General features: G+C 61.9%; 118 protein-coding genes and 1 tRNA gene (2 of these 119 only partly in view). 75 read left to right on the top strand and 44 right to left on the bottom strand.

The features are described 5' to 3' along the window. A protein-coding gene (locus ACP15O_RS03455) for a primase-helicase family protein (RefSeq protein ID WP_425094642.1) crosses the window boundary here: on the bottom strand, positions 1-1,303 show its 5' end (the start). Its footprint begins 1,580 nt before the window's first position; the window shows 1,303 of its 2,883 coding nt (coding positions 1-1,303); it begins with the start codon at positions 1,301-1,303; its stop codon lies beyond the left edge, outside the window. A 599-nt stretch (positions 1,304-1,902) separates the two neighbouring features. Further along, complete coding sequence (locus tag ACP15O_RS03460) at positions 1,903-2,148, bottom strand: hypothetical protein (protein WP_425094643.1); 246 nt, start codon at positions 2,146-2,148, stop codon at positions 1,903-1,905. On the opposite strand from ACP15O_RS03460, the gene ACP15O_RS03465 reads away from it, so the two are divergent. The 3 genes from ACP15O_RS03465 (at position 2,128) to ACP15O_RS03475 (ending at position 5,634) form a co-directional block, all read left to right on the top strand. Further along, positions 2,128-2,916 (top strand): taurine ABC transporter substrate-binding protein, encoded by a 789-nt coding sequence (locus tag ACP15O_RS03465; protein WP_425094843.1) that lies wholly within the window; start codon positions 2,128-2,130, stop codon positions 2,914-2,916. The two genes, ACP15O_RS03460 and ACP15O_RS03465, sit on opposite strands and share 21 nt — an antisense overlap. Beyond that, a complete protein-coding gene (locus tag ACP15O_RS03470; RefSeq protein WP_425094644.1) occupies positions 2,916-4,259 on the top strand; it encodes an amidase family protein in 1,344 nt (447 codons plus the stop codon). Before ACP15O_RS03465 ends, ACP15O_RS03470 begins: the two co-directional genes overlap by 1 nt. Before the next feature lie 145 nt (positions 4,260-4,404). Next, complete coding sequence (locus ACP15O_RS03475; RefSeq protein WP_425094645.1) at positions 4,405-5,634, top strand: acyl-CoA dehydrogenase family protein; 1,230 nt, start codon at positions 4,405-4,407, stop codon at positions 5,632-5,634. A gap of 100 nt (positions 5,635-5,734) precedes the next feature. Here the strand turns inward: ACP15O_RS03475 and ACP15O_RS03480 are convergent, their stop codons facing one another. From ACP15O_RS03480 to ACP15O_RS03490, 3 genes are all read right to left on the bottom strand, one after another. Further along, a complete protein-coding gene (locus tag ACP15O_RS03480; protein WP_425094646.1) occupies positions 5,735-6,793 on the bottom strand; it encodes a YeeE/YedE family protein in 1,059 nt (352 codons plus the stop codon). 46 nt (positions 6,794-6,839) lie between these two features. Further along, positions 6,840-7,181 (bottom strand): ArsR/SmtB family transcription factor, encoded by a 342-nt coding sequence (locus ACP15O_RS03485; RefSeq protein ID WP_425094647.1) that lies wholly within the window; start codon positions 7,179-7,181, stop codon positions 6,840-6,842. A gap of 96 nt (positions 7,182-7,277) precedes the next feature. Next, a complete protein-coding gene (locus ACP15O_RS03490; RefSeq protein WP_425094648.1) occupies positions 7,278-7,640 on the bottom strand; it encodes a hypothetical protein in 363 nt (120 codons plus the stop codon). Between the two features lie 78 nt (positions 7,641-7,718). On the opposite strand from ACP15O_RS03490, the gene ACP15O_RS03495 reads away from it, so the two are divergent. From ACP15O_RS03495 to ACP15O_RS03580, 18 genes are all read left to right on the top strand, one after another. Further along, on the top strand, positions 7,719-8,456 hold the full coding sequence (locus tag ACP15O_RS03495; protein ID WP_425094649.1) for a cytochrome c biogenesis CcdA family protein: 738 nt from the start codon (positions 7,719-7,721) through the stop codon (positions 8,454-8,456). Between the two features lie 22 nt (positions 8,457-8,478). Then, entirely contained in the window at positions 8,479-9,057 is a 579-nt protein-coding gene (locus ACP15O_RS03500; protein WP_425094650.1) for a thioredoxin family protein, read from the top strand. A 116-nt stretch (positions 9,058-9,173) separates the two neighbouring features. Next, positions 9,174-9,644, top strand: coding sequence for a sulfur oxidation c-type cytochrome SoxX (soxX, locus tag ACP15O_RS03505; RefSeq protein WP_425094651.1), 471 nt, complete (start codon positions 9,174-9,176; stop codon positions 9,642-9,644). Between the two features lie 28 nt (positions 9,645-9,672). Continuing rightward, positions 9,673-10,089: a thiosulfate oxidation carrier protein SoxY gene (gene soxY, locus ACP15O_RS03510; RefSeq protein WP_425094652.1), complete on the top strand. Its 417-nt coding sequence runs from the start codon at positions 9,673-9,675 to the stop codon at positions 10,087-10,089. A gap of 21 nt (positions 10,090-10,110) precedes the next feature. Next, positions 10,111-10,440, top strand: coding sequence for a thiosulfate oxidation carrier complex protein SoxZ (gene soxZ / locus ACP15O_RS03515; protein ID WP_425094653.1), 330 nt, complete (start codon positions 10,111-10,113; stop codon positions 10,438-10,440). Between the two features lie 64 nt (positions 10,441-10,504). After that, a complete protein-coding gene (gene soxA, locus ACP15O_RS03520) occupies positions 10,505-11,359 on the top strand; it encodes a sulfur oxidation c-type cytochrome SoxA (RefSeq protein WP_425094654.1) in 855 nt (284 codons plus the stop codon). Positions 11,360-11,498: 139 nt separating this feature from the next. Continuing rightward, positions 11,499-13,196 carry a thiosulfohydrolase SoxB gene (gene soxB / locus ACP15O_RS03525; RefSeq protein ID WP_425094655.1) on the top strand — a complete coding sequence of 566 codons (1,698 nt, stop codon included), beginning with the start codon at positions 11,499-11,501 and terminating at the stop codon, positions 13,194-13,196. Positions 13,197-13,275: 79 nt separating this feature from the next. Continuing rightward, positions 13,276-14,550, top strand: coding sequence for a sulfite dehydrogenase (gene soxC / locus ACP15O_RS03530; protein WP_425094656.1), 1,275 nt, complete (start codon positions 13,276-13,278; stop codon positions 14,548-14,550). Continuing rightward, complete coding sequence (locus tag ACP15O_RS03535) at positions 14,534-15,622, top strand: c-type cytochrome (RefSeq protein ID WP_425094657.1); 1,089 nt, start codon at positions 14,534-14,536, stop codon at positions 15,620-15,622. The genes soxC and ACP15O_RS03535 overlap by 17 nt, the downstream gene beginning before the upstream one ends. A 220-nt stretch (positions 15,623-15,842) precedes the next feature. After that, positions 15,843-16,553 (top strand): c-type cytochrome, encoded by a 711-nt coding sequence (locus ACP15O_RS03540; protein ID WP_425094658.1) that lies wholly within the window; start codon positions 15,843-15,845, stop codon positions 16,551-16,553. A 24-nt stretch (positions 16,554-16,577) separates the two neighbouring features. Then, positions 16,578-17,846, top strand: a complete 1,269-nt coding sequence (locus ACP15O_RS03545) for an FCSD flavin-binding domain-containing protein (protein ID WP_425094659.1) — start codon at positions 16,578-16,580, stop codon at positions 17,844-17,846. Between the two features lie 76 nt (positions 17,847-17,922). Continuing rightward, on the top strand, positions 17,923-19,146 hold the full coding sequence (gene hemA / locus ACP15O_RS03550; RefSeq protein ID WP_425094660.1) for a 5-aminolevulinate synthase: 1,224 nt from the start codon (positions 17,923-17,925) through the stop codon (positions 19,144-19,146). Positions 19,147-19,323: 177 nt separating this feature from the next. Then, positions 19,324-19,956: an ATP-dependent Clp protease proteolytic subunit gene (locus ACP15O_RS03555; protein WP_425094661.1), complete on the top strand. Its 633-nt coding sequence runs from the start codon at positions 19,324-19,326 to the stop codon at positions 19,954-19,956. Between the two features lie 117 nt (positions 19,957-20,073). Continuing rightward, positions 20,074-21,339 carry an ATP-dependent Clp protease ATP-binding subunit ClpX gene (gene clpX / locus ACP15O_RS03560; protein ID WP_425094662.1) on the top strand — a complete coding sequence of 422 codons (1,266 nt, stop codon included), beginning with the start codon at positions 20,074-20,076 and terminating at the stop codon, positions 21,337-21,339. Positions 21,340-21,450: 111 nt separating this feature from the next. Beyond that, on the top strand, positions 21,451-21,810 hold the full coding sequence (locus ACP15O_RS03565) for a RidA family protein (RefSeq protein ID WP_425094663.1): 360 nt from the start codon (positions 21,451-21,453) through the stop codon (positions 21,808-21,810). 112 nt (positions 21,811-21,922) lie between these two features. After that, positions 21,923-22,306 (top strand): NADH:ubiquinone oxidoreductase subunit NDUFA12, encoded by a 384-nt coding sequence (locus tag ACP15O_RS03570; RefSeq protein WP_425094664.1) that lies wholly within the window; start codon positions 21,923-21,925, stop codon positions 22,304-22,306. 10 nt (positions 22,307-22,316) lie between these two features. After that, positions 22,317-22,763 carry an outer membrane lipid asymmetry maintenance protein MlaD gene (gene mlaD, locus ACP15O_RS03575; RefSeq protein WP_425094665.1) on the top strand — a complete coding sequence of 149 codons (447 nt, stop codon included), beginning with the start codon at positions 22,317-22,319 and terminating at the stop codon, positions 22,761-22,763. After that, positions 22,760-23,119 carry a DUF2155 domain-containing protein gene (locus ACP15O_RS03580; protein ID WP_425094666.1) on the top strand — a complete coding sequence of 120 codons (360 nt, stop codon included), beginning with the start codon at positions 22,760-22,762 and terminating at the stop codon, positions 23,117-23,119. The genes mlaD and ACP15O_RS03580 overlap by 4 nt, the downstream gene beginning before the upstream one ends. Here the strand turns inward: ACP15O_RS03580 and aat are convergent. From aat to ACP15O_RS03600, 4 genes are all read right to left on the bottom strand, one after another. Then, the gene (gene aat, locus ACP15O_RS03585; protein WP_425094667.1) at positions 23,083-23,760 is read right to left on the bottom strand and encodes a leucyl/phenylalanyl-tRNA--protein transferase; all 678 of its coding nucleotides are present in this window, start codon (positions 23,758-23,760) and stop codon (positions 23,083-23,085) included. The two genes, ACP15O_RS03580 and aat, sit on opposite strands and share 37 nt — an antisense overlap. A gap of 19 nt (positions 23,761-23,779) precedes the next feature. Next, complete coding sequence (accC, locus tag ACP15O_RS03590) at positions 23,780-25,129, bottom strand: acetyl-CoA carboxylase biotin carboxylase subunit (protein ID WP_425094668.1); 1,350 nt, start codon at positions 25,127-25,129, stop codon at positions 23,780-23,782. 10 nt (positions 25,130-25,139) lie between these two features. Next, positions 25,140-25,637: an acetyl-CoA carboxylase biotin carboxyl carrier protein gene (gene accB, locus ACP15O_RS03595; RefSeq protein ID WP_425094669.1), complete on the bottom strand. Its 498-nt coding sequence runs from the start codon at positions 25,635-25,637 to the stop codon at positions 25,140-25,142. 174 nt (positions 25,638-25,811) lie between these two features. Further along, complete coding sequence (locus tag ACP15O_RS03600; protein WP_425094670.1) at positions 25,812-26,354, bottom strand: PAS domain-containing protein; 543 nt, start codon at positions 26,352-26,354, stop codon at positions 25,812-25,814. Between the two features lie 126 nt (positions 26,355-26,480). Here ACP15O_RS03600 and ACP15O_RS03605 point away from each other — a divergent pair, with 126 nt between their 5' ends. Next, positions 26,481-26,975 (top strand): helix-hairpin-helix domain-containing protein, encoded by a 495-nt coding sequence (locus tag ACP15O_RS03605; RefSeq protein WP_425094671.1) that lies wholly within the window; start codon positions 26,481-26,483, stop codon positions 26,973-26,975. Between the two features lie 173 nt (positions 26,976-27,148). Here the strand turns inward: ACP15O_RS03605 and ACP15O_RS03610 are convergent, their stop codons facing one another. The 5 genes from ACP15O_RS03610 to ACP15O_RS03630 all read right to left on the bottom strand — a co-directional run bounded on the left by ACP15O_RS03610 (position 27,149) and on the right by ACP15O_RS03630 (position 32,365). Next, complete coding sequence (locus tag ACP15O_RS03610; RefSeq protein WP_425094672.1) at positions 27,149-27,904, bottom strand: ABC transporter ATP-binding protein; 756 nt, start codon at positions 27,902-27,904, stop codon at positions 27,149-27,151. Between the two features lie 12 nt (positions 27,905-27,916). After that, positions 27,917-28,672, bottom strand: a complete 756-nt coding sequence (locus tag ACP15O_RS03615; protein ID WP_425094673.1) for an ABC transporter ATP-binding protein — start codon at positions 28,670-28,672, stop codon at positions 27,917-27,919. A 13-nt stretch (positions 28,673-28,685) separates the two neighbouring features. Then, a complete protein-coding gene (locus ACP15O_RS03620) occupies positions 28,686-29,888 on the bottom strand; it encodes a branched-chain amino acid ABC transporter permease (RefSeq protein ID WP_425094674.1) in 1,203 nt (400 codons plus the stop codon). Between the two features lie 3 nt (positions 29,889-29,891). Further along, entirely contained in the window at positions 29,892-30,923 is a 1,032-nt protein-coding gene (locus ACP15O_RS03625) for a branched-chain amino acid ABC transporter permease (protein ID WP_425094675.1), read from the bottom strand. A 104-nt stretch (positions 30,924-31,027) separates the two neighbouring features. After that, positions 31,028-32,365, bottom strand: a complete 1,338-nt coding sequence (locus tag ACP15O_RS03630; RefSeq protein WP_425094676.1) for a substrate-binding protein — start codon at positions 32,363-32,365, stop codon at positions 31,028-31,030. 222 nt (positions 32,366-32,587) lie between these two features. Here ACP15O_RS03630 and ACP15O_RS03635 point away from each other — a divergent pair, with 222 nt between their 5' ends. The 5 genes from ACP15O_RS03635 (at position 32,588) to ACP15O_RS03655 (ending at position 38,666) form a co-directional block, all read left to right on the top strand. Beyond that, the gene (locus tag ACP15O_RS03635; protein WP_425094677.1) at positions 32,588-33,901 is read left to right on the top strand and encodes a short-chain fatty acyl-CoA regulator family protein; all 1,314 of its coding nucleotides are present in this window, start codon (positions 32,588-32,590) and stop codon (positions 33,899-33,901) included. Positions 33,902-33,982: 81 nt separating this feature from the next. Further along, positions 33,983-34,348, top strand: coding sequence for a response regulator transcription factor (locus tag ACP15O_RS03640; RefSeq protein ID WP_425094678.1), 366 nt, complete (start codon positions 33,983-33,985; stop codon positions 34,346-34,348). Further along, positions 34,348-34,614, top strand: a complete 267-nt coding sequence (locus ACP15O_RS03645) for a hypothetical protein (protein ID WP_425094679.1) — start codon at positions 34,348-34,350, stop codon at positions 34,612-34,614. The genes ACP15O_RS03640 and ACP15O_RS03645 overlap by 1 nt, the downstream gene beginning before the upstream one ends. Before the next feature lies 1 nt (position 34,615). Further along, positions 34,616-37,303, top strand: coding sequence for an ATP-binding protein (locus ACP15O_RS03650; RefSeq protein ID WP_425094680.1), 2,688 nt, complete (start codon positions 34,616-34,618; stop codon positions 37,301-37,303). A gap of 85 nt (positions 37,304-37,388) precedes the next feature. Continuing rightward, positions 37,389-38,666 carry a FliM/FliN family flagellar motor switch protein gene (locus ACP15O_RS03655; protein WP_425094681.1) on the top strand — a complete coding sequence of 426 codons (1,278 nt, stop codon included), beginning with the start codon at positions 37,389-37,391 and terminating at the stop codon, positions 38,664-38,666. A gap of 4 nt (positions 38,667-38,670) precedes the next feature. Here ACP15O_RS03655 and ACP15O_RS03660 read toward each other — a convergent pair whose 3' ends face one another. From ACP15O_RS03660 to ACP15O_RS03675, 4 genes are all read right to left on the bottom strand, one after another. Then, positions 38,671-39,087, bottom strand: a complete 417-nt coding sequence (locus ACP15O_RS03660) for a protein tyrosine phosphatase family protein (RefSeq protein ID WP_425094682.1) — start codon at positions 39,085-39,087, stop codon at positions 38,671-38,673. 9 nt (positions 39,088-39,096) lie between these two features. Then, entirely contained in the window at positions 39,097-39,531 is a 435-nt protein-coding gene (locus ACP15O_RS03665; protein WP_425094683.1) for a DUF6691 family protein, read from the bottom strand. Continuing rightward, on the bottom strand, positions 39,531-39,956 hold the full coding sequence (locus ACP15O_RS03670) for a YeeE/YedE family protein (RefSeq protein ID WP_425094844.1): 426 nt from the start codon (positions 39,954-39,956) through the stop codon (positions 39,531-39,533). The genes ACP15O_RS03665 and ACP15O_RS03670 overlap by 1 nt, the downstream gene beginning before the upstream one ends. A gap of 107 nt (positions 39,957-40,063) precedes the next feature. Further along, a complete protein-coding gene (locus tag ACP15O_RS03675; RefSeq protein WP_425094684.1) occupies positions 40,064-40,927 on the bottom strand; it encodes an MBL fold metallo-hydrolase in 864 nt (287 codons plus the stop codon). 148 nt (positions 40,928-41,075) lie between these two features. Here ACP15O_RS03675 and ACP15O_RS03680 point away from each other — a divergent pair, with 148 nt between their 5' ends. The 3 genes from ACP15O_RS03680 to ACP15O_RS03690 all read left to right on the top strand — a co-directional run bounded on the left by ACP15O_RS03680 (position 41,076) and on the right by ACP15O_RS03690 (position 43,864). Continuing rightward, the gene (locus ACP15O_RS03680; protein ID WP_425094685.1) at positions 41,076-41,399 is read left to right on the top strand and encodes a TraR/DksA family transcriptional regulator; all 324 of its coding nucleotides are present in this window, start codon (positions 41,076-41,078) and stop codon (positions 41,397-41,399) included. A 58-nt stretch (positions 41,400-41,457) separates the two neighbouring features. Further along, positions 41,458-41,673 (top strand): hypothetical protein, encoded by a 216-nt coding sequence (locus ACP15O_RS03685; protein ID WP_425094686.1) that lies wholly within the window; start codon positions 41,458-41,460, stop codon positions 41,671-41,673. Positions 41,674-41,812: 139 nt separating this feature from the next. Further along, positions 41,813-43,864 carry a 3-hydroxyacyl-CoA dehydrogenase NAD-binding domain-containing protein gene (locus ACP15O_RS03690; RefSeq protein WP_425094687.1) on the top strand — a complete coding sequence of 684 codons (2,052 nt, stop codon included), beginning with the start codon at positions 41,813-41,815 and terminating at the stop codon, positions 43,862-43,864. A 5-nt stretch (positions 43,865-43,869) separates the two neighbouring features. On the opposite strand, the gene ACP15O_RS03695 is transcribed toward ACP15O_RS03690, so the two are convergent. Then, positions 43,870-44,085 (bottom strand): hypothetical protein, encoded by a 216-nt coding sequence (locus ACP15O_RS03695; RefSeq protein WP_425094688.1) that lies wholly within the window; start codon positions 44,083-44,085, stop codon positions 43,870-43,872. A gap of 152 nt (positions 44,086-44,237) precedes the next feature. On the opposite strand from ACP15O_RS03695, the gene ACP15O_RS03700 reads away from it, so the two are divergent. Next, a complete protein-coding gene (locus tag ACP15O_RS03700; RefSeq protein WP_425094689.1) occupies positions 44,238-44,498 on the top strand; it encodes a DUF2312 domain-containing protein in 261 nt (86 codons plus the stop codon). A 6-nt stretch (positions 44,499-44,504) separates the two neighbouring features. Here the strand turns inward: ACP15O_RS03700 and ACP15O_RS03705 are convergent, their stop codons facing one another. Next, the gene (locus ACP15O_RS03705; RefSeq protein ID WP_425094690.1) at positions 44,505-45,380 is read right to left on the bottom strand and encodes a hypothetical protein; all 876 of its coding nucleotides are present in this window, start codon (positions 45,378-45,380) and stop codon (positions 44,505-44,507) included. A gap of 106 nt (positions 45,381-45,486) precedes the next feature. Here ACP15O_RS03705 and ACP15O_RS03710 point away from each other — a divergent pair, with 106 nt between their 5' ends. Beyond that, positions 45,487-47,148: an ABC transporter permease gene (locus ACP15O_RS03710; protein WP_425094691.1), complete on the top strand. Its 1,662-nt coding sequence runs from the start codon at positions 45,487-45,489 to the stop codon at positions 47,146-47,148. Positions 47,149-47,193: 45 nt separating this feature from the next. After that, positions 47,194-47,269: transfer RNA gene (locus ACP15O_RS03715), tRNA-Thr, on the top strand. 365 nt (positions 47,270-47,634) lie between these two features. Here the strand turns inward: ACP15O_RS03715 and ACP15O_RS03720 are convergent. The 5 genes from ACP15O_RS03720 to ACP15O_RS03740 are packed head-to-tail and all read right to left on the bottom strand — an operon-like array spanning position 47,635 to position 50,408. Next, positions 47,635-48,417: a terminase large subunit domain-containing protein gene (locus tag ACP15O_RS03720; RefSeq protein WP_425094692.1), complete on the bottom strand. Its 783-nt coding sequence runs from the start codon at positions 48,415-48,417 to the stop codon at positions 47,635-47,637. After that, positions 48,407-48,661, bottom strand: coding sequence for a hypothetical protein (locus ACP15O_RS03725; RefSeq protein ID WP_425094693.1), 255 nt, complete (start codon positions 48,659-48,661; stop codon positions 48,407-48,409). Before ACP15O_RS03725 ends, ACP15O_RS03720 begins: the two co-directional genes overlap by 11 nt. Further along, on the bottom strand, positions 48,658-49,245 hold the full coding sequence (locus ACP15O_RS03730) for a hypothetical protein (RefSeq protein ID WP_425094694.1): 588 nt from the start codon (positions 49,243-49,245) through the stop codon (positions 48,658-48,660). Before ACP15O_RS03730 ends, ACP15O_RS03725 begins: the two co-directional genes overlap by 4 nt. 28 nt (positions 49,246-49,273) lie before the next feature. Beyond that, positions 49,274-49,981: a hypothetical protein gene (locus ACP15O_RS03735; RefSeq protein ID WP_425094695.1), complete on the bottom strand. Its 708-nt coding sequence runs from the start codon at positions 49,979-49,981 to the stop codon at positions 49,274-49,276. Positions 49,982-50,021: 40 nt separating this feature from the next. Beyond that, positions 50,022-50,408 carry a hypothetical protein gene (locus ACP15O_RS03740; protein WP_425094696.1) on the bottom strand — a complete coding sequence of 129 codons (387 nt, stop codon included), beginning with the start codon at positions 50,406-50,408 and terminating at the stop codon, positions 50,022-50,024. Between the two features lie 925 nt (positions 50,409-51,333). Between ACP15O_RS03740 and ACP15O_RS03745 the strand changes: the two genes are divergently transcribed. The 8 genes from ACP15O_RS03745 (at position 51,334) to ACP15O_RS03780 (ending at position 59,437) form a co-directional block, all read left to right on the top strand. Then, complete coding sequence (locus ACP15O_RS03745) at positions 51,334-51,873, top strand: acyltransferase (protein WP_425094697.1); 540 nt, start codon at positions 51,334-51,336, stop codon at positions 51,871-51,873. 311 nt (positions 51,874-52,184) lie between these two features. Then, positions 52,185-54,296 carry an FAD-dependent oxidoreductase gene (locus tag ACP15O_RS03750; protein WP_425094698.1) on the top strand — a complete coding sequence of 704 codons (2,112 nt, stop codon included), beginning with the start codon at positions 52,185-52,187 and terminating at the stop codon, positions 54,294-54,296. A gap of 12 nt (positions 54,297-54,308) precedes the next feature. Further along, on the top strand, positions 54,309-55,817 hold the full coding sequence (locus tag ACP15O_RS03755; RefSeq protein WP_425094699.1) for an ammonia-forming cytochrome c nitrite reductase subunit c552: 1,509 nt from the start codon (positions 54,309-54,311) through the stop codon (positions 55,815-55,817). Between the two features lie 51 nt (positions 55,818-55,868). After that, positions 55,869-56,438, top strand: coding sequence for a Tll0287-like domain-containing protein (locus ACP15O_RS03760; protein WP_425094700.1), 570 nt, complete (start codon positions 55,869-55,871; stop codon positions 56,436-56,438). Beyond that, positions 56,438-56,875, top strand: a complete 438-nt coding sequence (locus tag ACP15O_RS03765) for a c-type cytochrome (protein WP_425094701.1) — start codon at positions 56,438-56,440, stop codon at positions 56,873-56,875. The genes ACP15O_RS03760 and ACP15O_RS03765 overlap by 1 nt, the downstream gene beginning before the upstream one ends. A gap of 4 nt (positions 56,876-56,879) precedes the next feature. Continuing rightward, positions 56,880-57,347, top strand: a complete 468-nt coding sequence (locus ACP15O_RS03770) for a globin family protein (RefSeq protein WP_425094702.1) — start codon at positions 56,880-56,882, stop codon at positions 57,345-57,347. A 203-nt stretch (positions 57,348-57,550) separates the two neighbouring features. Continuing rightward, positions 57,551-58,885, top strand: coding sequence for a trigger factor (tig, locus tag ACP15O_RS03775; protein ID WP_425094703.1), 1,335 nt, complete (start codon positions 57,551-57,553; stop codon positions 58,883-58,885). A gap of 135 nt (positions 58,886-59,020) precedes the next feature. Continuing rightward, positions 59,021-59,437 carry a DUF1330 domain-containing protein gene (locus tag ACP15O_RS03780; protein ID WP_425094704.1) on the top strand — a complete coding sequence of 139 codons (417 nt, stop codon included), beginning with the start codon at positions 59,021-59,023 and terminating at the stop codon, positions 59,435-59,437. Between the two features lie 21 nt (positions 59,438-59,458). Here the strand turns inward: ACP15O_RS03780 and ACP15O_RS03785 are convergent, their stop codons facing one another. The 5 genes from ACP15O_RS03785 to rpsF form a co-directional block, all read right to left on the bottom strand. Further along, a complete protein-coding gene (locus ACP15O_RS03785) occupies positions 59,459-60,232 on the bottom strand; it encodes an acyl-homoserine-lactone synthase (protein ID WP_425094705.1) in 774 nt (257 codons plus the stop codon). Positions 60,233-60,316: 84 nt separating this feature from the next. Further along, positions 60,317-61,018, bottom strand: a complete 702-nt coding sequence (locus tag ACP15O_RS03790; protein ID WP_425094706.1) for a LuxR family transcriptional regulator — start codon at positions 61,016-61,018, stop codon at positions 60,317-60,319. Between the two features lie 256 nt (positions 61,019-61,274). Continuing rightward, positions 61,275-61,901, bottom strand: a complete 627-nt coding sequence (gene rplI / locus ACP15O_RS03795; RefSeq protein ID WP_425094707.1) for a 50S ribosomal protein L9 — start codon at positions 61,899-61,901, stop codon at positions 61,275-61,277. Between the two features lie 12 nt (positions 61,902-61,913). Then, the gene (gene rpsR, locus ACP15O_RS03800) at positions 61,914-62,141 is read right to left on the bottom strand and encodes a 30S ribosomal protein S18 (RefSeq protein WP_008328567.1); all 228 of its coding nucleotides are present in this window, start codon (positions 62,139-62,141) and stop codon (positions 61,914-61,916) included. 26 nt (positions 62,142-62,167) lie between these two features. After that, the gene (rpsF, locus tag ACP15O_RS03805; protein ID WP_425094708.1) at positions 62,168-62,524 is read right to left on the bottom strand and encodes a 30S ribosomal protein S6; all 357 of its coding nucleotides are present in this window, start codon (positions 62,522-62,524) and stop codon (positions 62,168-62,170) included. Positions 62,525-62,812: 288 nt separating this feature from the next. Between rpsF and ACP15O_RS03810 the strand changes: the two genes are divergently transcribed. Continuing rightward, positions 62,813-63,313, top strand: a complete 501-nt coding sequence (locus ACP15O_RS03810) for a hypothetical protein (protein WP_425094709.1) — start codon at positions 62,813-62,815, stop codon at positions 63,311-63,313. Between the two features lie 129 nt (positions 63,314-63,442). After that, positions 63,443-64,024 carry a YceI family protein gene (locus ACP15O_RS03815; protein ID WP_425094710.1) on the top strand — a complete coding sequence of 194 codons (582 nt, stop codon included), beginning with the start codon at positions 63,443-63,445 and terminating at the stop codon, positions 64,022-64,024. Between the two features lie 61 nt (positions 64,025-64,085). On the opposite strand, the gene ACP15O_RS03820 is transcribed toward ACP15O_RS03815, so the two are convergent. Further along, on the bottom strand, positions 64,086-65,330 hold the full coding sequence (locus ACP15O_RS03820) for a cytochrome b/b6 domain-containing protein (protein ID WP_425094711.1): 1,245 nt from the start codon (positions 65,328-65,330) through the stop codon (positions 64,086-64,088). Between the two features lie 180 nt (positions 65,331-65,510). Here ACP15O_RS03820 and fabD point away from each other — a divergent pair, with 180 nt between their 5' ends. The 3 genes from fabD to ACP15O_RS03835 all read left to right on the top strand — a co-directional run bounded on the left by fabD (position 65,511) and on the right by ACP15O_RS03835 (position 67,792). Next, positions 65,511-66,446 carry an ACP S-malonyltransferase gene (gene fabD, locus ACP15O_RS03825; protein WP_425094712.1) on the top strand — a complete coding sequence of 312 codons (936 nt, stop codon included), beginning with the start codon at positions 65,511-65,513 and terminating at the stop codon, positions 66,444-66,446. Between the two features lie 21 nt (positions 66,447-66,467). Beyond that, a complete protein-coding gene (gene fabG / locus ACP15O_RS03830) occupies positions 66,468-67,205 on the top strand; it encodes a 3-oxoacyl-[acyl-carrier-protein] reductase (protein WP_425094713.1) in 738 nt (245 codons plus the stop codon). A gap of 353 nt (positions 67,206-67,558) precedes the next feature. After that, entirely contained in the window at positions 67,559-67,792 is a 234-nt protein-coding gene (locus ACP15O_RS03835) for an acyl carrier protein (protein WP_035247318.1), read from the top strand. An 11-nt stretch (positions 67,793-67,803) separates the two neighbouring features. Here the strand turns inward: ACP15O_RS03835 and ACP15O_RS03840 are convergent, their stop codons facing one another. After that, positions 67,804-68,760: a PilZ domain-containing protein gene (locus ACP15O_RS03840; RefSeq protein ID WP_425094714.1), complete on the bottom strand. Its 957-nt coding sequence runs from the start codon at positions 68,758-68,760 to the stop codon at positions 67,804-67,806. Positions 68,761-68,933: 173 nt separating this feature from the next. Here ACP15O_RS03840 and fabF point away from each other — a divergent pair, with 173 nt between their 5' ends. Both fabF and mltG read left to right on the top strand, forming a co-directional pair. After that, a complete protein-coding gene (fabF, locus tag ACP15O_RS03845; protein WP_425094715.1) occupies positions 68,934-70,193 on the top strand; it encodes a beta-ketoacyl-ACP synthase II in 1,260 nt (419 codons plus the stop codon). Then, complete coding sequence (gene mltG / locus ACP15O_RS03850; protein ID WP_425094716.1) at positions 70,194-71,345, top strand: endolytic transglycosylase MltG; 1,152 nt, start codon at positions 70,194-70,196, stop codon at positions 71,343-71,345. 132 nt (positions 71,346-71,477) lie between these two features. Here mltG and ACP15O_RS03855 read toward each other — a convergent pair whose 3' ends face one another. Then, a complete protein-coding gene (locus ACP15O_RS03855; protein ID WP_425094717.1) occupies positions 71,478-72,722 on the bottom strand; it encodes a saccharopine dehydrogenase family protein in 1,245 nt (414 codons plus the stop codon). Positions 72,723-72,759: 37 nt separating this feature from the next. Further along, positions 72,760-73,851: a carboxynorspermidine decarboxylase gene (locus ACP15O_RS03860; protein ID WP_425094718.1), complete on the bottom strand. Its 1,092-nt coding sequence runs from the start codon at positions 73,849-73,851 to the stop codon at positions 72,760-72,762. A 388-nt stretch (positions 73,852-74,239) separates the two neighbouring features. Between ACP15O_RS03860 and ACP15O_RS03865 the strand changes: the two genes are divergently transcribed. From ACP15O_RS03865 to cysK, 19 genes are all read left to right on the top strand, one after another. After that, positions 74,240-74,581, top strand: coding sequence for a hypothetical protein (locus ACP15O_RS03865; protein WP_425094719.1), 342 nt, complete (start codon positions 74,240-74,242; stop codon positions 74,579-74,581). Further along, on the top strand, positions 74,490-75,857 hold the full coding sequence (locus ACP15O_RS03870; protein WP_425094721.1) for a DNA-packaging protein: 1,368 nt from the start codon (positions 74,490-74,492) through the stop codon (positions 75,855-75,857). The genes ACP15O_RS03865 and ACP15O_RS03870 overlap by 92 nt, the downstream gene beginning before the upstream one ends. An 85-nt stretch (positions 75,858-75,942) precedes the next feature. Continuing rightward, a complete protein-coding gene (locus ACP15O_RS03875; RefSeq protein WP_425094722.1) occupies positions 75,943-77,130 on the top strand; it encodes a phage portal protein in 1,188 nt (395 codons plus the stop codon). Continuing rightward, positions 77,120-77,347 (top strand): GTA head formation protein, RCAP_rcc01685 family, encoded by a 228-nt coding sequence (locus ACP15O_RS03880; protein ID WP_425094723.1) that lies wholly within the window; start codon positions 77,120-77,122, stop codon positions 77,345-77,347. Before ACP15O_RS03875 ends, ACP15O_RS03880 begins: the two co-directional genes overlap by 11 nt. Before the next feature lie 13 nt (positions 77,348-77,360). Next, positions 77,361-77,909 carry an HK97 family phage prohead protease gene (locus ACP15O_RS03885; protein ID WP_425094724.1) on the top strand — a complete coding sequence of 183 codons (549 nt, stop codon included), beginning with the start codon at positions 77,361-77,363 and terminating at the stop codon, positions 77,907-77,909. 24 nt (positions 77,910-77,933) lie between these two features. Then, entirely contained in the window at positions 77,934-79,115 is a 1,182-nt protein-coding gene (locus ACP15O_RS03890) for a phage major capsid protein (RefSeq protein WP_425094725.1), read from the top strand. A gap of 150 nt (positions 79,116-79,265) precedes the next feature. Further along, positions 79,266-79,865: a head-tail connector protein gene (locus ACP15O_RS03895; RefSeq protein ID WP_425094726.1), complete on the top strand. Its 600-nt coding sequence runs from the start codon at positions 79,266-79,268 to the stop codon at positions 79,863-79,865. Then, a complete protein-coding gene (locus ACP15O_RS03900) occupies positions 79,862-80,200 on the top strand; it encodes a head-tail adaptor protein (RefSeq protein ID WP_425094727.1) in 339 nt (112 codons plus the stop codon). The genes ACP15O_RS03895 and ACP15O_RS03900 overlap by 4 nt, the downstream gene beginning before the upstream one ends. Next, positions 80,197-80,607 (top strand): DUF3168 domain-containing protein, encoded by a 411-nt coding sequence (locus tag ACP15O_RS03905; protein ID WP_425094728.1) that lies wholly within the window; start codon positions 80,197-80,199, stop codon positions 80,605-80,607. Before ACP15O_RS03900 ends, ACP15O_RS03905 begins: the two co-directional genes overlap by 4 nt. A gap of 21 nt (positions 80,608-80,628) precedes the next feature. Continuing rightward, positions 80,629-81,045 carry a phage major tail protein, TP901-1 family gene (locus tag ACP15O_RS03910; RefSeq protein ID WP_425094729.1) on the top strand — a complete coding sequence of 139 codons (417 nt, stop codon included), beginning with the start codon at positions 80,629-80,631 and terminating at the stop codon, positions 81,043-81,045. Position 81,046: 1 nt separating this feature from the next. Further along, a complete protein-coding gene (locus ACP15O_RS03915) occupies positions 81,047-81,370 on the top strand; it encodes a gene transfer agent family protein (protein ID WP_425094730.1) in 324 nt (107 codons plus the stop codon). Further along, complete coding sequence (locus tag ACP15O_RS03920; protein WP_425094731.1) at positions 81,367-81,576, top strand: rcc01693 family protein; 210 nt, start codon at positions 81,367-81,369, stop codon at positions 81,574-81,576. The genes ACP15O_RS03915 and ACP15O_RS03920 overlap by 4 nt, the downstream gene beginning before the upstream one ends. Next, entirely contained in the window at positions 81,563-82,210 is a 648-nt protein-coding gene (locus tag ACP15O_RS03925; RefSeq protein WP_425094732.1) for a phage tail tape measure protein, read from the top strand. The genes ACP15O_RS03920 and ACP15O_RS03925 overlap by 14 nt, the downstream gene beginning before the upstream one ends. A 15-nt stretch (positions 82,211-82,225) precedes the next feature. Further along, positions 82,226-82,858, top strand: a complete 633-nt coding sequence (locus ACP15O_RS03930; protein WP_425094733.1) for a phage distal tail protein, Rcc01695 family — start codon at positions 82,226-82,228, stop codon at positions 82,856-82,858. Continuing rightward, positions 82,855-83,733, top strand: a complete 879-nt coding sequence (locus tag ACP15O_RS03935; protein ID WP_425094734.1) for a DUF2163 domain-containing protein — start codon at positions 82,855-82,857, stop codon at positions 83,731-83,733. Before ACP15O_RS03930 ends, ACP15O_RS03935 begins: the two co-directional genes overlap by 4 nt. After that, the gene (locus ACP15O_RS03940; RefSeq protein ID WP_425094735.1) at positions 83,730-84,167 is read left to right on the top strand and encodes an NlpC/P60 family protein; all 438 of its coding nucleotides are present in this window, start codon (positions 83,730-83,732) and stop codon (positions 84,165-84,167) included. Before ACP15O_RS03935 ends, ACP15O_RS03940 begins: the two co-directional genes overlap by 4 nt. Beyond that, entirely contained in the window at positions 84,167-88,072 is a 3,906-nt protein-coding gene (locus ACP15O_RS03945; RefSeq protein ID WP_425094736.1) for a baseplate multidomain protein megatron, read from the top strand. Before ACP15O_RS03940 ends, ACP15O_RS03945 begins: the two co-directional genes overlap by 1 nt. A 136-nt stretch (positions 88,073-88,208) precedes the next feature. Beyond that, a complete protein-coding gene (gene cysE / locus ACP15O_RS03950) occupies positions 88,209-89,024 on the top strand; it encodes a serine O-acetyltransferase (RefSeq protein WP_425094737.1) in 816 nt (271 codons plus the stop codon). 94 nt (positions 89,025-89,118) lie between these two features. Continuing rightward, a complete protein-coding gene (gene cysK, locus ACP15O_RS03955) occupies positions 89,119-90,186 on the top strand; it encodes a cysteine synthase A (RefSeq protein WP_425094738.1) in 1,068 nt (355 codons plus the stop codon). Between the two features lie 53 nt (positions 90,187-90,239). Here cysK and ACP15O_RS03960 read toward each other — a convergent pair whose 3' ends face one another. From ACP15O_RS03960 to ACP15O_RS03975, 4 genes are all read right to left on the bottom strand, one after another. Continuing rightward, positions 90,240-91,535, bottom strand: a complete 1,296-nt coding sequence (locus tag ACP15O_RS03960; RefSeq protein WP_425094739.1) for a pyruvate dehydrogenase complex dihydrolipoamide acetyltransferase — start codon at positions 91,533-91,535, stop codon at positions 90,240-90,242. Between the two features lie 12 nt (positions 91,536-91,547). Then, entirely contained in the window at positions 91,548-92,939 is a 1,392-nt protein-coding gene (locus ACP15O_RS03965; protein ID WP_425094740.1) for a pyruvate dehydrogenase complex E1 component subunit beta, read from the bottom strand. Positions 92,940-92,951: 12 nt separating this feature from the next. Then, complete coding sequence (pdhA, locus tag ACP15O_RS03970) at positions 92,952-93,941, bottom strand: pyruvate dehydrogenase (acetyl-transferring) E1 component subunit alpha (RefSeq protein WP_425094741.1); 990 nt, start codon at positions 93,939-93,941, stop codon at positions 92,952-92,954. A gap of 166 nt (positions 93,942-94,107) precedes the next feature. Further along, the gene (locus ACP15O_RS03975) at positions 94,108-94,407 is read right to left on the bottom strand and encodes an FtsB family cell division protein (RefSeq protein ID WP_425094742.1); all 300 of its coding nucleotides are present in this window, start codon (positions 94,405-94,407) and stop codon (positions 94,108-94,110) included. A gap of 188 nt (positions 94,408-94,595) precedes the next feature. Between ACP15O_RS03975 and ACP15O_RS03980 the strand changes: the two genes are divergently transcribed. Beyond that, positions 94,596-96,212, top strand: a complete 1,617-nt coding sequence (locus tag ACP15O_RS03980; protein ID WP_425094743.1) for an acyl-CoA dehydrogenase family protein — start codon at positions 94,596-94,598, stop codon at positions 96,210-96,212. On the opposite strand, the gene ACP15O_RS03985 is transcribed toward ACP15O_RS03980, so the two are convergent. The 3 genes from ACP15O_RS03985 to ACP15O_RS03995 form a co-directional block, all read right to left on the bottom strand. Further along, a complete protein-coding gene (locus ACP15O_RS03985) occupies positions 96,209-96,709 on the bottom strand; it encodes a GNAT family N-acetyltransferase (protein WP_425094744.1) in 501 nt (166 codons plus the stop codon). The two genes, ACP15O_RS03980 and ACP15O_RS03985, sit on opposite strands and share 4 nt — an antisense overlap. Before the next feature lie 66 nt (positions 96,710-96,775). Continuing rightward, complete coding sequence (locus ACP15O_RS03990) at positions 96,776-97,669, bottom strand: fructose bisphosphate aldolase (RefSeq protein ID WP_425094745.1); 894 nt, start codon at positions 97,667-97,669, stop codon at positions 96,776-96,778. 134 nt (positions 97,670-97,803) lie between these two features. Further along, on the bottom strand, positions 97,804-98,997 hold the full coding sequence (locus ACP15O_RS03995) for a phosphoglycerate kinase (protein ID WP_425094746.1): 1,194 nt from the start codon (positions 98,995-98,997) through the stop codon (positions 97,804-97,806). A 126-nt stretch (positions 98,998-99,123) separates the two neighbouring features. Here ACP15O_RS03995 and ACP15O_RS04000 point away from each other — a divergent pair, with 126 nt between their 5' ends. Together ACP15O_RS04000 and ACP15O_RS04005 are read left to right on the top strand one after the other, a co-directional pair. Then, on the top strand, positions 99,124-99,630 hold the full coding sequence (locus tag ACP15O_RS04000) for a peptidylprolyl isomerase (protein ID WP_425094747.1): 507 nt from the start codon (positions 99,124-99,126) through the stop codon (positions 99,628-99,630). Next, positions 99,623-100,177 carry a peptidylprolyl isomerase gene (locus ACP15O_RS04005; RefSeq protein WP_425094748.1) on the top strand — a complete coding sequence of 185 codons (555 nt, stop codon included), beginning with the start codon at positions 99,623-99,625 and terminating at the stop codon, positions 100,175-100,177. Before ACP15O_RS04000 ends, ACP15O_RS04005 begins: the two co-directional genes overlap by 8 nt. Before the next feature lie 71 nt (positions 100,178-100,248). Here ACP15O_RS04005 and ACP15O_RS04010 read toward each other — a convergent pair whose 3' ends face one another. Next, positions 100,249-100,620 carry a hypothetical protein gene (locus tag ACP15O_RS04010; protein WP_425094749.1) on the bottom strand — a complete coding sequence of 124 codons (372 nt, stop codon included), beginning with the start codon at positions 100,618-100,620 and terminating at the stop codon, positions 100,249-100,251. A 206-nt stretch (positions 100,621-100,826) separates the two neighbouring features. Here ACP15O_RS04010 and ACP15O_RS04015 point away from each other — a divergent pair, with 206 nt between their 5' ends. Next, positions 100,827-101,822: a DUF3179 domain-containing protein gene (locus ACP15O_RS04015; protein ID WP_425094750.1), complete on the top strand. Its 996-nt coding sequence runs from the start codon at positions 100,827-100,829 to the stop codon at positions 101,820-101,822. On the opposite strand, the gene ACP15O_RS04020 is transcribed toward ACP15O_RS04015, so the two are convergent. Further along, positions 101,819-103,000 (bottom strand): pyridoxal phosphate-dependent aminotransferase, encoded by a 1,182-nt coding sequence (locus tag ACP15O_RS04020; protein ID WP_425094751.1) that lies wholly within the window; start codon positions 102,998-103,000, stop codon positions 101,819-101,821. The two genes, ACP15O_RS04015 and ACP15O_RS04020, sit on opposite strands and share 4 nt — an antisense overlap. Positions 103,001-103,236: 236 nt before the next feature. Here ACP15O_RS04020 and cysS point away from each other — a divergent pair, with 236 nt between their 5' ends. Genes cysS through ACP15O_RS04040 form a run of 4 tightly spaced genes read left to right on the top strand, consistent with a single transcriptional unit; the run spans position 103,237 to position 108,078 of the window. Further along, the gene (cysS, locus tag ACP15O_RS04025) at positions 103,237-104,697 is read left to right on the top strand and encodes a cysteine--tRNA ligase (protein WP_425094752.1); all 1,461 of its coding nucleotides are present in this window, start codon (positions 103,237-103,239) and stop codon (positions 104,695-104,697) included. Further along, positions 104,694-106,313, top strand: coding sequence for a citramalate synthase (gene cimA, locus ACP15O_RS04030; protein ID WP_425094753.1), 1,620 nt, complete (start codon positions 104,694-104,696; stop codon positions 106,311-106,313). Before cysS ends, cimA begins: the two co-directional genes overlap by 4 nt. An 18-nt stretch (positions 106,314-106,331) precedes the next feature. Further along, positions 106,332-107,309: an alpha/beta hydrolase gene (locus ACP15O_RS04035; protein WP_425094754.1), complete on the top strand. Its 978-nt coding sequence runs from the start codon at positions 106,332-106,334 to the stop codon at positions 107,307-107,309. Next, positions 107,299-108,078, top strand: coding sequence for a squalene/phytoene synthase family protein (locus tag ACP15O_RS04040; RefSeq protein ID WP_425094755.1), 780 nt, complete (start codon positions 107,299-107,301; stop codon positions 108,076-108,078). The genes ACP15O_RS04035 and ACP15O_RS04040 overlap by 11 nt, the downstream gene beginning before the upstream one ends. A gap of 8 nt (positions 108,079-108,086) precedes the next feature. On the opposite strand, the gene ACP15O_RS04045 is transcribed toward ACP15O_RS04040, so the two are convergent. Continuing rightward, positions 108,087-109,068, bottom strand: partial view of an MFS transporter gene (locus ACP15O_RS04045; RefSeq protein WP_425094756.1) — the 3' portion only. It continues 236 nt past the right edge of the window; 982 of the gene's 1,218 nt are visible here — the last part of the coding sequence; its start codon lies beyond the right edge, outside the window — the gene reads right to left on this strand; it ends in the stop codon at positions 108,087-108,089.

Genomic DNA, 109,068 nt, shown 5'->3' on the forward strand with positions numbered 1-109,068 from the left:
CCTCTTCAAACCACCCATCTTCGAGCATCTGTTGAATGAATTCGAGTTTGTGCCGCCCCTTGCAAGCGTCGTGGTGACAGAAGACAGACCAGACTTCATGTTCATTTGCATGGGGGTTCATAGCCATTGTGGCTGTGCCACCCGATGACGAGTGTTCATGTTCAAATGGGCACTCGATATGCAGCGTGTCCGGTCGTTCACCGCCTGCGACACGAATACGGTCGGGCGAGTATGCTTCAATTGCGTCGCAAATGAGAAAGCGGTGCTTATGCTCATGATGCCACTTGTTAAGTGACCGCCCAGTCTCCGGCATGAGGAACCGTTTTACCTCCCCACCTTCGCTACCATCTGCCAGAAACGCGTCACCTTGGGGCTGACGCCCCCTTATGTACTCCGCCTTCGAAAAAGGTTCGATATCTTCGAAATTGAGGGGCTTTCCCATCACAATGCAATTATAAAACTCAGCCCCCTTGGGGCTTCTGGGCGTATAGAAGCACCGGTTAATATCTGTGGAGCTAACGTCGAATTCAGCCTTCAAGATGTTCCGGCAAACGCCAGTCACCTTGTCCGCCCAAATGTCTTTCCAGCCTGCCAGTGTCGGAGCGAGGTCTGCCAATTCCACCGGTTCGGCAAGTGGCAGCACCACGCGGAATTTGTCTATTGCGGGCACTTTCAAGATGATGCGCAACCCGTCCTTTGTCTGCGTCCGCGCGTTTTCGATCTCTACTGCGTCAATAAATGCAGCATCGTATCGGGTCGCGTGGTGCAGACGCAGGTATTCCTTGATCTGGGCAAGGTCTGGGGACGAGGCTAGCGTCAGCTTGCGCACTACATCATCATGCTTCAATTCAAGCCGCGTGGTGAGATGATTGAAGGTGCTGTAAACAAACGCAAACACCCCGGCGGCTTCCAAATTCTGTATTGTGTCTTCCATGGACGCGCCTGCGTCATGGTCTGTGACGATTGCATACATTGTCTTGACGGCAGAATCCTTGCGCGCGCCGTCGATATTCTCGGAGGGGCATATTGCATCACCATGTTTGGAGTCCGCTTCCGGGTGAACTGCCAAACCCCAAGATTTTTGATCCCCGTTAATCCATTGGTTCAGGGTCAATTCTTCTCGTTTCCAATGACCATCGCGGGTGTTGTGGCGGGGGGCGTCGGGACACACCTTCCCGGTCATGAAAACGAACTTCTGATCTAGAAGATCATCAAGGTCTAGCGATGTATCGCCGCGAATTTCTGCATGGTGCAACCATCCATCATCGCAATTATATTGCGATTTAGAACAAAAATCTTTCATCTTATTACTCGTTTGCATTGACAACGGCGTGGTATTCGAGTACCGTTGTCGTGATTGAAAATCATAGCTGCGGCCTCCCGAACTCCAATTCGGGAATACAGGTCGCAGCTATTTTGTTCGGGCACGCGCTACGCGCGCCGAACGGCGATGTTTGGGTTTGATGTAGCCGGGCTATGCTGCAATCCGCAGCGCCAGACTTGCGGCCCGCCAATACATCGTCGGCGGGTCTTTTTTCTTGGCGACGGCTTTAGCAGGGATACGGTTTGAAAATCGTTAACTCACCAAGCAAAACATTGAAGGTAAAGCGAAATTACTTTCAGACGACGTGGCCCATGGCAGCGAACACGCCCATCAGCCGCTAACGCGGTCCCGTTGCAAGCCCAGAGGCAAACAGAAATTGCGCACATAGTCGGCAATCTCCGCTGCGGATAGCGCAGAGGCATGGTGTGCCATGACGTAATCGGTAAGTTCGCTTAAGTCGGCGCAGGTTGCAGCCGTGGCCGGGACGCCAAGGACACTGATCCTCATCGGAAACTTAATGCGACGACTGCCTTTCTCCGAAAGCTCGCAGGTGGCGGCGTTTAATCTGAGGGAACGCATCACCCCTGCGCCTTAGCTGTTGCGCGCGCAATTGCGGCGGCATCAAGTGTAAATCGCACTGTTTCACTATCGGCCCAGATCGTTTTGCCCTTTTCCTCAAAGGGCATGGCCCCGCAAAGCTTGGCGGCGCTTAGCATCGCCGCGCGGTCTGTGTGGAAATGAGTCATTAGACTATCCACGTCAAACGCAACTCCGGGCTGACACCCGGCGGCGAAGTCGCGTTCATAAAGAAGTGCCGATGCCATCGCGATCACCTCCGCCATTTTGTCCGGCTCAAAGGCCAGAATTCGCGCAAGCTCCGCGCTACGCGCGTCTTCTGCCGTTTCGTCGAAGCCATGGTGGTGCGCACCGATGCCGGGATCAAATCGTTCAAGGATCTTGAGGGTAAGACCATCGCCGCGCCTTTTGGCTCGACCACGCATTACCTGCTGCTACAGGCCCTGGCGGATGAAGGCATTGACCCGGCCAGCATGAAAATCCTCGATTTGCGGCCCAATGACATTGCCGTTGCCTGGTCGCGCGGGGATATTGACGCGGCCTGGTTCTGGGAGCCCAATCTGGACAAGGCGGTCAAAGATGGCGGCCATATCTTCATGACCTCGGGCATCATGGAAAAACGCGGCTATCCCACCTGGGATGTGGGCGTTGTGATGAACGAATTTGCCGACAAATATCCAACCTATGTCGAGAAATTCATCGCCGCGGAATGTGAAGGCATTGATTACTGGATCAGCAACCCCGCTGAAACCGCCGCGATCATCGCCGAAGAGCTGGAACTGTCGCTGGAGGATGCCACCCGGATGATGCGCGGCACGGAAATGGTGCCCTGCGAAAAGCAGCTGACCGCGCAATATATCGGCACGGAAGAGGCCGCCGGTGGTTTTGTGGACACGCTGATTGCCACTTCGGATTTCCTGGTCAGCCAGGATCGCCTGCCCGAAGCGCCCAGCCGCGAGGTGTTTGAAACCTTCCTTGAAGCCTCGTGGCTGCAAACCGTCGTCGCAGCCGAATGATGCGTCCCCTGACCATAGGTGCGCTTCGCAGCGCCTATGCGGAAGGTTCGGCAACACCGTCGCAAGTGTTGCCGGACCTCGCCCGCCGGTTCCCGGACCCCGATCAAGAGGGGGTCTGGATCTCAACCATCGCGCCCGACGTGCTGGCTGCCAAATGCGCCGCGCTTGAGGCCGATCCGGCGGCCAGGGATCTGCCGCTATATGGCATTCCGTTTTCGGTGAAGGACAATATCGACACGGCCGGGTTCGACACCACCGCCGCCTGTCCCGCCTATGCCTATCGCCCCGAGGAATCGGCCACCGTTGTGGCGCGGGTCGAGGCTGCGGGCGCGATCTGCATGGGCAAAACCAACATGGATCAGTTCGCGACCGGGCTGGTCGGTGTGCGCTCGCCCTATGGTACGGCCCGCAACCCGTTCAACCCGGATTATATTCCCGGTGGCTCGTCTTCGGGGGCGGGGGTGTCGATTTCGACAGGGATGGTGGCCTTTGCCTTTGGCACCGATACTGGGGGCTCGGGCCGGGTGCCGGCCAGCTATAACGGTATTTACGGGCTGAAACCCGCCCCCGGCGCCTGGAGCCGCCACGGAATGGTATATGCCTGCCGCAGTTTCGATACGGCAACTGTATTCAGCGCCGTTCTGGAAGATGCGCTGACGATTGATCGCATCGTGCAAGGCCCCGACCCAAAGGATCCTCTGGGCCAGGTTTGCGCAGGAATTGACGTGGCTGCCCCCCGTGTGGCGATGGCCCCGCCGGACCGGATTGACACTTTCGGCGATGCGGATGTCGCCGGGCTCTATCGGCAGGCCTATGCGCTGCTGACGGATCGGCTGGGCGCCACCGACACGGACCTTGCCTCGTTTCAGGCGATCAACGACCTGATGTTCTTTGGCCCCTATCTGGCCGAGCGTGACGTGTCCGTGGGGGCCTTCATTGATGCTCATCCCAGGGACTGTCACCCGGTGGTGGGGCCGATGATTCAGGCCAGCCGCGCGTTTACCGCCGCAGACGCCTATCGCGCGCTTTACGAAACCGCCGAGGCCCGCCATGTCACGCAAGCGTTCTGGCAGGCGCATGATGTGCTGATCACCCCAACCGTGGGGGCGCTGGTGACCCGCGCGATGTGCAAGGCAGATCCGCTGGGCCCGAATTTCCGCAATGGCACCTACACCAACTTCGCCAATCCCCTGGGATTATGCGCGCTGACGGTGCCCTTCGGCAGAACGCCGCAAAACGTCCCCTGGGGGCTGACGCTCTATGCTTTGCCCGACCGTCTGAGCGCAATAAGAAACACTGCCGAGGCGCTCAGGCGTCTCCAGCCGGGTGTCTGCGCACAGTGAACGATGGGGGCTCTTTGCTGCGGGGCGCTGACATCTATGACCCCACGTCTTTTGCCAAATCGCGCCTTTGCGCTTTTCTTTGCCTTGGGGGCCGTGCTGTAGTTCATGTGGAAACTATTTCTGCAATGAGGAACGAGGGAGAGAGATGGATTTCGGGATCAGGGAGGAGAACCGAAAGCTGCTGGAGCGTGTCGCCACGATGGTTCGTGACGAGATTGCCCCATTGGCCGAGGAATACGAAGCCGAAGTCGCCAAAGGCGATCGCTGGCAATATACCGAACGCCAGTCGGAAATTCTGGAAGGGCTGAAAGCCAGGGCCAGGGCCGCCGGGCTGTGGAATTTCTGGCTGACCGACAGTGACAAGGGCTTTGGCCTGACCACGGTGGAATACGCCTATTTCGCCGAGGAAATGGGCAAAACCCCGCTGGGCGCCGAGGTGTTCAATTGCTCGGCCCCCGACACCGGCAACATGGAGGTGTTTGAACGCTACGGCACCGAAGCGCTGAAAAAACAATGGCTTGAGCCGCTTCTGGCCGGTGAAATCCGCTCAGCCTATTGCATGACCGAGCCCAATGTCGCGTCCTCGGATGCCACCAATATCGCGATGTCCTGCGTGCGGGACGGGGATGACTATGTGCTGAACGGCGAAAAATGGTGGGCCTCGGGGGCAGGGGATCCACGCTGCGCCGTCTATATCGTCATGGTCAAAACCGGCGATGACGATCTGCCCAAACACAGGCAGCACTCGATGGTGGTGGTGCCCGCCGACGCCAAGGGAATCGAGATCCTCCGCCCCATGCAGGTTTACGGCGACGATGACGCGCCCCACGGCCACATGCATATGCGCTTTACCGATGTGCGTATCCCGGCGGAAAACCTGTTGCTGGGCGAAGGGCGCGGTTTCGAAATCTCTCAGGGCCGTCTGGGGCCGGGCCGCATCCATCACTGTATGCGGGCCATTGGCCAGGCCGAGGCCGCGCTGGAACTGCTGTGCAAACGCGCGCTGAACCGCGAGGCCTTTGGCAAACCGCTGGCCCATCTGGGCGCGAATTATGACATCATCGCCGAATGCCGGATGGAGATCGAACAGGCCCGCCTGCTCTGCCTCAAGGCCGCCTGGTACATGGATCAGGGCGATGCACGCGCCGCCGCCCCCTGGATCTCGATGATCAAAACGGTCGCCCCGCGCATGGCGCTAAAGGTGATCGACGAAGCCAGCCAGATGTATGGCGCTCAGGGCATCAGCCAGGACACCCCGCTGGCCCACGCCTGGACCCACGTGCGCACCCTGCGCCTTGCAGATGGGCCCGACGCAGTGCACCGCCGGCAAATCGCCCGGACGGAAATCCGCAAATATACCCAGCAAAAAGTCTGAAACGGCAAAGGGGCCCCCGCGTGGCCCCTTTATCCTTTCTTTGCTCAAACAAATACTCCGGGGTGAATGCGCGCAGCGCAGAGGGGCAGCGCCCCTCATGTCACTCCGCTGGCTGAAACCCTTCGATCAACTGCCGCAGCCCCAGCGCCGCCCCGGCAAAAATCGCCAGAAACGTCACCGGCGCGGAAAAGGCCAGCATCGAAAACGCGCTCAGCCCCTGGCCGACGGTGCACCCCAGCGCCAGCACGGCGCCGGCGCCCATCAGCGCGGCCCCGGTGATCTGGCGGCGCAGCTCGCGCGGGTCTTCGCAGGCCTCCCAGCGGAAATGCCCCTTGATCAGCGATCCGATAAAGGCCCCCGTGATCACCCCCGCAACCGAGCCCACCGCAAAGGACGGTGCCCGCGCCGAGGCGGTCATGAAATACAGCAGGCTTTCCCCCACGGGGGCCGAAAAACTGTGCGAGACCACCTGAATATCCGCAAATCCCGTCGCGGCCACCCAATGGCTGCCCGCCCAGCCCGACACGATGGCCACGCCCACAACGACGGACCAGAAAATCGCCTTGCCCTCGGTCAGGAAGGCCTTGTTGGATAGCGCGCCCAGCACGATCAGCGCGCCGATCGCCATCCCGATGCTATCCACCGAGCCCCCGGTCCAGCTGCTCAGCAGATGCGCGATACCGGGGGGCAGATCATTCACCACATCCTCTTGTGGGAAAATCATCACCCGCAGCGGCGCCAGCGGGCCCGACAGCACCACATAGGCCGACACGCCCATCACCAGAACGATGACAAAGGCGCGCATGTCGCCGCCGCCCAGCCGCGCAATCGAGCCGTAGCCGCAATTGCCGGCCAGCGCCATGCCATAGCCGAACATCAGCCCCCCCAGCACCGAGGCAAAGGGCATCCAGCGGATCGACAGATAATAAGAGGTTTCCGTCTGTAGCCAGCCCATGGCCGACAGCGCAAAGCTGCCCAGCACGGCCACGCCAATGGCCAGCGCCCACATCCGCATCCGTGTGCTGGATCCACCATAGAGCAGATCCTCAATCGCACCCATGGTGCAGAACCGGCCCAGACGCGCGGCCAGCCCCAGCAGCAAACCGCCACCAAGGCCCACCAGGGCGACCAGCACCTCTTCGGTCAGCATTTCCTGCATGATCCGTCTCCTCTCCAGATCAAACGCGGGTCTATCTTAGGCTGTTTCAGGCGTCTTTGTCGTCGCAGAACAGATCGTAGACCAGTTCCAGTATACGCCGAGGCTTGTCGTCCGCCAAACGGTAATAGATGGCCTTGCCCTCGCGGCGGGGCACAACCAGCCCCTCCAGCCGCAGGCGGGACAGCTGCTGCGACACGGCTGCCTGACGCGCGGACAGCAGGGTTTCCAGCTCTGTCACGGATTTTTCGCCGGTGACCAGGTGGCACAGGATCAACATCCGTCCTTCGTGGCTGACGGCCTTTAGAAAGTTGGACGCATTGGTGGCGTTGTCCACGATGCGATCCATCTCGTCTTCGGTTATGGTGTTGGTGAACACCGGCAGTGCCATTGCCTGTCCCTCTGGGCGTATTGACCTCTTGACTGAGGTTATCAACTATTTCGTGGGCCAAGTCCATGGGGACGCCGCGTCGCAGCGGACGTAGCGTCAGCCCGCGCTTTTCTGGTAATCCGTCTTGGCCTTCAGCATCATTTCCAGCATCCCCCAGAAGAAGTCCTCGCCGGGGTAGCCTTCGATTCTGCCGATCTCTTGGTTGTTCTCAAGCAGGACAAAGGTGGGGGTGTAGACGACCTTGCGGGCGAATTGGATGCCTTCGGCCTTATCCGAGATGTCCATGATCCGCAGCGGGGCGTATTTACCTTCGGCGGAATTGGGGTAGATGGGGCCGATTTTGTCTTTCCATTCAATGCAGTAATGGCAACCGGGGCGTTCAACCATCAGGAGCTCGACAGCGCCAGCAGAAAGCGTCATGCTGACCCAGGTCAGGACGGAAATCAGAAAAAGACGCATGGGCGTGGCCCCCCGGATTGACGACAAGTTGTCGCACAACATAATATGAATATGTGAATTATTCAAGGAGTCGCGCGGATGTTGGATATCTCCTTTGCGGGGGCGGCGCTAGCGGGGCTGTTGTCCTTCTTTACGCCCTGTATTCTGCCGATGGTGCCGTTTTATCTGTGCTATATGGCCGGAATTTCCATGTCCGAACTGCGCGAGGATGGCGCGATTGCGCCGGGCGCGCAGCGGCGGCTGGTGGTCTCGGCGGTGATGTTCGCGCTGGGGGTTAGCTCGATCTTTGTGATGCTGGGGATGGGGGCGACGGCGCTGGGGCAGGCCTTTGCCCAGTGGAAACAGCCGCTGAGCTATGTGGCTGCGGCGGTGCTGTTCGTCTTTGGCCTGCATTTCCTGGGCGTGCTGAAAATCGGCCTGCTGTATCGCGAGGCCAAGATCGAAAGCAAAGCCGAGCCCACGACGGTGCTGGGCGCCTATGTGATGGGGCTGGCCTTCGGGTTTGGCTGGACCCCCTGCGTGGGGCCGGCGCTGGCCTCGATCCTGATGATCGCCAGCGGGATGGGGGACATCTGGCGCGGCGGTTTGTTGCTGCTGGTTTACGGTCTGTCAATGACTGCGCCGTTTATTGTGGCCGCGCTCTTTGCCAAACCTTTCCTGCGCTGGATGCAGAGACATCGGAAATATCTGGGCTATGTTGAAAAGGCGATGGGCGCGATGCTGATCCTGTTCGCCATTCTGATCGCGACGAATGCCGTTAATCTGATCGCGGATGCGATGATCCGCTGGTTCCCGGCCTTTGGCAGCGTGGGATAAGCTTTTTAAGGGAGGGAAGGACATGAAACGACTGCTACTGACGCTGGCCGCTATGATCGGGCTGGCCACATCCGCGATGGCTGAAATCGGCGATGACGGGCTGCATAAAACACCGTGGATGCGTGACACGTTCAAAGACCTGCGCGAAGATCTGGCCGAGGCCAATGCCGAAGGCAAACGCCTGGCCGTGATCATCGAACAGCGCGGCTGTATCTATTGCCAGAAAATGCACGAGGAAGTGTACTCGGACCCCGCGCTGTCGCAATTCATCGCGGACAATTTCTTTGTGGTGCAAATGAACCTGCACGGCAGTGACGCGGCCATTGATTTCGATGGCCAGGAGATGTCTCAGTCGGCGTTGATGCGCAAATGGGGGATTCTGTTCACGCCCACCGTGCTGTTTTTCCCCGAGGACGTCCCCCAAGGCGTTCCGGCCCCTCAGGCCACCGTCGCCATGATGCCCGGCGCCTTTGCCAGGGGCACCACGACGGATATGTATACCTGGGTTGCCGAGAAGCGATACTTGCTTGATAATGGGGAAGATTTCCAACGCTATCACGCGCGACGAATCCAAGAGCGCAACAATGGAAAATTTGACTGACCCGCAGCGCAACATCCAAAAAAATTCACAAGTGTGAATTTGTTGTTGCGTTCCGCGCGGGCGGTGAACTACGGTATACCGAGCTATAACAGCCATAACGACCCATGGGAGGAATCATGAGGCTAACTACTCTGACACTGGCGGCAAGCCTTGCTGCTGGCGCGGCATTTGCCAACCCGGTTGCGCCCGCAGATGTGGTATTCACCGAGGACGGGGCTGTCGAACAGTCTCTGACGGGTGCAGCTGGAAACGCGGACGCAGGTTTCGACGTCTTCTCGAATAAGAAAAAAGGCAATTGCATTGCCTGCCATAACATCGAGGAACGCACGGATCTGACCTTTCCGGGCAATGTTGGCCCCATTCTGGACGGCGTAGGCGAAAACCGCACCATCGCCGAGCTGCGCGGCATTCTGGTGAACTCGAAAATGACCTTCGAGGGCACAGTGATGCCGGCCTATTACAAAGTCGATGGTTTCACCCGTCCGGGCAACGCCTATACCGGCAAAGCTGCGGATGGCCCTCTGGATCCGCTGCTGTCGGCTGCACAAATCGAAGATGTGATTGCCTTCCTGTCCACGCTGAAGTGACACGGCAATTCTGAGCAAGGAGACGAAAATGGAATTCTCAAGACGCGATACGCTGGCGCTTGGGCTGGGGGCCGCGGCGCTGACCGTTCTGCCGATCCAGGTCAATGCAGCTGCTGACGACGCAATCGCCACCTTCACCGGCGGCGCAGACATGGCCGAAGGCGGCGTGACCCTGACCGCCCCGGAAATCGCCGAAAACGGCAATACCGTGCCCGTTTCGGTCGAGGCAGCCGGCGCCACCGCCATTCTGCTGCTGGCCACCGGCAACCCGACGCCGGGCGTGGCTACTTTCAACTTCGGTGAACTGGCCGGTTCGCAATCGGCCTCGACCCGGATTCGCCTGGCCGGCACCCAGGACGTTGTTGCCATCGCCAAAATGGCTGACGGCAGCTTCGCCAAGGCCAGCTCGACCGTGAAGGTCACCATCGGCGGCTGCGGCGGCTAATCAGGACATAGGAGAGACAAAATGGCATCTGGTGTAAAACCCCGCGTCAAGGCCCCCAAAAAGGCCGCAGCTGGCGAAGCCGTTACGCTGAAAACCCTGATCAGCCACAAGATGGAATCGGGTCAGCGCAAGAACAAGGATGGCTCGGTCATCCCGCGTTCGATCATCAACCGCTTCACCTGCGAGTTCAACGGCACCTCGGTGATCGACGTGACCCTGGAGCCCGCAATTTCGACCAACCCCTACTTCGAATTCGAAGCCACCATCCCCGAAGCAGGCGAGCTGAAGTTCACCTGGTACGATGATGACGGATCGGTCTATGAGACCTCGAAGAAGGTTGCGATCGCCTAAACGAATGAAAACAAAGCGCCTTGCTTCCCATGTGGGGGCAGGGTCGCTTCAGGGAGGAAGCTAGATGAAATTCAAGCAACTGACAGCGATTGCGGCACTGACCTTGCCCCTGCCGGCCGTGGCATTCGCGGATGCGGATGACGACAAGCTGGTGGTCAACGAAGAGCTGGAAATCGTCACCAAAGCCCCCGCGCCGGCGCATCTGTCGGACGCGCTGGACGAGGTCATGTCGGGCTGGCATTTCCGTTCGGACAACACGCAGGTGATGCAGGCGGATGACTTCGACAACCCCGGTATGCTGGCCGTCGAGGCCGCGCTGGATGACTGGGAAACCGTCGAAGGATCCGAAGGTAAATCCTGCGCGTCCTGCCACGGCGATGCCGAAGAAAGCATGAAGGGCGTGCGCGCCGTCTATCCCAAGTGGAACGACGGGGCCGAAGAGGTCCGCACGCTGGAAATGCAGGTCAATGACTGCCGCGAAAACCGTATGGGCGCTGAGAAGCTGAAATACACCTCCGGTAAGCTGACCAACATGGTCGCTCTGATCAGCCTGCAATCGCGCGGGATGCCCGTCAATGTTGCGATTGACGGCCCGGCCGAGGCCATGTGGCTGCAAGGTAAGGACATGTACTATAGCCGCACCGGCCAGCTGGATCTGTCCTGCGCCAACTGCCACGAAGATAACTATGGCAACATGATCCGCGCCGACCACCTGAGCCAGGGCCAGATCAACGGCTTCCCGGCCTACCGTCTGAAAAACGCCAAGCTGAACTCGGTTCACGCGCGTTTCAAAGGCTGTGTACGCGACACCCGCGCCGAAACCTACAGCCCCGGCAGCCCCGAGTTTGTGGCTCTGGAACTGTATGTCGCCAGCCGCGGCAACGGCCTGTCGGTCGAAGGCCCCTCGGTCCGGAACTAAGACAAAACGCTGGGGGCGGCGCGCTGCCCCCGGCCCACAAGAATCGCAACACATTGACGCAAAAGGCTAAAATAGCCTAGCCCTTGGACAATGCGCGCCAAGGGAATTGGAACACTCAAACCGCTCGGAGTTATGAGCTATGATCTCTCGCCGCGATTTCCTTCAGGTAAGTATGGCCGCATCCGCAATGTATGGGGCCTCGGGGTTTGGTAACTGGGCCCGCCTGGCCGCCCAGCAGAAACTGACCCAGGACGAGCTGTTGCAGTTCGATACTTTCGGCAATGTGTCGCTGATCCACGTCACCGATATTCACGCCCAGCTGAAGCCGATCTATTTCCGCGAGCCCGAGATCAACCTGGGCGTGGGCGCGGCCAAGGGGCAGGTGCCCCACGTTACCGGTGCCGATTTCCGCAAGATGTATGGCATCAATGACGGCTCGGCCTCGGCCTATGCGTTGACCTATGATGATTTTTCCTCGCTTGCGCAGACCTACGGCAAGGTCGGCGGGCTGGACCGCGTGTCCACCGTGATCAACGCGATCCGCGCCGACCGCCCCGATGCGCTGCTGCTGGATGGCGGGGATACCTGGCACGGCTCGTATACCTGCTATCACACCGAAGGCCAGGATATGGTCAACGTGATGAACGCGCTGAAGCCCGACGCGATGACCTTCCACTGGGAATTCACCCTGGGCAGCGAGCGTGTGCGCGAGATCGTCGCCGATCTGCCCTTTGCCGCGCTGGGGGCCAATATCTACGATGCCGAATGGGACGAACCGGCCGAGGATTTCGCCCCCTATAAGATGTTCGAGCGTGGCGGCGTGAAGATCGCCGTGATCGGCCAGGCCTTCCCCTATATGCCGATTGCAAACCCGCGCTGGATGTTCCCTGAATACAGCTTCGGGATCCGGGATGAGCGGATGCAGGAAGTCGTGGAAGAGGTGCGCGCGGCGGGCGCTGAACTGGTGGTGATGTTGTCGCATAACGGGTTCGACGTGGATAAGAAGATGGCCAGCCGTGTGCAGGGCATCGATGTGATCCTGTCGGGCCACACCCATGACGCGCTGCCCGAGCCGGTTCTGGTGGGCGATACGATCATCATTGCCTCGGGCTCGAACGGGAAATTCGTCAGCCGCGTCGATCTGGACGTGCGCGAGGGCCGGATGATGGGCTTCCGCCATAAGCTGATCCCGATTTTCAGCGATGTGATTGAACCCGACGCCGCCGTGACCGCCGTCATCGACGAACAGCGCGCCCCCTATGAGGCCGCCATGTCCGAGGTGATCGGCAAGACCGACAGCCTGCTGTACCGCCGCGGCAACTTCAACGGCACCTGGGACGATCTGATCTGCGACGCCCTGCTGAGCGAGCGTGAGGCCGATATCGCCATGTCGCCCGGCGTGCGCTGGGGCCCCTCGATCCTGCCGGGTCAGGAGATCACCCGCGAGGACATCTGGAACGCCACCTCGATGACCTACGGTCAGGCTTATCGCACTGAAATGACGGGTGAATTCATCGGTGTCATCATGGAAGACGTGGCCGATAACCTGTTCAATACGGACCCGTATTATCAGCAGGGCGGCGACATGGTGCGCATCGGCGGCATGGGCTACAAGATCGACGTCAGCAAGCCTCAGGGTGAGCGGATCAGCGACATGACCCTGCTGAAAACCGGCGAGATGATCGACCCGGCCAAGACCTATCAGGTGGCCGGCTGGGCCAGCGTCAACGAAGGCACCGAAGGCCCGCAGATCTGGGACGTGGTCGAAAGCCACATCAAGAAAATGGGCACCGTGACCGTGACCCCGCATGACAACGTGAAAGTGGTGGGGGCCTAAACCCCCGCATCCACGGGCGTTTTCGCGCCCAACCAATTCACACAGATGAATTTGAGAATTTCAAAGGAGGCAAAGACACATGACAGTCCGCTTCAAAGGTAAACAGCCCTCGCGGCGCGCGTTCCTGAAGGGTACGCTGGCGTCCACGGCGGGCGCGGTTGCCGGGGCAGGGGCCGCAGGCGCCGCAACGCCGGACCCGCTGATCACCGAAAAACAGGAATGGGCGATGGGCCTGGGCGATGGCGTGGACGCCACCCCCTATGGCCTGCCCATTCAGCACGAAGGCGACGTGATCCGCCGCAATGTGGAATGGCTGACGGCTGACACGATCAGCTCGATCAACTTCACGCCGATCCACGCGCTGGACGGCACGATCACCCCGCAGGGCTGCGCGTTCGAACGCCATCACTCGGGGGCGATTGATCTGAAGAAGGAGGATTTCCGCCTGATGATCAACGGCCTGGTGGATACGCCGCTGGTGTTCACCTACGAAGATCTGGAGCGCTTCCCGCGTGAAAACCGCACCTTCTTCCTGGAATGCGCGGCCAACACCGGCATGGAATGGGCGGGCTCGCAGCTGAACGGCGCGCAGTTCACCCACGGGATGATCCACAACATGGAATATTCCGGCATCTCGCTGCGGGCGCTGCTGGAAGAGGCCGGCGTGAAGCCCGAGGGCAAATGGGTCTATGTAGAAGGCGCGGATGCGTCCTCGAACGGGCGCTCGATCCCGCTGGAGAAGGCGCTGGACGACTGCATGATCGCCTTCAAAGCAAACGGCGAGGCGCTGCGCAAAGAGCACGGCTATCCTGCCCGTCTGGTCGTTCCCGGTTGGGAAGGCAACATGTGGGTCAAGTGGATCCGCCGCATCGAGGTGACCGATCAGGCCATCGAAAGCCGCGAGGAGACCTCGAAATACACCGACACGCTGGAGGACGGCACCAGCCGCAAATGGACCTGGGTCATGGATGCGAAATCCGTGGTCACCAGCCCCAGCCCCCAATCGCCGATCAAGCACGGACATGGCCCTCTGGTCATCACCGGCCTGGCCTGGTCGGGCCGCGGCGCGATCACCCGCGTGGACGTGTCCAAGGACGGTGGCAAGACCTGGGAAACCGCCCGTCTGGCCAACCCCGGCCAGCCCATGGCGCTGACCCGGTTCTATCTGGATACCGAATGGAACGGCGAGGAAATGCTGCTGCAAAGCCGCTGCATGGATGACACCGGATACGTTCAGCCGACCAAACACATGCTGCGCGATGTGCGCGGTGAAAACTCGATCTACCACAACAACTGTATTCAGACCTGGTGGGTCAAATCGGACGGGGAGGCAGAGAATGTCGAAGTATCGTAATCTGTTGATCGGCTCGGCGATTGCCGCCATGACCGCCGTTCCGGCCTATGCCGAGAAGATGGGCCTGGGCCGTCCGGCCCTGCCCGAGGAAATCGCGGCCTGGGATCATGACATCGCGCCCGATGGCACCGGCCTGCCGGTGGGCTCGGGGTCTGTCGAAGATGGCGAAGTGATCTTCGTGGATAACTGTGCCGTGTGTCACGGGGAATTCGCCGAAGGCGCGGGCAACTGGCCCAAGCTGGCTGGCGGCGAGGACAGCCTGGCCGACAAAGACCCGCTGAAGACCGTGGGATCTTACTGGCCGTACCTGTCCACCGTTTACGATTACGTCCGCCGCTCGATGCCGTTTGGCGCCGCTCAAACCATGAGCGATGACGATGTCTATGCGATCACCGCCTATATCCTGTACTCGAACTACCTGGTCGAGGATGACTTCGTTCTGTCGAACGAGAATTTCCTGGACGTGGAAATGCCCAACGCCGGTGGGTTCATCGTGGATGACCGCGAAACCACCGAGAAGCATTTCTGGACCGAGCCTTGCATGGAAAACTGTAAGGACGGCGAGGTGAAGATCACCATGCGCGCCGCTGTTCTGGACGTGACCCCCGAAGAAGAGGGTGCGGAAGAGGCCAAGGCCGAAGAGTCGGCAGCCCCCATGGAAGAGGCCAAGGCCGAGCCGGTTGCCGCCCCCGAGCCTGCCGCCGAACCTGCCCCAGCGCCTGAACCCGAACCCGCTGTTGCGGCTTTGGATCCTGAACTGGTGAAAGCGGGCGAAAAGGTCTTTAAGAAGTGCAAGGCCTGCCACCAGGTGGGCGAGGGGGCCAAGAACAAGACCGGCCCGCATCTGAACGATGTGATGGGGCGGACCTTGGGCTCGATTGACGGGTTCAAATACTCGAAAACCATGGTGGCCATGGGCGAAGAGGGCACCGTCTGGGACGAGCAGACCATGGCCGAGTTCCTGGCCAAACCCAAGAAATACGTGAAGAAAACCAAGATGTCCTTTGCCGGCCTGAAAAAGGAAAAAGACATCGTGGCGATCACGGAATATCTGAAATCCCTGTCGCAATAAGCGGCGGGTAGGGGGGCCGGGTTTCGGCCCCCTTCTGACCATGTTGAGGGGCATGGTCCAATTGCTGGACAGACCGGGAGGAGGCCAATCCAGCATTTGTTTCGGGTGTCTGCTGCGCCGGTTTCGGCGGCACTGACCCTATTGGCCCTTGATCTCCCGGAAGGAATGGACAGACAGGTCTGCTGCCTCTTATGGTGGTAAGGCGACGGGAGGAACGCGCATGTTGAAACACTGGACCCTGGCCTTTGGGCTTTGGTTTGTGGCAGGCGGATCGGGGGCTTTGGCCGATCAGATCGGGGATGCGGATCGCGGGGCGAAAATCTTCAGGAAATGCTCGGGGTGCCATCAGGTGGGCGAGGGCGCCAAGAATCGCGTGGGCCCGCATCTGAACGGCATCTTCGGGCGCAAAGCCGCGACGGTCAGCGAAGATTTCAAATATTCCAAGGGGTTGACCCGTGCGGGGGCCGATGGGCTGGTCTGGTCTTTGGACAAGCTGGACGCCTATCTGGAAAACCCCAAGGCGCTGGTCACCGGCACACGGATGAGCTTTCGCGGGCTGAAGGATGCGCAGGACCGGCATGATGTGCTGGCCTATCTGCGGCAGTTCTCGGACGATCCGGCCAATATCCCCGAGGCCCAGCCGACCCAGGTGCCCCCCGAGGTAGACCTGCCCGCGGAAATCCTGGCGATTGTGGGCGATCCCGACTATGGCGAGTATCTGGCCAGCGAATGCACCACCTGCCACCAGCGCAGCGGCGCGGACGAGGGCATCCCCTCGATCACCCATTGGCCGACCGAGGATTTCGTGATCGCCATGCACGCCTATAAACGCAAGATCCGCCCGCATCCGGTGATGCAGATGATGGCGGGGCGTCTGACTGACGAAGAGATTGCGGCCCTGGCCGCGTATTTCAAGGACCTTGAAGGCTAAGGTCCATCATAGGGGAGGAAGACTATGACACTCAATAGAAGAGCCTTTATCGGAACAGGGGCTGCGGCTGCGGCGGTTCTGTCTGCGCCCGCCGTTCGGGCGGATGGCCACGGTAAGCCACGCGTTGTCATCGTGGGCGGCGGTGCCGGCGGGGCCACGGCTGCGCGCTATCTGGCCAAGGACAGCAAGGGCGCGATTGACGTGACCTTGGTAGAGCCCAGCCGGATGTATTACACCTGCTTTTTCTCGAACCTCTATATCGGCGGCTTTCGGGATCTCAGCTCGATCGGGCACAGCTATGGCACCCTGGCCAGCGAATATGGCGTGAACGTGGTGCATGACTGGGCCGTGGGCATTGATAACGACGCGAAAACCGTGTCTCTGGCCGGCGGGGCCAAGCTGCCCTATGACCGGCTGATCCTGTCGCCCGGCATTGATTTCGTGGATGGCGCGGTGCCCGGCTGGGACGTGACCAAGCAAAACAAGATGCCTCATGCCTATAAGGCGGGCTCGCAGACCGAGCTGCTGAAGGCTCAGATCGAGGCGATGCCCCAGGGCGGCACCTATGCGATGATCGCGCCGCCGAACCCCTATCGCTGCCCTCCTGGGCCGTATGAACGGGTCAGCATGGTCGCGCATCTGCTGAAAAACATTAACCCGACGGCGAAAATCCTGATTGCTGATCCCAAGCCGAAATTCTCGAAAATGGCGCTGTTCCAGGAAGGCTGGGCGAACCACTATGACGGGATGATCGAATGGATCGGTCCCGATTTCGGCGGTGACGTGGTCGAGGTGAACGCGGATGAGATGACCGTCAGCATTGATGGCGAGGTCACCAAGGTGGATGCCTGCAACGTGATCCCCGCAATGAAGGCAGGCCGGATCTGCGACATGGCGGGCATTACCGAGGGCAACTGGGCGCCTGTGTCGGGCCACACCATGCAAAGCCGTATCGACCCCAACATTCACGTTCTGGGCGATGCGACGAACCAGGGGGATATGCCTAAATCGGGGTTCTCGGCGAACAGCCAGGCCAAGGTTGCGGCCATGGCCGTGCGCGGCGCGCTGACCGGATCCAAGGTGTTCCCGGCGAAGTTCTCTAATACTTGTTGGTCATTGATCGACACGGATGATGGCATCAAGGTGGGCGCGTCCTACCAGGCCACGGACGAGAAAATCGCCAAAGTTGACGGATTTATCAGCAATACGGGCGAAGATGCCGCACTGCGTAAGGCTACATACGAGGAATCGGTAGGCTGGTACGCTGGTATCACTAATGATATGTTCGGCTAAGGGCCAAACGCACTTTTTCTGGTCCCTTCGGGGGCCAGGAAACCGACGAACAGGAACGAAGGAAGACCTAGACGGCATGGACTACCAGGGATTTTTCACCGAGTCGCTCACAAAGCTGCGCGAAGAAGGCAACTATCGCGTGTTCGCCGATTTGGAACGGCACTTGGGCGCGTTTCCCAAGGCGACTTTCCGTAATGAGGGTGCGGCCAAGGACGTGACGATCTGGTGCTCGAACGACTATCTGGGCATGGGGCAGCATCCTTCGGTTCTGAAGGCTATGCACGCCGCGCTGGATCGCAGCGGTGCGGGCGCAGGCGGGACGCGCAACATCAGCGGCACCACCCATGATCACGTAGAACTGGAGGCCGAGCTGGCCGACCTGCATGGCAAAGAGGCGGCGCTGCTGTTCACCAGTGGCTATGTTTCGAACTGGGCCACGCTGGGCACGCTGGGCGCGAAAATCCCCGGTCTGGTGATCCTGTCGGACGCGCTGAACCATGCCTCGATGATCGAGGGCATCCGCCACTCCAAGGCGCAGCGGATTGTCTGGAAACACAACGATCTTGAGGATCTGGAGGCGCATCTGAAATCGTTGCCGCCGGAGCAGCCGAAACTGATCGCCTTTGAATCCGTCTACTCGATGGACGGGGACATCGCCCCGATCGAGGCGATCTGCGATCTGGCTGATAAATACAACGCGATGACCTATATTGATGAGGTCCACGCGGTGGGCATGTACGGGGCCCATGGGGGCGGCGTGGCCGAACGTGAGGGTCTGATGGACCGCATCGACATCATCGAGGGGACGCTGGGCAAAGCGTTCGGTGTGGTTGGCGGCTATATCACCGGGTCCAGGGAACTGGTTGATTTCATTCGCAGTTTCGCCAGCGGGTTCATCTTTACCACCGCATTGCCGCCGCATGTGGCCGCGGGGGCTGTGGCCTCGATCCGGCATCTGAAAGGCTCGGCCGAAGAACGCCAGGGCCAACAGGATCGCGTGGCCGAGCTGCGCACCCGTCTGGACGCCATCGGCATCCCGCATATCCCGAACCCCAGCCATATCATCCCGGTGATGGTGGGCGATCCGGTGAAATGCAAATTCATCTCGGACCGGCTGATGGCCGATCACGGGATTTATATCCAGCCGATCAACTATCCCACCGTCCCCAAGGGCACCGAGCGTCTGCGGATCACCCCGTCGCCGGTGCATTCGGCGCAGGATATGGACCGCCTGGTGGGCGCGCTGGAAACGCTGTGGGCCGAATGCCACCTGGCCCGCCGTCCGATGGCCGCGCAGTAGATTCTGCCAACAGATTTACGATCAGGCCGAGGGTGCGCAAAGCGCCCTCGGTTTTTCATGGTTCGGGCGGCGGGGCACTAATTGCGGGCATTGCCCTTGCAGCCCCCCCGGCGCAACACTAAGACTCTGTTAGCACTAGGTGCGTAAAGGTGCAGGACCAACAGCAGGCGAGCGGATATGAAAGACCCATTTGAGACATATATGAACACCCTGGTTCCGATGGTTGTGGAACAGACCAGCCGGGGCGAACGTGCCTATGATATTTTTTCGCGCCTGTTGAAGGAGCGGATCATCTTCCTGAACGGGCCCGTGCACGATGGCATGTCCAGCCTGGTGGTGGCTCAGCTGCTGCACCTGGAGGCGGAAAATCCGTCGAAAGAAATCAGCATGTATATCAACAGCCCCGGCGGCGTTGTGACCAGTGGCCTGTCGATCTATGACACCATGCAGTATATCAAACCCAAGGTTTCGACGCTGGTGATCGGGCAGGCGGCCTCGATGGGGTCGCTGCTGCTGACGGCGGGCGAGGCGGGGATGCGTTTCAGCCTGCCCAACAGCCGTGTGATGGTGCACCAGCCCTCGGGCGGGTATCAGGGGCAGGCGACGGACATCATGATCCACGCCGAGGAAACGCTGAAACTGAAAAAGCGCCTGAATGAGATTTACGTCAAGCACACCGGCCGCACCTATGCCGAGGTCGAGGCCGGGCTGGAGCGCGATAATTTCATGTCGCCCGAAGAGGCAAAGGACTGGGGTCTGATCGACGAGATCGTGACCAACCGTGCCAAAGCGGCTGGCGACGAGGCATAAGCCCCCACGCCCCGGTTTCATACGCACTCCGGGGCGTTTTTGACATTGTGGCCGCCCGCTGGCTGCCATAAGCTTGATGACCAATGATGATGCAAGACGAGGCCTGAAAGGGAGACCATGGCGAACAACTCTGGCGGCGACAGCAAGAATACACTGTATTGCAGCTTCTGCGGCAAAAGCCAGCATGAGGTCCGCAAGCTGATTGCCGGCCCGACCGTGTTCATCTGCGACGAATGTGTCGAGCTTTGCATGGACATCATCCGCGAAGAAACCAAAAGCGCGGGCCTGAAATCCAGCGAAGGCGTGCCCACGCCGCGCGACATCTGCGATGTGCTGGATGATTATGTGATCGGGCAGGCGATGGCCAAACGGGTGCTCTCGGTTGCGGTGCATAACCATTACAAACGGCTGAATCACTCGCAGAAATCCGGCGAGATCGAGCTGAGCAAATCCAACATCCTGCTGATCGGCCCCACCGGCTGCGGCAAAACCCTGCTGGCGCAGACGCTGGCGCGGATTCTGGACGTGCCTTTCACCATGGCCGACGCCACCACCCTGACCGAGGCAGGCTATGTCGGTGAGGATGTGGAAAACATCATCCTCAAACTGTTGCAGGCCAGCGAATATAATGTAGAGCGCGCGCAGCGTGGCATCGTCTATATTGACGAGGTCGATAAGATCACGCGCAAGTCCGAAAACCCCTCCATTACCCGCGATGTCTCGGGCGAGGGGGTGCAGCAGGCGCTGCTGAAACTGATGGAGGGCACCGTGGCCAGCGTCCCCCCGCAGGGTGGGCGCAAACATCCGCAGCAGGAATTCCTGCAAGTGGACACCACGAATATCCTGTTCATCTGCGGCGGCGCTTTTGCCGGTCTGGACCGGATCATCAAGCAGCGCGGCAAGGGCTCGGCCATGGGCTTTGGCGCGGATGTGCGTGATGACAGCGATGCCGGCGTGGGCGAGACCTTTAAAAACCTCGAACCCGAGGATCTGCTGAAATTCGGCCTGATCCCGGAATTCGTGGGCCGTCTGCCCGTGATCGCCACGCTGGAGGATCTGGATCAGGACGCGCTGGTCACCATTCTGACCCAGCCGAAAAACGCGCTGGTCAAGCAATACCAGCGCCTGTTCGAACTGGAAGACGTGCAACTGACCTTTACCGACGATGCCCTGGGCGCAATCGCCAAACGCGCGATCGAACGTAAAACCGGCGCGCGGGGGCTGCGCTCGATCCTCGAAGAAATCCTGCTGGACACGATGTTCGATCTGCCCGGCATGGAAAATGTCGAAGAGGTGGTCGTGAACGAAGAATCTGCAACCTCGGCCGCCAAGCCGCTGATGATCTTCGCCGAAGGCCAGCCCGAGGAAGCGAGCGCCAGCTAAGCTGTTCGTGTTTTAAGCAAAGGCCAGCGTTCCATCGGGGCGCTGGCCTTTTGCCGTCTTGCCCCGCCCGGCGCTGCGGCGTATCGGAGAAGTAAGATAAGGAGAGCAAACATGACCATCAAACGCATTCATTCCGGCGGTGAGTTCGAAGCCAAGATCGGCTATTGCCGCGCGGTTGTCGCGGGCGGGTTCGTCCATGTGGCGGGCACCGTGGGGCAGGGCGACACGGTGCAGGATCAGTGCCGCTCGGCGCTGGACACGATCAAGGGCGCGCTGGAGCAGGCAGGGGCCTCGCTGGCCGATGTGGTGCGGGTGAACTACTACCTGCCCGACGCGGCGGAATTCGAACACTGCTGGCCGATTCTGTCCGAAACTTTCGGCGAAAATCCCCCGGCGGCAACCATGATCGAATGCAACCTGATCGACCCTAAATTCCGGATCGAGATCGAGGTCACGGCTCTGGCGCGTTAAAACCTGCCCCCGGCGCGAAATCTTGCCCAACTGGGGCCATCGCGCCGGGCCCTGCCACTGGACCTTCGGCAGAATTTGGTCCATATCAGGGGCAGGCATTTTGGAGAGACCCATGGGTATTCTGAACACCATCCTCAGCGCTGTCACCTGGTGGAACGGCGGAACCCTGAACACCCGTCTGTACACCGCGCGCAAAGGCGTGAAGGTCGGCGAGGACGAGCAGGGCAATGTTTTCTATCGCAGCGTCGATGGTAAAAAGCGTTGGGTCATGTTCAATGGCGAGGTCGAGGCCAGCCGCATCAGCCCCGATTGGCATGGCTGGCTGCACCACACGTTCAAGGACGCGCCCAGCGACAAACCTCTGGTCCATAAGGACTGGGAAAAACCGCATCAGGAAAACCTGACCGGCTCGGCGCTGGCCTATGCGCCCACGGGGTCGATCCGGCGTGCGCAGCCGGATGAGCGTGCCGATTACGAGGCCTGGCAGCCCGAATAAAGGGGCCGATATGTCCGAAAATAAGACCGAAGTCTTTGTCGGGGCCGCCGTTCTGGCTGCGGCCATTGGGTTTGTCGCCTACGCGGGGCAGATCACCGGGTTTTCGCAGGCCACGGGGGGCTATCCGCTGACGGCCTCGTTCCGGTCGGCCGAAGGCGTCAGCGTGGGCACCGATGTGCGCCTGGCCGGTGTGAAAATCGGGACGGTGACATCGCTGGATCTGAACGCTCAGACCTTCCGCGCCGATTCGGTTTTTACCGTGGCCGATGGGATTGAAATCCCCGATGACAGCGCGGTCGTCGTGGCCTCTGAGGGGCTTCTGGGCGGCAGTTTCGTCGAGATCATCCCCGGCGGCTCGCCCTTCAATTTCCAGCCCGGAGACGAGATCGAGGACACCCAGGGCGCGGTGTCTCTGGTCAGCCTGTTGATGAAATTCGTCTCGGGGGGCGAAGAATGAAGCGGCTGGTTGCGGCGCTTTGCCTGATAGCTGCCCCGGCCCTGGCCCAAGAGGACGGCGTGGTCACCGGCACGGGTGCGGTGCTGCGCGGCCTGGACAAGGTTAACGCCCAGTTTCAGGACATCGAAATTCTGAACGGATCCAGCGTGCGCTACCAGCGGCTGGTGATTGATCTGGGCGAATGCCGCTATCCCGAGGGCAACCCGGCGGGCGATGCCTATGCCTTTCTGACGATCCGCGAAGAGGGCCAGGCCGAGCCGGTTTTTCAGGGCTGGATGCTGGCCTCGTCCCCCGCGCTGAACGCGCTGGATCATTCGCGCTATGATGTCTGGGTGTTGCGCTGCAAAACCTCGTGAACGCTGCGCGGCAGGGGCGGATCGGTGAAATCGGCCTCATTATCCAGCGCGCGTTCCAGCAGCAAATGATAATGGCCGCGCGGGATTTCGATGGCGCCAAGCGAGGCCAGATGCGGCGTGATAAACTGCGTATCGAACAGCGAAAACCCGGCCACGCGCAGCCGATCCACCAGATAGGCCAGCGCAATTTTCGAGGCATCCACCCGGCGTGAGAACATGCTTTCGCCGAAAAACGCCCCCCCCAGCGTGACGCCGTAAACCCCGCCGATCAGCGTCTCGTCTGCCCAAATCTCTAGCGAATGAGCAAAGCCAAGCGCATGTAACTGCACGTAAAGGCTGTGAATTTCTGCGTTTATCCAGGTTTCCTCGCGGTCGGCGCAGCCTTGCAGGACGCCCTCGAAATCGCTGTTGATGCGGACAGAGTAGCCGCCCCGACGCATCCGTTTGGCCAGGCTGCGCGAGATGTGAAAACGGTTCAGAGGAAAGACGCCCCGACGGCGCGGATCGACCCAGAAAATCTCAGGATCGTCGCGGGTTTCGGCCATGGGAAAGACGCCCGAGGCATAGGCGTTCAGCAGCAATTGCGGCGTCAGAAGGGTTTCGTCCTTGGCCATGCCTTTCCCATAAAAAAGCCGGGCCATTGCGGGCCCGGCCAGCGGTTTACTCGGCCAGATTGGTTTCCAACCAGTGTTCCAGCCAGTGGATATTGTAGTTGCCGCTGTGGATGTCATCCTCTTGCAGCAGCGCGTGGAACAGCGGCACGGTGGTGTCGATGCCGTCGATGATCAGCTCGCCCAGGGCGCGGTTCAGACGCGCCAGCGCCTCGGCCCGGTCACGGCCGTGCACGATCAGCTTGCCGATCAGGCTGTCGTAATAGGGCGGGATCGAGTAGCCATCATAGAGCGCCGAATCCATCCGCACGCCCAGCCCGCCGGGGGCGTGGAAATGCGAGATTTTGCCGGGGCAGGGGGCGAAATTGGGCAGTTTTTCCGCGTTGATTCGCACCTCGATCGCGTGACCGTTGATGACCAGATCATCCTGCCCAAAGGACATCGGCAGGCCTTCGGCCACGCGGATCTGTTCACGCACCAGATCGACGCCGAAAATGCCCTCGGTCACCGGGTGTTCCACCTGTAGGCGGGTGTTCATCTCGATGAAGTAGAACTCGCCCTTTTCATAGAGGAATTCCACCGTGCCCGCGCCGCGATAGCCCATTTTGCCGATTGCGTCCGCACAGATTTTGCCGATGCGCGCGCGTTCTTCGGGGGTGATGCAGGGGCCGGGGGCCTCTTCGAAGACCTTCTGGTGGCGCCGTTGCAAAGAACAGTCCCGCTCGCCCAGATGCACGCCGGTGCCCTTGCCGTCACCAAAGACCTGGATCTCGATGTGGCGGGGGGTGGTCAGGTATTTTTCGATATAGACTTCATCGTTGCCAAAGGCGGCCTTGGCCTCGGAGCGGGCGGTGCGAAAGGCCGTTTCCATTTCGGATTCGTCATTGGCGACTTTCATGCCGCGCCCGCCGCCACCGGCGGTGGCCTTGATGATCACCGGATAGCCGAATTCAGCGCCGATTTTCTTGGCCTCTTCGACGGTGGGCACACCGCCGGCAGAGCCGGGCACAACCGGAATACCAAGGTTCGCGGCGGTTTCCTTGGCGGTGATTTTATCGCCCATGATGCGGATATGGTCCGCGGTCGGGCCGATAAAGGCGATACCGTGGTCTTCGACGATCTGCACGAAATTGGCGTTCTCCGACAAGAAGCCATAGCCCGGATGGATCGCCTGCGCGCCGGTGATTTCACAGGCCGAGATGATCGCCGGGATCGACAGATAGCTTTGCGTGGACGAGGGCGGGCCGATGCAGACGGCCTCGTCGGCCATGCGCACATGCATCGCGTCGGAATCGGCGGTCGAGTGGACGGCGACGGACTGGATGCCCATCTCGCGGCAGGCGCGGATGACACGCAGCGCGATCTCACCTCGGTTTGCAATCAGGATTTTATCGAACATGGCGCGGCCCTTATTCGATGATCATCAGCGGCGCGCCAAATTCGACGGCGCTGGAATCCTCGACCAGGATACGCTTCACGGTGCCGGATTTGGGCGCCGGGATGTGGTTCATGGTTTTCATCGCTTCGATGATCAGCAGGGTGTCGCCCTCTTTGACCTGAGTGCCGACGCTGACAAAGGACGGCGCGCCCGGTTCGGCCTGAAGATACACGGTGCCCACCATGGGCGAGGTCACGGCGCCGGGGTGGCTGGCAGGGTCTTCGCCGGGGGCGGCTGCGGGGGCCTCGGCGGTGGGGGCAGCGGCGGCGGGGGCTGCTGCGGGGGCGGCGACAGCCGGGGCTGCGGCGACCTGGGTAACCACTTGCTGGGCGCGGCTGACGCGGACATTCAGGCTGTCGTTGCTGTCATACTCGCGCATCACTTCCAGTTCGGTCAGGTCATTGGCGCGCAGAAGCTCGGCCAGTGCCTGGATGAAGGCCACGTCAGAGTCATGGTTTTTCTTAGTCATTCTATCCTCGACCGGTTACAGATGGCTGCCCTACGGGAAACAGCCGCTTGCCATTCTGGCCGCCTTATAGGCGATGATTGACGGCGCGGAAAGCGCTCTTTGCGCACAGAATTTGGGCCTTTTTAACCGGAATTACGAGGGGAAAAATGCAGGCTTCGCGTATTTCCTGACGCATCACAGAGGCATTCCGGACAGTTTGGCCACCAGTTCGGCCAGCTTGCGGGCCTGGAATTTTTCCAGCAGGCGCGCGCGATAGAGTTCCACCGTGCGATAGGACAGGGCCAGATCCTTGCCGATTTCCTTGCTGGTCATGCCGCGGCAGGTCAGGATGGCGACTTCGCGTTCGCGCTGGGTCAGGGCGACCAGGGGGCGTTCTTCGGACAGATCGGACAGGGACCAGATGCCGCGCAGGAACGGATCCTCGGGGGTCAGCGACTGGCCGCGCACCCGGCACCAGAACATCTCGCCCGAGAGGCGGCGCATGATCCGTTCGTCCGCATAGGTGCCGGTCTTGCGCATCTGCGCCAGGCTGCGTTCACCGATTTTTTCGTAATCCTCGCGCGAGGCGTAGAAGTCGGCGAAGGGCACATCGCGGAAATCCGACATCTGCCCGCCGAAAATCTGGGCGAAGGCGCGGTTGCAGCCGGTGATGATCCGGTTTTCCAGCACGCACAGGCCGACAGGCGCGTATTCAAAGGCAAGATCCGACAGGCTCATGCCCGCCGATATGCCAAGTTTTCCGGCACGATGCAAAGGAATGGCGTGGCGAGCGGGGGCATTTTGCTTGTGTGGCGGTTTGTGTATATACATTGTGTATGCAAACCCGATAGGCAGGAGGATCAAATGGACACCACCAAGGTAAAGGGCATCGGCCCCGCGATTGCCGTGCAACTGAAAGAGCTGGGCGTGATCACCGCTCAGGATCTGGCGGCGGCCGATCCGGCGGCCCTGACCGCGATCAGCGGCATCGGTCCGGTCCGCGCGGTGATGCTGATCGCCGAGGCGCAGGACGTGCTGTCGGTGCTGGCCCCGCCCGAGCCTGCGGTGGCTGCTCTGGCGCAGAAACCCAAGAAGAAAAAGCCGAAAAAGGCGGGTAAAAAGAGCGCGCCGGAAAAAGCGAAAAAGGCCAAGAAGGACAAAAAGGCCAAAGCCGCCAAAAAGCAGGCCAAGAAAAAGAAGAACAAAGAGAAGCCCAAATCTTTCGCCAAATCCGACGGCAAGAAGGCGGGCAAGGCATCAAAATCCGCGAAAAAATCCAGCAAGGCCGCGCAGAAGAAGGCCCAGAAGAAATCCGCGAAAAAAGCCAGTAAGAAAAAGGCCGGTAAAAAGAAGAAATAACAGGCTCTGCGGCCCTGCCGGGACGTAAAAAACCCTGTCCCAGGAGGCGGGACAGGGCCAGTGGGGGACCAGAGAGCTTGGCCTTCTCCGGCCTCAGGAGAGAGAGGGTCTCTCTTGATGATTGAGGCCCGCCCCACAGCAAGCAGCGCAGGGATGGGGCGGACCGATCCGGCCTAGATGGCCAGATATTCCTCGCGCAGTTCGGCGTTGGCCAGCACCTCGGCGGCCGAGCCGTCATAGACCACGCTGCCCGTGTCCAGAATGACCGCCCGGTCGGCCAGCTCCAGCGCGCGCACGGCGTTCTGTTCGACGATCACGGTGGTGATGCCCTGTTCCTTGATCTTGCGCAGGGTGCGCTCGATCTCGTCCACGATGACGGGGGCCAGGCCCTCGTAGGGTTCGTCCAGCAGCAGCACCTTGATGTCGCGCGCCAGGGCGCGGGCGATGGCCAGCATCTGCTGTTCGCCGCCCGACAGGGTCACGCCCTCTTGGTTGCGGCGCTCGCCCAAGCGGGGGAACAGTTCGTAGAGGCGCTCGATCGACCAGCCCAGCGGCGGGGCGATCTGGGCCAGCTTCAGGTTTTCCTCGACCGTCAGGCCCGGAATGATCCGGCGGTCTTCGGGCACCAGGGCCATGCCTTTCTGGCTGGCCTCGTAGCTGGCCATGGTGTGCAGCGGCTGGTGATCCAGCCAGACCTCGCCCTTGTTGATCTGCGGATCGTCCAGCCGGGCAATCGCCCGCAGGGTCGAGGTTTTGCCCGCCCCGTTGCGCCCCAGCAGTGCCAGGATCTCGCCCTCGTGGACGTTAAAGCTGACGCCCTGCACGATGTAGCTTTCGCCATAGTAGGCGTGGATGTCCCAGACCGACAGATAGGCGGGGGCGGTTTCGGCCAGGTTATGACCCTTGGAGAAATCGGGTTTGACGTTCATCGCGGTGCCTCCTTACGCGGTCTCGCCCAGATACGCTTCGCGCACCTTGGGGTTGCCCTTGATGTTTTCCGGGTTGTCCTCGACCAGGGGGGTGCCCTGCGCCAGAACGGTGATCCGGTTTGCCAGGCTGAACACCACATGCATGTCGTGTTCGATGATGGCGATGGTGATGTCGCGCTCGTCGCTGATCTGTTTCAGCAGGTCGATCGTGTTGTTGGTGTCGGCCCGCGCCATCCCGGCGGTGGGTTCGTCCAGCAGCAGCAGACGCGGCTGCTGCGCCAGGCACATGCCGATTTCCAGCCGGCGTTTATCCCCGCGCGACATCGAGGCCGTGTGCATGTGCCGTTTGTCGGCCATGTTCATGTCCTCCAGCATATGTTCGGCCGCTTCCACGACTTCCTTTTCGGACATCATGTTCTGGACCGCGTGCATCCGGAAGGCCCCGTCGCGCTTGGCGAAGATCGGGATCATCATGTTTTCCATGACCGTCAGATCCCCGAAAATCTCGGGGGTCTGGAACACGCGGGAAATGCCCATCTGGTTGATTTCGTGCGGCTGGCGCCCCAGCACCGACTGGCCGTCGAACATGACGGATCCGGTGTCGGGGATCAGCTTGCCCACCAGGCAGTTCAGCAGGGTGGATTTGCCAGCGCCGTTCGGGCCGATGATGGCGTGAACCGAGTTTTCCTTCACGCTCAGGTTCACATCGCCCAGAGCCTGCAACCCGCCGAAACGCTTGTTGACGTCTTTGACTTCAAGAATTCCCATTTCTCAGGTCTCCTTATTCTGCGGGTTCAGTGGACGAGGACTTGGCATCGTCGCCGGCTTTCTTGCGGCGCAGCAGGCGGCCCAGACGTTGCCCGCCTTCGACCAGACCACCCGGCAGGAAAATCACCACCAGCATAAAGATGATGCCCAGGGTCAGGTGCCAGCCTTTCCCGATGAACGGGTAGAGGATGGTAACCACGAAATTCTCCAGCCCGTCGGGCAGGAAGGCGAACCAGCTGTGCAGGATGTCGCTGTTGATCTTGGACAGGATGTTTTCCATGTACTTGATGATACCTGCGCCCAGAACCGGACCGATCAGGGTCCCGGCACCGCCCAGGATGGTCATCAAAACCACCTCGCCCGAGGCCGTCCAGAACATCCGCTCGGCCCCTGCCAGCGGGTCCATCGAGGCCATCAGACCACCGGCCAGACCAGCATACATACCCGAGATCACAAAGGCGGCCAGCGTATAGGGGCGCGGGCTGAGACCCGTGTAGTTCAGGCGCTGCTGGTTCGATTTGATCGCACGCAGCATCATCCCAAAGGGCGAGCGGAAGATACGGATCGCCAGGTAGAAGGCCACCAGCATGATCGCGGCACAGAAATAGTAACCCGCGTTGAAGGTGAACACCCAGGCGCCCAGTTCCAGGTTCACACTGTCGCGCATCTCCAGCCCGAACAGGCCGGGGACGGGGATGTTGCCCTCGGCGGTTTGGCTGATGCCCAGGATGCGGGGATCGTCCAGCGCCAGTTGCAGGCCGGTTTCCCCGCCGGTGATGGGCGTCAGAACCGAGTAGGCCAGGGCGAACATCATCTGCGCAAAGGCCAGCGTCAGGATCGAGAAGTAAATCCCCGACCGGCGCAGCGACACATAGCCGATCAGCAGGGCAAACAGGCCCGAGATAATGACCGACAGGATGATCGCGGGGATGACGTTCATGCTCAGCAGTTTGAACATCCAAACGGCCGCATAAGAGCCCACACCCAAAAAGGCCGCGTGACCGAAGGACAGATACCCGGTCAGACCAAACAGGATGTTAAAGCCGATGGCAAAGATCCCGAAGATCACGAAACGCTGCATCAGGTCGGGATAGCCCGCATTGAACTGCGCCAGGGCCGAGCCCTCGGGAAAGGGGTTCAGGATGAACGGTGCGAACAGCGTCAGGCCGATGACCAGCAGCAGCAGACGCGCGTCTTTCTTTTCAAGACCGAACATGGATCAGTCCTCCATCACGCCTTTGCGACCCATCAGGCCACGGGGACGTGTCAACAGAATGATTACGGCGACCAGATAGATGATGACCTGGTTGATGCCGGGGATGATGTCGATGATCTCGCGCATCGAGGCAAAGCTTTCGAGGATACCCAGCAGGAACCCTGCCAGCACCGCACCGGGCAAAGAGCCCATGCCGCCCACAACCACCACAACGAAGGACAGCACCAGGAAGTCCATGCCCATATGGTAGTTCGGCGAGTTGATCGGCGTGTACATCACACCCGCCAGACCGGCCACAGCCGCGGCGATCCCGAACATGATGGTGAAACGCTTGTCGATGTTGATGCCCAGCAGGCCCACGGTCTCGCGGTCGGCCATGCCAGCCCGGACAACCATCCCGAAGGTGGTGAACTGCAGGAAGGCAAAGACAGCGCCGATGATGATCGCGGCAAAGGCAAAATACACAAGGCGCCAGTAGGGATAGATGATCGTGTTCGGATCAAAGCCAATCGCCGCTCCGAAATCGAACGAGCCCTTGAAGGCATCGGGCGCGGGGGTGGGGATCGGGTTGGCCCCGTAGTAGTATTTGATGATCTCTTGCAGCACGATCGCCAGGCCGAAAGTCACCAGGATCTGGTCGGCATGGGGACGCTTGTAGAAGTGCTTGATCAGCCCGCGCTCCATGATCACACCGATGCCGATCATGACCGGAATGGCGAACAGGATGGCCAGCGGCACCGACCAGTCGATGATCGCAGCCCCTGTGGTTTCGCCAAATATATCATTGACATAGGGCACCTTGACCTTGGCCGGGTTGCCCAGGAAATCGGTCTTGGTCTCGTCGATGACGATGTGGCTGAGGGTCAGAATTTTGTTGAGGGTCACAGCACAGAATGCGCCGATCATGAACAGCGCACCATGCGCAAAGTTCACGACGCCCAGCGTGCCGAAGATGAGTGTAAGCCCCAGCGCAATCAGCGCATAGGCCGAGCCCTTGTCGAGCCCGTTGAGGATTTGCAGGATTATAGCGTCCATTGTCCCACCCTTGTGTCGGAGTGTGGAAAAAGCGAAGCCCCAGCAGGGGCCGACAGGGAATGTGATTGGGGTGGAGGATGGGGGTGCCCCATCCTCCGAAAGGCTTAGGCCCCTGCGTTACAGGCGCCCAGCTCGCCGCCGAAGATCGAGGCATCATACTCGACCTGGCCACGCGGCGTGACTTCGACGATTTCGAGCAGGTCGAATTCCGAAGTCGGGTTTTCTTTCCCTTTCACGACCAGCACGTCCTTGAAGCACTGGTGGTCCGACCCGCGATACAGGGTCTTGCCATTGCCCAGACCGTCGAACTCGAAGTCCTCCAGGGCTTCGACAACGCCGCACGGGTTGAAGGTGCCGGCACGCTGGCAGGCGTCTGCATACAGCAGGGTCTGCACATAGCAGGTATGCGCGGCCTGGCTGGGCGGGAAGCCGTATTTGGTGCCGAAGGATTTCACGAAAGCCTTGGAGCCTTCATCCTGCAAGGACCAGTGCCAGTTGGCCGAACCGAAGATGCCTTTGATGTTCTCACCCGCACCACGCGCCATCAGACGCGAGAACAGCGGAACGATGATTTCAAAGTTCTTACCGTTCACCTGCTTTTCGCGCAGGCCGAACTGCACCGCGTTGGTCAGCGAGTTCACCATGTTGCCGCCATAGTGGTTCAGAACCAGCACGTCGGCACCCGATTGCAGAACCGGCGCGATATAGGACGAGAAGTCGGTCTGCGTCAGCGGGGTGCGGACGGCAGCGACGGTTTCCCAGCCCATGGCCTCGGTCGAGGTGCGCACGGCTTCTTCGGTGGTGTAACCCCAGTTGTAGTCTGCGGTCAGGTGATAGGCCTTGCGGTCCTTGCCGTAGTTATTGGCCAGGATCGGGGCCAGGGCAGCGCCCGACATGTACGAGTTAAAGAAGTGGCGGAAACCGTTGGCCCGCTTGTCCTTGCCCGTGGTGTCGTTCGAGTGGGTCAGGCCCGCCATGAAGATCACGCCGGCCTCTTGGCACAGCGCCTGCACGGCCACGGCCACGCCCGAGGACGAACCGCCGGTGATCATGACAGCGCCGTCTTTTTCGATCATCGACTTGGCCGATGCGCGCGCTGCGTCCGATTTGGTCTGGGTGTCGCCGGTGACGAAGTTCACCTTCTTGCCCAGGATGCCGTTGCCTTGCAGCGCCTTCGAGCTGAACGTGTTCAGCATGCCGCCGTCGCCGCCACCGTTCAGATGCTCGACCGCCAGTTCATAGGCGCGCAGCTCGTCGGCGCCCTCGTCTGCGTAGGGGCCGGTCTGGGGCACGTTGAAGCCCAGGGTCACGGTGCCGCCGGTCGGCTCGTTGGTATAAGCAGCTGCCGAAGACGCCGTAAAGATGGTCGGTAGAGCGACGCCAGCACCGGCGACCGCACCCGACTTCAGAACGCCGCGGCGAGTCAGAGTCGATTTGGACATTTAATCCTCCCGTTTCGTGAAATGCAGACACGCGCGTCTCCTCCTTGCGGTGTCTACAGGCACTTTTCGTGCAAATTCATTATCGGGGGGTGAAAGAAAACTTCGCAACAACGCCTTTTAACGAAACAATTTTTTTGTAAAGAAACTCACAATGCAATAGCATACTTTGTAAACAAATTTTTCCGCACCGCAGAAGGTGCTTGATTCGGATAGGAAAAAGAAGTGCCGCAGCGTCAGTTAACCGGAACCCGGATCCGCGAACGCCGTATGATGTTGGGGGCGCGGCAGGCCGATTTGGCGCGCGATGTGGGGATCTCGGCCTCTTATCTCAATCTGATCGAGCATAACAGGCGCAGAATCGGCGGCAAACTGCTGCTGGCCATCGCGCGGGCGCTGGGGGTCGAGCCCTCGGCGCTGACCGAAGGGGCCGAGGCGGCGCTGATTGCCACCCTGCGCGAGGCCCGCGCCGCCGACCCCGCCGCCGGGGCCGAACTGGACGGGCTGGAGGATTTCGCCGGGCGCTTTCCCGGCTGGGCGCAATTGCTGGAAAAACGCCATCGCCGGGTGCTGGAACTGGAGCGCACGATCGAGACGCTCTCGGATCGGCTGACCCATGACCCGCATCTGGCCGCCGCGCTGCACGAGATGATCTCGACCATCACGGCCATCCGGTCCACCGCGTCCATCCTGGCCGAAACCCGCGAGCTGGAGCCCGAATGGCGTGACCGTTTTCACCGCAATATCAACGAGGACGCCGATCGGCTGGCCCATAGCGCCAAGGCGCTGGTCGGCTATCTGGACAGCACCGAAGACACCGAAGAAATCGAGCTGAGCTCGCCCCAGGATGAGCTGGACGCCTTTCTGGGCGATAGCGGCTATCACATGCCCCTGCTGGAGGAGCTGGAGGCCGTGGATGTCGAGGCGCTGGTCGAGCGGCAAGAGGTGCTGCAATCCTCGGCCGCGCGGGCGATGGCGCGCAGCTATCTGAACCGTTACGCCAAGGACGCCAAGGCGATGCCGCTGCCGCAGACCATCGCGGCGCTGGGGCAGCATGGGCTGAACCCATCGGCGCTGGCGGCGCATTTCCAGGTGGACCTGGCCTCGGTGATGCGGCGGCTGGCGGAAATTCCTCTGGGGGCGGCGGGGCGCGCGGTGGGGCTGGTCAGCTGCGACGCCTCGGGGACCATGACATTCCGCAAGGCCGTGGACGGGTTTACCTTGCCCCGGTTTGGCGCGGCCTGTCCGCTGTGGCCGCTGTTTCGGGCGCTGTCGCAGCCGATGGTGCCGGTGCGGCAGGTGGTGCAGCAGGCGGGGCGGGGCAGCGGCGTCTTCGTGACCTATTCCATCGCGCAGCCCAGCGGGCCGGTCAGCTTTGACACGCCTCCCCTGTTCGAGGCCTATATGCTGATCCTGCCGCTTGAATCCGGCGAACGCCCGCCCGAGGACGCCGTGGAAGTCGGGGTAAGTTGTCGCATTTGCCCGCGAGAGGCCTGTCCCGGCCGCCGCGAACCGTCTATTTTGACGGATGGTTTCTGACATGTGTTTTGACTTGCGGCGCGACTTTGCCGATAAATGCACAGACCGATAAGAAATGCACGCTCAAGGGGGGACGGTAACATGGGCAAACATGTCCTTGTGATCGAAGATGAGCCGAACATCATCGAGGCGATCAGTTTCATCCTGTCGCGTGACGGATGGCGCGTAGACACACATTCGAACGGGCATGATGCGGTGGACGTGGTGCAGGCCAAATCCCCCGATCTGCTGATTCTGGACGTGATGCTGCCGGGCAAAAGCGGCTATGACATCCTGACCGAACTGCGCGAGGCCGATCAGACCCGCGACTTGCCGGTGCTGATGCTGACCGCGCGCGGCCAGCTGAAAGACCGCGAAATGGCCGAGAAAATCGGCGCCAACCGTTTCATGACCAAGCCCTTCTCGAATGCCGAAGTGCTGGAGGTCGTCCGGCAATTGGTGCCCTGATGGCCAAATCGCGCCCCTCTTTGTTTCTGGAACGCCAGGGCTACAGGCAGCGCCGAGTCCGCGATGCGGCGCGGCTGATGCCATTCCTGGGGGCGATCTTATGGGGGGTGCCGGTGCTGTGGGCCGGTCCGGGGCCCTATGGGATCGCCACGTCGCGCGCGATGCTGTATATCTTTGGGGTGTGGATGCTGCTGGTGGTGGCCTCGATGGTGCTGGCCCGCTGGCTGGAGCCCGACCCCGAAACCGAGCCCACGGACGGCACCTGAGATGGGCGCTCTGAACCTGCTGGTTGCGGTATGTCTGGCCTATGTGGCGCTGCTGTTTCTGGTGGCCTTTATGGCGGAACGCGCCGCCGTGCGCGGCAAGGGAGGCTGGCTGCGCTCGCCGGTTATTTATACCCTGTCGCTGTCGATTTATTGCACCGCCTGGACGTTCTATGGCGCGGTGGGCTATGCGGCGCGTTCGGGGCTGGAGTACCTGACGATCTATATCGGCCCGACGCTGGTGATGATGGGCTGGTGGTGGGGGCTGCGCAAACTGGTGCGGATCGGGCGCAGTCAGAGAATTACCTCGATCGCGGATCTGATTTCCTCGCGCTATGGCAAATCGAATTCGCTGGCGGTGTTCGTGACCGTGGTCGCGGTGATCGGCACGACTCCTTATATTGCGCTGCAATTGCAATCGGTTACATCGTCTTTTTCAAGCTTTGCCTTATACGACCCTTCGGTCAGTCAGCTGGGCGATAGCGATGCCACCGCGCTGTGGGTGGCCGCGGGTCTGGCGCTGTTCACGGTGCTGTTCGGCACACGGAACCTGGATGCGAATGAACGGCATCACGGTGTTGTCATGGCCATCGCGATGGAGGCGGTCGTCAAGCTTTTTGCCCTGGTCGCGGTGGGCGTGTTCGTGGTCTGGGGCGTGGGCGGCGGCGTGTCTGAAACGCTGGCGCGGATCGATGCGTCGGACATCGGGCAATGGCAGATGCATAACGGCCGCTGGGCGGCGCTGATTTTCCTGTCGGCTGCGGCTTTTCTGACCTTGCCGCGGATGTTTCAGGTGCTGGTGGTCGAAAACGAGGACGAGCGTCACCTGCGCACCGCCTCTTGGGCGTTTCCGACCTATCTGATGCTGATGAGCCTGTTTGTCGTGCCCATTGCCGTCACGGGGCTGGAGCTGATGCCAGAAGGGTCGAACCCCGACCAGTTCGTGCTGACAGTGCCGCTTAGCCAGGGGCGCGACGGGCTGGCGATGCTGTCGTTTCTGGGGGGGTTTAGCTCGGCCACGTCGATGGTGATCGTGGCGGCGATTGCATTGTCCACGATGGTGTCGAACCATATCGTCATGCCGATCTGGCTGTATTTCACCGGGGGCGGGGCGATGATCTCGGGGGATGTGCGCCATGTGGTTCTGCTGGCGCGGCGGCTGTCCATCGCGGGGGTGCTGGCGCTGGGGTATCTGTATTATCGGTTCTCAGGCGGCGGGGCGGCGCTGGCCTCGATCGGGTTGATTTCCTTTGCGGGGGTGGCGCAGTTCCTGCCGCCGCTGATGGGCGGGATTTTCTGGCGCGGAGCCACGCGGATCGGCGCGCTGGCCGGGCTGGGCGTGGGGTTCGTGATCTGGGCCTATTGCCTGCTTTTGCCCAGTTTCGGGCCCTCGATGTTCATGTCTGCCGAGCTGCTGGCGCATGGGCCGCTGGGCATTGGCTGGCTGCGGCCGCAGGCGTTGTTCGGAATCGGCGGGCTGAACCCGCTGGTGCATTCTGTGATGTGGTCCTTGCTGCTGAATACGGTGGTGTTTGTCTTTACCTCTCTGGTCAGTTTCCCCGGCCCGATGGAGCGTCTGCAAGGCGCGCAATTCGTGAATGTTTTTCAGCATTCGGGCAATCCTCAGGGCTGGTCGGGCGGGATCGCGCAATCCGAGGATCTGATGATCATGGCGCAGCGGATTCTGGGCGGGGTCGAAGCCCAGAGCTTTTTCCATCGCGAAGCAGAAGAGCAGGGCATGGCCGGGTATCTGCCCGAACCCACGCCCGATTTCCTGCAACGGCTGGAGCGCGAGCTGTCCGGCTCGGTCGGGGCGGCGACGGCCCATGCGATGATCGGGCAGATCATGGGGCGGGCGACGGTCTCTGTTGAGGATCTGCTGGCGGTGGCCGACGAAACCGCGCAGATGATGGAATATTCCAGCCAGCTGGAGGCCAAATCCAACGAGCTGTCCCGCACCGCCCGCCAGCTGCGCAATGCCAATGAGAAGCTGACCCAGCTGTCCGTGCAAAAGGATGCGTTCCTAAGCCAGATCAGCCATGAACTGCGCACGCCGATGACCTCGATTCGCGCCTTTTCCGAGATTCTGCGCGACACTCAGGGCCTGAGCGAAGAGGAACTGGGCAAATATGCCGGTATCATCCATTCCGAGGCGATCCGCCTGACGCGTCTGCTGGATGATCTGCTGGACCTGTCGGTGCTGGAAAACGGCCAGGTCAACCTGAACCTGCAACGCGGCCGGCTGAGCGACGTGATCGAACATGCGGTGGCCGCGACGGGGGTGCAGAACTCGGGGCTGAGGGTGTCGCGTCTGCTGGCGCAGGAAAGCATTGCGATTCACACCGATCTGGACCGCCTGGCGCAGGTCTTTATCAATCTGATCGCCAATGCGCAGAAATACTGCGATGCCGAGCATCCCGAACTGTCGATCCGCGTGTTGCAACGTGACGGCCATCTGGTGGTGGATTTCGTGGATAACGGGTCGGGGATTCCGTCTGAATCTCAGGCGCTTATCTTTGAAAAATTCAGCCGGGTCAGCGATCAGAAAAAGGCCGGCGGGGCCGGTCTGGGCCTGGCCATCTGCCGCGAGATCATGGCCCGTCTGGGCGGGGCGATTTCCTATCTGCCGGGGCAGGGCGGGGCGGCGTTTCGCGTCAGCCTGCCGATGAAAGAGACCCTGGCCGCGCAATAATTTGCGCTTGGTAAGCAACTGGTAACTTTGCCTGCGCTAAGGTCAGCGAAACAGCCGCAGGACGCGGCGCTGATCTGACGGGCGTATGAACAATCCGAACGACATTCTGCGACGCAAGGCCAAGGCCGCCAAGGAGGGGCGCGAGGCCAAGCTCATGTCGCCCAGCCGCGCGCTGCGCCGTGCTCTGACCCGCGCGGCCGAGCTGGGCCTGCAATTGCCACTGACGGTCACCTCTGTCGAAGAGGAAACACTGGAACGTGACGCGCTGCTGCCGCATATCGAAGAGGGCGGATTGATTGTCACGCTGGAACGCGATGCGGGCCCGCCGGGGGTGATCATGCTGGATATGCAGCTGCTGTCGGCTCTGGTCGAAGTTCAGACCCTGGGGCGTGTCTTTGACAAGATGGCCAGCGCCCGCCCGATGACCCGCACCGATGCCGCCGTGGCCATGCCCCTGATCGACGGCACATTAACCTGCTTCGATCAGCTGTTGGATGGGCAGGAAAACGCGGCCCCGCTGGCCGGTTATCATTTCGGTGCCTGGCTCAGGGATCTGCGGCGTCTACAGGCGCAATTGCCGGATGGGGAATACACCCTGTTTCACGCGCAGGCCCTGATCGGCGCAGGCGAAGGGCGCGAAGGGCGGCTGATTCTTGCCTTGCCGGTTGTCGCGCCCGCGCCCCAGCCCGAAACGCCGGGGGAACCGGCCAGTGCTTCCATCCGCGAAGAGGTGCTGGACGCGCCCGCCCGTCTGGAGACGGTTTTGCATAGTGCGCAGATGTCATTAGAGCAGGCCTCTGCGTTGAAACCTGGGGATGTTCTGCGTTTGCCTTTGGAAAGCCTGCAAGAAATCCACCTGCACACCGGCGATCGCAAAATCGTGGCAACCGGCGTTCTGGGGCAGATCGGCGGAAACCGGGCGGTGCGGCTTACGGGGTTCGGCCTGCCGCGGGTGACCGGGCGTAAGGGGAAAAAAGACAGCCGGCTTGGGCTGGAACGGGTGGATCTGGCGGATGCCGGTTTGGTGGAAACGCCGCGTGCTCGCGTTCCGGATACACCACTGCCGCCAAAGAATATCGTTGAACCTCTGCAGGCCAAGCCCGGCAGCCAGCAGCAAGCCAAACCCATCGTGCAACAGGCCCCGCCGCCCGTGTCCGAGCCTGCAATGCAGGCAGATTTACCTGCAATTGCGCGCGAAGACCCCACCGGCACGGAGGCTCTGCTCAGCGAATTGGGGCTCAGCGATCTGGGCGATGATGTGCAAATGGGATCTGACGCGCTGTCACTGGGCGCGCTGGATGAGCCGGCGGTCGGCTCTGATCCCTTGGCGGCGGCGCTGCCGCAACCGGGCGGGGATGGTTAGGCGGTTAGCCCTGTTCCAGACGCGGGCGCAGCCCGGACAGATCATAACCTGCACGCATTGTCGTGGTCAGAATCTCATCCGCTGATAGCTGCCCCACCTGGGCCAGCGCCCAAATGACCGAGCAGCGCGTCCCCGAGGCGCAATACGCCAGAACGGGGCCCTCTGAGGCGTCGATTGCTGCCATCTGAACCGAGACATTCTCGGGTGTCATGGTTTGATGCGTCAGCGGCAGGGCGAAAAATTCCAGCCCGGCCCGGTCAGCCGCAGCCTGCATGACCGATGCCTGATGGCTGGCCGGGATTTCTTCGTCGGGGCGGTTGCAGATCACCTTGGTAAACCCGGCCGCCTTGATGGCGGCCAGATCCTCGGGGTTGATCTGCGGGCTGACAGAGTAGCGGGGGGTAATTTCACGGATATCCATGGCTCCGCTTTATTCCGCCGGCACCGCCCTGTCCAGACTTACGCGCAGCTTCGGCGCCAGGATCATGCCTGCGATCATGGCCGCAAAGAACACCCAATGGCTGACGCCCCCATAAGACAACGAGGCGATCGACGGCCCAGGGCACAGCCCCGCCAGCCCCCAGCCAAAGCCGAACATGGTAGAGCCCAGCACCAGGTTTCGGCCGATTTTGGGCTCGGGCGGGGTGGGAAAATCTCCGCCGACCAGGGGCTTGCGCCCCGGAACGAAAAGCCAGGCAATGGCCATGGGAATGATCGCGCCCCCCATGACAAAGGCCAGGGTCGGATCCCAGTTGCCGAACACATCCAGCCAGCCCTGAACCTTGGTGGTGTCGGTCATGCCCGAAATGAACAGACCCGCGCCAAACAGCCCGCCGGCGATGAAAGCAAAGATCAAACGCTGCATCACACCACCCCCAGAATGTGCCGGAACAGCACCACGGCCACGCCGCCTGCCAGAATATAGAACACGGTGGCCACGATGCCGCGCAGCGACAGGCGCGAGATCCCGCACACCCCGTGCCCCGAGGTGCATCCGTTGGCGATGCGCGTGCCGATGCCCACCAGCAGCCCCGCCGCGATCAGCACCATCCAGTTGTCGGTGGCATGGGTGTCCACCTCGCGGTAAACCGGGTAGAGCACGACCGGCAGCAGGAAAACGCCCAGTAAAAACACCACGCGTTCGGCCCAGGTGGACCAGCCCGAGCGGTCAACCAGACCGCCCAAAATACCGCTGGCCCCCATGATCCGGCCATTGGCCAGCAGGTAGACGGCGCCTCCGGTTCCGATCAGAAGGCCGCCGATCAGCCCCCAGATCCAATCGACAGGTATTGCGTTCATCATCGCGTTTCCACTCCCGTATGATGATTGTTTTCAGTATGTTACGCCCGGCGCCGCTTGGTTCGCATGGGCGGCGTCCGGGTGTTGATCAGGTTGGCTCAGAGTTTGTTAACCGGAACCTTCAGGAACACATCGCCCTGTTCATCGGGTTCAGGCATCTGACCGGCGCGCATGTTCACCTGCAACGAAGGGATGATCAGCTTGGGCATGGCCAGGGTGGCGTCCCGCTCGGTCCGCATCTGGACAAAGGCCTCGCGATTTTTGTCGCTGGCGACGTGAATATTCGCGGCTTTCTGTTCGGCCACGGTGGTTTCCCAGGCGTATTCATCGCGGCCCGGAGCCTTATAATCATGGCCCACGAAGATGCGGGTTTCATCCGGCAGGGCCAGGATTTTCTGGATCGAGGCATAGAGCGTTTCCGCCGAGCCCCCCGGAAAATCGCAGCGCGCGGTGCCGAAATCGGGCATAAACAGCGTGTCGCCCACAAAGGCCGCATCCCCGATCACATAGGTCAGACAGGCCGGAGTGTGGCCAGGGGTGTGCAGCACGTCGCCGCGCAGCTGCCCGATATGAAAGCTGTCGCCTTCCTGGAACAACTGGTCGAACTGGCTGCCATCGCGCTGGAACTCGGTCCCTTCGTTGAACACCTTGCCAAAGGTGTCCTGCACGATCTTGATGCGGTCGCCGATCCCGATTTTGCCGCCGACGCGTTCCTGAATATAGGGCGCGGCGGACAGGTGGTCGGCGTGGACGTGGCTTTCCAGCAGCCATTCGACGTTCAGATTGTTTTCCTGCACATAGGCGATCACGGCATCGGCGGATTTCGTGTCGGTCCGGCCCGACGCATAGTCAAAATCCAGCACCGAATCGATGATGGCGCAGGAACTGCCAGCGGGGTCGCGAACGACGTAGGAAATCGTATTCGTCGCGTCGTCGAAAAAGGCGGTGACTTCAGGTTTCATCTGCGGGGTCCTCATGTTTTGCTTAACATATATATATTTACGCATATGAGGCAAGCTCTGGTTTTTACAACCGTGTTAACGGTTGATTTGGGTCAAGGCTGTAGCACTGAAAACGTGCAAATCTTGGTCGCATTCAGGAGGAACCGCGATGAAAGATGTAGCAAAATTCAAGGGGATATTGCTGAAACGGCTGGCCGAACTGGACACGCGCCTGCACGAAATCGAAGATGAGCTGGAGGCCCCGCATTCCAAAGACTGGGAGGAATTGGCCACCGAGCGAGAAGGCGATGAGGTGCTGGAATCGCTGGGCAATGCGGGCCAAGAGGAGATCCGCGCCATTCGCGCCGCGTTGCAGCGTATTCGCGAGGGGGAATACGGCTATTGTGTCAAATGCGGTGAAGAAATTTCACAGGAGCGGCTGAGCGTTCTGCCAGCAGCCCCGTTGTGTAAAACCTGCGCCAGCGCGGCCTAGCGCTGTTCCGGATGCGAAATCCGGGAGCAGAAGTGGTGGAAAGGACGGAGAACAGGACATGGCTGAACAAAAATTCAAGGAACTGATCGCACAATTGGAACAGGAAATCGCTCAGGCAACGGACGAGACGCGCCACGAAATCCGGCAGGAATTGCATAAAACTGTCGAGAAAATGCGTGCCGCCGGTCTGGCGATTCCCGCGCGGCTTCAGGATCTGGATTCGCAGGCGATCGAGGAAGAAATCGAAGATCGTTTCGACAATATGCCGATTTGACTGATTCCGGGATAGGCCGGGCCTTGGCGCGGCCTATTTTGGGCGCGGGGCTTGCCATTCACCGGGCGGATTTTGCACAATAACCCGAAGGGGTTATCCGTGTGGGAATGTCCCTGCGCCCGTGTGATGAGGTCAGAGCGTGAGTGAAAAACTATCCATCGAGAAAATCGGCCCCGTCGCGATTGTGCGGCTGATGAACCCGCCCCGGAACTTTCTGGGGCCAGTCGTGCGCGGGGCGCTGTCCCAGGTTTTCACGGATCTGGCTGCGGATGAACAGATTGCGGGCGTGGTGCTGACAGGGTCAGAGGGGCTGTTTTCCACCGGCTTCAACGCTGCCGCCCCCGATATGCGCGCGGGCCAGCCCGATTTGCGCCAGCTGTGCCGGCAGATCGAGGATATGGACAAACCCGTCGTGGCGGCGCTGTTCGGCGTGGCCTCGGGGGCGGGGCTTGAACTGGCGCTGGCGGCCCATGCGCGCGTGGCGTTGCGGACAACGAAAGTGGGAATGCCCGATATTGCGGTCGGGCTGATCCCGTCGGGCGGCGGTACGCAGCGGCTGACGCATCTGTTGGGGGCGGACCGGGCGCTGGCCTTGATGCTGTCGGGGCAGGTGGTGCCGGTGACGCATCCGCGGGTCGAGGGGCTGGCCGATGAACTGGTCCAGACCGGGGTGGAAAAGGCGGCGCTGGCCTATCTAACCCGTTTGATTGAAAAGGAATTCCCGTTTCAGCGCACCCGTGACCGGCAGCATGGGCTGGCCGATCCGGTGGCGTTTCAGACAGCCCTGTCCGAGTGCCGCACCGCGTTGGGCTCTGAGGCGCACCTGCCCGAAGAGCGCCTGATTGATTGTGTCGAGCGGGCCCTTCTGCTGCCCTTTGATCTGGCCGAAGAGTTTGAATCCGTGGCGTTTCAGGACTGCGCAAGCTCGGAATATGCTCAGGGTTTGCTGCATGTCCAATTGGCGCAGCGCCGCGCGCCCAACATGCCAGAAGCCGTCAAGGCCAAGCCACAACCCGTTGATCAATATGGGATTATTGGCGGAGGATCCGTGGGGGTCGGGCTGGTGCAGGCGGCTCTTTTGGCGGGGCACCGGGTGATCTGGTTCGAACGAAACGCCCAGGCGATAGAGACCGCGCTGGCCCGTCTGCAATCGGGCCTGGCCGCGTCCGGTACGGATCAGGAAACCCTGCGCGCCTGTTTGGCGCAGCTGTCGCAGACCACGGTTTTGCGGGACATGTCTCAGGCCGATCTGCTGATCGAGGCCGTGGCCGACAATGCCGAAACCAAGGCGCAGGTTTTTGCCGCGATGGAGGCGGTGCTGCCGGCGGCGACGGTCATGCTGAGCCATTCCGGAACCCTGCCGGTGGCACCGATCGCGCGGGCCTCGGGGCGGGCGGGGCAGTTGATGGGGTTTCATACGGTGCCGGGGGCGGCTCTGGCCGAGCTGATCCCGGCGGCGCAGACCAGCCCCTCGGCTGTGGTGACAGCGGCAAATGCGCTCCGCAAAATCGGCGTGTTGCCGATCCGCGCGGGTGGCGGCGGCGGCGGGATCGGCGCGCGCATGATCGCCGCTTTGCGGGACGCTGCGGATTTCGCGCTGAGCCTGGGCGCGCACCCGGCCGAGGTGGATACGGTATTGTCACGCTATGGTCTGCGGGCGGGCGTTTTCGCGGCGATGGACAGCGTTGGGCTGGAAATCATCCAGCGCCGCGCGGCTCAGCTGCATCAGAAAAATACATATGCGTTGCAACACCTTAACCGGATTGAGCAGTTGATCTTAGAGGGCCGCAAAGGGCGCGCGGCGGGGCACGGTTTTCTGGATTGGGACGCCGGTAAGCCGGTTCTGGGCGCGGGCAGCGGGGCCGTGCCAGACGAAACGATTCTGCACCTGTGTCTGGGCGCGATGATGAACGAAGGCGCGCGGCTGCTGCGCGAAGGGGGGGCGCTGCGGCCCTCGGACATCGACCTGGTGATGATCCGGCTGTATGGGTTCCCGGCCTGGCGCGGCGGCCCGATGCAGGCTGCCGACAGTGCGGGGCTGTTCACCCTGGTGCACGCAACCAGGCCTTTTGCGGATGTAGCGCCACGGCTTTTTGCGGCGGATCCGGGCATCGCAACCCTGATCCGAAACGGAGACCGCCTGGACGTGCTGAACGCGGTGGGGCGCAATCGCCGCCGCATCGACGACTAAGCCGGTCAGCCCAGAAACACGCCCAAGATCACCATCATCAGCCCGATGATGGACAAAAACAGCGCGCCCAGATTGATCGGGACGACTTTCTTAACGGTGTCGCGCAGCTCGACGTCGCTAAGCCCGGCGCGTTTGGCACGGGCCACGCGGAAAATGCAGTATACCAGCCCCAGCAGCCCCACGACCGAAATCACGGCGCCGCTCCAAATCAGAATGTCCATGCTGTCCCTCTGGGTTTTTCTTTGGGGGATGCGCTATCAGGTCGCGCGGGGCTGTGCAACGCGGCGCATTTTCGCATCTCGCCCGCAGGCGGACTTGCGGCTGGCAGGCGGGGCGGGTAGGGAACTGGGCAAATCAAATCCGGAGGCAGATCATGAACGACGAAACAACCGAGGCAAACTATCGCGTCACCGCAGGCGAGCTGCGCCAGTTCATTGAACGGTTCGAACGTCTGGAGATCGAGAAAAAAGACCTGGCCGACCAGCAAAAAGAAGTCATGGCCGAGGCCAAATCGCGCGGCTATGACACCAAGGTGATGCGCAAGATCGTCGCTCTGCGCAAGCGCGACAAGGACGACATCGCCGAGGAAGAGGCGGTGCTGGAGATGTACAAAGAAGCGCTGGGAATGAGCTGACCCGGCCTAGGCCGTCAGCATCCGCAGACCGGGGATCTGGGCGATCGCGTCCAGATCCTCTTCGTATTGCAGGGTGATATGATCGACAAAGGGCGCGGTCCAGCCGGGCACGTCCAGTTCCTCGATGATCGCCTCGGGGCGGCCGAATTTATCCAGAAACGCCGAAATCACCCGCCGTTTCTGTTCGTCCGACATGACGGGATGGGTTTTCAGATAGGCGCGGAACCGCTGCATTCCCTCGCGGGTCATGATTTCCGTCAGCAGATCGAACCCGCCCGAAATTTTCTCGCCCGCGGGCAGGCCCATCATCTGGCGCAGGATTTCGGCCCAGATCAGGGGCGTGTCCTCGTTGCTCCAGACGGTGATCGGCAGATCGGGCAGCGCCTGGCGGAGACGCGTCAGCAGCCCCGACCAGCGCAGCCCCAGCGGATCCGAGCCGGCCAGGAATTCTTCGAACGGCATCGCAGGGGACATCGCGTGCACCGCCGGCAGATAGGTGGCCGGGTTGCGCAGGGCGATGCACAGCTCGATCTGATCGCCGCCGAACAGTTCGCAGAATTTGGCCAGTTTCGTCTCGGCACCGGGATAGAGCGAGCCCTTGGACACCGCCGCCTTCGGCACGCAGAAGAAATTATCGTTCGACAGGATCATCCGTTCGGGCCTGTCGCCCTCGATGATCGCATCCAGCAGCAGATCGCGGGCGTCGGGGGCCAGGGGGCCTTCGTCCATGGCGGCCAGCGTGTCGCGGATCAGCGCCCGGTAGCGCGAAGGCCCCGGCACAGCCGTATTGCGCGGCGACAGCAGGCCGCTGTTCTTCAACAGACACTTGATCAGGCGGTCCTCGTCCGTGGCATGGACGCCGGTATGGAGGATGATTTTCATCGTTTTACTGCTACTGGTCCTCATTCCCTGCGATCATACGTTGCAGGCTGGGACAATAATACGGTCTTTTCTGGACAGTTAAACCGTATTCGGGCAAGGAACCGGCATGAGCGATACCTCTGTCACACCGCCCACCAGCGCCGCGCCGCGCCGTAAACCCTTTAGCCTGTGGTCCGTCGGAGCGGCCCTGATCGCGGCCATCGTGCTGGCGCCGATCCTGGCGGTGGTGTGGATCGCGCTGAACCCGACCGACAATATCTGGCCGCATCTGCTGTCCACCACCTTGCCGCGCTATCTGATCACGACCATCGTGCTGATGCTGTCGGTGGGGATCTTGTCGGGCATGGTGGGCACCGGGGCGGCCTGGCTGATCGCGCGCTATCGGTTTCCGTTGTCCGGCTGGCTAGAGTGGGTGCTGCTGCTGCCGCTGGCCATTCCGGCCTATGTGGGCGCCTATGCGCTGGTCGATTTCATGGAATATGCCGGCCCCGTGCAGACCGGGCTGCGCAGCCTCTTTGGCTGGAGCTCGGCGCGGGACTACTGGTTCCCCGAAATCCGATCCCTGGGCGCGGCGGTGATCGTGCTGTCGGCGGCGCTGTACCCTTATGTCTATCTGCTGGCGCGGGCGGCCTTTCGCGAACAATCGGGCGCCACCGAGGAAGTGGCCATGTCGCTGGGGGCAGGGGCCTTTGCCCGGTTCCGCCGCGTCGGCCTGCCGCTGGCGCGCCCGGCGATTGCCGCGGGCATGGCCGTTGTGATGATGGAGACGGTGAATGATTTCGGCACGGTGGATTATTTCGCTGTGCAGACCCTGACCACCGGCATTTTCGGTGTCTGGCTGCAAAGCAATAACGCAGGCGGCGCGGCGCAGATTGCCTGTGTCGTTCTGGTCATGGTTATCATGCTGGTTTCGCTGGAAAAAATCAGCCGTCGTAAAAGCCGTTTCTTTAACCTGTCCACGCGCCACCGCGCGCATGAGAAAACCCGCCTGACCGGCTTGTCCGGGGCTGTGGCGATGCTGGCCTGTCTGGTGCCGTTCGGTATGGGCTTTGTGCTGCCGGCGGGAGTGATCCTGTATCACGCGCTGCAAAATGCCGAACGCTGGGCCGATCCCGAGCTGCTGGATTCGCTGCTGAACACGCTCAGCGTGGGCGGGCTGGCGGCGGTGCTGACCGTGCTGGCGGGGGTGTTCATGGTGTATGGCGTGCGCCTGTCCGGGCGGCAACTGCCGCGCCTGCTGCTGCCGCTGACAACCATCGGCTATGCCGCGCCGGGGGCCGTTCTGGGGGTGGGGATCCTGATCCCTCTGGCCGCGCTGGACAATGCGATGGCCGACGGGATCGAAGCGCTGACGGGCTATGATATCGGGCTGGTGATGACGGGCTCGGCCGTGGCGCTGGTGCTGGCCTATAGCGTGCGGTTCTTTGCGATTGCCCAGGGTGCGGCGGATGCGGCGATGGGGCGGGTGTCGCCGTCTTTGCCGATGGCGGCACGGTCATTGGGGCGCAGCCGGGGGCAGGTGTTGCGCCAGGTGTATTACCCGCTGATCCGGGGCTCGGTCGGGTCGGCTCTGCTGCTGGTTTTCGTCGATTGCGTCAAAGAGCTGCCCGCCACGCTGCTGCTGCGCCCGTTTAATTTCAACACCCTGGCCACGCGCGTGCACGATCAGGCCAGCCTGGAAAATCTGGGCGATGCGGCACCGGCCGCGATCCTGGTCATCCTGGTGGGCCTGGCCGCCGTTATGCTTCTGGCACGCGCAAGTCGCTAAAGCCCTTGCAGAGCCCGAAAGCATGGACTATTCGTTCGCCGAGTAGCCCCTATAGCTCAGCTGGTAGAGCAACTGATTTGTAATCAGTAGGTCCGCGGTTCGAGTCCGTGTGGGGGCACCATTAAGCCACTCAAAATGAACGAAAAATTTTGAAGTCACGCAGCGGGGTGCGCGCGATTTTCAAACATTTTTTAAACACAGGCGGGTTTTGCCGCTCATTGATTCTGTTAACGTTTTGGTAACCTCAATTGGTTAACGATTGACGAAGATGTTCGTTTAATCGTTTCTCGTCAGAGGCTTGCCAACCGCGACCATGTTGCAGACGTTCGAAAATACGCGCCCATATGCTCAACCGCTCTCGCCCATAGAGGCGAAGGGCAAACGCTATGCGCTGCCACCGGACTTTGTGAGCGGTCTCACCTTCTGGCGGCCACTGCTATCGGCCACCGTCAGGTAGATAGACGAGGTTTAATTCGGGTTCGTAATTCAGAGCTTCGGGCATATGGCTACCTCTGTTGTGCTTGTCGCTTGTTCGATGATGGACAGGTCGAAATAGGCCTGACCATCGGCCAGCATTTCGACTTCGATTTCTTGGCGGAATTTCGTCGCGGACAACGTGCGGCGCATCCGTTCGACCTTTTCGGCCAGCCTCGGAATATCCGTGCCGCGCACCACAATGCGGTGGATGCCGTCGCCCGGTTTCGCGTCGAGAAACAGCCGCGCGAAATAGTTGTTTTTGCCTGCGGGCGTGCTGCTGAAAAACACCTGCCCGTCTTTCGTCAGCATCGGAAGGACGCCCGAGATCAGGTCTTCGCCGCCGTTCTCGCCTTGCAAGAAAGCGCACTCGTCAATGATCAACAGCGACACCGACGGATAACCCCGGATCGTGTCCGACGTGGACGGCAGCGCGACGACACGCGCCCCGTTCGACATTTCGAGTTCGGTCAAGGTTGAACGCGTGATCACCAAATTCGTGCGACGGAGCTGCTGTCCGATCTCGCGTGCGATGATCTTCGCCTGCCGCTCGGCGGGCGCGACGCAGATGGTCAGGCTGTCGGGGACGTGCAATTCCTCGACGGCACGCGCGGCCAACACCGAGGTTTTGCCCGCCTGACGGCCTACGCGCAGGGCGATCTCTGACGCCTGCGTGGTGAACGCCTCAACCTGCCACGGATCAGGCGCATGACCGATCCAATGGCTCAGTCGTGCGACGGGATCGAGGTCGCGTTCGAGGCCCACGCACCAGTCATGGAGGGCATCAAACGGCATTCTTCTGTCGCTCGTAGTAGGCGCGCATGTTGGCGACGCTGCATTGGGTGCAGTTGCGATTGCCGTCGCGCGGCGAGACATGCCCGTTCTTGCAGGGAATGCCCGTGAAGTAGAGCTTACCGCCTTCCGCAAGCATCACATCGCGGCTTTGCGGCAGGCGCGCCCATTCAGGCGATCCGGCGTCCGTGGCGGCGGCAAGGCGGCGGCTGTATTCGTCCCAGCCTTCGAAATCTCGGTGGGTCATAGCACCTGCTCCTCTTTCGTGACGCTGAGAACATGATGGCGCATGTGGCGAAGCAGCGGCTCGCGGGCGGCGGGCACCTCGGCACAGACGGCTTGCAGGATGGATTTGAGCGTCACCCATTCAGGCGATTCCGCGAGCGTGACCGAAACTGAAAGGTTGGTCGCGAGTTTGCCCTGCATGGTGGCAATGTCGCGCAGCACCTTGCGCAGGCCTTCCATCGCGGAGAGTGCGAACCCGTCGTCCTCGGTTTCCTCGGCCTTGGTGATCAGCTTTTCGACACGTCGCGCGAGGCTTTCATAGGTCCGCGCAATGTCCATCCGTTCGTCGTTGAGAACGCGCGTCGCCTCGTCCAGTGGCTCGATGCGCGCCTCGGCCAAGATCGCGCGCTCCATTTCCTCGGTGATATGCTGCTGGCGGTAGCGCGATACGGAATCCGGGTGCATCCCGACACGCTTCGCAACCTGCGCCTTCGACATACCACCGGGCAGACCGTGTTCCCCGAGCACGATCTGCTTGATGATCGTCTTCTTCTCAGGATGCGTGTTGATCGTGCTTGGGCGTCCACTGCCCTTGTTCCCGGCCATATCAGGATACTCCCGAACGCGCGGTTGGCTAGTACATTGAAGTCGCCGAGGAAGGACTTCGCGTTTTGGCTCGCCGCGCAATACTGGGTTCCGAGAAGATCGCGCAAAAGCTCGGCAAAGGACGATTTCCCGGTGCCTTCTTCCTCTGATGTGAATAGCAGGGCAACCCGCACTTTTTCAGATGGGCGCTGCACCATATGTGCGGCCCACCGGATTCCTTGATCACGGACAAGACGTGGTGGCGCATCCGGCGGAGCAGCGGTTCACGGGCAGCGGGAACCTCGTCGCAAACCTCCTGTAAGATTGTGCGTAACGTGACCCATTCCTTGGATTCCGCGAGGGTGACATTCACGGTGAGGTTCTGAGCCAGCTTGCCCTGCATAGTGGCAATGTCGCGCAGCACTTTGCGCAACCCGTCCATCGCAGCCAGGGCAAACCCATCGTCTTCGTTTTCCTCGGCCTTGGTGATCAGCTTTTCGACCCGCCGCGCCAATGACTCGTAGGTCATGGCGACGTCCATACGGTCTTGATTGATGATCTCCGTGTCTGCTTCGATCCCCTGAATACGGGTTTCAGCCATAATCTCGCGGCGCATTTCTTCGGTGATCTTGTCGTCGCGATACCGCTGCACGGTCGAATAATCGACGCCGATGCGACGGGCGATTTCGACCATCGAACGACGGTTCAGCACAATATCTTTGATGATCTCCTGCTTGTCCGGGCGCATGTCGATCACAGCACGACGCCCTGAATTTTTGTTACCGCCTTGAGCCATATCAGGAACCTCCCGATGCTGTGGTTGTGGCAAGGATCGGTGCGCCGTTATCGTCGTCATACCAACGGATGCGTTCACGCAGCCGCCCCCATTCTTCAACGGAGGCATCAACCAAATGATCATGAACGCGATTTGCGAACTCTTCCCCGACGCCCGACCGGATCAGGTCATTGCGCAACTTGGCAAAGCTGGTGCCGCCAAAATGCAATTTCATCATCTGGGCAAGCGTGGCGATTGACGCGTCGGTTGTGTTGACGTTTGGGGTAATCTTGAACAGATGATCCCAGACGACCACACCATCACGGCGAACATAAATCTCAATCTCGGGGTCGATGCCGTAGACAACACGGCAGGCCCATTCAAGGCAGGCGCGGTTGTCAGCTTGCATTGGCCGCGTTCTCCATCATGCGCAGCTTGGTTTGCATGTGATCCGGCAAATCCCCGGGTTGCGACCATGAGACAGGAATAAATCCGTCCTCGCGCAGGAGTTTGTATTGTTGCCGAAAATCGGATGACCCAAGCACATCTTGGCGGACAACCGATCCCGCTCCTCGCGCGTCAGCCTCAGCGCAAAAGGCGACATCTCCCGCCGAGGCGACGCCTTGGAAGGGGCGACATCCTGCCTCGCGGCCGCCTGGAATCCCTCAGTCAAATCTGGCGAGTGTTTCGCCTCGCCCCACCTCATAACCCAGGCTCCGGCAAATCGACCTGGATCAGGGTTCGTCAGAAGCTTCGGCTTCTTCCGCCTCACACTCCCGAGCCGCAATCTCACCCAACCTGTGGATAACTTCCGGCTCACCCTTGAGAACCTCCGCCCAATCCTCTAATGCAGAAAGCAACTGAGAGGTGAATTCAGGTTCTAGGTTCTTCCTCCCAGGTGCACCATTTCACATTTTGATGTGAAACCTGCTAAAAACTCAAAAATTACAGACGTTTGCGGAGTTCGGTGGCCGTTTTGGTGGTCATGCGCCAATGGGGCTTTGAAAGCGGTCTTTAGGATGGTTTTCCGCACTTCTAATGATACATTTTCGTAGATACTCCAATGACTTGAGAGGAAATCCCTCAAAAGTTCGATAGTTTCGGACAGTATGCTCTTGGGTTTGGTGCTTTGGGACAGCTTGTCAGTCAGCAAAAGCTTGTCCTCTTGGCTTGCCAGCGTCGAACATAACCGGGCACGGCTTACACTAATGAACTGCCAACCGCTGGACCGCGGTTTTGGCCCAGGGTCAGGTCAGGGGGCGTTGTGGGCTTGGCGTGGGGGCGATGCGCGGGTAGGGATAGGGCACCATTCACGGGACGCAGAGAGGATTGGAATGCGGGGCAGGCTTCGGAAATTGCTGTTCTCTTTGCGCGCGTGGCGTCAGACGGTTCGGGCGGGCGTGGCGCTGGGGCAGGGGGTGCGCCTGCAAAAAGCCGTGCAGATGAAGGCCACCGATGGCGGGCGTATCTCTTTGGGGGGCGATGTGCGTGTCGGGCGGAACTCGGATCTGCTGGCCAAATTCGGAACGCTTCAGATCGGCCCGCGCTGTCATATCGGAGCGGGCGCGGTATTCGTGGCGCGGGACCGGATCGTGGTGGGGGCTGATTGTCTGATTGCGGAATATGTGGTGCTGCGCGATCAGAACCATCGGATCGCGCCGGGGCAGCTGACGCGCGAAACCGGCTTTGATACGGCGCCGATCGAGATCGGTGAAAATGTCTGGATCGGGACGAAGGCGACGATTCTGGCAGGGGTCACGATTGGGCGGAACTCGGTTGTGGCGGCTCATGCGGTTGTCACGCGCGATGTGCCTGAAAATACGGTTGTGGCTGGCGTGCCTGCGCGGATCGTCCGGACGACAGACAGCGCATAATAATGGACCCTTGGGGCGAAGTTCCTGCCGTGAATTCGCGCGATGCGTCTGTTTGCGATGCCCATATTGCGTAAACTGACGGCGGCGGGTGCCCAAAAAATCCGTGATTGATGCATTTGCAAGCAGTTGATTGTGCGCTTGCAGAAAAAATCCGGGCGCGCGTTGACAGTGCCGGGGCCGGGTTCGCTAACTATACCCACGAGACCATGCAACGACGCCGGTTCTCATGTGCACGTAAGTGCTGGGGCAATGACGCTCAACCGATCTATTCGCGCGCCGTATCGGTGTGCCCAGAGCGATGAGTGTCCGTCATGCCGCAGCCTCGTGCAGCACAGCCAGCTTTACCTCAGACCGCCCCGAATGACCGGCAGAGCAACCGGCAGCCGGATAATGCCCGCACGGCCGCCCCGACTGGGGGGCAGGCTGGGGCGCAGGCCGGGAATCAGGATCGTGTCAGCGATATTCTCCGGGCGGATCAGCCCGCCGCCGATGTTCTGATTGTGGGGGCAGGGCCGGTGGGAATTCGGGCCGCGCAAGAACTGGTGCAAAAGGGGCGCTCGGTCACGGTACTGAGCACCGAGGTGGTGACGCCCTATAATCGCGTTCGGTTGACGCCCCTGCTGGGCGGAGACGTGCAGTTTTCTGATATTTCCCTTTTGGAACAAGAGGAAACCGAGCTTCCCTATGCGTTGCATTACGGTCAGCGCGTGGTGCGGATCGACCCGGATTTCAAACATGTGGTGACCGCCGCCGGTACAGTCTGGCCCTATCAGACGTTGATTTTGGCGACCGGATCGGATGCTTTCGTGCCCCGGATCGCCGGGCGCGAGACCCCCGGCGTTTACACGTTTCGCACGGCTGACGATGCCTCGGCGCTGATTGCGCGCTCTTTTTCGGCGCGGCATGTGGCGGTGATCGGGGGCGGCCTGCTGGGGCTGGAGGCCGCGCGCGGGATGCGGCAGCGGCAGTGCAAGGTCACGGTGATCGAACACGAAACCCACCTGATGCCGCGGCAGCTGGATCGGGTGGCAGGCGCGCAGCTGTCCAAGAATATCGAGGAACTGGGCGTCACCGTGCGCACCGGGGTCGCGGTTCGGGAAATCCTGGGCGAGACGCGCGTGACCGGCCTGATGCTGTCGGATGGAATGCGGGTGGATTGCGATACGGTGATCATTTGCACCGGCGTGCGTCCCAATATTCAGCTGGCCCGCGCCGCGCGGTTGCATATCGGCGCGGGGATTACCGTGGATGACCGGATGCAGACCAGCGATCCGTCGATCTATGCGGTTGGCGAATGCGCCGAACATCGCGGTCAGCTGTTTGGCCTGGTCGGGCCGGGCTATGCGCAGGCGCAGGTGGCCGCGCAGGTCATCGCCGGGCAAGAGGCCGTCTTTGAGGGCACCGCCCCCACCACCAAGCTGAAGGTGATCGGGGCCGAGGTGTTCTCGGTTGGAGAGATCGAGCAGCTGGAGGTGCAGCCCAACGTGCGCAGCCATGTCTGGCACGAAGGCGATCTCTATCGTCGGATTTTCATTGACCGGGGCCGGATCGTCGGGGCGCTGGCCGTTGGCAAATGGGATCAGGCCAGCCGCGTGCAGGATGCGGTGCAGCAGGGCGCAACGGTCTATCCGTGGATGCTGTTCCGGTTTCGCAGGCAGGGGCTGATCTGGCCGGTCAGCGACGATGCCGCAGACGAGATGCCCGACAGCGCCACCCTGTGCAACTGCACCGGCGTGACCTGCGGGCAGGTGCGCGGGGCGATGGCCCAGGGCTGTGCCACCCCGGCCGAGATCAGCGCTCAGACCGGGGCGGGCACCGTGTGCGGAACCTGCGTGCCGCTGCTGGCCGAGATGATCGACGCCGGCGCCCAGCCCGCGCCGATGCCGTTGTGGAAACCTGTGCTGGCCCTGTCTGCGATCGCGGGCCTGGCGGCGTTGCTGCCGATCCTGCTGGGCTATGTGCCGCTGCCCACGTCTTATGATCCAGACAGCCTGCGCGTCTGGCTGTGGCAGGACAATATTGTCAAGCAATACAGCGGGTTCATCCTGTTGGGCCTGACGCTGATGGCCTTTGCCATCGGGCTGCGCAAACGGTTCCGTTTCATGGATCGGCTGGGCGGTTTCGATGGCTGGAGACTGGTGCATATCGGCATTGGCCTGGCCACGCTGGCGGGGCTGTTTGCCCATACCGGGTTCAATCTGGGCAGCGGCTGGAACCTGGCGCTGGCGGTCTTCTTTATCGGCGCGATCCTGATCGGATCGGTTGCGGGGCTGGCCACGGGGGCCGATCACGAATTGCGTGCCCGGCGTATTGGATCGGCCCGCAAACCGCCTCGCAAAATGCCGACATGGCTGCATATCCTGGCACTCTGGCCGCTGCCGGTGCTGATCCTTTTCCACGTACTCGCATCCTATGCGTTCTAGGCAGGCCCGATAATGCGCACGACACTTCTCTGGAGCCTCTGGATCATTGGAACGCTGGCCATCGCCGGTGCGGTCGCCACGCGGCTGTATCTGGGCGGCGACCGCACCGCGTTTTTGCCGGGGGACACCGCAGGCGTCCACCACCAGATCGAAATGGCCTGCGAGACCTGCCACACCTCGGATGATTTTTCGGACCAGAAAAAGATCCGCAAGGACATCAACAAAACCTGCGTCACCTGCCACAAGGAAGAGCTGAAAGAGGCCAACGACAGCCACCCGATCAAGAAGTTCAAGAACCCGCGCATGGCGGCCTATTGGGAAAAGATCGACGCGCGGTTCTGCACCAGCTGCCATCTGGAGCACCAGCCCGAGGTGACTCTGGCCGGTCTGGTCACGCTGCCCGGCGATTTCTGCGTCGCCTGCCATTCCGAGGGCGAGCAGGATGTGCGGGTGAACCGGCCGTCCCACGCGGGGCTGGAGTTCGATACCTGTGCCTCCTCGGGGTGCCATAATTACCATGATAACAAGGCCTTGTATGAAGATTACCTGGTCAAGCATTCCGGCCAGCCCTGGCTGTCTGACACGCCTTTGCACGCGGCTGGCGCGGTTGCGCGCGCGGTCTCGGTTCGCGTGCCGGAAACGGCCGATCATCAGGCCGAGATCAGCACCTATCTGGCGGCCTTGGATGCGCCTGAGCAATATCGCGATCCGGCGATTGACGATCACTGGGCGGCCTCGGCCCATGCGGCGGCGGATGTGACCTGCGCCAGCTGCCACGCCCCCAAATCCAAAACGCCCGACCAGATCGCCGATAACTGGGTGGCCTCTCCGCCGCAGAAAATCTGCGCCAGCTGCCATAAATCCGAGGCCGGAACCTTTGCCATGGGCCGTCACGGGATGCGCAGCCACCCCAAGGTGGCCAAGCCGCGCAAGGTGAAATCCATGCTGAAAGACCTGGGCTGGAAAAAACCGCCCGCCGAGGTGGTCAGCGCGATCGAACGCTTTGTCAGCGACCCCAGCCCCGCGCCCTTGATGAGCACCGCCGAGGCGCGCGTTGCCCTGCATCCCGATGTCGGCAACCAGGATCTGACCTGCGCCAGCTGTCACAAGCCGCACGAACAGGACCTGCAATTCGCCGCGGTCGAGGCCTGCCTGTCCTGTCACGCTGATGATCACAGTCAAAGCTACAAGGACAGCCCGCATTTCGATCTGTGGCAGGCCGAGCTGGCAGGCGATTTGCTGCCCGGCGCGGGCGTGACCTGCGCCACCTGCCACATGCCGCAAACCGAACGCGGCGGCGTGGTGACGACGAACCACAATCAGAACGACACTCTTCGCCCGAATGAGAAAATGATCCGGCCGGTCTGCCTGGACTGCCACAGCCTGGAGTTTGCCATCGACGCATTGGCCGATGACCAGCTGATAAGCCGGAATTTTCAGGGCACCCCCATTCGCCACATCGAGAGCATCGATTGGGCGGTAAAACGCGTGGTCCAGCCAGAAAAAGGCGCCAACCAATGACCAACTGGCCACGCACTCCCGCAACCCGAAGACCAACAGGAGACCTGCAATATGGGTGCTAACTTCACAAAAATCAAAGCCGCAATTCTGGGGGGCATCGTCGCGACCAGCGCCGTGCCTGCAAACGCAGAAGGCATGGAATACGAAACCGTCACCGATCTGCTGCATCTGGTGATGAGCTCGGACCGGACGGTCTATACGCGTATGATCGTTAACCGTCTGGCCGTGCAGGAAAAAGTGATCACGGCCTCGGAACATTTCGTCGATGACAAAGCGCTGGTGCTGCCCGCGCAGATGTTCCGCTTCGGCGCGGAAATGGTGGCCGAGGAAACCGACGAATTCAGCTACTCGCTGCTGTCGCTGTGGCCGATCAACAAGCAAAACGCGCCGACCACCGCGATGGAAAAAGAGGGCCTGGAATATATCGCCGCCAACCCCGGTGAAAATTTCTATGGCGAAGAAGAGCTGGGCGGCACCACTTATTTCACCGCCGTCTATCCGGATGTCGCCGTGGCCGAGGCCTGCTGGGCCTGCCACAACGATCACAAGGATTCGCCCAAAACCGACTTTGAAGCCGGAGACGTCATGGGCGGTGTCGTCATCCGCATTCCGATGGAATGATGCGGCTGTCGGCATTTGCGCTGATCCTGGTGTCGGCTTTGCCAGCAATGGCAGAGCCGCTCGCCACACGCAAAGGGATGGACGGTTTCATCACCGTCGATCGCCTGCCAGTGCCGGACGATCCGGCGCTGGCGCAGGGAAGGATTCTGTGGGGAGAGACCTGCCAGAATTGCCACGGCGGAGACAGGCTGACCGGGGCGCCCAAAATCACCTCGACCAAGGCCTGGGATAAACGGATCGCGCAGGGAATGGCGGTGCTGACCGATCATGCGATCAATGGGTTTATCGGCCCCCGTTACACGGAAATGCCGGCGCGCGGCGGCAATTCGGAGCTTAGCGACGCGCAGGTCGGCCTGGCCGTTGCTTTCATGGTGTGGGCCAGCGGCGGGCAGGCTCTTGCCGAGGACTTTATAAAAACACTCGATACAAAGGACTGAACAGATGGACGATAAGACAATCACGCTGGTGCAGGAAAGCTTTGCCAAGGTGGTGCCGATCAAGGACGCCGCGGCGGAAATCTTCTACACCGATCTTTTTGAAACCGCCCCCGAGGTGAAACCCTATTTCCAGGGCGCGAACATGAAGGATCAGGGCTCCAAGCTGATGGCGACGCTGGGCGTTGTGGTCAATGGGCTGCGCGATCTGGATAAAATCGTGCCCGTGGCGCAGGAGCTGGCGGTGAAACACGTGGATTACGGGGTCAAGGCCGAGGATTACGATAAGGTCGGTGCCTCGCTGCTGCGGACGCTGGAAAAGGGGCTGGGCGATGCCTTTACCCCCGAGGTCAAGGACGCCTGGACCGGCGCCTATACCACGCTGGCGGGCGCGATGATCGCGGCGGCCTATCCGGCACCTGCGGCCAATGAACCGGCCGCCCCGAAAAAGCCATTCTGGAAGTTCTGGGCCTGATTTCAGCCCTCAAACCCAAAGATCTTGCGCGCGGTATAGGTGGCTATGCCGCGCGCCTGGCATTCGGGGCCGTGAACGGCGCGTTCAAACCCGCCGAAAGGGGATTCGCGCTTGCACCCTTGCCTTTTCGTCCTTAGAAGACGGCGAGATTTCGGCGCCTCTTTGGGGGCGTCTTGTGTATTGCACCGAGAAGGAAAAACAACATGCAGGTCACCGAGACCCTGAACGAAGGCCTCAAGCGCGGGTATGAGATCACCGTGTCGGCGGCCGAACTGGACGCCAAAGTCACCGAAAAACTGACCGAGGCCCAGCCCGAAGTCGAAATGAAGGGCTTCCGCAAGGGCAAGGTGCCGATGGCTCTGCTGCGCAAACAGTTCGGTCAGCGCCTGCTGGGCGAGGCCATGCAGGAAACCATCGACGGCGCCATGAACGCGCATTTCGAAGAGTCCGGCGACCGCCCCGCAGGTCAGCCCGCGGTCAACATGGTTGACGGCGAAAACTGGAAAGAAGGCGACGACGTGAAGGTCACCATGACCTACGAGGCGCTGCCCGAAATTCCCGCGGTCGATTACAGCGACATCACCCTGGAGCGCATGGTCGTCAAAGCCGATGACGCCGCCATCGACGAGGCCATCAGCTCGCTGGCCGAAAGCGTCAACGACTGGAAAAAACGCCGCAAGGGCACCAAGGCCAAAGACGGCGATCAGGTCGTGATGGATTTCGTCGGCAAGGTTGACGGCGAAGCCTTCGAGGGCGGCTCGGGCGAGGATTACCCGCTGGTGCTGGGCTCGAACTCGTTCATCCCCGGCTTCGAAGACCAGCTGGTCGGCGCCAAGGAAGGCGAAGAAACCGAGGTCAACGTGACCTTTCCGGCCGAATACGGCGCGGAAAACCTGGCCGGTAAGGACGCCGTGTTCACCTGCACCATCAAAGCCGTGAACGAGCCCGTCGCCGCCGAGATCAACGACGAGCTGGCTACCAAATTCGGGGCCGAGGATCTGGCCGCGCTGAAGGCTCAGGTCGCCGAGCGTCTGGAAGCTGAATACCAGGGTGCCTCGCGCGCTGTGATGAAACGCGCCCTGCTGGACCAGCTGGACGGCAAAGTCTCGTTCGAGCTGCCCCCCAGCCTGGTCGAAGCCGAAGCCAAACAGATCGCGCACCAGCTGTGGCACGAAGACAACCCCGAAGTGACCGATCACAACCACGGTGAGATCGAGACCACCGACGAGCACAACACCCTGGCCGAACGCCGCGTGCGTCTGGGCCTGCTGCTGGCCGAAATCGGCCAGAAAGCCGAGGTTGAGGTCACCGATGCCGAGATGACTCAGGCGATCATGAACCAGGCGCGTCAGTACCCCGGTCAGGAACGTCAGTTCTTTGAATTCATTCAGCAAAACGCTCAGATGCAGCAGCAGCTGCGCGCCCCGCTGTTCGAAGACAAAGTTGTCGATCACGTGGTCGAGCAGGCCAGCGTGACTGACAAAGAGGTCTCCAAAGACGATCTGCAAAAAGCGGTCGAGGCGCTGGACGACGAATAAGTCGCCCTTTGATCCGATCCGCGAAGGCCACCCCCTGGGGTGGCCTTTTGCGTTTCCGACGCCAGGTCGCGCCGGGCCAGCGTTGACCTGCGCGGCACGGATGCCCATCCTTTGGCCACCCAAGGGAGGAAACAGATGGGCTATACCAGCTTCACCAAAGAGGTGTTCGACGCCTTTCAGGCCAATGACCGGCCCGGACCGATCCATATGCTGAACCTGATCAGACTGCGCGCGCAGGCCGAGTATCCGGATGGGCGGCAGGCCACCGGGGCGCAGGCCTACGCAGACTACGGCAAGGGCAGCCAGAAGGTGCTGGAACGGCTGGGCGGGCGGATCGTCTGGCGCGGCGCGATGGAGCAAATGGTGATCGGCCCGCAGGAGATAGAGTGGGATTTGTGCTTTATCGCGCAATACCCCAGCGCCGAAACATTCGCGGCGATGATCCGCGATCCGGACTACCGCGCGGCGATGGTGCATCGTCAGGCCGGGGTGGCGGATTCGCGTCTGATCAGGATGATGCCGCTACCCACCGGGGAGAATTTCGGCGGATAGCGGCGAAGGGACCGTGAGTGGTCAGGCTTTGCAACGGCGCACGTGCACGCCGTCGATCAGGTGGGACAGCTCAATCCGCAGGGCCTCGGCGGCGGCGCGGTCTTCGGGGGTCTGAGCGGCCAAAATCTGTTCTTCGCACCAGCTGCGCAGGGCTGCGCGATTGCCGCCCTGGGCTGTGCGGGGCAGGGCGCGGGTGCGGCCCCGCCCATATAGCGCCAGCGCCTCGTCCGAGCTGGCAAAGCTTTGCTCGGGTAGGTCTGCATTGCTGCGCAGCGCGGCGATCCGCTCGGGCGAGCAATCCATAAGCGCCGCAACGATCCCCGCGTTGGACAGGCCCAGATAGTCGCTGGGGCGGTCCTGAAAATGCGACAGCATCTGATCCATCTGCGGGTTCAGCAGCACCACCATGTCCAGCACGCCGGCGCGGCGGGCATATTCCAGCGCCGAGGTCATCAGCGTGGCCGTGATCCGGGCTGCCTCGGGCGCATTCAGATCGACAAAGACCTGAGAGGCCTCCCATAGGCGGGCGCTGCGCAAAGGGGCCTCGCCTGCCAGGATTTCGCTTAGCGAATCCGACAGCATATGCGGCCCCGTGGTCTGCAACAGTCGCAGGCTGCCGGTGATCTGCCCCTTCGGGCCAAGGTGGACAACATAGGCCGGGTTCAGCTGGTCAAACGTATCGACGGTTTCAGCGGTGCCGGATTGCGGCCCCAGAACCTGCTGCCTGAGCGCGTGCATGTCGCTTAGCATATCCTTAAACAGGTGCCTGTTCAGCGCGTCGATCACGATGATCATGAGCTTCCCCTTGGGATGGTTAGTGCAAGGAAACACTAACGCGCTGACCGGGGGACTCCATTGGGGGTTTCCCGTAGTACGGTGCTAGCCGGGGTGGATCAGGCGAAATCCGATAGCGCGACCAATGGCTTGGGCGGTTGTCAGGGCGCCCAGCTTCTCGCGCGAAGAGCGTAGGTGCACCTCGACCGTGCGATGGGAAATCGACAGAATATCGCCCACATCCTGCTGCGATTTGCCCGAGGCAATCCATTGCAGGATCTCCACCTCGCGCGTGGACAGGGCCGGCCGCGAGAGCGTCTGATGCAATTGCGTGGAATGCAGCACCTGATCGTGCATCCGCACGGCGGCCAGTTGCAGATCGCCGGTGGTTTTGCGCACCAGATCGGCCCATTCGCCGGAGCTACAATCACGGGTGACGCTGAGCAGGCCATAATCGCCATAGGGCCCGCGCACCGGGATCGTCAGCCCCTGAGGGGTGATGCCAAAGGCCTTGGCCTCGGAAAACACGGTGTGAAAACGCGAATTCTTATCGAAGCGAGACCATTCGACCGGCGCGATACATTGGGCGGATTCGGTCAGCGTGGGGTCGATCCGGTGAAAACCGCGCTTGATGTAATGCTCTTTCCAGGCTTCGGGATAGGTGGCGTAGCCCAGAATATCCCCGGTTACCGAACAGATGGTCGCATACGAGCCGTAATCGAACCCAAGAGATTCGCACATCTCGTCCAGCAAGGTGACACAGTCCACTTGGCCGGGCGGCATTCCTGTCAGGTCAATTGCGCGCATTCAGAGGTCTCTTCTCACAAACATGCATTAATCTTTGAATTAGATAGGCAAACAAATGGTTAATAAAAGCCCTGAATGGCTGGCCCCTTCGGCAGGAGGCACAAACCTAAGGCCCCGGCGGCCGGGGCAGGTGTTGGGTACGTGGCAGCGTATCATTACGCACAGTCAACATAATCTGAGCAGGGATCGCAACCACAAAAGAAAAACCGCGCGAGGCAAACTCGCGCGGTTGGCTTCGGTTCCGGTGGGAACTGAATTACACTTCGTCGTCCGAGGCCGCTTCTTCGGCTTCGGGGGCCTCGGGGGCCAGATCGTCGTCGTCCGATGCGGCGCTGCCGATATCGTCGAACAGTTCCGAGATTTCGAACTCGGCCGCGGCCTCTGCCTCGGCTGCCAGTTCCTGGATCGACTTGCCTTCGGCCTGAAGCTCGGCTTCTTCTTCCGAGCGCGCCACGTTGACTTCGACGGTGGTCGAAACCTCGGGGTGCAGGACAACGGCAATGGCGTGTACGCCCAGGGTCTTGATCGGCAGTTCGATCACGATCTGTTTGCGGTCCACGGTGAAGCCTTCGGCGGTTGCGGCCTCTGCCACGTCACGGTTGGTCACCGAGCCGTACAGGTTGCCACCATCCGACGCCGAGCGAATCACGACGAACTGCTGACCACCCAGCTTTTCGGCCAGATCTTCGGCTTCTTTCTTGGTTTCCAGGTTGCGCGCTTCCAGCTGAGCTTTCTGCGCTTCAAACGATGCAACATTGGCGTCCGACGCGGTCAGAGCCTTGCCCTGCGGCAGCAGGAAGTTGCGGGCGTAGCCGGGTTTGACATCGACGACATCGCCCATCTGGCCCAGTTTGGCCACACGTTCCAGAAGGATAACTTGCATTGTGCTTTCTCCTTACTTCACGGCGTAGGGCAGCAGGGCCAGGAAACGGGCGCGTTTGATGGCACGGGCCAGTTCACGCTGTTTCTTGGCGGACACTGCGGTGATGCGCGAGGGCACGATTTTGCCGCGCTCAGAGATGTAGCGTTGCAGCAGTTTGGTGTCTTTGTAGTCGATCTTCGGCGCGTTGTCGCCCGAGAAGGGGCAGACCTTGCGACGGCGGAAAAACGGTTTAGCAGCCATGACTTATCGTCCTTTCCTCAAGCTGATCACGAACGACGTTCACGACGGTTGTCGCGTTCGTCACGTTTCTGCATCTGGACCGAGGGGCCATCTTCGTGGGCGTCGACCTTCAGGGTCAGCACGCGCATCACGTCATCATGCAGGCGCATCAGGCGTTCCATTTCCTGCACGGCATCGACGGGGGCGTCGGTTTTCAGCAGGGCATAGTGGCCTTTGCGGTTCTTGTTGATCTTGTAGGCCATCGTCTTGACACCCCAGTACTCGCTGTTGACGACTTTGCCGCCGTTATCAGCCAGAACGGTACCGAAATGTTCGATGAGGCTTTCAGCTTGCGCGTTGGACAGATCCTGGCGCGAGATGAAGACATGCTCGTAAAGCGGCATGTTTACTCCTGTTCATTTTCAGGCGCATTTCATAGGAGGGCTGATCCTTTCGCGACCCTCCACGAGAGACTGCGCGGTTCATGTAAAACTGCGAAAGGAGCTGCGCGTATACGACGGTTTCGCCCCTGGCGCAAGGCTGCAATCCCCCGTGTCGGAATCGCTGCGAAATCGGCGGGAATTTCCCCCAAACCCGCCCCATTCCTGCCGTTTTGGGGCGGCAGTTTCAATTTTTAATCAAAGTACACAGATTTGGCCATCCGGCAGGGGGAACAGATGCGGGGGAAAGACATGACGAAAACCGCCCATCCGCCCATCGTGCGGGCCGCTTTGATCCGTTCCGCGGTTCCGGTTTCGCCCGGTCACGATGTCACGCGGGCGACGATGCGGTTTTTTGGCGTGGTTCTGGGCATGGCGGCGGCTGGGCTGTGGCTGGTGCCGGGCGCGTTCGAGGACGGATCCGAAATGCTGGTGCGTCTGGTCATATCCGTGCTGTTCATGGGGATCGCTCTGGGCCTGTGGGGCGCGGGGCGCGCAGGGCGGTATGATGAGGAATTCCAGCTCGATTTTTCGAACGGGCGGCTGAGCCATCTGTACCGCGGCCCTGACGGGATCGCGCGGGTGGCCGGGCACTATTGCTTTGACGATCTTGAGGATATCAGCCTGAATCAGGGGGTTCTTCAGGCCCGTCTGGCGGGGGGGCAGGATATTTTGCGCGTGGTTGTCGGCCATCAGATCGAGGCGCAGATTGCGGAAAAATTCACCAGTTTGCGGCTGGCGCGGGCGGTCTGAACGGGGGCTTGCCGCGGGGCTTTCTGTTCTTCTGCTCACAACGGGTGTGAATCTGTGCGGGATTGCCGCGTCGCGGCGGCTTGGGCGATCCTAGGCTATCCGACCAACGGCCCAACAAGGAGAGCCTTGATGAAAACCACCGCCCTCACCGCCGCTCTGGCTGCTGCGCTTTTCAGTGCGAATATTGCTGCGGCAGACGCTGAAAAATACGTGCTGGATTCCAGCCACAGCCAGATCATCTATTCCTATAACCACCTGGGCTACTCGACCACCTACGGGATGTATTCGGGTTTCGAAGGCGAGATCATGTTCGATCAGGAAAACCCCGCCGCCTCGTCCGTGACCGTGTCCTTCCCGGTCAAATCCATGCTGACCGGCTGGGAAAAGCGTCTGGGCCACTTCATGTCGCCCGATTTCTTTGATGCAGAGGCTAACCCCGATGTGACCTTTGCCTCGACCGGGATCGAGGTTACCGGCGAGAGCACCGCGCTGATCACCGGCGATCTGACGATGAACGGGATCACCAAATCGGTTGTTCTGGATGCCAAGCTGAACCAGATGGGCGATCATCCGATGGCCGGGAAACCCTGGGCCGGTTTCGATGCCACCACCACCGTGGTGCGTTCGGAGTTCGATCTGGGCAAATTCGCCCCCTATGTCAGCGACGAAGTGCAGCTGATGATCTCGATTGAGGCGATGAAAGCCGAATAAACGCGCCCTGCAAGAGCGCCGAAGCCGCCGGTCATTCTGCCGGCGGCTTTTTCGTGCGCAATTAGGGGGCTGTCCGGGTCGCGGTCAGATCAAAGCTGATGCCGACGCCGAACGCCAAAGAGCCCTCATCCGTCATGCCCGTGCCGATCTGGAAATCGCGCCGGTCGGTCTGCGTGCTGCCTTGGGCGGTTGCGGTGTCGGCCTCCAGCGTCAGATCGAAGGGCAGGGACAGCGGCACGGAATGGCCCTTGATCGTCAGCGTCCCGTCGGCGACATAGCCCTGATCCGCCGCCACGATGTCGGCCTCAAACCGGGCCGTCGGGAAGCCCTGCGCATCGAAGTAATCCGGCCCCATGGCCTGCTGTGTCACCGTCCCCAGCCGAAGCGAGGCAATCGCGACGGCCACGCTTACCTGGCCTTTGATCGGGCCGTCGGCCTTTGGGTCAAAGGTGATGGCGGCGGTCCAGTCGCTGAAGGCCCCGGTCACCGTGCTGCCCATCTGCTGAACCGAAATATTCAGGCTGCCCTGACGCACATGCCAGTCGCTGGCGGCGGTCTGTAGGGGCGCGGCGGCCGGAGCCTGGCTGGCTTGTGCTGGGCTGTCCTGGCGGGGCTGAATGCCGCTCGCTCCCCAAGCGCCCAAAGCGACCGCGCCCCAGATGGCGACCGCCCCCAGAACCGGCAGTGCCGGCACATGAGATTTGGCATCGGGCAGGGCGCTGGCCACGCCTTTTGTCATCCGGGCAAGCGTCAGATCCCGGTCGATGATCTGATGTTTCACCGCGCCGGCAATATGCAGCAGCAGCGCGCCGATCAGCACTTTGGCCGAAATCTCGTGCACCCCCGAGAAAAACAGCGCCACGCTTTCGGATTTCGGCACGAAGGGCAGGGACTGTCCGATGCCCCAGATCGGCGCGAACCCCGTGGTGGCCGCATGGTGCACCCAGCCCGACAGCGGCACGATCACAATAGCGCCGTACAGGGCAAAATGCACCAGCTCGCCCAGCAAGGTCTCAAGCCGGCGCTCTGGGTGCAGCGGGGCCGGGCGCGGCTGGGAGAATGCCCATAAAATGCGTAGCAAGGCCACAAAAAACGTCACAACGCCCAGAGTTTTATGTATGGAAAATAAAAGCTTGACCTGGGTGAAATCCTCGGGCGCGGGGGTGGCGCCGGGCGCGTTGATCGCGTGGGCCAGGTTTTCCGCGATAAATCCCAGCGGGATCATGGCCAGGATCAGGGCCGCGGTCAGCCAATGCAGGCCCCGCGCCACCGGCCCATAGCTTTGAACGGTGTTATGCAATGTCATGTCTGTCCTCGAACGTCGTTTGGCCAAAAATAGCCGCAGATGGGCGCGCGCTCTACCTGCATGAGTGCACAAGGGCTCTGCAAGGACAAGCAGATGGCTGTTTTACTTGTGGTCAACCTAAGAGGCGGCTACACCGGCTACGCCAATTCGGCAAACACGCATAATGGGACGAGGATAACCATGACCACTGCTTTCGTTTTCCCTGGTCAGGGGGCACAGACCATCGGTATGGGCAAGGCCCTGGCCGATGCCTATCCTGCGGCAAAGGCCGTCTTCGAAGAAGTGGACGAGGCGCTGGGTGAAAGCCTGAGCACGCTGATCTGGGAGGGCGAGCAGGACCAGCTGACCCTGACGCAAAACGCTCAGCCTGCGCTGATGGCGACCTCGCTGGCGGCGCTGCGGGCGCTGGAATCCGAGGGGCTGGTGCTGGCTCAGAAGGCCAGTCATGTGGCGGGGCACTCGTTGGGGGAATATTCCGCGCTGGCGGCGGCTGGCGCGCTGAGCATCTCGGATGCCGCCCGTCTGCTGCGCACCCGTGGCCGCGCCATGCAAGAGGCCGTGCCGGTGGGCGTGGGCGCGATGGCGGCGCTGCTGGGGCTGGATTTCCAGACCGCTCAGGATGTGGCTGCCGCCGCCGCCGAGGGCGACGTATGCCAGGCCGCCAATGACAACGATCCCGCGCAGGTGGTGGTGTCGGGCCACAAGGCCGCCGTGGAACGCGCGGTCGCGCTGGCCAAGGAAAAGGGCGCCAAACGCGCCGTGATGCTGCCCGTCAGCGCGCCTTTCCATTGCGAATTGATGCAGCCCGCCGCCCAGGTCATGGCCGAGGCGCTGAGCCACGTGGACATCAGCCGACCCGTGGTGCCGCTGGTTGCCAATGTCGTGGCCGAGGCGGTCGATGATCCGGCCACCATCCGCTCGCTTCTGGTGGATCAGGTGACGGGTTCGGTGCGCTGGCGCGAAAGCGTGATGTTCATGGCCGAAGAAGGCGTGACCGAGGTTTGGGAAATCGGCGCAGGCAAGGCCCTGTCCGGAATGATCCGCCGGATTGACCGCTCGATCGGGTGTTCGGCCATCGGCACGCCCGAAGATGTGGCCAAGGTTTTGAACGGCTAAGCCGTCAGGAAAGGAAGATAAATGTTTGATCTGACAGGTAAATGCGCGCTGGTGACTGGCGCATCGGGCGGGATTGGCGGACAGATCGCCAAGGCCCTTTATGCCGCTGGCGCCACCGTCGGGCTAAGCGGCACGCGGGTGGAACCGCTGGAGGCTCTGGCCGCCGAACTGGGCGAGCGCGCCCATGTTCTGCCCTGCAATCTCTCGGACCCCGAGGCCGTGGACGCGCTGCCCAAACAGGCGCTGGCGGCAATGGGTGCTGTCGATATTCTGGTGAATAACGCAGGCATCACGCGCGATCAGATTTTCATGCGCATGTCGGATGAGGAATGGCAGTCGGTGATCGACGTGAACCTGACCGCCACCATGCGCCTGTGCCGTGGCGTGATGCGCCCGATGATGAAGGCGCGCTGGGGCCGGATTATCAACATCAGCTCGATCGTGGGGGCCACCGGCAACCCCGGCCAGGTGAACTATGCGGCGTCCAAGGCGGGCATGGTCGGCCTGACCAAATCCATCGCCTATGAGGTCGCCAGTCGCGGCATCACCGCCAATGCCGTTGCGCCCGGTTTCATCGCCACCGCGATGACCGATAAGCTGACCGACGATCAGAAGGCCAAGATCAACACGCAGATCCCCGCCGCGCGCATGGGCACCCCCGAAGAGATCGCCGCCGCCGTTCTGTACCTGGCCAGCCCCGAGGCCGGCTATGTCACCGGCACCACGCTGCACGTTAACGGCGGCATGGCGATGCTGTGATTCCCTTTTTGGGGAAGCGGCCGGGGCCAGCACCGGTACTGCGCCGGTCTTGAATTTGCCGGTCTTGAATTTGCCCGTCTTGGCCGGGCCGGACGATGGCCCCCCAAGGCGGGCTTTGGATCGTCAGATTGCGATAAATCGCATCTGATCTGCCTGAGCGCGGTGAAAGCATTTGCCTCGTGCCCGCCATGTGTTATAGGCCACGCAGATTTTCCGGGGGCGCTGCGCTGCCGGACTTCCCGCTTGCGGGATGACGAGCCGCCCGCTACACCGGGCACAAGAGAGAAGCCATCCCCGCGGGCGAGGGCGGAGAACCGGGCCATCAGGCCCAACAAAGCTATGAGGACTTTGATATGAGCGATATCGCAGACCGCGTGAAAAAGATCGTTGTGGAACACCTGGGTGTGGAAGAGGACAAGGTTGCCGAAAACGCCTCGTTCATCGACGATCTGGGCGCGGACAGCCTGGACACCGTTGAACTGGTGATGGCCTTTGAAGAAGAATTCGGTATCGAAATCCCCGATGACGCCGCCGAAACCATCCAGACCTTCGGCGACGCGGTGAAATTCATCACCGAAGCGTCCTGATCGAGATATCCTCAGGGATTATTTCCGATAACGGCGTCCTCCGGGGCGCCGTTTTCTTTGCCGGCGTGCAGTTTGCGATTCAGGCGCACCAGATGCAGCAGTTCCTGCCTTGGCAGCGCCCGTTTGAAGGCCACCCCCATACATTGTGCGTTTCGCCAGATGATTCGGCCCGACGTTGCCCAGTGATGTGATTGCACTGTGCAAGTGTTAAGGGCCAGGGGAACGGGGGAATCCAGACAGACTTTGGCGCCCAGCTGACTGATGTCGCACATCCGGCCCCGGCGGGCCGCGTGGCGATCCCCGGTGGCGGTGGTCTCGATGAACGTGACAGTGCAGCTGAGAGCGCAAGGCAGCCTGCGCGCACGTCTGTGCCTGCGCTTGGTGCGAAACCGCATCGCCACAGAGCCCCCGGCCAGGGCGGCCATCAGCCCGAAAACCGCAAAGCTGATCACCGCCGCATTGGGAGGGAAAAACAGGCTGTTGCCGCTGGAGTTTTCAGCCCCAAGCGGCGTGCTGTCGCCCAGCCCGGCCAGGGCCGTTTTGGGCCGCCAGTTCTGATCGGAAGCGCAGCGCATCCCCGGAACAAGCTTTTGCATGCGCGAAGAGAATTCCTGTACTTTCCGCTCCAGACGAGGGGGGAACCGTGTGGTGCCGCCCCACAGCAGCTGCGATTCCACCAGCGAATTCTGTGTGCGCAGAAACCCGACGATATCGTTCCCGTGTTTCGCCAGCCCCGCCGTGCGCAGCCGCGTACCCAGTTGCGAGACGGGATATTGATCCAGCGCCCGCCTAAGTTGCTTGGCCGCTTTTTCGGCCTTTGGGCCATTCCGCTCTTTTTCAAATACCTTGGCCAGATGGTGCGTCTGGACCAGCCAATCCTGCGTTTCACACTCTTCCGCGACCGATTGCGAATTCGAAAACAAAAGAAACATCAGGCCAAGCATAAACTGCAAGAACCTTTGGTGCATCTTGGTTATCCTCCCTGAGCGATCACCATCGCACATGTTCCTTAACAAGGAATTACGCCCCAAGGGCCGCGCAAATCCTTGCGACAAGGCGCGGATGGGGGCGCGTGCTCTTGCCCCTGAGGTAGATTGCAGGGTATGAGCGGGGAAAGACTGCTGAGGAAGGGCATATTAAGATGCGTCGTGTCGTCGTTACTGGGCTTGGACTGGTTACTCCGCTTGCCTGCGGGGTCGAGGAAACGTGGAGCCGTCTGCTGGCCGGAGAATCCGGAGCGGGGCCCATTACCCGTTTCGACGCCAGCAATCTGGGCACGAATTATGCCTGCGAGCTGCCGCTGGGCGATGGGACGGACGGAACATTCAACGCCGATGACTGGATGGCCCCCAAGGAACGCCGCAAGGTGGATGATTTCATCCTGTATGGCTATGCCGCTGCCACCCAGGCCGTCGAGGATTCGGGCTGGATGCCCGAGGACGAGGCCAGCCGCGAACGCACCGGCGTGATGATCGGCTCGGGCATCGGCGGGTTGCAGTCGATCGAGGAGGGCTCGATCACGTTGAAGGAAAAAGGCCCGCGCCGGATCTCGCCCTTCTTTATTCCGGGGGCGCTGATCAATCTGATCTCGGGGCAGGTCAGCATCAAATACGGCTTCAAGGGGCCCAACCATGCGGTTGTGACGGCTTGCTCCACCGGGGCGCACGCGATTGGCGATGCCGCGCGTCTGATCCAATGGGGCGATGCGGATGTGATGCTGGCGGGCGGCGCGGAATCGGCGATCACCCCGCTGGGCATCGCAGGGTTCAACGCGTGCAAGGCGCTGTCCACCAAACGCAGCGACGATCCCAAGGCAGCCAGCCGCCCCTATGACGCGGACCGCGACGGGTTCGTGATGGGCGAGGGCGCGGGGGTTGTCGTGCTGGAGGAATACGAACACGCCAAGGCGCGCGGTGCCAAGATTTACGCCGAGGTTCTGGGCTATGGCCTGTCGGGCGATGCCTATCACATCACCGCCCCATCCGAGGATGGCGATGGCGGTTTCCGCTCGATGACGGCGGCGCTGAAACGCGCGGGGATCACCGCCGATCAGGTGGATTACATCAACGCGCACGGCACCAGCACCATGGCCGACGTGATCGAACTGGCCGCAGTGGAGCGCCTGCTGGGCGATGCGGCGGGTAAGGCGACCATGTCCTCGACGAAATCGGCCACGGGGCACCTGCTGGGCGCGGCTGGCGCGATCGAGGGGATTTTCTCGATCCTGGCGATCCGCGATCAGGTGGCCCCGCCGACGATCAACCTGGACAACCCGGCCGTGGAAACGCCGATTGATCTGGCCCCGAATGCCAAACGCGAGCGCGAGATCAAGATCGCGCTGTCCAACAGCTTTGGGTTTGGCGGCACCAACGCCAGCGTTCTGTTCGGGAAAGTCGACTAAATGTGGCGTGCCATCGCGTCCAACGCGCTGACGATGCTGATCGTGGCGCTGTTCCTGCTGGGCGGGATCATTCTGTGGGGCAAGCGGGAATATCAAACCGCAGGGCCTCTGGATGGCGCGATCTGTTTGCGCGTCGAGGGGGGGAGCAACTTTAAGAAGGTTAGCCAAACCCTTGAAAACCAAGGCGCTGTGTCCAGTGGGATGATCCTGCGTCTGGGCGCGGATTACGCCGGTAAGGCCAGCCAGCTGAAGGCGGGCAGCTTCCTTGTGCCCGCCGGAGCCTCGATGGAGGAAATCGTCGATATCGTCACGCGTGGCGGGGCCTCGACCTGCGGCACCGAGGTGGTGTATCGCATCGGCGTAACGCGCTCGGGCGTGGTGGTGCGGGAACTGGATCCGGCCACGAACCGCTATGTCGAAAAGGCCAGTTTCGACCCGGCAACCGAGCAAACCCCAGCCGATTTCACCAAGGTGCGCGGCCAGTCCGACACACGGTATCGCATTGCCCTGGCCGAGGGCGTGACCAGCTGGCAGATCGTTGAGGCTCTGAAAGGGATCGACGTTCTGGAGGGCGAGGTAGAGGTGCCCGCCGAGGGCGTCCTGGCCCCTGACAGCTATGAGGTGCGGGTGGGGGACACGCGGGGCTCGGTGCTGGAACGGATGCAGGAAAAACAGGCGATCTACCTGCAAGAGGCCTGGACAAACCGCGTAGACGGGTTGCCGCTGGCCAGTATGCAAGAGGCGCTGATCCTGGCCTCGATCATCGAAAAGGAAACCGGCGTCGCAGAGGAACGGCGCACGGTGGCCAGCGTGTTCATCAACCGGCTGAACCGCGGGATGCGCCTGCAAACGGACCCCACCGTGATCTATGGTATCACCAAGGGGCAGGGCGTGCTGGGGCGCGGATTGCGCCGCAGCGAGCTGCGCGGGGAAACCCCTTGGAACACTTACGTTATTGACGGGCTGCCGCCCACGCCGATTGCCAATCCGGGCCGCGCCAGTATTCAGGCGGCTTTGGATCCGGCCAACACGAACTATGTGTTCTTTGTGGCCGATGGATCCGGCGGGCACGCCTTTGCGGAAACGCTGGAAGAGCATAACCGCAATGTCGCCAAATGGCGCCAGATCGAAGCGGAACGCGCCAATCAGTAAAGCCAGAGCGCCCCTTGATTTCAGGGGGCGTTTTTCGGTGTGCCATGCTGCGGGCGGTCTTGGGGGCTGCGGATAAAAATACGGCGCGCCATCAATGAGGCGCGCCGGACAGGCAAAGCGAGGCGTTCAGCCTTAGGCATTCCAGGGCTTGTCTTCGCCGCCCAGGCCGCCAATCTGCACACGGGTCGGCAGGCCGATCCGGTCCAGAATGGTAAAGAACGGCTTGGGGTCCATCTCTTCGACGTTTTTCATGGTCCTGGCATCCCATTCCCCATTGGCCACCAGCATGGCGGCAGCCACGGGCGGCACGCCGGCGGTGTAGGAAATCCCCTGAGAGCCGACCTCGTTATAGGCGTCCTTGTGATCGGCGACATTATAGACGAAGACCTCGAAATCCTGGCCGTCCTTGGTGCCTTTCACCAGATCGCCGATGCAGGTTTTGCCAGTGTACCCAGGCGCCAGAGAGGCAGGGTCGGGCAGCACGGCTTTCACCACTTTCAGCGGAATGACCTCTTGGCCCTCGGCGGTGGTGACGGGCTGTTCAGACAAAAGCCCCAGCGATTTCAATACGGTAAAGACGTTGATATAGTGATCGCCAAAGCCCATCCAGAACCGCACATCCGCATGAGGATAGTTAACTGCCAGGCTGTGCACCTCGTCATGGCCAGACATATAGGCCTGGCTGGGGCCAACGACCGGCAGATCCCAAAGCTTGCCCACCTCGAACATCTTGTTTTCCTGCCAGGCGCCGTTCTGCCAGGAATAAACAGTGCCGGTGAATTCGCGGAAGTTGATTTCCGGGTCGAAGTTGGTGGCAAAGTATTTGCCGTGATTGCCCGCGTTGATATCCACGATGTCGATGGATTTTACCTCGTCCATCATGTCGATGGCGAAACGTGCATAGGCATTCACCATGCCCGGATCAAAGCCCGCGCCCAGAATGGCGGTGATGCCTTTTTCGGCGCATAGGTCACGCTTTTTCCATTCGTAATTGGCGTACCAGGGCGGGGTTTCGCAGATCTTGGCCGGGTCTTCGTGGATGGCGGTGTCGATATAGGCCGCGCCGGTTTCGATACAGGCGTCCAGCACGGTCATATTCACAAAGGCCGAGCCCACGTTGATCACGATCTGCGCGCCGGTGCTGCGGATCAGGGCAGCCACGGCGGCGCTGTCCATCGCGTCCACCTGATGCGCGGCCAGAACGCCCTCTGTCTTCATTGCGTCCTTTTCGCGGACGGACTCAAGGATCGCTTCGCATTTCGCAAGCGTCCGGCTGGCGATGTGAATATCGCCAAGCACATCGTTGTTTTGTGCGCATTTATGCGCTACGACCTGAGCGACGCCACCAGCGCCGATGATGAGAACGTTCTTTTTCAACGGTCGGAACCCCCTTTGGTTCTGGGATGGATGGCCCTTAGGACAGGGCCGAGGAAAAGTCTTCGTAGCTGAACTGGCGCTGCACGGTGATGGTGCCGTCCAGTTCACGGATGGCAATAGCGGGCATGGCCACGCCGTTGAACCAGTTTTTCTTGACCATAGTATAGCCGGCGGCGTCGTCGATGGTGACGCGATCCCCGATATGCAGGGGCTGATCAAAGCGCGCATCCCCGAAAATGTCGCCCGCCAGGCAGGTTTTGCCGGCGATCTGGTATTCATGGGGGCCGGTCTGGGGCAGTTTGGCGGTTTCGCGGTAGATCAGCAAGTCCAGCATGTGGGCCTCGATGCTGCTGTCGACGATGGCGACTTTCTTGCCGTTGTCGATGATGTCCAGAACGGTGGTTTCCAGCGTGGTGGAATTGGTGATCGTGGCCTCGCCCGGTTCCAGGTAGACCTGCACGCCCAACGTATCGCTGAAGGATTTCAGCCGGTCGGACAGGCGATTCAGCGGATAGCCCTGGCCGGTGAAATGAATGCCGCCGCCCAGGCTGATCCAGTCCAGACGTTTGAGGAAGGGGCCGAATTCTGTCTCGATGCGGGTCAGCTGATCGGAAAAGAGATCGAAATCGCTGTTTTCGCAATTATAGTGGATCATCACGCCATTGATGCGGCTGGCGGCCTGTTCCAGCCGGTCCATATCCCATTCGCCCAGCCGCGAGAACGGGCGGGCGGGATCGGCCAGATCGAACCCGCTGGTGGAAAAGCGCGGGTTCAGGCGCAGGCCGGTGGGTTTGTCGGTACGGTCCGCGAAACGGTCCAGCTGACCTAGAGAGTTGAAGATCAGCTTGTCGGCCAGCGCGGCGGCCTGATCTATTTCATGGTCGGCCCAGCCGACTGAATACCCGTGGGTTTCCTTGCCGAATTTTTCGGCCCCCAGGCGCAGCTCATGGAGCGACGACGAGGTGGTGCCATCCATATAGTCGCGCATGAAATCGAAAAGCCCCCAGGTGGAGAAACATTTGAGCGCCAGCAGAGCCTTGGCGCCAGAGGTTTCGCGCAGGTGGGCGATCTTTTCCAGGTTCGGCAGCAGGCGCGCCTTGTCGATCAGGTAATAGGGGGTTTGCAGCATCGGCGGGGTCCAGTTCAGGGCAAAACGCGGAGCCTTTGGGGCGGTGGATTTCCCTTAAGGCCGAGGCGGGGTTGACGCAAATGTTTTTTGCGGGGTGGTTGGGGGGACAGGGGGCGCTGCCCCCCGCGCCTGGCGGCGCGTCCCCCGGAGTTATTGCAGGAGCAAAGAAGGCGGGGCGTGCGGAGGGATGTTTTGTGGGGGTGCGTTAGGAAATTGGTAATGATTACGGGCGTTTGCGGATTGTTCTGGATTGACTCGGCGCGCGGTCCTGCGTAGTGTTTATGACATGCTAGAAGAAGTGGGTAAGCGGCCTTGGGGTGACCTGAGGGCCGCTTTTTCCGTTTCTCTCGTGCGGAGCAATCCTAAGCATGAGGCAGAGCGAGCACCGATGACATTGATCACGACAGACGACAGCGCCTTTCCGCTGAATGACAGCCTGAACGACATCAGGGACCAGTTGGAGACGCTAAGGGCTGATATGGCCGCCATGCAGGCAAGACTGAAGGACGGGGAAATCACGGCCGTGAAAGACGGCCAGAAAACCATGACCGAGATCCGCCAATGGTTGCGGATCGCCATTGATCTGGAGATAGAATTTGCCAAACGACAGCAGAAACAGGATGGGATCGTCGGATCCTATGCCCTTGACTTCGACGCGGCGCGGGATCGTATCCGGTGCCGCCTGGATCGCCTCCGCTCCTGCCGAGGTACAGGCCGAATTTCTGAATGAGATGGAGGAGGGAGAGCTTATGGCTCTCCCTTATTTGTTTGAGTTCTGGGCGATGGAGCACCAGATGCCGCCCGAAGGGGACTGGCGCAACTGGGTGATCATGGGCGGGCGCGGTGCGGGCAAGACGCGCGCCGGGGCCGAGTGGGTGCGGATGATGGTGGAAGGGTCCAAACCGCTGGATCCGGGGCGGGCCTCGCGGGTGGCGATTGTGGCTGAGACGCTGGATCAGGCCCGCGAGGTGATGGTGTTTGGCGAAAGTGGGATATTGGCCTGTTCGCCGCCTGATCGCAGGCCCAGCTGGATTGCCGGGCGCAAGGTGCTGCAATGGCCCAATGGGGCCGAGGCGCAGATTTTCTCGGCTCATGATCCCGAGGCGCTGCGTGGCCCGCAATTCGATGCGGCCTGGGTGGATGAGCTGGCCAAGTGGCCCAAGGCGCAGGACACCTGGGATATGCTGCAATTTGCGCTCAGGTTGGGGGATCATCCGCAGGTCTGCGCCACGACCACGCCGCGCAATGTGCCGGTGCTGAAGAAGATCTTGTCGCTAAGCTCGACTGTGGTGACGCACGCCCCGACCGAGGCGAACCGGGCCAATCTGGCAGACAGTTTCCTGGCCGAGGTGCAGGAACGATACGCGGGCACGCGGCTGGGCCGGCAGGAACTGGAGGGCATTCTGATCGACGACATCGACGGTGCTCTGTGGACGCATAAGGGGCTGGAGGGGCTGCGGGTGGAACATGCGCCCGATGTGGATCGGATCGTGGTGGCGGTGGATCCGCCGGTGACGGGGACTGCGGGCTCGGATGAATGCGGGATCATCGTGGCCGGGGTGCGGATGCGCGGGCCAGCCCAGGATTGGGAGGCGTTCGTGCTTGAGGATGCCTCGGTTCAGGGTGTGACGCCGATGGGCTGGGCCAAGGCGGCAATCAAGGCCGTCGAGGATTGGGGCGCGGACAAGCTGGTGGCCGAGGTCAACCAGGGCGGCGATATGGTTGAGGCCGTGGTGCGCCAGGTCGATCCGAACGTGCCCTTCAAGAAGGTGCACGCCAGCAAGGGCAAGGCCGCGCGGGCCGAGCCTGTGGCGGCTCTCTATGAGCAGGGCCGGGTGCATCACGTGCGGTCCCTGGGCGTGCTGGAGGATCAGATGTGCCAGATGTCGGTGCAGGGCTATCAGGGGAAGGGCAGCCCGGATCGCGTGGATGCGCTGGTTTGGGCATTGCACGAGCTGATTTTGGAAAGCCGCCCGCAGCGCCGCCCACAGCTGCGTTCGCTCTAGTTCACTTTTCTTAAACTTTTCAGATCAGGTTGCCTTTCAACGCCGACGGGTGCGGCAGCCAGAGGCAACAAGGAGCAAGGACAGAATGATTATGGACTTCTTCAAACGGGGGGCAGTGGATGAAGCGCCCGAAACCAAGGCCAGCGCGACCGGGCCGGTTGTGGCTTTTCAGGGCGCGGGCCGGGTGGCCTGGACGCCGCGGGACACGGTGTCGCTGACGCGGATCGGGTTCGCGGGCAATCCGGTGGGGTTCCGCTGCGTGAAACTGATCAGTGAGGCAGCCGCGTCGCTGCCGCTGATCCTGCAAGACCGCGTGCAGCGCTATGAGGTGCATCCGGTGATGGACCTGGTGCAGCGCCCCAACCCGGCGCAGGGCCGCGCGGAACTGTTCGAGGCGCTCTATGCGCAGATGCTGCTGACCGGGAACGGCTATATCGAGGCCGTGGGCGGTGAAGAGGGTGTCCCGCTGGAGCTGCATGTGCTGCGCTCGGACCGGATGTCGCTGGTGCCCGGGTCGGATGGCTGGCCGGTGGCGTATGATTACAGCGTGAACGGGCGCAAACATCGGTTTGACGTGTCCGGGGCGCTGTCTCAGATCTGCCATATCCGCAATTTCCACCCGCAGGACGACCATTACGGGTTCTCGCCCATGCAGGCGGCGGCGCAGGCGGTGGACGTGCATAACTCGGCCTCGCGCTGGTCCAAGGCGCTGCTGGACAATGCGGCGCGGCCCTCGGGGGCGATTGTCTATAAGGGCGCGGACGGGCAGGGCAGCCTGGCACCGGATCAGTATGACCGGCTGGTGAATGAAATGGAAAGCTACCACCAGGGCGCACGCAATGCCGGCCGGCCGATGCTGCTGGAGGGCGGTTTGGACTGGAAACCGATGGGTTTCAGCCCCAGCGACATGGAATTCCAGAAAACCAAGGAAAGCGCCGCGCGGGAAATCGCCCTGGCCTTTGGGGTGCCGCCGATGATGCTGGGCCTGCCGGGGGATGCGACCTATGCAAATTACCAAGAGGCCAACCGGGCGTTTTATCGCCTGACGGTGCTGCCTTTGGTGCAGAAGGTGACGGCGCGCGTGGCCGACTGGCTGTCGGGCTATGTAAGCGAGCGGCTGGACCTGCGGCCCGACCTGGATCAGATCGCCGCGCTGTCCTCGGAGCGCGAGGCGCAATGGCGCCGGGTTTCGGATGCCGATTTCCTGACCGATGCCGAAAAACGCCAGATGCTGGGCTTGCCCGCATTGGAGGACGGCCAGGATGCGGGATGAACGCGCGGGATTTGAACCGTTCGACTGCGCGCCGGCCCTGCGGCTGGAGGCGCATGAACGGGTCAGCAAACTGCATCAGGAGGCGTTCGAACGCCGCCTGGAGAAACTCGAAGAGATGATGGAGAAACTGGAAAAACGCCTGTGGCTGACGGTCTATGGCGTGGTGGGCACCATTCTGGCGCAGGCCTTCCAGTCGATCCTGACGGCGCAACCGTGAGAGCGAGGTAGGAATGGATACGGGACTGGAACACAAGTTCTGCCGACTGGGCGGGGACGATGTCTCTGTCGATGGCATGGTGATCGAGGGCTATGCCAGCCTGTTCGGTCAGACCGATCAGGGCGGCGATATCGTGAAGAAAGGCGCCTATGGCGGCTCTTTGAAGAAACTGATGCGAGCAGGGCGCAGCGTGAAAATGCTGTGGCAACACGATCCGGCCCAGCCCATCGGCGTGTGGGACGAACTGCGCGAGGATGACAAGGGGCTTTATGTAAAGGGCCGCCTGCTGGAAAGCGTGGAAAAGGGCCGCGAGGCCGCCGCGCTGATCGAGGCGGGCGCGATCGAGGGCCTGTCCATCGGGTATCGGACAAAACGGGCTGCCAAGACGGCTCAGGGCAAACGGATTTTGACGGAATTGGAGCTTTGGGAGGTGTCGCTGGTGACCTTCCCGATGCTGCCAAGCGCACGGGTTGCGGCCAAGTCGGACGACTGGGGCGATGACCTGATGCAAGAAGTGGTGGCGGCCTTGGATGGCGCGCGCCAGGAGATGGCGCGCAGCTAGCGGCCGAGCAGAAGGAAAAGTGGGATGACCATGACCGAGCAAGAGTCTCGGAACGGAGATGCTGTGTCTCCGGCCTCCGAGGTGAAGTCCGCAATCGCGGGTTTCGTAAATGAGTTCAAGGGCTTTCGGGCCAATATTGATGCAAAACTTCAACAGCAGGAAGAGCGACTGACCATGCTTGATCGTAAATCAATCACCCCGGCACGTCCGGTTCTGGCGACCTCGGCCGAGATCGAGGCCCCCCATCAGAAAGCCTTTGACGCCTATGTCCGTCACGGCGACGAAGACGCGCTGCGCGGCCTGCAACTGGAAGGCAAGGCCATGTCCACTGCCGTCAATTCCGACGGTGGCTATCTGGTCGATCCGCAGACCTCGGCCAGCATCCTCAGCGTGCTGAAATCCAGCGCCTCGCTGCGCCAGATCGCCAATGTGGTGAATGTCGAGGCGACCTCGTATGACGTGCTGGTGGACCACACCGACCTGGGCAACGGCTGGGCCGATGAGGCGACCGCCACCGCTGAAACCGGCACGCCTTCGATTGACCGCATCACCATCCCGCTGCACGAGCTGTCGGCCCTGCCCAAGGCCTCGCAGCGTCTGCTGGATGACAGTGCGTTCGACGTGGAAACCTGGCTGGCGGGCCGTATCGCCGATAAATTCGCCCGCGCCGAGGCCGCAGCCTTCATCAACGGGGACGGCATCGACAAACCCACCGGCATCCTGACCCACACCGCCGTCGATAATGACGTCTGGACCTGGGGTAACATCGGCTATGTGCCCACCGGCACCGATGGCGATTTTGGCTCGGCTGATGCGATCATTGATCTGGTTTACGCCCTGGGCGCGCAGTATCGCGCCAACGCGGCCTTCGTGATGAACAGCAAAACCGCGGGCGCGGTGCGCAAGCTGAAGGATGGCGATGGCCGCTTCTTGTGGTCGGACGGTCTGGCCGCAGGTGAACCCGCGCGCCTGATGGGATACCCGGTGCTGATCGCCGAGGACATGCCCGATATTGCCAGCGGTGCGGATGCGATTGCCTTTGGCGATTTCGGCGCGGGCTACACCGTGGCCGAGCGCCCCGACCTGCGCATTCTGCGCGATCCGTTCAGCGCCAAGCCCCACGTCCTGTTCTATGCCACCAAGCGCGTGGGCGGGGACGTGAGCGACTTTGCCGCGATCAAACTGCTGCGTTTCGCCATCTCGTAAGGGGCTGGTGATGGGGGCGGGCCATCCGGTCCGTCCCAGGGCGCGCGCCGTCGGAAGTGAGGCGTTGTCTAGCTGCTCCCTCCGTCCGAGCAACGCGGATGGCGCGCGCCTGACCCGATGGACGGGGACATGAAGATGCGGAGTTTTTCCATGATGTTAGTCGAAGAGACCCAGGTGCCTCAGGCGGCGCTGCCGGTCGCGGATTTCAAGTCTCATCTGCGGCTGGGCAGCGGTTTCGCCGAGGACAGCGTGCAGGATGCCGTCCTGGAAAGCTTCCTGCGGGCGGCGATGGCGGCGGTCGAGGCGCGCACCGGTAAGGTGCTGATCGAGCGCGAGTTTTCCTGGACATTGAGCCACTGGCGCGATGCCTCGGGGCAGATTTTGCCGGTGGCGCCGGTCAGTGCGATTGCCGAAATGGTGCTGGTGGATCGCGCGGGCGATGAAACGGCGATTGCGGCGGGGGCCTATCAGCTGCGCCCCGACCAGCAGCGGCCCCGGATCTGCCCGGTCGCCAGCCTGTTGCCGACGATCCCGACGAGGGGCTCGGTGCGGGTGCGGTTCCTGGCCGGCTATGGCCCGGACTGGTCCGATCTGCCGGCCGATCTGGCGCAGGCGGTGATGATGCTGGGCGCGCATTACTATGAATATCGCCACGAAACGGGCCTGTCGGGCCGCTGTATGCCCTTTGGCGTGACCAGCCTGCTGGAGCGTTACCGCACGGTGCGCGTTTTCGCCGGGAGAGCATCATGAAAGCCCCGCGCCTGAACAGGGCGCTGGCGCTGGAAGAGCCGGTTTCCGTCGCGGATGGCTCGGGGGGGTACACCCAGAGCTGGACCGTGCTGGGCCATCTGTGGGCCGAGGTATCGTTCCGCTCGGGGCGCGAAACCGAGGCAGGGGGCGGGGCGCGTTCGCTGGCGTCCTATCGGATCACGGTACGCGGCGCGCCGACAGGATCAACCATGCGCCCGCGCCCTGACCAGCGCTTTCGCGAAGGGGATCGCGTGTATCGCATTCTCTCGGTCGGGGAAAAAGACCCCGAGGGCCGGTTCCTGACCTGTATCGCACAAGAGGAGGCCGCAGCATGAGCTATGCAATGGCAGCCGCGCTGCAAGGCGCCGTTTATCAGGCCCTGCTGGCCGATGCGGGCGTTCAGGCGCTGGTGGGAACGGATGTGTTTGACGCGGTGCCCTCGGGCATTGTGCCGGACACTTACGTCAGCCTGGGGCCGGAACTGGTGCGGGATCGTTCGGACAAAACCAGCGCCGGGGCCGAGCATGAATTCACGGTGACGGTGTTCACCACCGAGGCGGGCTTTGCCCAGGCCAAGGACTGCGCGGCGGCGATCTGCGATGCGCTGGTGGATGCGGAACTGACCCTGAGCCGCGGCCACCTGGTGGCCCTGAATTTCTACAAGGCGCAGGCGTTGCGCGAACAGAAGGGCGCGGCCCGCAGGATCGACCTGAAATTCCGCGCTCGTGTCGAAGATAACTGAATTTTCCCAAAGGAGTGAGACATGGCTGCTCAGAATGGCAAGGATCTGTTGATCAAGGTGGACCTGACCGGGGACGGTTCGTTCGCCACTATTGCGGGGCTGCGCGCCACGCGGGTGAGTTTCAACGCCGAAAGCGTGGATGTCACCAGTCTGGAAAGCCAGGGAGGCTGGCGCGAATTGCTGGGGGGCGCGGGGGTGAAATCCGCGCAGATCTCGGGGTCGGGGGTGTTCAAGGACGCCAATACCGATGAACGCGCGCGGCAGATTTTCTTTGATGGGGAAACGCCCGATTTCCAGGTGATCATCCCCGATTTCGGCGTGGTCGAGGGCGCGTTCCAGATCACCTCGATCGAATATTCGGGCAGCCATAATGGCGAGGCGACCTATGAAATGGCCATGGCCTCGGCCGGGGCGCTGAGCTTCACGGCGGATAGCTAAGATGGCGAACCCCTGGGCAGGCGAGGTGGCGCTGGTCATGGACGGCAAACGCCGGGTGCTGAAGCTGACGCTGGGTGCCTTGGCCGAGCTGGAAACCGCGCTGGAAACCGAAACGCTGGTGGAACTGGTGGAGCGGTTCGAAGGGGGGCGGTTTTCATCGCGCGATGTGCTGCTGCTGCTGGCCGCAGGGCTGCGCGGCGGGGGCTGGGACGGTGAAACGGCCGAGCTGGCCCGCGCCGAGATCGAGGGCGGGCCGATGGCGGCGGCTCGGGTGGCGGCGGAATTGCTGGCCCGTGCCTTCACCGTTCCGGGCAGCGCGGCATGACCGGCTTTGACTGGCCCGCCCTGATGCGGGCGGGCCTTTACGGGCTGGGGCTGCAACCAGAGCAATTCTGGCGGCTGACCCCGGCGGAATTGCAGATCCTTCTGGGTGCGGGCACAGGCCATGCGCCTTTGGGACGGGCGCGTCTGGACGAGCTGCTGGCAGCTTACCCGGACCGAAATGGAGAGTTGGACGATGGCGGAAATTGACGGGCTGGACGGGCTTCAGGATCAGGTGGATGCGCTGGAGACCTCGTTGGGGACGGCGACGAACATGGCGGCCGGTTTCGAAAAGGAACTGCGCCGGGTGCAGGTCACGATGGGCGAAACCGCGCTGGATGTGGCGGCCCTGGAAAAAGGCATGAGCCGCGGCCTGCGCAAGGCTTTCGATGGGGTCATTCTGGATGGGATGAACCTGTCGGATGCGCTGCGCACGGTGGCGCAATCAATGATCAACACGGTGTATGCGGCGGCGGTCAAGCCGGTGACGGATCATCTGGGCACCACTCTGACGAATGTGATCACAGATATTTTGCCCTTCGCGAAGGGGGGATCGTTTTCGCAAGGACGGGTGATGCCCTTTGCCAACGGTGGGGTGGTCAGCGGGCCGACAACCTTTCCGATGCGCGGCGGCACTGGCCTGATGGGCGAGGCCGGACCCGAAGCGATCATGCCTCTGTCCCGGGGGGCGGATGGAAAACTGGGCGTCCGGATGCAGGGGCAGAGCGCGACCACGGTGGTGATGAATATCTCGACCCCGGATGTCGAAGGTTTCCGCCGGTCTCAATCGCAAATCGCAGCGCAGATGGGGCGTGCCCTGGGGCGCGGCCAGCGCATCCGCTGATCGGAGGGATAGGATATGCAGTTTCACGAGGTAAGATTCCCCGCCAACCTGAGCTTTGGCGCCGTCGGCGGCCCCGAGCGGCGCACCGAGATTGTGACGCTTGTGAATGGCCACGAGGAACGCAACACGCCCTGGGCGCATTCGCGTCGGCATTACGATGCGGGGATGGGGATGCGGTCCCTGGACGATGTGGAAACGCTGATCGGGTTCTTCGAGGCACGCCAGGGGCAGATGTTCGGGTTCCGCTGGAAAGACTGGTCGGATTTCAAATCCTGCCTGCCCTCGGCCGAGATCGGGTTCGCCGATCAGGTGATTGCCCTGGGCGACGGGGAAACGCTGGCATTTCAGCTGACCAAGACCTATCGCTCGGGCAGTTACACCTATGCGCGCCCCATCAAGAAACCCGTTTTGGGCACTGTCCGCATGGGCATCGAAGGGGATGAGCAAAAAGAGGGGGTGCACTATTGGGTGGATGTGACCACGGGGATGGTGACGTTTGCCGCCCCCCCCAATGAAGGGGACGAGATCACCGCCGGGTATGAATTCGACGTGCCGGTGCGCTTTGATACGGATCGTATCCGCTCGTCCGTGGCCAGTTTCCAGGCGGGCGAAGTGCCGGACGTTCCGGTGATCGAGGTGCGCGCATGAAACTGACACAGGAATTACAGGCGCATCTGGCCAGCGGGGTGACGAGCTTGTGCCGTTGCTGGTCGGTCACGCGGGCGGATGGCACGGTGCTGGGCTTTACCGATCATGATGGCGATCTGAGCTTTGACGGGGTGCGCTATCGCGCCGATACGGGGCTGACGGCGCTGGCCTTGCAGCAGGGCACAGGCCTGTCGGTGGACAATACCGAGGCGATGGGCGCGCTGTCGGATGCCTCGATCAGCGAGGCCGATATCGAGGCGGGCCGTTATGACGGTGCCGAGGTGCTGTGCTGGCTGGTCAACTGGGCCGATGTCAGCCAGAGGGCCTTGCAGTTTCGCGGCTCCATGGGCGAGCTGCGCCGCGCCGGCGGAGGGTTCGAGGCCGAACTGATGGGGCTGACCGATCAGATGAACCGGCCTCAGGGGCGGGTGTTTCAGAAACCCTGCGGCGCGGTGTTGGGGGATGCGGCCTGCGGCAAGGATCTGACGGCGGCGGGTTATCGGGCCGAAGTGGCCGTCGCGCAGATTGAGACCACCCGGCTGGTATTCGATACGGTGCCGGGCTTCGATGCCGGCTGGTTCGAACGCGGTGTGCTTGAGGTGCTGGACGGCGATGCGGCGGGGCTAAAGGGCGTTATCAAACGCGATGAGCCCCTGAACGGAGGCCGCGCCATCACCCTGTGGTCCGAACTGCGCGCTAGGGTACGACCGGGCGATCTGGTGCGTCTGACGGCGGGCTGCGATAAACGCGCCGAAACCTGCCGGTTCAAGTTCGACAACCTGATCAATTTTCAGGGCTTTCCGGATATTCCGGGGAATGACTGGACGACGGCGGTTCCGACGTCCTCGAACTCAGCCGGAGGAAGCCGCCGATGACCACCGCGATCGTAGAGGCCGCGCGCGCCTGGCTGGGCACGCCTTATCGTCATCAATGCAGCGTCAAGGGCGCGGGCACCGATTGCCTGGGGCTTTTGCGGGGGGTGTGGCGCGATGTGATCGGCCCCGAACCCGAAACCGTGCCGAACTATTCGCGCGACTGGTCCGAGCCGCAGGGAGAAGAGGCCCTGTGGGCCGCAGCCATCCGTCATCTGGTGCCCAAGGCGCCAGAGGACGAAGCGCCGGGCGATGTGCTGCTGTTCCGGATGCGGGACCGGGGCGTGGCCAAACATCTGGGGATCGCCGCTGAAATCGGGGATCGCCCAACATTCATTCACGCGTATTCGGGCCATGCCGTGGTCGAAAGCCCGCTCAGCCAGCCCTGGCGGCGGCGCATTGTCGCCCGGTTCGCATTCCCGAAAGGAGAGAAGTGATGGCGACAATTCTGCTATCGGCCGCAGGCTCGGCCGTCGGTTCCCAGATCGGGGGGACTGTTCTGGGCGGGCTGACGACCCAGGCATTCGGGCGGTTCGTTGGGGCCTCTTTGGGGCGGATGATCGATCAGAAACTGATGGGCACGGGCTCGGATGTGGTTGAAACGGGACGGGTGGACAGGTTCCGCCTGACCGGCTCGGGCGAGGGCGACCCGATCACGCGGGTCTATGGGCGGATGCGTGTCGGCGGGCAGGTGATCTGGGCCGCGCATTTTTCCGAAAGCGTCGAGACAACGGGCGGAAAGGGCGCTCCGACGGCCCCCAGAACGCGGGAATACAGCTATACCGTCAGCCTGGCGGTGGCGCTGTGTGAGGGTCTGATCGACGGTGTGGGCCGGATCTGGGCGGACGGGACGGAAATAGCCCCCGCCGATCTGACGATGCGCGTCTATCCGGGGGATGACACGCAATTGCCCGATCCCAAGATGGAAGCCGTCGAAGGCGCAGGGAGCGTGCCGGCCTATCGCGGTACGGCCTATGTGGTCTTCGAGGATCTGGACCTGTCGCAATTCGGCAACCGGGTGCCTCAGTTCTCGTTCGAGGTGCTGCGCGCTGATCCGGTTCACACTGGTACCGATCTGGCGGAACCGGCGCGCGCTGTCAAAGGCGTGGCCTTGATCCCTGGGACGGGGGAATACGCGCTGGCCACGCAGCCGGCGGTGATCGAATACGGCCGTGGCTCGAACAAGACGGTGAATATGAACGCGCCCTCGGGCAAGGTGGATTTCCTGACCTCGGTCGATCAGCTGGAACAAGAGCTGCCGGACTGTCAGGCCGTGTCGCTGATTGTCAGCTGGTTCGGCAATGATCTGCGCTGCGGGGAATGCGACGTGCGCCCCATGGTGGAACAGGCCGAGTATGACGCCGAAGACATGCCCTGGACGGTCTCGGGGCTGGAGCGGGACCAGGCCGAGGTGATCCCCAAGCTGGACGATCGCACGGTCTATGGTGGCACGCCCACGGATCAGTCGGTGATCCAGGCGTTAAGCGAGATGAACTCACGCGGGAAACGGGTGATGTTCTATCCTTTCCTGCTGATGGATCAGCTTGCGGGGAATGCGCTGCCCGATCCCTATGGCGGGGACGAGCAGGCCGTGCTGCCCTGGCGGGGGCGGATCACGGGGGCTCTGGCGCCGGGGCAGGTGGGTACGCCCGATGGCACGGCGGCGGCGGATGCGCAGGTGGCTGCTTTCTTCGGGACGGCGGTGGCCAGCGATTTCGCGATTGTAAACGGCGAAGTCGTGTATAGCGGCCCGGCGGAATGGTCCTATCGCCGGTTCATCTTGCATAACGCGGCGCTGTGCGCAGCGGCGGGCGGGGTGGATGCCTTCTGTATCGGATCAGAGATGCGCGCGCTGACGCAATTGCGCGGCGCGGCGGGGTTTCCTGCGGTACAGGCGCTGCGTGATCTAACGGCTGAGGTACGCGCGCTGCTGGGTGCGGGCGTCAAGCTGGGCTATGCGGCGGACTGGTCGGAATATTTCGGCTATCACCCGCAGGATGGCTCGGGCGATGTGTATTTTCACCTCGATCCGCTGTGGGGCGATGACGAGATCGACTTTGTCGGGATCGACAATTACATGCCTCTGTCCGATTGGCGCGAGGGGGATGACCACGCGGATGCGGGTTATGGCTCGATCTATGACCTGGCCTATCTGCGCAGCAATATCGAAGGCGGCGAAGGCTATAGCTGGTATTACCACTCGGACGAGGCCCGCGCGGCGCAGATCCGCACGGATATTACCGATGTGGCCTATGATGAACCCTGGGTCTATCGCTACAAGGATATTCGCAATTGGTGGCTGAACGATCACCACGAGCGGATCGGCGGGGTCCGGTCTGAAACTCCGACCGAGTGGCAGCCGCAATCCAAACCCATCTGGTTCACCGAACTGGGCTGTGCGGCGGTCGATAAGGCCACCAACCAGCCGAATAAGTTCCTCGATCCCAAATCCTCGGAATCCGAGCTGCCGCTCTATTCCACGGGGCGCCGGGATGAATATATCCAGATGCAATATCTGCGCGCCATGCTGGGCTATTGGAACGATCCTGAGGTCAATCCGGTATCGGCGGAATATGGCGGGCCGATGCTGGATATGGAGAATGCCTATGTCTGGGCCTGGGATGCGCGGCCCTATCCGCATTTCCCCGCCAATGCCGAACTGTGGAGCGATGGTGAAAACTATGCTCGTGGGCACTGGATGAACGGGCGGGGGGCGGCGCGGTCTTTGGCCTCGGTTGTGCGGGAAATCTGCGCGGATGCGGGGGTGACGGATGTCGATACCAGCGCGCTGCACGGATTGGTGCGCGGCTATCTGGCGGATGGGACGGATACGGCGCGCTCTATGTTGCAGCCGCTGATGCTGCGCTATGGGTTTGACGCGATCGAACGGGACGGGCTGTTGCAATTCCGCAATCGTGACGGGCGCGAGGTGCTGACGCTGGATGGCTCTGAGCTGGCGGTTTCGGACGATACGCCCTTGGGGGTGGATCATGCGCGCGCACCGGAATCCGAGCTGACCGGCCGGGTGCGTCTGCGTTTTGTCGAATCGGGGGGCGATTATGAGGCTGCCGCCGAAGAGACCGTGATGCCGGATGAGCGCAGCCATGCCGTGTCCTCCTCGGAGGTGCCGATCCTGATGACCCGCGCCGAGGGACGCCAGACCGTAGAGCGCTGGCTGAGCGAGGCGCGGATCGCCCGTGACAGTATCAAACTGTCCTTGCCCCCGTCGCGCGCGGCGCTGGGCGCTGGTGACGTGGTGGCCTTGGGGGACGGTGGTTATTACCGGCTGGACCGGGTGGAAAGCGGTGCGCTGCTCCAGGCCGAAGGCGTGCGGATCGAACGCGAGACCTATCTGCCCGTGGATATGGCGGACGAGCCGGCCAGCGTGCCCGCCTTCGCTGCGCCCACGGCGGTTCTGCCCTATTTCCTGGATTTGCCGCTGCTGACGGGGGACGAACGCCCGCACGCGCCGCATGTGGCAGCGACGGCCTTGCCCTGGCCGGGGACTGTTTCGGTGTTCAAAGCAATCGAGGACGCCAATTACGACCTGCTGGAAACGCTGGGCGCTCCGGCTGTGATCGGAGAGCTGGTGGCCCCTTTGCAGGCCGCGCCGGCGGGGCTGTATGATCGTGCCGGTGTGGTGCAGGTGCGCCTGACGCGGGGCGAGCTGTCGGGGATCACGGATCTGGCCTTGCTGAATGGGGGCAATGTGGCCGCCATCGGTGACGGAACGCCCGAAAACTGGGAGATCGTGCAATTTCGCGATGCGCAGCTGGTGGATGTGGATACCTGGCATCTGTCGGTGCTGCTGCGCGGCCAGCAGGGCAGCGACGGGCTGATGCCGGCCGCCTGGCCCGAGGGCAGCGTCTTTGTGCTGCTCAACGGCGCGGTCTCGCAACTGGAGCTGGCCGCCACCACGCGCAATGTGGCGCATCACTACCGGGTCGGCCCGTCGCTGCGGGCCTATGACGATCCCTCGTATCTGCATGAGGTCCACGCCTTTGCCGGGATCGGGCTGAAACCCTACGCGCCCGCGCATCTGGCTGCCTTTGAACAGGCCGGAGGGGATCGGCAGATCAGCTGGATCCGCCGTACGCGGGTCGATGGCGATGGCTGGGACGTCAGCGAGGTGCCCCTGGGCGAGGATACGGAATCCTATCTGATCCGGGTGATGCAGGGCGGCGTGCTGATCCGCGAGGCCACGGTCAGCGCACCGGGCTGGACCTACTCGGCGGCGCAGCAATCGGCGGATGGGCTCAGCGGGCTGTATCAGGTCACCGTGGCGCAGGTCTCGGCGCGGTTCGGGCCGGGCTATGCGGCCAGCCTGACGCTGGAGGCCTGACCCCGGCACCCGACAGATGGCCCGCTTCGGCGGGCCATTCTTTTTCGTGATCAAGCATTTCAAAGCTTTGCATTTTCCCATTCGGCCCTATCTGCTATAGTCCCAAGGACCGCAGGACCATCAAAGGACCGATGTCATGTTTGAAAAACGCGCAAAGCTGGCCGAGCTTGATCCCGTCTGGCACCGGATCACCCAAGAGGCCGAGCAGGCCCTGGACGACGAGCCGCTTCTGGGCGGGCTGCTGCATTCCAGCATCCTGCACCATGCCTCGATCGAGAATGCGCTGGCGTATCGTATCTCTTTGAAACTGGCCTCGGGCGAGATGTCCGAGCAGCTGATCCGCGAGATTTGCGATACCGCCTATGCCTCGGATCCGTCGCTGGCGCTGTCCGCGCGCGCCGATATCGTGGCTGTTTTTGACCGTGATCCAGCCTGCCACCGGTTCCTGCAACCGCTGATGTTCTTCAAGGGATTTCAGGCGATTCAGGCCTATCGCGTGGCCCATTGGCTGTGGGAAAATGGCCGCAAGGACATGGCCTATTTCTTCCAGATGCGGATTTCGGAAATGTTCGGCGTCGATATTCACCCTGCCGCCCGTGTCGGTAAGGGGATCATGATCGACCACGCCCATTCCATCGTGATCGGCGAAACCGCCGTGGTGGGCGATAACGTCAGCCTGCTGCACTCGGTCACGCTGGGCGGCACCGGCAAAGAGGACGAGGACCGCCACCCCAAAATCGGCGATGGCGTGCTGATCGGCGCCGGCGCGCATGTGCTGGGCAATATAAAGATCGGCCATTGTTCGCGTGTGGCGGCGGGCTCTGTGGTGCTGCATGAGGTGCCGCCCAAAACCACCGTCGCGGGCGTTCCGGCCAAGGTGGTGGGCGAAGCGGGTTGCGAAACGCCCTCCGTCGCAATGGACCAGAGCCTGACCGGCTGTTCCGACTGCTGAGCGGAAAAAGGGAAAGCCTTCCAATCGTTTAGATTGCGGACATGCCCGGCGGGATTTACCCTGACCGGGCATTTTCATTTCCCCGGAGGAGCGTATGACTCGTCAAACCGAAGGCCGCGGCCGCCTGTATGACACCGTGCTGGACACGATCGGCGACACCCCCGCCATCCGCCTGAACAAACTGGCCCCCGCGCATGTGAATCTCTATGTGAAGGCCGAAGCGTTCAATCCCGGCGGTTCGGTCAAGGATCGTCTGGCGCTGAATATCATCGAGGCCGCCGAAGCCTCGGGCGCGCTCAAACCGGGGCAAACCGTGATCGAGGCAACCAGCGGCAACACCGGCATCGGCCTGGCCATGGTCTGCGCGGCCAAGGGCTATCCTCTGGTCATCACCATGGTGGAAACCTTCAGCATTGAGCGGCGCAAACTGATGCGGTTTCTGGGCGCCAAGGTGATCGTGACCCCCAAAGAGGAAAAAGGCACCGGCATGTATCAAAAGGCCAAGGAACTGGCCCAGAAAAACGGCTGGTTCTTTGCTCGTCAGTTTGAAACCCAGGCCAATGCCGATATTCACGAACACACCACCGCGCGTGAAATCATGAATGATTTCAAGGGCCAAGGTCTGGATTATTTCGTGTCCGGCTTCGGGACGGGCGGTACGATCACCGGGGTCAGCCGGGTGCTGCGCGCCGAAAGCCCGCAGACGAAAATCATCCTGACCGAGCCGAAAAATGCCGCGATGGTGGCCAGCGGCGGCGCTCAGGCCCGCACAGACGAGGGCGAGCCCGCGCTGAGCCACGCGGCCTTTGCGCCGCATCCCATTCAGGGCTGGACGCCGGATTTTATCCCGCTGGTGTTGCAGGAATTGCTGGATCAGAACGGCTATGATCAACTGTTGCCCGTCGCCGGACCCGAGGCAATTGCAACCGCGCGGGCTCTGGCGCGGGACGAGGGGATTTTCACCGGAATTTCGGGCGGCGCCACCGTGGCCACCGCGCTGGAAGTGGCCAAATCAGCCCCCGCAGGCGCGACCATTCTGGCGATGCTGCCCGACACGGGCGAGCGCTATCTGACAACGCCCCTGTTTGATGGGATCGAGGCCGACATGACCGAGGAAGAGATCGCGCTGATGCGCTCGACTCCGGGCTATCAGATGGGCTGACACGACAAACGCCGGGGCAGGCACCCCGGCGTTTTTTACGCTTTTACAAAGCCTTAGGCCAGCATTGTCAGTGGGTTTTCCAGATTGTCCACGATCGCTTGCAGCAGGTTCGCCCCCAGCGCGCCGTCGATCACGCGGTGATCCACGGACATGGTGACGGACATGACGGTGGCCACGGTCAGTTCCCCATCCGCGCCGACGACAGGCTTTTTCACGCCCGAGCCAACAGCCAGAATGCCCGCGTGGGGCGGGTTCACGATGGCGTCGAAATTGTCGATGCCGAACATCCCCAGATTCGAGATGGCAAAGGTGCCGCCCTGGTATTCATGCGGGGCCAGTTTGCGGTCGCGCGCACGGGCGGCCAGGTCTTTCATCTCGGTCGAAAGCGCCGAGAGCGACTTCATATCCGCGTCCTGCAAGACGGGGGTAAACAGCCCGCCCTCGATCGCGACCGCGACGGCCACATCCGAAGGTTTCAGTTGCAGCACCCGGTCTCCGGCCCAGACGGCGTTACATTCCGGCACCTGTTGCAGCGCGTTGGCGACGGCCTTGATGATGAAATCATTGACCGAGAGCTTGATCCCGCGGGCCTCTAGCTGCTTGTTCAACTGGCTGCGGAACTTCAGCAGAGCGTCCAGCTGAATGTCGCGGCGCAGATAGAAATGCGGGATGGTCTGCTTGGCCTCGGTCAGGCGGGCGGCGATGGTTTTGCGCATCCCGTCCAGCTTGACCTCTTGGTAGGGGCGCCCTTCGTACATTTTCAGAACGGTGTCGGTGGAGGGGCCGGTGGGCGCGGCAGCGGCAGCGGGGGCTGCCGCCGGAGCAGCCGCAGGGGCCGGTTTGGCGGTGGCAGCTTCGACATCGGCCTTGACGATCCGGCCGCGCGGACCCGAGCCGGTGATCTGCGACAGGTCCAGGCCTTTGTCAGCGGCGATCCGGCGCGCCAGGGGCGAGGCGAAAATGCGGCTGCCATCGGCGGTGGCGGGGGCTGCCGGGGCAGGGGGCGTGGCGGCGGGAGCGGCGGCCTCGGAGGCGACAGGCGCCGCCTCGGTCGCCGCTGCGGCAGGGGCCGCGGGCGCGCTGGCGGCGATGTCATCGGCGCTTTCGCCGTCGTCCAGCAGGACGGCGATGGCAGTGTTGACCTTCACCCCTTCGGAGCCTTCGGGGATCAGGATCTTGCCGATCACGCCTTCGTCCACGGCTTCGAATTCCATGGTGGCCTTGTCGGTTTCGATCTCGGCCAGCAGGTCGCCCGATTGTACGGTGTCGCCCTCTTTGACCAGCCATTTGGCCAGGGTGCCTTCCTCCATCGTGGGGGACAGGGCGGGCATCAGAATTTCGGTAGGCATTGCGATTTCTCCTTACCGATAGGTGACTTGTTTCACGGCGGCGATCACCTCGTCGGTGGTGATCAGCGCGTGGCGTTCCAGGTTGGCGGCGTAGGGCATGGGGACGTCCTTGCCGGTGCAGTTGATCACCGGGGCATCCAGGTAATCAAAGGCGCGTTCCATGATGGTGGCCGACAGGTGATTGCCGATTGAGGCCACGGGGAAGCCTTCCTCGATTGTTACGCAACGATTTGTTTTCATGACAGAATTCAGCACGGTGTCATAGTCGATGGGGCGCAGGGTGCGCAGGTCGATGACCTCGGCTGAGATGCCGTCTTCGGCCAGTTTGTCGGCCGCTTCCAGCGCATATTGCATCCCGATCCCGAAGCTGACCAGGGTCACATCCGAGCCCTCGCGCCAGATGCGGGCCTTGCCGAAGGGGATGGTGAAATCCTCCATATCCGGCACGTCGAAGCTGCGGCCATAGAGGATTTCATTCTCCAGAAAGACCACCGGGTTGGGGTCGCGGATCGCGGTTTTCAGCAGGCCCTTGGCGTCCGAGGCCGAATAGGGCATCACCACTTTCAGGCCCGGAATCTGCGCGTACCAGGCGGCATAGTCCTGGCTGTGCTGCGCGCCCACGCGGGCGGCGGCGCCGTTGGCCCCGCGGAACACGATCGGACAGCCCATCTGACCGCCAGACATATAGAGCGTTTTCGCGGCCGAGTTGATGATGTGGTCAATCGCCTGCATGGCGAAGTTGAAGGTCATGAATTCGACAATCGGGCGCAGACCGGCAAAGGCCGAGCCCACGGCGATGCCGGTAAACCCGTGTTCGGTGATCGGCGTGTCGATGACGCGTTTGGCCCCGAATTGATCCAGCAGACCCTGGCTGACCTTATAGGCCCCCTGATATTCGGCAACTTCTTCGCCCATCAGATAGACCGTTTCGTCGGCTGTCATTTCCTCGGCCATCGCGTCGCGCAGGGCCTCGCGGACGGTTTGTTGTTTCATCGGGGTGCCTGCGGGCCAGTCGGGGGTCAGATCGGCGGGTTTGATCTGGGGCGCGGTGGCGGTTGCGGGGGCGGCGGGCGTCTCGGATGCCCCTGCCGGGGCCGCCTCGGTGCCCGCGTCGGCCGGTGCGGCCTCCGGCGCTGCCGCCGGGAGGGCATCGGTGCTTTCGCCCTCTTCGACCAGGATGGCGATGGCGGTGTTGACCTTCACCCCTTCGGAGCCTTCGGCGATCAGGATCTTGCCGATGATGCCCTCATCAACGGCTTCGAACTCCATTGTGGCCTTGTCGGTTTCGATCTCGGCCAGGATGTCGCCCGATTGTACGGTGTCGCCCTCTTTGACCAGCCATTTGGCCAGGGTGCCTTCCTCCATCGTGGGGGACAGGGCGGGCATCAGAATTTCGGTAGCCATGTCTCTGTCTCCTTAGGCGTAGATGTCGGTCCACAGCTCTTCGAGCGCGGGTTCGGGGCTGGTTTTGGCGAAATCGGCGGATTTGTTGACGATTTCCTTGATCTCTTTGTCGATGGCCTTCAGGTCATCTTCGGTGGCGTGTTTGCCGGTCAGCAGCAGGTCACGCACATGTTCGATGGCGTCGCGTTCCTCGCGCATTTTCTGCACCTCGTCACGGGTGCGGTATTTCGCCGGATCCGACATCGAGTGGCCCCGGTAGCGGTAGGTTTTCACCTCGAGGATATAGGGGCCTTTGCCGGCGCGGCAGTGGGCGACGGCCTTTTCGCTGGCGGCTTTGACGGCCAGAACGTCCATGCCATCGACGGCCTCTCCGGGGATGCCGAAGGCGGCGCCGCGGGTGTAAAGCTCGGGCGTCGAGGTCGATCGGGCCTGCGCTGTTCCCATGGCGTACTGGTTGTTTTCAATGACAAAAATCACCGGCAGATCCCACAGGGCGGCCATGTTGAACGTCTCATAGACCTGGCCCTGGTTGGCGGCCCCATCGCCGAAATAGGCAAAGGTCACGCGGCCGTTTTCGTTATATTTATCCGCAAAAGCCAGCCCGGCACCCAGCGGCACCTGTGCGCCGACGATGCCGTGGCCGCCGTAGAAATGCTTCTCTTTGCTGAACATGTGCATCGAGCCGCCCTTGCCCTTGGAGTAGCCGCCCTCGCGCCCGGTCAGCTCGGCCATCACGCCGTCAGGGTCCATGCCGCAGGCCAGCATGTGGCCGTGATCGCGATAGGATGTGATGCGTTTGTCGCCTTCCTCGGCGGCGGATTCCAGCCCGACGACAACGGCCTCCTGGCCGATATAAAGGTGGCAGAACCCGCCGATCAGACCCATGCCATACAATTGGCCTGCTTTTTCTTCGAATCGGCGGATCAGCAGCATGTCGCGATAGAACTGCTTTAGCTCGTCTGCGGAAATGTTTGATTTACTTTGAGTTTTTCTGGCGGCCATGCGGCTTCCCCTCCCGGAAAAAGGAATAGTTTAGCGTTAAACTATCTATACAGAAGTTTTCCACCCGAGGCGAGTATAAATTGATGCGCAAAGAGCTCCGCGCGAATTTCATGCAGAATTTCACGCAGGAGGCTGCCCAGGGTTTCAGGCCGAAAATGAAAGGAAATCAGCGGATGACCAGCTCGTCGCTGCGCAGCATTCCCAGCACGTTGCGCGCCTGCTCGTCCAGCAGGTCCAGATCCAGATAGTCATCGGACAGGCGCAGGGTCAGATTTTCCATGCGGGTGACCTGCGCGGTCAGGCCGGCCAGCTCTTTTTCCAGCCCCTGAGTTTCGGCCACGATCTCGGCACGGCGAAACACACCATAGCCTCCCTGCACGGCGGCAAAGGTGAAATACAGTCCGGTCAGGAATGCCAGTGTGAAATAAACCCAGGCCCCCAGGGCCGGTTTTCTGCGACGTGCCATGATTTTTGCCTCTTTTTCCGCCTCTTACGGGCGGTCTTTCAACCATGCCACATGTGATTCGTTTTGTGAATCCCCAAAACGAAATTTCACTTTGGCGCGGCGTCATTTTGCCCGCAACGCAGCGTCAGTCTGGATCGGATCGGGGGGCATGGCCATGCTGCGCGTAACTTTCGGAGGAGGAGGCCGGGATGAGTGCCACGGGACACAGTACGCTACACACGCATGAAGTTCTGAACCAGCCGCAGCCGCGCGCCGCGCGTGATTTCTGGGCCGAGGATCTGCCGCTGCGCGAACAGGCCGCCCAGGCCGGGGCCGAGACGGATGTGCTGGCGCAGAGCGGCGCGGCCTACGGGACCGCCGACATGCTGCAAGCGGCCGAGGATGCGCGCCGCGATCCTCCGCGTCTGTTGCTGTTCGATCGCTCCGGGCGACGTCTGGATGAGGTGCGGTTTCATCCCGGATACCACACGATCATGGAGACCGCCATCGCGCAGGGTTTCACCGCCACCGCCTGGGAAGGGCGCGCCGGCGGTCATGCGACTCATGCCGCGATGACCTATTTCATGGCGCAGCTAGAGCCGGGAATTTCCTGTCCTCTGACAATGACTTATGCGGCGGTTCCGGCCTTGCGGCACTGCCCCGATCTGGCCGCGCAATGGGCCCCGAAACTGACCGCGCGCAGCTATGATCCGGGGGTGAAGCCGCTCTCGCAGAAGGGGGGCGCGACCATGGGCATGGCGATGACGGAAAAGCAGGGGGGCTCGGACGTGCGGGCCAACACCACCCGCGCGGTGCGCGATGGTGAGCAGTACCGGCTGATCGGGCATAAATGGTTCTGCTCGGCGCCGATGTGCGATGGGTTTCTGACCCTGGCGCAGGCCCCCGAAGGGCTGACCTGTTTCGTCGTGCCGCGCTGGCTGGAGGACGGCACCCGCAACACGATGCATTTGCAGCGGTTGAAGGAAAAGCTGGGGAACCGGGCGAATGCCTCGTCCGAGATCGAGTATGACTATGCGCTGGCCTACCGGCTGGGGGACAAAGGTCAGGGGGTCAAAACCATCATTGAAATGGTGCATCACACGCGGCTGGACACGGCCGTTGCCCCCGCCGGCCTGATGCGCGCCGCCCTGAGCGAGGCAAAATGGTGGGTCGAGGGGCGCAGCGCGTTCCAGCGGCGCCTGATTGATCAGCCGCTCATGCAGTCGGTGATGGCCGATCTGGCGCTGGATCAAGAGGCCGCGCTGGCGCTGGCGATGGGCTGCGCGCGGGCCTTCGATGGGCAGACGGATGCGGATCGCGCTTTTGCCCGGATCGCCGTGGCGCTGGCCAAATACCTGTCCAACAAACGCGCGCCGGGCGTGATCTATGAGGCGATGGAGTGCCTGGGCGGCATGGGCTATATCGAGGAAACCCCGATGCCGATGCTCTATCGCGAGGCACCGCTGAATTCGATCTGGGAAGGCTCGGGCAATGTGATCTGCCTGGATATTCTGCGGACCCTGGCGCGCGCGCCTGACGCGGCCGAGGCATTATACGCCCGTTTACAGCGCGTTGTGGGGCAGGATGCGCGCTTCGATGCGGCCCTGAAGGCCCATTCCGAACGCTGGCCCGGTGTGCCGCCCGAAGCGCAGGCGCGCTGGTTCACCGAAAGCCTGGCCACGCTGCTGGCCGCCTCGATGCTGCTGGAGACCGCGCCCAATGCGGTGGCCGATGGCTATATCACGACCCGGATCGCGGGGCAGCGGGGGGCCACGGCGGGGGCCGTTTCCGGAATCGACTGCGCCGCGATTATTCAGCGAATCTAAGGGGTTGCGCGGTCGTCCAGCACCAGTTGCAAGAAGGCCAGATCCAGCCAGCGCCCGAATTTCTGACCGACCTGGGGCATGATGCCGGTTTGCGCAAATCCCAGCCGTTCATGCAGCGCGATCGAGGCGGTATTCTGCGCCTCGATCCCGGCGACCATCACATGCAGCCCGTCCGCACGGGCGCGGGCGATCAGCGCCTGCATCAAGGCGCGGCCGATCCCGCCGCCCTGCGCCTGGGGGGCCACGTAGACGGAATGCTCGACCGTCAGGCGGTAGCCGTCAAAGGCGCGCCAGGGCCCGTAAGAGGCATAGCCACACACGCCGCCACGATCCCACACCAGCACCGGCATCCCGGCGTTTTGGCGCGCCTGTATCCAGGCGGTGCGATTGGCGCTGTCCACGGTGGCGTCATTCCAGATCGCCGTCGTGTGCGTGACCGCGTGATTGTAAATCGCGGCAATCGCAGGGGCATCGGCGGGCGTGGCGGAGCGGATCATCGGAACCTCATGCAAAAAGGGCGGCCCCACACGGAACCGCCCTTTGGCAAAACTGTCAAGCCAGGCTTAGCCCGCGACCGAAGCCTTGTAGATGCTGTCCACGGTGCCGGCCAGAACCTTGTCGAAATCGGCATCTGCCTGCTGGGCCGACAGCCCCTCGGTCAGCGCACGCGAGAAGCTGGCGATGATGCCGGTGTTCTTCGACAGGCGGTCATTGGCCTCGTCGCGGGCATAGCCGCCGGACAGGGCGACAACGCGCATCACGCGGGGGTGATCGACCAGCGGCTTATAGGTGTTTTCGGTTTCCGGCAGGGTCAGTTTCAGCATGACCTGCTGATCGTCTGGCAGGGCGTCCAGCTGTTTGCGGATCTCGGCCAGCAGGATGGCTTCGGCCTCGGCCTTGTCGGCGATGGTGATGGTGACCTCGGGCTCGATGATCGGAACCAGGCCGTGGCTCAGGATCTGCTTGCCGATGGCGAATTGCTGATCCACCACCTTGGCGATGCCCGAAGGCGTGGCCGCGTTGATGACCGAGCGCATCTTGGTGCCGAAAATGCCCTTGGACACGGCTTTTTCCAGCAGCGCGTCCAGATCGGGCATGTCCTTCATCACGCAGACGCCATCGGCTTCGTCGGCCAGGCCCTTATCGACCTTCAGGAAGGGCACGACGTGGCGTTCTTCCCACAGGTAGGTGGCCGAGGGCTTGCCGCCGATGTCGCTGTCCATGGTGCGTTCGAACAGGATCGCGCCGATGATCTGCTGGCCGGTGAACGCGGGCGAGTTGACGATACGGGCGCGCATGTCGTGGATCAGGCCGAACATTTCCTCGTCATTGCCGTAGGCGTCTTCTGCGACGCCGTAAAGTTTCAGCGCCTTCGGGGTCGAGCCACCGCTTTGATCCAGGGCTGCAATAAAACCGTTGCCGCTGGTGATCTGCTGGATTTGCTGTTCGTTGGACATGTTCATTTCCGTTTAAATGTCAGTAACTATGACGGGGACACACAAGGCACACCCCCGGATTTCGCCGCGACACTAGGTCAGACGCCCCGAGGGTGCAATTGTGGTCGCGCTAACAGGCGTGGGGATTGGCGGAATCAGGCCGCCGAGGCTTCGAGTGCCGCAACACCGGGCAGAACCTTGCCCTCCATCCATTCCAGAAAGGCGCCGCCAGCGGTTGAGATATAGGTGAAATCCCCCGCAGCGCTGGCCTGATTCAGTGCCGCCACCGTGTCGCCGCCCCCCGCAACCGAGGTCAGCGCGCCGGCTTTGCTCAGTTCGGCGGCCTTTTTCGCGGCGGCGTTGGTGGCCATGTTGAAGGGCTCGATTTCAAAGGCGCCCAGCGGGCCGTTCCAGATCAGCGTCTTGGCATTGCCCAGCACAGAGCCGATCCGTTCAACGCTGGCGGGGCCGGCATCCAGGATCATCTTATCGGCGGGGCAGGCATCGGCGGGCACGGTGCAATTGTCGGCATTGGCCTTGAATTCCGCGGCCACCACCACATCCGAGGGCAGCACGATGTCGCAGCCCGCGTCCCTGGCCTTGCTCAGGATGGACAGGGCAGTGTCGGTCATGTCGTGCTCGGCCAGGGATTTGCCCACATTGATGCCCTGAGCCGCCAGAAAGGTGTTGGCCATGCCGCCGCCGATGACCAGGTGATCGACCTTGGCCACCAGATTGCCCAGCAGTTCCAGCTTGGTGGAAACCTTGGCCCCGCCCACAACGGCCACCACCGGGCGCACGGGCTGTCCCAGCGCGCTTTCCAGCGCCTCCAGCTCGGCTTGCATCAGACGGCCCGCGCAGGACGGCAGCAGCCGCGCGACGCCCTCGGTCGAGGCATGGGCCCGGTGCGCGGCGGAAAAGGCATCGTTGCAGTAGACATCGCCCAGTTTGGCCAGACGGGCGGCAAATTCGGGATCGTTCTGCTCTTCGCCGGGGTAGAAACGGATGTTTTCCAGCAGCACCACCTCGGCCTTGCGCTCTTCATCGGTGTGCAACTCGGCGGCCTCCAGGGTTTCGACGAACACCACCTTATGCGCCAGGGCTTTCTCCAGCGCCTTCAGGGTGACGCGCAGCGACATGTCCAGCACGACTTTGCCCTTGGGGCGGCCGAAATGCGCCACCAGAATGGGCCGGCCGCCTGCGGCCAGAATGTCATTTACGGTGGGCACGATACGTTCGATCCGGGTGGCGTCTGTCACCTCTCCGTTGGCGACGGGGACGTTAATATCCACCCGCACCAGCACGCGTTTGCCGTTCAAATCTATTTGGTCCAAAGTTTTCCAACCCATCGCGGTGTCCTCTGAGATAAAATTTTGCCCTCTCTTGGCCCGATCCCGCCTTGGGGTCAACCTCTGGCTTGGCAAGCGCGCCCATGCGTCTTAGGTAAAGACCAACATCATACCAAGGAGCCCCCAATGGCCGAGATCAAAGACCCCGAAAACACCATCCTGATGGAACTCAAGGGCGGCACTGTCGTCATCCAGCTGCTGCCCGACGTGGCCCCCAAACATGTGGAGCGCATGAAAGAGCTGGCGCGCTCGGGTCAATATGACAACGTGGCCTTCCACCGCGTCATCGACGGGTTCATGGCGCAAACCGGCGACGTACAGCATGGCGACATGGAAGACGGGTTCAACCTGTCGCGCGCGGGCACTGGCGGCTCGGACCTGCCGGACGTGCCGGCCGAGTTTTCCAAAATCCCCCATGCGCGTGGCAGCCTGGGTGCGGCGCGCTCGATGAACCCGAACTCGGCCAACTCGCAGTTCTTCATCAACTTCAAGGACAATGACTTCCTGAACGGTCAGTACACCGTGTACGGCCAGGTCATCGAGGGCATGGAACACGTTGACGCCATCACCCGCGGCGAGCCCCCTGCAAGCCCCGACCGCATGATCAGCGTCAAGGTGGCTGCCGATGCGTAAGCTCGCATGCGTTCTGGCCATGCTGGCCAGCCCGGCCGCGGCAACCGGCCTAAACATTCAGATCGAAGGCGAGGGCGCCAATGGCACCGTCACCATCGACCTGTACGAGGACGTGGCGCCGGGCCATGTGGAACAGATCACCGCGCTGGCCGAGGCAGGCGCCTATGACGGCGTGGTCTTTCACCGCGTGATCGAGGGCTTCATGGCCCAGACGGGCGATGTGAAATTCGGCAAGATCGGCGCGGATATGCGCCGGGCGGGGATGGGCGGCTCGGACCGGCCGAACCTGAAGGCCGAATTCTCGGACGTACCCTATGAACGCGGCATCGTCGGCATGGCGCGGTCCAATGATCCGGACTCGGCCAATTCGCAATTCTTCATCATGTTTGCGCCGGGGCATTTCCTGAACGGGCAATATACCGTGATCGGCGAGGTGACCGAAGGCATGGAGATCGTCGATCAGATCAAACGCGGCAAGGGCCGGAACGGCACCGTTGTCGGCCAGCCGGACGTGATGACCAAGGTAACGGTGATCCCTAGTTCCTGAGGCGCGCCGCCGCAGACAGTCACACAGAAAGGCCCGAAGCGCGCTTCGGGCCTTTTGCGTCTTATCAGGGGCTATCTGCGGGTGTGGAGCTTGCTTTTGTCGCCCTTGCCCTTGTTTCGGTGGTATTGGGTCTGGGTTTGGCTGGCATAGACAACCTGGCAATCCATGGGCAGCTTTTTCTGGCCCAGGACGATGTTGCGGCAATAATACCGCCCCTGCCAGTTCCAGGCGCCCACCAGTTTTTTCTTGTTATAGCTCCCGCTGAGCGTGCCATCCGCGTTCACAATGTGCCAATTGCCAGCGTCATCATAGTATTTGTGGCCAACCACCAGGGATCTGAACTCGTCTTCTTTGCGTAGTTTTTTCAGGTCCGAGGCCGCCACCGGCGCGGCCATGGCAATTGCGGCGCTTACCGCGCAGAGCATTCGTGTGAGATTTTTCATAAACTATCCATCCTTAAATATAAGCGTGAACGGCCCCAAGAATAGCATAATTCCGCTGGCTTTCCTAAAATAAACCGCGCCTGCCGGAACAAGGCGCCTGGCCTGCGGGGATGTTTTCGGCCGCGAGGGGATGACGCGGATGTGAACAGGGGGGGCTTTGCCCGCCGGTGCAGATGGCGCAGTCTGCCAGACGGGAGGTCTGCGATATGTTGAAAAAGCTTGCTGCCGCAATCGCGCTGGCGCTGGCTACGGGGGGGCTGGCGACTGGCGCTCTGACGACGGGGGCGCAGGCTGGCCCTGAATTCTGGACATATGAATGGCCCGACACGAATTTCACCCAAACCACGATTGAAAACTGGTCCGAAATCCGATCCGGCGGGCCGGGCAAGGACGGCATCCCCGCGCTTGGCGCACCTGAATTTCGCGCGGGCTCTGGGGAAACCCGGCTGGGCCCGACCGAGGCCGTGATCGCTCTGCATCTCAAGGGGCACCCGGCGCGCGCCTATCCGCTGCGCTATCTGATGTGGCATGAGATCGTGAATGACCGGCTGGGCGATCTGCCTGTCGCGGTAACCTATTGTCCGCTGTGCAACTCGGCTTTGGTGTTCGACCGGCGGGCGCAGGGGCTGGTGCTGGAATTCGGCGTCTCGGGCAAGCTGCGCAATTCGGATATGGTGATGTATGACCGGCAGACCCACAGCTGGTGGCAGCAGGCCATCGGCACCGGGATCGTGGGGGATCTGACCGGGGTTGAGCTGACGGTTCTGCCGTCTCGTATGCTGGGCTGGGCGCAGTTTCGCGCAGACTTTCCGGACGGTGTGGTGATGGAGCAGCCCGCCCACGCGCGCCCCTATGGGCAGAACCCTTACCGCGCCTATGATCTGTCGAAACGCCCGTTTCTGTATAACGGAGCCCCCCCGCCGCATGGGATTGCCCCTCTGGCGCGGGTGGTGCGCGTGGGCGATCGCGCCTGGCCGCTGGAACGCCTGCGTCAGGCCGGGCAGTTGACCGAGGCGGGGATTACCCTGATCTGGCGCGCCGGACAGGCCTCGGCGCTCGAGGCCGGCAGCGTAGAAGGCGGGCGCGATGTGGGCTCGATCCGGGTGCTGTCCGGGGCGGGCGCGGATATGGTGCATGACGTGATGTTCGCCTTTGCCTATCACGCGTTCTGGCCGCAGGGGCGCTGGATGCTGGGCGACTAGGCGGCCTGGCTGGCCTGCTGCCCGGCAAAGTCAACCAATGCGGCAAAGGCCTGGGCGAATTCAGCGTCCGGAATGGTCATGGCGACGCGAATGAACCCCGCGGCGGCCTGTCCGAAACTGCCGCCGGGCATGACGGCGATGCCTTTTTCATCCAGCAGGCGGTTGGCAAAGCTTTCGCCATCCAGGCCGGTCGCGCGCAGGTCCAGCATCATGTACATCGCCCCCTGAGGCGGCACGGCGCGCACCACGTTCTGCCCGGCCAGAATGTCCAGCGCAATGGCGCGGCGGCGGGCAAAGGGCGCAGCGATCTGCGCTTCGAACTCCGGCCCCAGGGACAGCGCGAACAGCGCGGCCTGCTGGATATAGCCGGGCACGCCGTAATTGGTGTTGGTGGCTAGGTTGGTCAGGTGGGTGATCGCCTGGGCCGGGCCGACGATCCAGCCCAGGCGGCTGCCGGTCATGGCGTGGGATTTGGACATCGAGCCAATGACCAGCGTGCGCTCGGCCATGCCGGGCAGGGCGCGGGGGGACAGGTGGGTGCCGTCCCACAGCTGGGTGTCGTATACCTCGTCCGAGATCAGCCACATGTCGCGCTCTTGCATCAGATCGGCGATGCCTTGCAGCGTGGCGCGCGAATAGATCACGCCGGTGGGGTTATTGGGCGAGTTGATCAGCAGGCTGCGCGCCCCGTCCGCCCGTGCGGCAATGTCCGCCGGATCGGGCTGAAACCCGGCCTGCGCATGGGCCGGGACAGCCACGGGGATCGCGCCATTGGCTCGCACGGTGCCCGGATAGGTGGCGTAATGGGGATCAATGAACAGCGCCTTGTCCCCCGGATCGCAAACCGCGTGATGGGCCGCGAACAGCGCCGCCTGACCGCCCGCCGTGATCAGCACGTTCTCTGGCCCCGTGGGCACGCCCGATTGCGCCTGAACACGCGTCGCGACGGCCTGGCGCAGCGCCGGGATGCCGGGGATCATGGCATAGCCTGTCGCGCCTGCGACAGCCGCCTGGTGCATGGCCTCAAGAATGCGCGGATCGGTGCGGATGTCGTGCTCGCCGATGGTCAGCTCGGTCACGGTTTGGCCCTCGGCGATCATCTGACGGGCGCGCAGGAACAGTTCCCACCCGTCCGAGCCGGCCGCATTGATGCCCATGATCCGATCCGACAGTTTCATTGCGCTCTCCTGTTGCTGTGAACGCATATGGAGCAAGCGATATGATCAAAAGTCAATTCACGGATTGTGACGCCGTGCATCATCGGCTATGAAGGGTTTCATGAAACGGACCATCTGCATTTCCTGCTGCATTATCTGCTGACATCTTCAGCGGGCCGTTCTTCTATTCCAAATCAGTGTCGAAGTTGCTAAGCCCGCCCAGAGCCAGGGTGCGTCTGCCTGCAATGAGGACACCAATGACGACGATCAAGCTGCACAACTCGAAAACCCGCCGCAAAGAGGTTTTCACCCCCATCGACCCCAACAATGTGCGGATGTATGTCTGTGGGCCCACGGTCTATGACCGCGCTCATATCGGCAATGCGCGTCCCGTGATTGTGTTCGACACGCTGTTCCGGCTGCTGCGCCATGTCTATGGGCCCGATCACGTCACCTATGTGCGCAATTTCACCGATGTGGACGATAAGATCAACGCGCGCGCGGCCGAAAGCGGGCGCTCGATCGGGGAAATCACCGCCGAGACCACCCAATGGTATCTGGAGGACATGCGCGCCGTGGGGGCGCTGGACCCCACGGAAATGCCGCGCGCGACGCAATATATTCCGCAGATGATCGCGATGATCGAAACGCTGATCGCGGACGGGTTCGCCTATGCCAGTGACGGGCATGTGCTGTTCCGGGTGCGCGCCTATAAGGACTATGGCGCTTTGTCGGGGCGGTCCGTGGATGACATGATCGCCGGCGCGCGGGTCGAGGTGGCCCCCTACAAAGAAGACCCGATGGATTTCGTGCTGTGGAAGCCGTCCTCGGACGATTTGCCGGGGTGGGACAGCCCCTGGGGGCGCGGGCGTCCGGGTTGGCATATCGAATGCTCGGCCATGTCTTATGAGCTGCTGGGGGCCAGTTTCGACATCCACGGCGGCGGCAATGACCTGATGTTCCCGCATCACGAAAACGAAGTGGCACAGTCGTGCTGCGCCCATCCCGAGGGCGGCTTTGCCAATGTCTGGATGCACAATGAGATGTTGCAGGTCGAGGGCAAGAAGATGTCCAAATCCCTGGGCAACTTTTTCACCGTGCGCGATCTGCTGGATCAGGGCGTGCCGGGCGCGGTGATCCGCTATGTGTTCCTGTCCACCCATTACCGCAAGCCGATGGACTGGACCGAGAAGAAGCGGATCGAGGCCGAGAAGGTGCTGCGTAGGATTGCCGCTTTGCTTGGCCAAGATCCTTTGAGCAAGCCGTGGTTCGGCGCGGCGGTGGTGCCGGGGGAGCTTGTCGAGGCTTTGGCCAATGATCTGAACACTTCGCTGGCTTTGACCTTGGTGAATAAGTATTTGAAGAGCAAAGAAGAGGCGAAGCTGCGCGGGGCTTTGGCGTTGCTGGGGTTTAATCCGGAGGAGATTGTTGAGCACTTTTTTGGTGTTGAAGTACGGTCCACGGACAATGAAATTGTGTCCGGTCTGAGCGTGCGTACGCGGGGTGATGACCATAATCTGCCGGTAGAAAAACTTGCAGAGTTTGCACAAAGGCTGCAGGCGTTGCGGGCCGAGGCGATGCAGAGCAAGGATTTTTCCGGAGTGGATGCTTTGCGCGGGGCTTTGGTGGCGGCCGGGCTGGAGGTGAAGATGTCCAAGGAGGGGGTGGAGCTGATCCCTGGCGCGGGGTTCGATGGCTCGAAGCTGGAGGGGCTGTGATGCGCGAACGGCTTTATATCTATGACACCACGTTGCGCGATGGGCAGCAGACGCAGGGGGTGCAGTTCTCGACTGCGGAAAAGCAGGAGATTGCGGCGGTTCTGGACAGTTTGGGTGTGGATTACATCGAAGGCGGCTGGCCGGGGGCGAACCCGACGGATTCAGAGTTTTTTGAGACCAAACCGCAGATGGGCGCGGTGTTTACCGCTTTTGGGATGACCAAGCGGGCCGGGCGCTCGGCTGAGAATGACGATGTGCTGGCGGCGGTGATGAATGCGGGCACGCCGGCGGTGTGTCTGGTGGGCAAGACCCATGATTTCCATGTGGAAACGGCTTTGGGGATTTCTCTGGCTGAAAATACCGAGAATATCGCGCGATCCGTGGAATATATGGTGGCGCAGGGGCGCGAGGCCTTGTTCGATGCCGAGCATTTCTTTGACGGCTACAAGGCCAATCCGGGCTATGCGCTGGAGGCGGTCAGGGCGGCCTATGACGCGGGCGCGCGCTGGGTGGTGCTGTGCGATACCAATGGCGGGACCATGCCGCAGGAAATCCATGACATCACCAGGGCGGTGATTGCGGCGGGGATTCCGGGCGATCATCTGGGCATTCACACGCATAATGACACGGAAAACGCGGTGGCCGGGTCGCTGGCGGCGATTGATGCGGGGGCGCGGCAGGTTCAGGGCACGCTGAACGGGCTGGGCGAGCGCTGCGGCAATGCCAACCTGACCACGCTGATCCCGACTTTGCTGTTGAAGGAGCCTTATGCCAGCGCCTATGAAACACGCGTCAGCCATGACGCCCTGACCGGGCTGCTGAAGGCCAGCCGCAAGCTGGACGATATTCTGAACCGGGTGCCGTTCCGGCAGGCGCCTTATGTGGGGGCCAGCGCCTTTGCGCATAAGGCGGGGCTGCATGCCAGCGCGATCCTCAAGGATCCGGCGACCTATGAACATATTGATCCGGCGGTGGTGGGCAATGCGCGCATCATTCCGATGTCCAATCAGGCGGGCCAGTCCAACCTGCGCAAACGTCTGTCCGAGGCCGGGTTGCAGGTTGCGGCAGGCGATCCGGCTTTGGCGCGGATTCTGGATGTGATCAAAACGCGCGAGGCGATGGGCTATACCTATGACAGCGCTCAGGCCAGTTTCGAGCTGCTGGCGCGGGCCGAACTGGGGCAATTGCCGCAGTTCTTTGAGGTGAAGCGTTACAAAGTCACGGTTGAGCGGCGCAAGAACAAGTACAACAAGATGGTCAGCCTGTCCGAGGCCGTCGTGGTGCTGAAAGTGGATGGCGAGAAGAAGCTGTCCGTGTCCGAATCCATGGATGAAAACGGCGCGGATCGGGGGCCGGTGAATGCTCTGTCCAAGGCGCTGGCCAAGGATCTGGGGCGCTATTCGGACGTGATCCGCGACATGCATCTGGTGGATTTCAAGGTGCGGATTACCCAAGGCGGCACCGAGGCCGTCACCCGCGTGATCATCGACAGCGAAGACGGGCAGGGGCGGCGCTGGTCCACTGTGGGCGTGTCCCCGAACATAGTCGATGCGTCTTTTGACGCTCTTTTAGATGCAATAAATTGGAAACTTCTGCGCGAGATGGGCGCAGACTAGCGAACAGGAAAATTGGTAATGATTGGTAAGGTTGCATTTTCGTTGGCCATGTTTGCGGTTGTGCCGGGGGCGATTGCGCTGGGGCTGATCGCCTCGCAGGGGCCGGGCACGGTGGATGGCGCGGGCGGGTTGGATTTCAGCAAACAACTGGCGCGCGGGCTGGACGATCCGCTGCCCGTGGTGCCGGTGCAGATGCGCGATGGGTTTGCCTTGCAGGTGCGCCATCTGGAGGGGCCCAAGGATGCGCCGCTGTTGGTGATGGTGCATGGCTCGGGCTGGCAGGGCGCGCAGTTTGACAGCCTGGCGCGCGATCTGGCGGATCAGGCCGAGGTGCTGGTGCCCGATCTGCGCGGTCATGGTGCTCAGCCGGGGCGGCGGGGCGATGTGGACTATATCGGCCAGTTCGAGGACGATCTGGCCGACCTGATCGCCGCCTATCGCAAACCGGGGCAGAAGGTGATCGCGCTGGGGCACAGCTCGGGCGGGGGGCTGGTGGTGCGGATGGCGGGCGGCCCGCATGGCGGCGCGCTGGATGGGGCGGTTCTGCTGGCGCCTTTCCTGAAATACAACGCCCCCACGACGCGCGCCAATTCCGGTGGCTGGGCGCACCCGCTGACGCGGCGGCTGATCGGTCTGTCGATGCTGAATGCGGTGAAAATCCGCGCGCTGAACCATCTGACCGTGATCCAGTTTGCCATGCCGCAAACCGTGTTGGACGGCCCGCTGGGGCATACGGCGACAACGGCCTATTCCTATCGGCTGAACACGTCTTATGCGCCACGCAATGACTATACGGCGGATATTGAGGCTTTGCCGCCGTTCCTGCTGGCGGTGGGGGACCGGGACGAGGCCTTTGTTGCCGAAGGGTACCAGCCTTTGATGTCGGCCCATACCGATCAGGGGCGCTATGCCTTGATCGCGGGGGTGACCCATCTGGATGTGGTGGACGATCCGCAAACCCTGACCGAAATTCAAGGATTCCTGCGTGAGTTTTGATGACCCCGACATGATCGCCTGCGCCGAACTGGTGCAGCGCGCCGATCCTGACAGGTTTCGCGTGGCCATGGCTGCCCCGGTGCCTGCGCGGCTGGTGCTGTTCCCGATTTTCGCGGCGAATGTCGAAGTCTCGCGCGCCCCTTGGGTGACGCAGGAACATCTGATCGCGGAAATGCGCCTGCAATGGTGGAAGGACGCGTTCGAGCAAATCGCCGCCGGGGGCAATGTTCGCCGGCACGAGGTGGTCTCGCCCCTGGCGCGGGTGCTGGACGCGCGCGGCGCGCAGCTGATGCTGGAACTGGCCGAGGTCCGCAGCTGGGACATCTACCGCGACCCGTTCGAGGATGCCGCGCATTTTGAACGCTATATCACCGCCAGCTCAGCGCATTTGATGCTGGCCGCCGCGCGGGCCCTGGGGGATGTGGACGAACAAGCCGTTCTGGACATGGGATATGCCGCCGGGCTGGCCAATTATCTGGTGGCCGTGCCTGCCCTAGAGAAGGCCAAGCGCGTGCCCCTTCTGGATGGCCGCCCCGAGGCTGTGCAGGCGCTGGCGCAGGATGGGCTGGCGCGGCTGAAACGGGCGCGGGCCGCGCGGGGGCAGGTGGGGCGTGCGGCGGCTCCGGCGATGCTGCTGGGGTGGAAGGCCGAAGCCATTCTGAAACGCGCCGCAGCTCAGCCCGGACGTGTGGCCGCCGGGGCGCTGGCCGGATCGGGCTTTGCCGAGAATGCGGGCTTGATGCTGCGCGCCCTGACGGGGCGCTGGTAGGGCGCGGATCAGTCCTCGGACGGACGCAGGAACAGCCAGATCAGCGCGCCACCCGCCAGCATCAGGAAGGGTGCCATCGCCAGGTTCACCGAGGTCCACCCCACTTGCGCCGACCCGCCCGAGCAATTCATCAACCCGCCCGAGGCCAGCGACGCCACCGTCACCCCGCCAAAGACCAGCAGATCGTTCAGCCCCTGCATCCGGCCGCGCTCGTGCGGCTCATGGGCGCCGGCCAGCATCGTGGTGGCGCCGATAAAGCCAAAGTTCCAGCCCACGCCCAGCAGGATCAGCGCGATGAAAAAGTTTTCAAGTTCAACGCCTTGCAGCGCCACAGCGCCCGCGCCGGCCAGAATGGCCAGGCCAGTGGCCACGATTTTCTCAATCCCGAACCGGGCGATCAGGTGGCCGGTGAAAAAGCTGGGCACATACATGGCCAGCACATGGGCGGACACCACATCGGCGGCCGTGCCTGCCTCGAATCCGCAGCCCACGACGGCCAGCGGCGTCGAGGTCATCACCAGATTCATCAGCGCATAGCTGACCATCGCACAGATCACCGCCACCAGAATGCGCGGGGTTGTGATCAGCTCCCACCGGGTGCGGCCCCTGGGGGCATCGGCGGCGGGCGGCTGCGGTTTGGGAATGTCCAGGAACAGAAACAGGGCCGATCCGATCACATTCACCGCGATCACCGCCAGATAGGTGCCGATGAAGGGGATCACGAAGGCATCCACCGTGACCTTGACCAGCTGAGGCCCGATGATCGCCGCCGCCAGACCGCCGGCCATCACATAGGAAATCGCCTTGGGGCGGAAGGCCTCAGAGGCGGTGTCGGCGGCGGCAAAACGGTAAAACCCGTGCGCGGACATATAGATCCCGGTCACCAGACTGCCCGCCAGGAAGATCGGGAAAGAGGCCACATACAGCCCGTAGGCTCCGATTGCGCCGCCGATGGCACCGGCCAGCGTGCCCAGCATGAACCCGACGCGC

The sequence above is a fragment of the Youngimonas ophiurae (nom. illeg.) genome, assembly GCF_049803795.1.
Lineage (GTDB): Bacteria > Pseudomonadota > Alphaproteobacteria > Rhodobacterales > Rhodobacteraceae > Thalassobius.

Excerpts from the sequence above, each read along its gene's own strand:
- ACP15O_RS03460 (WP_425094643.1), bottom strand. The coding sequence starts at position 2,148 with ATGGCATCGGCACTTCTTTATGAACGCGACTTCGCCGCCGGGTGTCAG.
- ACP15O_RS03470 (WP_425094644.1), top strand. The coding sequence starts at position 2,916 with ATGCGTCCCCTGACCATAGGTGCGCTTCGCAGCGCCTATGCGGAAGGT.
- ACP15O_RS03475 (WP_425094645.1), top strand. The coding sequence starts at position 4,405 with ATGGATTTCGGGATCAGGGAGGAGAACCGAAAGCTGCTGGAGCGTGTC.
- ACP15O_RS03480 (WP_425094646.1), bottom strand. The coding sequence starts at position 6,793 with ATGCAGGAAATGCTGACCGAAGAGGTGCTGGTCGCCCTGGTGGGCCTT.
- ACP15O_RS03485 (WP_425094647.1), bottom strand. The coding sequence starts at position 7,181 with ATGGCACTGCCGGTGTTCACCAACACCATAACCGAAGACGAGATGGAT.
- ACP15O_RS03490 (WP_425094648.1), bottom strand. The coding sequence starts at position 7,640 with ATGCGTCTTTTTCTGATTTCCGTCCTGACCTGGGTCAGCATGACGCTT.
- ACP15O_RS03495 (WP_425094649.1), top strand. The coding sequence starts at position 7,719 with ATGTTGGATATCTCCTTTGCGGGGGCGGCGCTAGCGGGGCTGTTGTCC.
- ACP15O_RS03500 (WP_425094650.1), top strand. The coding sequence starts at position 8,479 with ATGAAACGACTGCTACTGACGCTGGCCGCTATGATCGGGCTGGCCACA.
- soxX (WP_425094651.1), top strand. The coding sequence starts at position 9,174 with ATGAGGCTAACTACTCTGACACTGGCGGCAAGCCTTGCTGCTGGCGCG.
- soxY (WP_425094652.1), top strand. The coding sequence starts at position 9,673 with ATGGAATTCTCAAGACGCGATACGCTGGCGCTTGGGCTGGGGGCCGCG.
- soxZ (WP_425094653.1), top strand. The coding sequence starts at position 10,111 with ATGGCATCTGGTGTAAAACCCCGCGTCAAGGCCCCCAAAAAGGCCGCA.
- soxA (WP_425094654.1), top strand. The coding sequence starts at position 10,505 with ATGAAATTCAAGCAACTGACAGCGATTGCGGCACTGACCTTGCCCCTG.
- soxB (WP_425094655.1), top strand. The coding sequence starts at position 11,499 with ATGATCTCTCGCCGCGATTTCCTTCAGGTAAGTATGGCCGCATCCGCA.
- soxC (WP_425094656.1), top strand. The coding sequence starts at position 13,276 with ATGACAGTCCGCTTCAAAGGTAAACAGCCCTCGCGGCGCGCGTTCCTG.
- ACP15O_RS03535 (WP_425094657.1), top strand. The coding sequence starts at position 14,534 with ATGTCGAAGTATCGTAATCTGTTGATCGGCTCGGCGATTGCCGCCATG.
- ACP15O_RS03540 (WP_425094658.1), top strand. The coding sequence starts at position 15,843 with ATGTTGAAACACTGGACCCTGGCCTTTGGGCTTTGGTTTGTGGCAGGC.
- ACP15O_RS03545 (WP_425094659.1), top strand. The coding sequence starts at position 16,578 with ATGACACTCAATAGAAGAGCCTTTATCGGAACAGGGGCTGCGGCTGCG.
- hemA (WP_425094660.1), top strand. The coding sequence starts at position 17,923 with ATGGACTACCAGGGATTTTTCACCGAGTCGCTCACAAAGCTGCGCGAA.
- ACP15O_RS03555 (WP_425094661.1), top strand. The coding sequence starts at position 19,324 with ATGAAAGACCCATTTGAGACATATATGAACACCCTGGTTCCGATGGTT.
- clpX (WP_425094662.1), top strand. The coding sequence starts at position 20,074 with ATGGCGAACAACTCTGGCGGCGACAGCAAGAATACACTGTATTGCAGC.
- ACP15O_RS03565 (WP_425094663.1), top strand. The coding sequence starts at position 21,451 with ATGACCATCAAACGCATTCATTCCGGCGGTGAGTTCGAAGCCAAGATC.
- ACP15O_RS03570 (WP_425094664.1), top strand. The coding sequence starts at position 21,923 with ATGGGTATTCTGAACACCATCCTCAGCGCTGTCACCTGGTGGAACGGC.
- mlaD (WP_425094665.1), top strand. The coding sequence starts at position 22,317 with ATGTCCGAAAATAAGACCGAAGTCTTTGTCGGGGCCGCCGTTCTGGCT.
- ACP15O_RS03580 (WP_425094666.1), top strand. The coding sequence starts at position 22,760 with ATGAAGCGGCTGGTTGCGGCGCTTTGCCTGATAGCTGCCCCGGCCCTG.
- aat (WP_425094667.1), bottom strand. The coding sequence starts at position 23,760 with ATGGCCCGGCTTTTTTATGGGAAAGGCATGGCCAAGGACGAAACCCTT.
- accC (WP_425094668.1), bottom strand. The coding sequence starts at position 25,129 with ATGTTCGATAAAATCCTGATTGCAAACCGAGGTGAGATCGCGCTGCGT.
- accB (WP_425094669.1), bottom strand. The coding sequence starts at position 25,637 with ATGACTAAGAAAAACCATGACTCTGACGTGGCCTTCATCCAGGCACTG.
- ACP15O_RS03600 (WP_425094670.1), bottom strand. The coding sequence starts at position 26,354 with ATGAGCCTGTCGGATCTTGCCTTTGAATACGCGCCTGTCGGCCTGTGC.
- ACP15O_RS03605 (WP_425094671.1), top strand. The coding sequence starts at position 26,481 with ATGGACACCACCAAGGTAAAGGGCATCGGCCCCGCGATTGCCGTGCAA.
- ACP15O_RS03610 (WP_425094672.1), bottom strand. The coding sequence starts at position 27,904 with ATGAACGTCAAACCCGATTTCTCCAAGGGTCATAACCTGGCCGAAACC.
- ACP15O_RS03615 (WP_425094673.1), bottom strand. The coding sequence starts at position 28,672 with ATGGGAATTCTTGAAGTCAAAGACGTCAACAAGCGTTTCGGCGGGTTG.
- ACP15O_RS03620 (WP_425094674.1), bottom strand. The coding sequence starts at position 29,888 with ATGTTCGGTCTTGAAAAGAAAGACGCGCGTCTGCTGCTGCTGGTCATC.
- ACP15O_RS03625 (WP_425094675.1), bottom strand. The coding sequence starts at position 30,923 with ATGGACGCTATAATCCTGCAAATCCTCAACGGGCTCGACAAGGGCTCG.
- ACP15O_RS03630 (WP_425094676.1), bottom strand. The coding sequence starts at position 32,365 with ATGTCCAAATCGACTCTGACTCGCCGCGGCGTTCTGAAGTCGGGTGCG.
- ACP15O_RS03640 (WP_425094678.1), top strand. The coding sequence starts at position 33,983 with ATGGGCAAACATGTCCTTGTGATCGAAGATGAGCCGAACATCATCGAG.
- ACP15O_RS03645 (WP_425094679.1), top strand. The coding sequence starts at position 34,348 with ATGGCCAAATCGCGCCCCTCTTTGTTTCTGGAACGCCAGGGCTACAGG.
- ACP15O_RS03650 (WP_425094680.1), top strand. The coding sequence starts at position 34,616 with ATGGGCGCTCTGAACCTGCTGGTTGCGGTATGTCTGGCCTATGTGGCG.
- ACP15O_RS03655 (WP_425094681.1), top strand. The coding sequence starts at position 37,389 with ATGAACAATCCGAACGACATTCTGCGACGCAAGGCCAAGGCCGCCAAG.
- ACP15O_RS03660 (WP_425094682.1), bottom strand. The coding sequence starts at position 39,087 with ATGGATATCCGTGAAATTACCCCCCGCTACTCTGTCAGCCCGCAGATC.
- ACP15O_RS03665 (WP_425094683.1), bottom strand. The coding sequence starts at position 39,531 with ATGCAGCGTTTGATCTTTGCTTTCATCGCCGGCGGGCTGTTTGGCGCG.
- ACP15O_RS03675 (WP_425094684.1), bottom strand. The coding sequence starts at position 40,927 with ATGAAACCTGAAGTCACCGCCTTTTTCGACGACGCGACGAATACGATT.
- ACP15O_RS03680 (WP_425094685.1), top strand. The coding sequence starts at position 41,076 with ATGAAAGATGTAGCAAAATTCAAGGGGATATTGCTGAAACGGCTGGCC.
- ACP15O_RS03685 (WP_425094686.1), top strand. The coding sequence starts at position 41,458 with ATGGCTGAACAAAAATTCAAGGAACTGATCGCACAATTGGAACAGGAA.
- ACP15O_RS03695 (WP_425094688.1), bottom strand. The coding sequence starts at position 44,085 with ATGGACATTCTGATTTGGAGCGGCGCCGTGATTTCGGTCGTGGGGCTG.
- ACP15O_RS03700 (WP_425094689.1), top strand. The coding sequence starts at position 44,238 with ATGAACGACGAAACAACCGAGGCAAACTATCGCGTCACCGCAGGCGAG.
- ACP15O_RS03705 (WP_425094690.1), bottom strand. The coding sequence starts at position 45,380 with ATGAAAATCATCCTCCATACCGGCGTCCATGCCACGGACGAGGACCGC.
- ACP15O_RS03710 (WP_425094691.1), top strand. The coding sequence starts at position 45,487 with ATGAGCGATACCTCTGTCACACCGCCCACCAGCGCCGCGCCGCGCCGT.
- ACP15O_RS03720 (WP_425094692.1), bottom strand. The coding sequence starts at position 48,417 with ATGCCGTTTGATGCCCTCCATGACTGGTGCGTGGGCCTCGAACGCGAC.
- ACP15O_RS03725 (WP_425094693.1), bottom strand. The coding sequence starts at position 48,661 with ATGACCCACCGAGATTTCGAAGGCTGGGACGAATACAGCCGCCGCCTT.
- ACP15O_RS03730 (WP_425094694.1), bottom strand. The coding sequence starts at position 49,245 with ATGGCCGGGAACAAGGGCAGTGGACGCCCAAGCACGATCAACACGCAT.
- ACP15O_RS03740 (WP_425094696.1), bottom strand. The coding sequence starts at position 50,408 with ATGCAAGCTGACAACCGCGCCTGCCTTGAATGGGCCTGCCGTGTTGTC.
- ACP15O_RS03745 (WP_425094697.1), top strand. The coding sequence starts at position 51,334 with ATGCGGGGCAGGCTTCGGAAATTGCTGTTCTCTTTGCGCGCGTGGCGT.
- ACP15O_RS03750 (WP_425094698.1), top strand. The coding sequence starts at position 52,185 with ATGCCGCAGCCTCGTGCAGCACAGCCAGCTTTACCTCAGACCGCCCCG.
- ACP15O_RS03755 (WP_425094699.1), top strand. The coding sequence starts at position 54,309 with ATGCGCACGACACTTCTCTGGAGCCTCTGGATCATTGGAACGCTGGCC.
- ACP15O_RS03760 (WP_425094700.1), top strand. The coding sequence starts at position 55,869 with ATGGGTGCTAACTTCACAAAAATCAAAGCCGCAATTCTGGGGGGCATC.
- ACP15O_RS03765 (WP_425094701.1), top strand. The coding sequence starts at position 56,438 with ATGCGGCTGTCGGCATTTGCGCTGATCCTGGTGTCGGCTTTGCCAGCA.
- ACP15O_RS03770 (WP_425094702.1), top strand. The coding sequence starts at position 56,880 with ATGGACGATAAGACAATCACGCTGGTGCAGGAAAGCTTTGCCAAGGTG.
- tig (WP_425094703.1), top strand. The coding sequence starts at position 57,551 with ATGCAGGTCACCGAGACCCTGAACGAAGGCCTCAAGCGCGGGTATGAG.
- ACP15O_RS03780 (WP_425094704.1), top strand. The coding sequence starts at position 59,021 with ATGGGCTATACCAGCTTCACCAAAGAGGTGTTCGACGCCTTTCAGGCC.
- ACP15O_RS03785 (WP_425094705.1), bottom strand. The coding sequence starts at position 60,232 with ATGATCATCGTGATCGACGCGCTGAACAGGCACCTGTTTAAGGATATG.
- ACP15O_RS03790 (WP_425094706.1), bottom strand. The coding sequence starts at position 61,018 with ATGCGCGCAATTGACCTGACAGGAATGCCGCCCGGCCAAGTGGACTGT.
- rplI (WP_425094707.1), bottom strand. The coding sequence starts at position 61,901 with ATGCAAGTTATCCTTCTGGAACGTGTGGCCAAACTGGGCCAGATGGGC.
- rpsR (WP_008328567.1), bottom strand. The coding sequence starts at position 62,141 with ATGGCTGCTAAACCGTTTTTCCGCCGTCGCAAGGTCTGCCCCTTCTCG.
- rpsF (WP_425094708.1), bottom strand. The coding sequence starts at position 62,524 with ATGCCGCTTTACGAGCATGTCTTCATCTCGCGCCAGGATCTGTCCAAC.
- ACP15O_RS03810 (WP_425094709.1), top strand. The coding sequence starts at position 62,813 with ATGACGAAAACCGCCCATCCGCCCATCGTGCGGGCCGCTTTGATCCGT.
- ACP15O_RS03815 (WP_425094710.1), top strand. The coding sequence starts at position 63,443 with ATGAAAACCACCGCCCTCACCGCCGCTCTGGCTGCTGCGCTTTTCAGT.
- ACP15O_RS03820 (WP_425094711.1), bottom strand. The coding sequence starts at position 65,330 with ATGACATTGCATAACACCGTTCAAAGCTATGGGCCGGTGGCGCGGGGC.
- fabD (WP_425094712.1), top strand. The coding sequence starts at position 65,511 with ATGACCACTGCTTTCGTTTTCCCTGGTCAGGGGGCACAGACCATCGGT.
- fabG (WP_425094713.1), top strand. The coding sequence starts at position 66,468 with ATGTTTGATCTGACAGGTAAATGCGCGCTGGTGACTGGCGCATCGGGC.
- ACP15O_RS03835 (WP_035247318.1), top strand. The coding sequence starts at position 67,559 with ATGAGCGATATCGCAGACCGCGTGAAAAAGATCGTTGTGGAACACCTG.
- ACP15O_RS03840 (WP_425094714.1), bottom strand. The coding sequence starts at position 68,760 with ATGCACCAAAGGTTCTTGCAGTTTATGCTTGGCCTGATGTTTCTTTTG.
- fabF (WP_425094715.1), top strand. The coding sequence starts at position 68,934 with ATGCGTCGTGTCGTCGTTACTGGGCTTGGACTGGTTACTCCGCTTGCC.
- mltG (WP_425094716.1), top strand. The coding sequence starts at position 70,194 with ATGTGGCGTGCCATCGCGTCCAACGCGCTGACGATGCTGATCGTGGCG.
- ACP15O_RS03860 (WP_425094718.1), bottom strand. The coding sequence starts at position 73,851 with ATGCTGCAAACCCCCTATTACCTGATCGACAAGGCGCGCCTGCTGCCG.
- ACP15O_RS03865 (WP_425094719.1), top strand. The coding sequence starts at position 74,240 with ATGACATTGATCACGACAGACGACAGCGCCTTTCCGCTGAATGACAGC.
- ACP15O_RS03870 (WP_425094721.1), top strand. The coding sequence starts at position 74,490 with ATGCCCTTGACTTCGACGCGGCGCGGGATCGTATCCGGTGCCGCCTGG.
- ACP15O_RS03875 (WP_425094722.1), top strand. The coding sequence starts at position 75,943 with ATGATTATGGACTTCTTCAAACGGGGGGCAGTGGATGAAGCGCCCGAA.
- ACP15O_RS03880 (WP_425094723.1), top strand. The coding sequence starts at position 77,120 with ATGCGGGATGAACGCGCGGGATTTGAACCGTTCGACTGCGCGCCGGCC.
- ACP15O_RS03885 (WP_425094724.1), top strand. The coding sequence starts at position 77,361 with ATGGATACGGGACTGGAACACAAGTTCTGCCGACTGGGCGGGGACGAT.
- ACP15O_RS03890 (WP_425094725.1), top strand. The coding sequence starts at position 77,934 with ATGACCATGACCGAGCAAGAGTCTCGGAACGGAGATGCTGTGTCTCCG.
- ACP15O_RS03895 (WP_425094726.1), top strand. The coding sequence starts at position 79,266 with ATGATGTTAGTCGAAGAGACCCAGGTGCCTCAGGCGGCGCTGCCGGTC.
- ACP15O_RS03900 (WP_425094727.1), top strand. The coding sequence starts at position 79,862 with ATGAAAGCCCCGCGCCTGAACAGGGCGCTGGCGCTGGAAGAGCCGGTT.
- ACP15O_RS03905 (WP_425094728.1), top strand. The coding sequence starts at position 80,197 with ATGAGCTATGCAATGGCAGCCGCGCTGCAAGGCGCCGTTTATCAGGCC.
- ACP15O_RS03910 (WP_425094729.1), top strand. The coding sequence starts at position 80,629 with ATGGCTGCTCAGAATGGCAAGGATCTGTTGATCAAGGTGGACCTGACC.
- ACP15O_RS03915 (WP_425094730.1), top strand. The coding sequence starts at position 81,047 with ATGGCGAACCCCTGGGCAGGCGAGGTGGCGCTGGTCATGGACGGCAAA.
- ACP15O_RS03920 (WP_425094731.1), top strand. The coding sequence starts at position 81,367 with ATGACCGGCTTTGACTGGCCCGCCCTGATGCGGGCGGGCCTTTACGGG.
- ACP15O_RS03925 (WP_425094732.1), top strand. The coding sequence starts at position 81,563 with ATGGCGGAAATTGACGGGCTGGACGGGCTTCAGGATCAGGTGGATGCG.
- ACP15O_RS03930 (WP_425094733.1), top strand. The coding sequence starts at position 82,226 with ATGCAGTTTCACGAGGTAAGATTCCCCGCCAACCTGAGCTTTGGCGCC.
- ACP15O_RS03935 (WP_425094734.1), top strand. The coding sequence starts at position 82,855 with ATGAAACTGACACAGGAATTACAGGCGCATCTGGCCAGCGGGGTGACG.
- ACP15O_RS03940 (WP_425094735.1), top strand. The coding sequence starts at position 83,730 with ATGACCACCGCGATCGTAGAGGCCGCGCGCGCCTGGCTGGGCACGCCT.
- ACP15O_RS03945 (WP_425094736.1), top strand. The coding sequence starts at position 84,167 with ATGGCGACAATTCTGCTATCGGCCGCAGGCTCGGCCGTCGGTTCCCAG.
- cysE (WP_425094737.1), top strand. The coding sequence starts at position 88,209 with ATGTTTGAAAAACGCGCAAAGCTGGCCGAGCTTGATCCCGTCTGGCAC.
- cysK (WP_425094738.1), top strand. The coding sequence starts at position 89,119 with ATGACTCGTCAAACCGAAGGCCGCGGCCGCCTGTATGACACCGTGCTG.
- ACP15O_RS03960 (WP_425094739.1), bottom strand. The coding sequence starts at position 91,535 with ATGCCTACCGAAATTCTGATGCCCGCCCTGTCCCCCACGATGGAGGAA.
- ACP15O_RS03965 (WP_425094740.1), bottom strand. The coding sequence starts at position 92,939 with ATGGCTACCGAAATTCTGATGCCCGCCCTGTCCCCCACGATGGAGGAA.
- pdhA (WP_425094741.1), bottom strand. The coding sequence starts at position 93,941 with ATGGCCGCCAGAAAAACTCAAAGTAAATCAAACATTTCCGCAGACGAG.
- ACP15O_RS03975 (WP_425094742.1), bottom strand. The coding sequence starts at position 94,407 with ATGGCACGTCGCAGAAAACCGGCCCTGGGGGCCTGGGTTTATTTCACA.
- ACP15O_RS03980 (WP_425094743.1), top strand. The coding sequence starts at position 94,596 with ATGAGTGCCACGGGACACAGTACGCTACACACGCATGAAGTTCTGAAC.
- ACP15O_RS03985 (WP_425094744.1), bottom strand. The coding sequence starts at position 96,709 with ATGATCCGCTCCGCCACGCCCGCCGATGCCCCTGCGATTGCCGCGATT.
- ACP15O_RS03990 (WP_425094745.1), bottom strand. The coding sequence starts at position 97,669 with ATGTCCAACGAACAGCAAATCCAGCAGATCACCAGCGGCAACGGTTTT.
- ACP15O_RS03995 (WP_425094746.1), bottom strand. The coding sequence starts at position 98,997 with ATGGGTTGGAAAACTTTGGACCAAATAGATTTGAACGGCAAACGCGTG.
- ACP15O_RS04000 (WP_425094747.1), top strand. The coding sequence starts at position 99,124 with ATGGCCGAGATCAAAGACCCCGAAAACACCATCCTGATGGAACTCAAG.
- ACP15O_RS04005 (WP_425094748.1), top strand. The coding sequence starts at position 99,623 with ATGCGTAAGCTCGCATGCGTTCTGGCCATGCTGGCCAGCCCGGCCGCG.
- ACP15O_RS04010 (WP_425094749.1), bottom strand. The coding sequence starts at position 100,620 with ATGAAAAATCTCACACGAATGCTCTGCGCGGTAAGCGCCGCAATTGCC.
- ACP15O_RS04015 (WP_425094750.1), top strand. The coding sequence starts at position 100,827 with ATGTTGAAAAAGCTTGCTGCCGCAATCGCGCTGGCGCTGGCTACGGGG.
- ACP15O_RS04020 (WP_425094751.1), bottom strand. The coding sequence starts at position 103,000 with ATGAAACTGTCGGATCGGATCATGGGCATCAATGCGGCCGGCTCGGAC.
- cysS (WP_425094752.1), top strand. The coding sequence starts at position 103,237 with ATGACGACGATCAAGCTGCACAACTCGAAAACCCGCCGCAAAGAGGTT.
- ACP15O_RS04035 (WP_425094754.1), top strand. The coding sequence starts at position 106,332 with ATGATTGGTAAGGTTGCATTTTCGTTGGCCATGTTTGCGGTTGTGCCG.